General features: G+C 57.2%; 86 protein-coding genes (2 of these 86 cut by a window edge). 26 read left to right on the forward strand and 60 right to left on the reverse strand.

Annotation, left to right across the window (positions count from 1 at the left end; all coding sequences use genetic code 11):
• The 3 genes from gnd to Poly21_RS21320 all read right to left on the reverse strand — a co-directional run.
• Positions 1–806 carry the 5' portion of a decarboxylating NADP(+)-dependent phosphogluconate dehydrogenase gene (gene gnd / locus Poly21_RS21310; RefSeq protein ID WP_146409078.1) on the reverse strand. Its footprint begins 667 nt before the window's first position, so the window shows 806 of its 1,473 coding nt (coding positions 1–806); its start codon is at positions 804–806; its stop codon lies off the left edge, out of view.
• A gap of 149 nt (positions 807–955) precedes the next feature.
• Positions 956–2,266: a threonine/serine exporter family protein gene (locus Poly21_RS21315; protein WP_302120033.1), complete on the reverse strand. Its 1,311-nt coding sequence runs from the start codon at positions 2,264–2,266 to the stop codon at positions 956–958.
• The gene (locus tag Poly21_RS21320; protein WP_146409079.1) at positions 2,259–2,732 is read right to left on the reverse strand and encodes a MarR family winged helix-turn-helix transcriptional regulator; all 474 of its coding nucleotides are present in this window, start codon (positions 2,730–2,732) and stop codon (positions 2,259–2,261) included. Before Poly21_RS21320 ends, Poly21_RS21315 begins: the two co-directional genes overlap by 8 nt.
• A gap of 113 nt (positions 2,733–2,845) precedes the next feature.
• On the opposite strand from Poly21_RS21320, the gene Poly21_RS21325 reads away from it, so the two are divergent.
• Positions 2,846–4,234 carry an efflux RND transporter periplasmic adaptor subunit gene (locus Poly21_RS21325; protein WP_496109476.1) on the forward strand — a complete coding sequence of 463 codons (1,389 nt, stop codon included), beginning with the start codon at positions 2,846–2,848 and terminating at the stop codon, positions 4,232–4,234.
• A complete protein-coding gene (locus tag Poly21_RS21330; RefSeq protein ID WP_146409080.1) occupies positions 4,235–7,381 on the forward strand; it encodes an efflux RND transporter permease subunit in 3,147 nt (1,048 codons plus the stop codon). It begins immediately after the preceding gene.
• A 124-nt stretch (positions 7,382–7,505) separates the two neighbouring features.
• Here Poly21_RS21330 and Poly21_RS21335 read toward each other — a convergent pair whose 3' ends face one another.
• From Poly21_RS21335 to Poly21_RS21345, 3 genes are all read right to left on the reverse strand, one after another.
• Positions 7,506–7,811: a carboxymuconolactone decarboxylase family protein gene (locus tag Poly21_RS21335; RefSeq protein WP_302120038.1), complete on the reverse strand. Its 306-nt coding sequence runs from the start codon at positions 7,809–7,811 to the stop codon at positions 7,506–7,508.
• A 39-nt stretch (positions 7,812–7,850) separates the two neighbouring features.
• The gene (locus tag Poly21_RS21340) at positions 7,851–9,884 is read right to left on the reverse strand and encodes a thioredoxin domain-containing protein (RefSeq protein WP_146409081.1); all 2,034 of its coding nucleotides are present in this window, start codon (positions 9,882–9,884) and stop codon (positions 7,851–7,853) included.
• Positions 9,885–10,027: 143 nt separating this feature from the next.
• A complete protein-coding gene (locus Poly21_RS21345) occupies positions 10,028–11,314 on the reverse strand; it encodes an ATP-dependent helicase C-terminal domain-containing protein (RefSeq protein WP_146409082.1) in 1,287 nt (428 codons plus the stop codon).
• On the opposite strand from Poly21_RS21345, the gene Poly21_RS21350 reads away from it, so the two are divergent.
• Positions 11,315–12,679, forward strand: a complete 1,365-nt coding sequence (locus tag Poly21_RS21350; protein ID WP_302120041.1) for an IS110 family RNA-guided transposase — start codon at positions 11,315–11,317, stop codon at positions 12,677–12,679.
• 745 nt (positions 12,680–13,424) lie between these two features.
• Here Poly21_RS21350 and Poly21_RS21355 read toward each other — a convergent pair.
• From Poly21_RS21355 to Poly21_RS21430, 16 genes are all read right to left on the reverse strand, one after another.
• Positions 13,425–14,801: a helicase-related protein gene (locus Poly21_RS21355; RefSeq protein ID WP_146409083.1), complete on the reverse strand. Its 1,377-nt coding sequence runs from the start codon at positions 14,799–14,801 to the stop codon at positions 13,425–13,427.
• Positions 14,802–15,049: 248 nt separating this feature from the next.
• Complete coding sequence (locus Poly21_RS21360) at positions 15,050–15,643, reverse strand: phosphatidylglycerophosphatase and protein-tyrosine phosphatase 1 family protein (protein WP_146409084.1); 594 nt, start codon at positions 15,641–15,643, stop codon at positions 15,050–15,052.
• Positions 15,640–16,473, reverse strand: coding sequence for a pantoate--beta-alanine ligase (panC, locus tag Poly21_RS21365; RefSeq protein ID WP_146409085.1), 834 nt, complete (start codon positions 16,471–16,473; stop codon positions 15,640–15,642). Before panC ends, Poly21_RS21360 begins: the two co-directional genes overlap by 4 nt.
• Positions 16,474–16,639: 166 nt before the next feature.
• Positions 16,640–17,086 (reverse strand): bifunctional nuclease family protein, encoded by a 447-nt coding sequence (locus Poly21_RS21370; protein WP_146409086.1) that lies wholly within the window; start codon positions 17,084–17,086, stop codon positions 16,640–16,642.
• A gap of 192 nt (positions 17,087–17,278) precedes the next feature.
• Positions 17,279–18,124, reverse strand: coding sequence for a TlpA family protein disulfide reductase (locus Poly21_RS21375; RefSeq protein ID WP_146409087.1), 846 nt, complete (start codon positions 18,122–18,124; stop codon positions 17,279–17,281).
• 231 nt (positions 18,125–18,355) lie between these two features.
• Entirely contained in the window at positions 18,356–19,159 is an 804-nt protein-coding gene (locus tag Poly21_RS21380) for a class I SAM-dependent methyltransferase (RefSeq protein ID WP_146409088.1), read from the reverse strand.
• On the reverse strand, positions 19,156–21,036 hold the full coding sequence (locus tag Poly21_RS21385; RefSeq protein ID WP_146409089.1) for an ATP-binding cassette domain-containing protein: 1,881 nt from the start codon (positions 21,034–21,036) through the stop codon (positions 19,156–19,158). Before Poly21_RS21385 ends, Poly21_RS21380 begins: the two co-directional genes overlap by 4 nt.
• The gene (locus Poly21_RS21390) at positions 21,033–22,061 is read right to left on the reverse strand and encodes an ABC transporter ATP-binding protein (RefSeq protein ID WP_146409090.1); all 1,029 of its coding nucleotides are present in this window, start codon (positions 22,059–22,061) and stop codon (positions 21,033–21,035) included. Before Poly21_RS21390 ends, Poly21_RS21385 begins: the two co-directional genes overlap by 4 nt.
• Before the next feature lie 186 nt (positions 22,062–22,247).
• A complete protein-coding gene (locus Poly21_RS21395) occupies positions 22,248–23,906 on the reverse strand; it encodes an alpha/beta hydrolase (RefSeq protein ID WP_302120044.1) in 1,659 nt (552 codons plus the stop codon).
• Between the two features lie 285 nt (positions 23,907–24,191).
• Positions 24,192–25,037 carry a DUF1559 family PulG-like putative transporter gene (locus Poly21_RS21400; RefSeq protein WP_146409478.1) on the reverse strand — a complete coding sequence of 282 codons (846 nt, stop codon included), beginning with the start codon at positions 25,035–25,037 and terminating at the stop codon, positions 24,192–24,194.
• Positions 25,038–25,108: 71 nt separating this feature from the next.
• Entirely contained in the window at positions 25,109–25,510 is a 402-nt protein-coding gene (locus tag Poly21_RS21405; protein ID WP_302120047.1) for a hypothetical protein, read from the reverse strand.
• The gene (locus Poly21_RS21410) at positions 25,507–26,079 is read right to left on the reverse strand and encodes a PulJ/GspJ family protein (RefSeq protein ID WP_146409092.1); all 573 of its coding nucleotides are present in this window, start codon (positions 26,077–26,079) and stop codon (positions 25,507–25,509) included. Before Poly21_RS21410 ends, Poly21_RS21405 begins: the two co-directional genes overlap by 4 nt.
• Positions 26,076–26,345, reverse strand: a complete 270-nt coding sequence (locus Poly21_RS21415; protein WP_302120339.1) for an acyltransferase — start codon at positions 26,343–26,345, stop codon at positions 26,076–26,078. The genes Poly21_RS21410 and Poly21_RS21415 overlap by 4 nt, the downstream gene beginning before the upstream one ends.
• Before the next feature lie 98 nt (positions 26,346–26,443).
• Complete coding sequence (locus Poly21_RS21420) at positions 26,444–28,615, reverse strand: type II secretion system F family protein (protein ID WP_146409093.1); 2,172 nt, start codon at positions 28,613–28,615, stop codon at positions 26,444–26,446.
• Complete coding sequence (locus Poly21_RS21425; RefSeq protein ID WP_302120049.1) at positions 28,612–29,742, reverse strand: type II secretion system F family protein; 1,131 nt, start codon at positions 29,740–29,742, stop codon at positions 28,612–28,614. The genes Poly21_RS21420 and Poly21_RS21425 overlap by 4 nt, the downstream gene beginning before the upstream one ends.
• A complete protein-coding gene (locus Poly21_RS21430; RefSeq protein WP_146409095.1) occupies positions 29,739–30,911 on the reverse strand; it encodes a GspE/PulE family protein in 1,173 nt (390 codons plus the stop codon). The genes Poly21_RS21425 and Poly21_RS21430 overlap by 4 nt, the downstream gene beginning before the upstream one ends.
• 227 nt (positions 30,912–31,138) lie before the next feature.
• On the opposite strand from Poly21_RS21430, the gene Poly21_RS21435 reads away from it, so the two are divergent.
• A complete protein-coding gene (locus Poly21_RS21435; protein ID WP_146409096.1) occupies positions 31,139–32,374 on the forward strand; it encodes a DUF1559 domain-containing protein in 1,236 nt (411 codons plus the stop codon).
• Positions 32,375–32,413: 39 nt separating this feature from the next.
• Here Poly21_RS21435 and Poly21_RS21440 read toward each other — a convergent pair whose 3' ends face one another.
• The 8 genes from Poly21_RS21440 to Poly21_RS21475 form a co-directional block, all read right to left on the reverse strand.
• The gene (locus tag Poly21_RS21440; RefSeq protein ID WP_302120051.1) at positions 32,414–33,592 is read right to left on the reverse strand and encodes an FAD-dependent oxidoreductase; all 1,179 of its coding nucleotides are present in this window, start codon (positions 33,590–33,592) and stop codon (positions 32,414–32,416) included.
• Between the two features lie 4 nt (positions 33,593–33,596).
• Entirely contained in the window at positions 33,597–33,893 is a 297-nt protein-coding gene (locus Poly21_RS21445) for an RNA 2'-phosphotransferase (RefSeq protein ID WP_146409098.1), read from the reverse strand.
• A gap of 88 nt (positions 33,894–33,981) precedes the next feature.
• Positions 33,982–34,863 carry an SHOCT domain-containing protein gene (locus Poly21_RS21450; RefSeq protein ID WP_146409099.1) on the reverse strand — a complete coding sequence of 294 codons (882 nt, stop codon included), beginning with the start codon at positions 34,861–34,863 and terminating at the stop codon, positions 33,982–33,984.
• 302 nt (positions 34,864–35,165) lie between these two features.
• Entirely contained in the window at positions 35,166–36,629 is a 1,464-nt protein-coding gene (locus Poly21_RS21455; protein ID WP_436967516.1) for a c-type cytochrome, read from the reverse strand.
• Positions 36,630–36,755: 126 nt separating this feature from the next.
• A complete protein-coding gene (locus Poly21_RS21460; protein ID WP_146409101.1) occupies positions 36,756–37,652 on the reverse strand; it encodes a sugar phosphate isomerase/epimerase family protein in 897 nt (298 codons plus the stop codon).
• Positions 37,653–37,656: 4 nt separating this feature from the next.
• On the reverse strand, positions 37,657–38,685 hold the full coding sequence (locus tag Poly21_RS21465; RefSeq protein WP_146409102.1) for a zinc-binding dehydrogenase: 1,029 nt from the start codon (positions 38,683–38,685) through the stop codon (positions 37,657–37,659).
• Positions 38,682–39,389: an orotidine 5'-phosphate decarboxylase / HUMPS family protein gene (locus Poly21_RS21470; protein ID WP_146409103.1), complete on the reverse strand. Its 708-nt coding sequence runs from the start codon at positions 39,387–39,389 to the stop codon at positions 38,682–38,684. The genes Poly21_RS21465 and Poly21_RS21470 overlap by 4 nt, the downstream gene beginning before the upstream one ends.
• Before the next feature lie 56 nt (positions 39,390–39,445).
• A complete protein-coding gene (locus Poly21_RS21475; protein WP_146409104.1) occupies positions 39,446–40,633 on the reverse strand; it encodes a hypothetical protein in 1,188 nt (395 codons plus the stop codon).
• A gap of 65 nt (positions 40,634–40,698) precedes the next feature.
• Between Poly21_RS21475 and Poly21_RS27820 the strand changes: the two genes are divergently transcribed.
• On the forward strand, positions 40,699–40,836 hold the full coding sequence (locus Poly21_RS27820) for a hypothetical protein (protein ID WP_302120055.1): 138 nt from the start codon (positions 40,699–40,701) through the stop codon (positions 40,834–40,836).
• A 188-nt stretch (positions 40,837–41,024) separates the two neighbouring features.
• Here Poly21_RS27820 and Poly21_RS21480 read toward each other — a convergent pair whose 3' ends face one another.
• Positions 41,025–43,730 (reverse strand): tetratricopeptide repeat protein, encoded by a 2,706-nt coding sequence (locus tag Poly21_RS21480; protein ID WP_146409105.1) that lies wholly within the window; start codon positions 43,728–43,730, stop codon positions 41,025–41,027.
• Positions 43,731–43,991: 261 nt separating this feature from the next.
• Between Poly21_RS21480 and Poly21_RS21485 the strand changes: the two genes are divergently transcribed.
• Both Poly21_RS21485 and Poly21_RS21490 read left to right on the forward strand, forming a co-directional pair.
• Positions 43,992–45,029: a hypothetical protein gene (locus Poly21_RS21485; RefSeq protein WP_146409106.1), complete on the forward strand. Its 1,038-nt coding sequence runs from the start codon at positions 43,992–43,994 to the stop codon at positions 45,027–45,029.
• The gene (locus Poly21_RS21490; protein ID WP_146409107.1) at positions 45,026–46,060 is read left to right on the forward strand and encodes a hypothetical protein; all 1,035 of its coding nucleotides are present in this window, start codon (positions 45,026–45,028) and stop codon (positions 46,058–46,060) included. Before Poly21_RS21485 ends, Poly21_RS21490 begins: the two co-directional genes overlap by 4 nt.
• A gap of 370 nt (positions 46,061–46,430) precedes the next feature.
• Here Poly21_RS21490 and Poly21_RS21495 read toward each other — a convergent pair whose 3' ends face one another.
• From Poly21_RS21495 to Poly21_RS21540, 10 genes are all read right to left on the reverse strand, one after another.
• A complete protein-coding gene (locus Poly21_RS21495) occupies positions 46,431–46,814 on the reverse strand; it encodes a hypothetical protein (protein ID WP_146409108.1) in 384 nt (127 codons plus the stop codon).
• A 144-nt stretch (positions 46,815–46,958) separates the two neighbouring features.
• On the reverse strand, positions 46,959–48,980 hold the full coding sequence (gene argS / locus Poly21_RS21500) for an arginine--tRNA ligase (RefSeq protein ID WP_146409109.1): 2,022 nt from the start codon (positions 48,978–48,980) through the stop codon (positions 46,959–46,961).
• 12 nt (positions 48,981–48,992) lie between these two features.
• Positions 48,993–49,496, reverse strand: coding sequence for a ribosome silencing factor (gene rsfS / locus Poly21_RS21505; RefSeq protein WP_302120059.1), 504 nt, complete (start codon positions 49,494–49,496; stop codon positions 48,993–48,995).
• A gap of 105 nt (positions 49,497–49,601) precedes the next feature.
• The gene (locus tag Poly21_RS21510; RefSeq protein WP_146409110.1) at positions 49,602–50,672 is read right to left on the reverse strand and encodes a mannose-1-phosphate guanylyltransferase; all 1,071 of its coding nucleotides are present in this window, start codon (positions 50,670–50,672) and stop codon (positions 49,602–49,604) included.
• A gap of 110 nt (positions 50,673–50,782) precedes the next feature.
• Positions 50,783–53,146, reverse strand: coding sequence for a multiheme c-type cytochrome (locus tag Poly21_RS21515; protein ID WP_436967517.1), 2,364 nt, complete (start codon positions 53,144–53,146; stop codon positions 50,783–50,785).
• Between the two features lie 7 nt (positions 53,147–53,153).
• Entirely contained in the window at positions 53,154–53,741 is a 588-nt protein-coding gene (locus Poly21_RS21520; RefSeq protein WP_146409112.1) for a hypothetical protein, read from the reverse strand.
• Positions 53,738–54,607, reverse strand: coding sequence for a MotA/TolQ/ExbB proton channel family protein (locus Poly21_RS21525; protein ID WP_146409113.1), 870 nt, complete (start codon positions 54,605–54,607; stop codon positions 53,738–53,740). Before Poly21_RS21525 ends, Poly21_RS21520 begins: the two co-directional genes overlap by 4 nt.
• Positions 54,604–56,505, reverse strand: coding sequence for a hypothetical protein (locus Poly21_RS21530; RefSeq protein WP_302120062.1), 1,902 nt, complete (start codon positions 56,503–56,505; stop codon positions 54,604–54,606). Before Poly21_RS21530 ends, Poly21_RS21525 begins: the two co-directional genes overlap by 4 nt.
• A 32-nt stretch (positions 56,506–56,537) precedes the next feature.
• On the reverse strand, positions 56,538–58,793 hold the full coding sequence (locus tag Poly21_RS21535; protein WP_146409115.1) for a hypothetical protein: 2,256 nt from the start codon (positions 58,791–58,793) through the stop codon (positions 56,538–56,540).
• 200 nt (positions 58,794–58,993) lie between these two features.
• Positions 58,994–59,662, reverse strand: coding sequence for a hypothetical protein (locus Poly21_RS21540; protein ID WP_302120064.1), 669 nt, complete (start codon positions 59,660–59,662; stop codon positions 58,994–58,996).
• A 182-nt stretch (positions 59,663–59,844) separates the two neighbouring features.
• Here Poly21_RS21540 and Poly21_RS21545 point away from each other — a divergent pair, with 182 nt between their 5' ends.
• Together Poly21_RS21545 and Poly21_RS21550 are read left to right on the forward strand one after the other, a co-directional pair.
• On the forward strand, positions 59,845–61,047 hold the full coding sequence (locus Poly21_RS21545; RefSeq protein ID WP_302120066.1) for a hypothetical protein: 1,203 nt from the start codon (positions 59,845–59,847) through the stop codon (positions 61,045–61,047).
• A 278-nt stretch (positions 61,048–61,325) separates the two neighbouring features.
• Positions 61,326–61,928 (forward strand): hypothetical protein, encoded by a 603-nt coding sequence (locus Poly21_RS21550; RefSeq protein ID WP_302120068.1) that lies wholly within the window; start codon positions 61,326–61,328, stop codon positions 61,926–61,928.
• 128 nt (positions 61,929–62,056) lie between these two features.
• Here the strand turns inward: Poly21_RS21550 and Poly21_RS21555 are convergent, their stop codons facing one another.
• The 4 genes from Poly21_RS21555 to der all read right to left on the reverse strand — a co-directional run bounded on the left by Poly21_RS21555 (position 62,057) and on the right by der (position 65,800).
• Complete coding sequence (locus Poly21_RS21555; protein ID WP_146409117.1) at positions 62,057–62,485, reverse strand: hypothetical protein; 429 nt, start codon at positions 62,483–62,485, stop codon at positions 62,057–62,059.
• Positions 62,482–63,768, reverse strand: a complete 1,287-nt coding sequence (locus Poly21_RS21560) for a helix-turn-helix domain-containing protein (protein WP_302120070.1) — start codon at positions 63,766–63,768, stop codon at positions 62,482–62,484. The genes Poly21_RS21555 and Poly21_RS21560 overlap by 4 nt, the downstream gene beginning before the upstream one ends.
• Positions 63,769–63,932: 164 nt before the next feature.
• Positions 63,933–64,331, reverse strand: a complete 399-nt coding sequence (locus Poly21_RS21565; RefSeq protein WP_146409119.1) for a calmodulin-binding protein — start codon at positions 64,329–64,331, stop codon at positions 63,933–63,935.
• Between the two features lie 116 nt (positions 64,332–64,447).
• Positions 64,448–65,800, reverse strand: coding sequence for a ribosome biogenesis GTPase Der (gene der, locus Poly21_RS21570; RefSeq protein ID WP_146409120.1), 1,353 nt, complete (start codon positions 65,798–65,800; stop codon positions 64,448–64,450).
• Positions 65,801–66,018: 218 nt separating this feature from the next.
• Between der and Poly21_RS21575 the strand changes: the two genes are divergently transcribed.
• Positions 66,019–66,966, forward strand: coding sequence for a uracil-DNA glycosylase (locus Poly21_RS21575; RefSeq protein ID WP_302120072.1), 948 nt, complete (start codon positions 66,019–66,021; stop codon positions 66,964–66,966).
• Positions 66,967–67,067: 101 nt separating this feature from the next.
• Positions 67,068–67,925 (forward strand): tryptophan synthase subunit alpha, encoded by an 858-nt coding sequence (trpA, locus tag Poly21_RS21580; RefSeq protein WP_146409122.1) that lies wholly within the window; start codon positions 67,068–67,070, stop codon positions 67,923–67,925.
• Between the two features lie 34 nt (positions 67,926–67,959).
• On the opposite strand, the gene Poly21_RS21585 is transcribed toward trpA, so the two are convergent.
• Positions 67,960–69,225, reverse strand: a complete 1,266-nt coding sequence (locus Poly21_RS21585) for a S26 family signal peptidase (RefSeq protein ID WP_146409123.1) — start codon at positions 69,223–69,225, stop codon at positions 67,960–67,962.
• 150 nt (positions 69,226–69,375) lie between these two features.
• On the opposite strand from Poly21_RS21585, the gene Poly21_RS21590 reads away from it, so the two are divergent.
• The 3 genes from Poly21_RS21590 to Poly21_RS21600 are packed head-to-tail and all read left to right on the forward strand — an operon-like array spanning position 69,376 to position 71,845.
• On the forward strand, positions 69,376–69,798 hold the full coding sequence (locus tag Poly21_RS21590) for an ATP-binding protein (protein ID WP_146409124.1): 423 nt from the start codon (positions 69,376–69,378) through the stop codon (positions 69,796–69,798).
• Between the two features lie 7 nt (positions 69,799–69,805).
• On the forward strand, positions 69,806–70,201 hold the full coding sequence (gene fliE / locus Poly21_RS21595) for a flagellar hook-basal body complex protein FliE (RefSeq protein WP_146409125.1): 396 nt from the start codon (positions 69,806–69,808) through the stop codon (positions 70,199–70,201).
• A gap of 9 nt (positions 70,202–70,210) precedes the next feature.
• Entirely contained in the window at positions 70,211–71,845 is a 1,635-nt protein-coding gene (locus Poly21_RS21600) for a beta-cystathionase (RefSeq protein ID WP_146409126.1), read from the forward strand.
• Here Poly21_RS21600 and Poly21_RS21605 read toward each other — a convergent pair.
• Complete coding sequence (locus Poly21_RS21605) at positions 71,842–73,113, reverse strand: NAD(P)/FAD-dependent oxidoreductase (RefSeq protein ID WP_146409127.1); 1,272 nt, start codon at positions 73,111–73,113, stop codon at positions 71,842–71,844. The genes Poly21_RS21600 and Poly21_RS21605 overlap by 4 nt on opposite strands.
• Positions 73,114–73,421: 308 nt before the next feature.
• Positions 73,422–74,651 (reverse strand): hypothetical protein, encoded by a 1,230-nt coding sequence (locus tag Poly21_RS21610; RefSeq protein ID WP_146409128.1) that lies wholly within the window; start codon positions 74,649–74,651, stop codon positions 73,422–73,424.
• A 220-nt stretch (positions 74,652–74,871) separates the two neighbouring features.
• Between Poly21_RS21610 and Poly21_RS21615 the strand changes: the two genes are divergently transcribed.
• The gene (locus Poly21_RS21615) at positions 74,872–78,366 is read left to right on the forward strand and encodes a mechanosensitive ion channel domain-containing protein (protein WP_302120076.1); all 3,495 of its coding nucleotides are present in this window, start codon (positions 74,872–74,874) and stop codon (positions 78,364–78,366) included.
• Here the strand turns inward: Poly21_RS21615 and Poly21_RS21620 are convergent.
• Both Poly21_RS21620 and Poly21_RS21625 read right to left on the reverse strand, forming a co-directional pair.
• Positions 78,344–80,209 carry a Gfo/Idh/MocA family protein gene (locus Poly21_RS21620; protein ID WP_146409130.1) on the reverse strand — a complete coding sequence of 622 codons (1,866 nt, stop codon included), beginning with the start codon at positions 80,207–80,209 and terminating at the stop codon, positions 78,344–78,346. The genes Poly21_RS21615 and Poly21_RS21620 overlap by 23 nt on opposite strands.
• Positions 80,210–80,259: 50 nt before the next feature.
• On the reverse strand, positions 80,260–81,216 hold the full coding sequence (locus Poly21_RS21625; RefSeq protein WP_146409131.1) for a DoxX family protein: 957 nt from the start codon (positions 81,214–81,216) through the stop codon (positions 80,260–80,262).
• 233 nt (positions 81,217–81,449) lie between these two features.
• Here Poly21_RS21625 and queD point away from each other — a divergent pair, with 233 nt between their 5' ends.
• The gene (gene queD / locus Poly21_RS21630) at positions 81,450–81,863 is read left to right on the forward strand and encodes a 6-carboxytetrahydropterin synthase QueD (protein ID WP_146409132.1); all 414 of its coding nucleotides are present in this window, start codon (positions 81,450–81,452) and stop codon (positions 81,861–81,863) included.
• A gap of 1 nt (position 81,864) precedes the next feature.
• Positions 81,865–83,283 carry a magnesium transporter gene (mgtE, locus tag Poly21_RS21635; protein WP_146409133.1) on the forward strand — a complete coding sequence of 473 codons (1,419 nt, stop codon included), beginning with the start codon at positions 81,865–81,867 and terminating at the stop codon, positions 83,281–83,283.
• 184 nt (positions 83,284–83,467) lie between these two features.
• Here mgtE and Poly21_RS21640 read toward each other — a convergent pair whose 3' ends face one another.
• Entirely contained in the window at positions 83,468–88,933 is a 5,466-nt protein-coding gene (locus Poly21_RS21640; protein WP_302120081.1) for an Ig-like domain-containing protein, read from the reverse strand.
• Between the two features lie 423 nt (positions 88,934–89,356).
• Here Poly21_RS21640 and Poly21_RS21645 point away from each other — a divergent pair, with 423 nt between their 5' ends.
• Positions 89,357–90,229: a protein kinase family protein gene (locus Poly21_RS21645; protein WP_146409134.1), complete on the forward strand. Its 873-nt coding sequence runs from the start codon at positions 89,357–89,359 to the stop codon at positions 90,227–90,229.
• 136 nt (positions 90,230–90,365) lie between these two features.
• On the opposite strand, the gene Poly21_RS21650 is transcribed toward Poly21_RS21645, so the two are convergent.
• From Poly21_RS21650 to Poly21_RS21690, 9 genes are all read right to left on the reverse strand, one after another.
• On the reverse strand, positions 90,366–92,045 hold the full coding sequence (locus Poly21_RS21650; protein ID WP_146409484.1) for a fatty acid CoA ligase family protein: 1,680 nt from the start codon (positions 92,043–92,045) through the stop codon (positions 90,366–90,368).
• Between the two features lie 95 nt (positions 92,046–92,140).
• Positions 92,141–93,103: an ATP-grasp domain-containing protein gene (locus Poly21_RS21655; protein ID WP_302120085.1), complete on the reverse strand. Its 963-nt coding sequence runs from the start codon at positions 93,101–93,103 to the stop codon at positions 92,141–92,143.
• A 16-nt stretch (positions 93,104–93,119) separates the two neighbouring features.
• Positions 93,120–94,112: a methenyltetrahydromethanopterin cyclohydrolase gene (gene mch, locus Poly21_RS21660; RefSeq protein ID WP_146409136.1), complete on the reverse strand. Its 993-nt coding sequence runs from the start codon at positions 94,110–94,112 to the stop codon at positions 93,120–93,122.
• 163 nt (positions 94,113–94,275) lie between these two features.
• The gene (locus Poly21_RS21665) at positions 94,276–94,998 is read right to left on the reverse strand and encodes a DUF4339 domain-containing protein (RefSeq protein ID WP_302120088.1); all 723 of its coding nucleotides are present in this window, start codon (positions 94,996–94,998) and stop codon (positions 94,276–94,278) included.
• A gap of 264 nt (positions 94,999–95,262) precedes the next feature.
• Positions 95,263–96,681, reverse strand: a complete 1,419-nt coding sequence (locus Poly21_RS21670) for a M20 metallopeptidase family protein (RefSeq protein ID WP_146409138.1) — start codon at positions 96,679–96,681, stop codon at positions 95,263–95,265.
• Positions 96,682–96,904: 223 nt separating this feature from the next.
• Positions 96,905–99,202, reverse strand: coding sequence for a hypothetical protein (locus Poly21_RS21675; RefSeq protein WP_146409139.1), 2,298 nt, complete (start codon positions 99,200–99,202; stop codon positions 96,905–96,907).
• 267 nt (positions 99,203–99,469) lie between these two features.
• Positions 99,470–100,627, reverse strand: a complete 1,158-nt coding sequence (locus Poly21_RS21680; protein WP_146409140.1) for a DUF1559 domain-containing protein — start codon at positions 100,625–100,627, stop codon at positions 99,470–99,472.
• A gap of 116 nt (positions 100,628–100,743) precedes the next feature.
• Positions 100,744–100,923: a hypothetical protein gene (locus Poly21_RS21685; RefSeq protein WP_146409141.1), complete on the reverse strand. Its 180-nt coding sequence runs from the start codon at positions 100,921–100,923 to the stop codon at positions 100,744–100,746.
• A gap of 498 nt (positions 100,924–101,421) precedes the next feature.
• Entirely contained in the window at positions 101,422–101,649 is a 228-nt protein-coding gene (locus Poly21_RS21690; protein ID WP_146409142.1) for a response regulator, read from the reverse strand.
• Positions 101,650–102,400: 751 nt separating this feature from the next.
• Here Poly21_RS21690 and Poly21_RS21695 point away from each other — a divergent pair.
• The 8 genes from Poly21_RS21695 to Poly21_RS21730 form a co-directional block, all read left to right on the forward strand.
• Positions 102,401–103,639, forward strand: a complete 1,239-nt coding sequence (locus Poly21_RS21695) for a glycosyl hydrolase family 98 (RefSeq protein ID WP_146409143.1) — start codon at positions 102,401–102,403, stop codon at positions 103,637–103,639.
• Positions 103,640–103,707: 68 nt separating this feature from the next.
• Positions 103,708–105,675, forward strand: a complete 1,968-nt coding sequence (locus Poly21_RS21700; RefSeq protein WP_436967520.1) for a S1C family serine protease — start codon at positions 103,708–103,710, stop codon at positions 105,673–105,675.
• Entirely contained in the window at positions 105,659–106,801 is a 1,143-nt protein-coding gene (locus Poly21_RS21705; RefSeq protein WP_302120091.1) for a S1C family serine protease, read from the forward strand. The genes Poly21_RS21700 and Poly21_RS21705 overlap by 17 nt, the downstream gene beginning before the upstream one ends.
• The gene (locus Poly21_RS21710) at positions 106,798–108,849 is read left to right on the forward strand and encodes a S1C family serine protease (RefSeq protein WP_146409144.1); all 2,052 of its coding nucleotides are present in this window, start codon (positions 106,798–106,800) and stop codon (positions 108,847–108,849) included. The genes Poly21_RS21705 and Poly21_RS21710 overlap by 4 nt, the downstream gene beginning before the upstream one ends.
• A gap of 53 nt (positions 108,850–108,902) precedes the next feature.
• Positions 108,903–111,578 carry a PSD1 and planctomycete cytochrome C domain-containing protein gene (locus Poly21_RS21715; protein WP_146409145.1) on the forward strand — a complete coding sequence of 892 codons (2,676 nt, stop codon included), beginning with the start codon at positions 108,903–108,905 and terminating at the stop codon, positions 111,576–111,578.
• 5 nt (positions 111,579–111,583) lie between these two features.
• Positions 111,584–112,999: a DUF1501 domain-containing protein gene (locus Poly21_RS21720; RefSeq protein WP_146409146.1), complete on the forward strand. Its 1,416-nt coding sequence runs from the start codon at positions 111,584–111,586 to the stop codon at positions 112,997–112,999.
• Positions 113,000–113,081: 82 nt separating this feature from the next.
• A complete protein-coding gene (locus Poly21_RS21725; protein ID WP_146409147.1) occupies positions 113,082–114,518 on the forward strand; it encodes a sulfatase-like hydrolase/transferase in 1,437 nt (478 codons plus the stop codon).
• Positions 114,519–114,870: 352 nt separating this feature from the next.
• A protein-coding gene (locus tag Poly21_RS21730) for a trypsin-like peptidase domain-containing protein (RefSeq protein WP_146409148.1) crosses the window boundary here: on the forward strand, positions 114,871–115,343 show its beginning. The gene runs 2,650 nt beyond the window's last position; only the first 473 of its 3,123 coding nucleotides appear in the window; it begins with the start codon at positions 114,871–114,873; its stop codon lies beyond the right edge, outside the window.

Below are 115,343 nucleotides of genomic sequence, written 5' to 3' on the forward strand. Positions count from 1 at the left end.
CCGGTACCCTTGGCGCCAGCGACATCGAGGATTTGATCGACGAGATAGCCGTCGCCACCCTGATCGTCTTTGGCGCTGAAAATGTCGCGCGTGATCTCGATCAGGTAGCTCTGCAGTTCGCCCTCGTTCCACTTGGCGAATACATCGTAGAGTTCGTCATTGGACAGACCACCGAGTTCGTGCAACAACTGGTAGGCTTCGCAGATCAACTGCATATCGCCGTACTCGATGCCATTGTGGACCATTTTGACATAGTGGCCGGCACCGCGGGGGCCAACCCACTCGCAGCAGGGAATGTCATTGTTAGGGCCTACTTTTGCCGCGATCGCTTGAAACATCTCTTTGATTTCAGGCCATGCCGCCTTGGTGCCGCCCGGCATCAGGCTCGGCCCCTTCAACGCCCCTTCTTCTCCACCGGAAACGCCCGCCCCGACATAGAGCATCCCAGCAGCTTCCACGCGTTTGGTTCGCTCTTCGGTATCGGTGTAGTAGGTATTACCCCCATCGATGATAATGTCGCCTTCGTCGCACAAAGGGATCAGTTGATCGATGATCGCATCGACTGCTGGGCCAGCTTTGACCAGCATCATCAGTTTTCGTGGACGGGCAACCGCAGCGACGAAATCTTCCAGGCTGTGCGTGCCGACAAAGTTCTTGCCTTTTGCACGGCCAGCGATTAGCTCGTCAACCTTGCTGGTTGTTCGATTGTATACGGCCACCTTGTAGCCACGGCTCTCCACGTTGAGGGCCAAATTTTCGCCCATCACGGCCAAGCCGATCAGCCCAAAATCACAGTCACCACTCATATCTCGCGTCCACTCAGGGGTAGGTTGTCAGAATACATTCGATCGAAATGTTGGCGGGATTCTAAATGGTTCAGAGTCGTTCGTGAAGGTGTACGGCATCGCCTCCCCCCCAACCCCCTGGGCGCACCGCGCGGCCACCGCGGTTAAGTTCAGATGAGGGGCGGAATCGACCGATTTCGATGCCCGGATAACATAGGGGCGATGACGTCGGTCGTCAGCAAACCCGCGACGATCGAGATGGTCGTCAGCATCATCGTCGACACGATCCGTAAGCCGCCAGGGACGTCATTGTTGAGGATGATCGCCGACAAGCCGAAAAAACCCAGACTGCCGGGAACGAGTAGGATCAATGCAGGCATGAGCGTGATCGCCGGCGGAATATGTCGCCAATGCGAGATCAGATGGCTACAAACACCTGCAATGACCGCAGCGGCCCATACGGCAGCAAAGGGCTGCAACCACCATCCCGCCAAGCGAAGTGAGCCATAGCCCACGAATGCCGAAGTCAACACCCACGCAATATCACGGTAACGGGCCTGAAAAAGGACCGCCAGCGACAATCCCAGCGGCAAAATCGAAATCATGGACGTCGCTATCTCCGGCGCACGTGCCGCCGATGAAGGCGGGATCGGCATCAGCGAATGGATCAGCGCATGGCCCATGTAAACGCCGAACACGAGGGTTAGCAGTGACATCATTGCTCCCGCGAATCGTGCGGAACCCGATGCTAAATTCTGCGTGGCCAGCTCATTGATGCTGATCGTGAGTTGTAGCCCTGGGACCAGGACGATCAAGGCTGCGAGCGAGGTCAGTTCAACGCTGCTGCTTGTGAATCGCGTCTGCACGAGACTGGCGACGATATAGGCGCCAATGGCCGCAATGATATTGATCAGATGAGCGGGACAGTTTCGCTGGCTCAATCCGATCAGCAGTCCTCCGGTTAACAAGCCAGTCGCGCCGGCGGCGGCTACCACCGTGGCATTGCCTCCCACGAGCAACCCGAAGCATGCCGCGGCGATACCGCAGGCCAGGACCTGCAGCGGCTGGCTGTAAGTATTTGCTGTCGATTCGAGCGTCTGAATTCGCTCCCAAGCCTGGGGCACCGAAAGGCCCTCGTGTTCGATCGCTCGCTGCGTCGCATAGAAGCCCGCGTATCGCCCCAGGTTGGTGTCACATGGGTAGACCCGTAGCAGTCGCGTCCGCCCCTCCTCGTGAGCGAAGGTGATGAACAGAGATGTCGGGGTGGAAAAAAAGGTGGCAGGACAGCCCAGATATGCAGCAACATCCTCCATACGCTGATCGAGCTCGTAAGCCGGTGATCCGCTGGCGTGCAGGTTGCGAGCGAGTTCAATGATGACGCGCTCCGCTGGAACGCTCGCGGAATTATTGTGATCTCTGTCGTCGGTGAGGGCCGAGGGTGGTGTCGTCGAGGGGTGCGTGACCGGGGGCATGTTAGTCATCACTCGCGGCTATCGACTCACGCGTTTTTTCGAGCAATTCGAGCAATTGCTTCAGTTCTTTAGCGGTGATTTTTTTGAGTAAACTTTTTTCCAGTTCGGCCAACGCGGGCAGGAGCGAGTCGGATAGTTTTCGCCCCTTGCGGGTGATCGAAACATAGACGACACGTCGATCCGCGACACAACGATGGCGCTCCACCAAGGCATGCTTTTCCAACTGGTCAACGAGCGACGTGATCGCAGGCACTATCTGGATCATACGGTCTGCTATCTCGCCGCAAGTCAATCGGCGATCGGCCAGCGCTAAACTCCGCAGCACATTGAAGCGGGACAGGGTCAAGTCATGTTCACGGAATAGTCGCGCCAGCCGATTCTCGATTTGATCGCCAGCACGTAATAGATTGAGCAGCGTCTCCTGCTGGATCGACGAGTAGGGCGCTGGTCGTTTAAGTTCGTCTTGCAGCTTCATGACGAATATCATAGCGATTGGTTATTGACTGACAAGTATTTGATTAGTAAAATATTTTCCCTGCCCACGCGGGGATTTCGCATGAAATAAAAACGAGCAACAGAAGATCATTCATGAGACTTGCTGAAACAACGAGAGTTCCTTCCCAGTATGCCCCTCCCCGCAGTCGGTGGGTCGTGCTGTTCGGGCTGCTTGCCGTGGTCGGTTGCAGTCGCACGGCGCCACAGGGGGCCGCGCCGCCCCCGATGCCGGAAGTCACGGTTGCCAAGCCAATTGTCAAGAAAATCGTTGAATGGGATTCTTATTCCGGCAGGCTCGAGCCGATCGAATTCGTCGAAGTTCGCAGCCGCGTGGGTGGTTATCTTCAGTCGTTGCACTTTGAGGAGGGCGAGATCGTTAATAAAGGCGATCTGCTCTTCGTAATTGATCCGCGGCCCTTCGATGCCGAGTTGAAATCGATGGAGGCCGCGATGAGTCAAGCCAATGCTCAGCTCCTCCAGGCCCAGGCCGGGGTCGCTGAAGCGGAGGCCCAGCAGTTGCAATCCGATGCTTCCGTGAAGTTGGCCGATACGCGTCTGAAACGAGCGCGAACCTTGATGAGCCGCGACGCGACTAGTCAAGACGAGTTGGACCAACGAGAGGCTGAGTTCGATCAAGCCAATGCCGATCAAGCAGCGAGCCGCGCCAAAGTGAACTCCGCAAAGGCGATGATTGATGCCGCCCAGGCAGCAATCGAGTCCGCGAGTGCGGGCCTCGAAGCGGCAAAACTCAACGTCACCTACTCCAAGATCATCGCGCCCATCACAGGCCGGATCAGCAGTAATTTTGTTGACCAGGGCAACCTCGTTAGCGGGGGTGCGTCAGCAACCGCGACACTGTTGACGACCATCACGTCAGTGGAACCGATTTACTGTACGTTTGACGTCAACGAACAGGAAGTTCTCAAATACATTCGCTTGGCCGCCTCGGGGAAACGTGGGAGCTCGCGTGAAGTCCGCAACCCTATCTATCTCGGACTTGTCGACGAGCAAGGGTTCCCACATCAAGGACACATTGACTTTGTCGACAACCGCTTCGACCCTGCCACGGCAACCATGCGCGCTCGGGGGATCTTCCCCAATAAAAATCAGGTGCTGTTTCCGGGGATGTTCTCGCGGATTCGCATTCCAGGAAGTGCTCCTTATGAAGCTGTTTTGATTCCTGATTCTGCAATCGGAACCGACCAAGCCTCGCAGTTTGTGTTCATTGTTGTGGACGGATTGATTGAGCGAAAACAAGTTGAGCTCGGTCCGCTGGTGCATGGACTGAGAGTGGTTCGCGAAGGGCTATCTGGGGATGAGTCTTTGGTCATCGAGGGGCTGCTGAAAGCGCGACCTGAGTTGCAAGTCAAAGTGGATCAGCAGGAAATCGAGGTGATCGAAGACGGCCTGCCCGATGAATATGATCCCGTCCCCAAAGAGGAGTGGCTTTCTCTCCAGGTCGATAGTGAGGAGGCAAAGTAAATGAAATTCCCTCACTTCTTTATCGAACGCCCCATCTTCGCGACCGTGCTATCGTTTTTGATCGTGCTCGTTGGTGGGATCACCTATGTGTCACTGCCGGTATCCCAGTATCCCAACGTCGCTCCGCCCACGATTCTCGTGCGTGCGAGCTACCCTGGGGCAACGCCGCAGGTCATCGCTGACACGGTTGCCACTCCGATCGAACAGGAGATGAACGGCGTCGACGATATGCTGTACATGGAATCGTCTTCGAGTGCCGACGGCACCATGCAGTTGACGGTTACCTTCAAGCTTGGCACGGATCTGGATGATGCTCAGGTGCTCGTGCAAAACCGGGTGGCCGTGGCGTTGTCGAAGCTGCCTGAGCAGGTGCGGCAAATTGGTGTCACGACCACCAAGCAGATTCCCGACATGCTGATGGTGGTGCATTTGAAGTCGCCCGACGAGAGTCGCGATGAGCTCTACATCAGTAACTACGCATTCTTGCGAGTTCGCGATGCCCTGATGCGGCTTGACGGGGTCGGTGAGATCCGCATTGCTGGCGGTAATGAATACGCGATGCGAATTTGGCTGGATATCGAAAAAATGGCGCACGTCGATCTGACGGCGGGCGACGTGATCGCGGCGATTCGTGGCCAAAATGCGCAAGTCGCGGCGGGCGTTATCGGGCAACCTCCGATTGATTCCAGCGGTGATTTCCAGCTCAATGTGACCACCCATGGTCGCCTGATCGAAACGGAGGAGTTCGACGATATCATCGTCAAGCGTGGTGAGGACGGTCGCGTTACGCGGCTCAGCGACGTAGCACGCGTTGAGCTTGGCGCGCAGGACTATTCCCGTTTGAGCTACCTCGATGGCAAGCCCGCGATTGCCGTGCTCGTGTATCAGCGTCCGGGAACCAATGCGGTCGATACCGCTGCGGAAGTCAAGCAAACGATGCAGGATATGAGCGAGACCTTTCCTGAGGGGATTGGCTATGAAATTGCTTACAACCCAACCGACTTTGTGGAAGAATCCATCGCGGAAGTGTTTTTCACGCTGCTGATTACGACGGCCTTCGTGGTGTTGACAGTGTTCTTGTTTCTACACCATTGGCGACCGACAATTATTCCGGTGGTGGCGATTCCGATTTCTCTGATCGGCACCTTTGCGATCATGCAGTTGCTCGGGGTCACCCTCAACACGCTATCGCTCTTTGGGCTCGTTTTGGCGATCGGGATCGTCGTGGATGATGCGATCGTTGTGGTGGAAAACGTCGAGCGGCTCATCGCGGAAGGGCTCTCGCCTCGCGAGGCTTCGCACAAAGCAATGGATGAGGTCGGTTCGGCCCTGATTGCAACCACCCTGGTGTTGATCGCCGTGTTCGTTCCGACTGTTTTCATTCCCAGCATCAGTGGGAAGTTTTATCAGCAGTTCGCATTGACGATCTCAATATCGACTGCGATCTCGACATTTGTATCGTTAACCTTGACCCCTGCGTTGTGCGCGCTCTTGCTGCAACCGCGAAACAAGGAATTGAGCCGTTCGGGCCGCATCGCCGATTTTCTATTCGGCTGGTTCTTCCGTTTGTTTAACCGGACCTTCGATGCGACGAGCAACGTCTATGCGAGCATCGTTTCGCGGTTAGTGCGTGTATCGGCGCTCATCCTGTTGATGTATGCCGGCCTCTTGGTCGCGACTGGATTCAGTTTCTCATTGGTGCCCACCGGATTCATCCCGGAGCAAGATCAAGGATATGTCATCGTCGCCATTCGCTTGCCCGACGGTGCTGCCTTATCACGCACCAATGAGGTTACGAAGGAGGTTGCGGCGATGGGCTTGAAGATCGATGGGGTTGCTCATGCGGTTGGTATCGTGGGGTTGTCCGGGTCGACTTTCACGATCAGTCCGAACGCTGCAGTTGCGTTTTTACCTCTTGAGGACGCCAAGGAACGTGCCGCTCGAGACCGTGGGGTTGAAAAAATTGTCGCCGATATGCGGGCAGCGGTGTCAACCATCAACGAGGCGGAGGTGTTTATTATCCCGCCTCCGCCGGTGCGTGGGATCGGTCGCGGCGGTGGTTTCAAGATGTATGTCCAGGACCGCAGCGGTGCGGGCTCGCGAGTCCTCAATCAGGTTGCTGAAGAGATGGTCGGCAAAGGAAACCAGGAGCCAGGAGTCGCGCAGGTCTTCACGAACTTTCGGATGAGCGTCCCACAGGTCTACGCGGACGTCGATCGTACCAAAGCGGAGATGCTAGACGTTCCCGTCAACCGAGTGTTTGAGGCACTGCAGGTCTACCTCGGTTCGGTCTACGTCAACGACTTTAACCTGCTCGGCCGAACCTACCGGGTGGTCGCACAGGCGGAGCCTGAGTTTCGTGATGAGCCATCGGATATTTTGAAACTGCGAACCCGCAGCGCAAGTGGTGCAACCGTGTCGTTGGGCTCGGTTGTCGAGGTCGATCAAATCGCTGGGCCGGATCGATTGGTGAGGTTCAACCTCTATCCTGCCGCTGACGTCAATGGAAGTACCATGCCGGGTTTCAGTACCGGACAGTCGCTGGCGTCGATGGAGAATCTCGCAGCGAGCACATTGCCTCCCGGTTTCGGATACGAGTGGACAGAACTGGCCTACCAAGAGAAACAGGCCGGCAACACGATCGTGTATCTATTTCCCCTGGCTGTATTGTTCGTGTTCCTGGCGTTGGCGGCACAGTACGAGAGTTGGTTATTGCCATTGGCAATCGTGCTGATTGTGCCGCTGTGTCTATTGTTCGCCATTATTGGAATTTGGTTTCGCGGAATGGATAACAATATCCTGACACAAATTGGATTCATTGTGCTCATTGGACTCGCGTGCAAGAACGCGATTCTGATTGTTGAATTTGCCAAAGCCGAAGAAGACAAGGGCAAAGACCGCTTTACCGCAGCAGTCGATGCCTGTCGGATGCGCCTGCGTCCCATTTTAATGACGGCGTTCTCGTTCATCCTTGGCGTCATCCCGCTATTGGTTGCTACCGGTGCCGGCTTTGAGATGCGCCGCGTGCTCGGTACGGCCGTGTTCGCCGGGATGTTGGGCGTGACGATCTTTGGGCTGTTTTTAACGCCAGTGTTCTACGTCGTGCTTCGACGCTTTGCCAAGAAGCCTGCCTCAGACGCATCATAGACTTCCTTTTCCAGCGGATGGGGCCCTGTCCAGTCCGATCCGCTGTCCGGTCCGATCCGTGACCCTTGAGTGACCGCCGCCAACAGGCGCGGTCGGTCGGGGCGGCCCGGGCAATGCTCCTGGGCTACTTATCCAACACGTCTTCGACCCAGCTCTTCGCTCGCATCATGGTGGGGAATCCGATCGTCGGAGCCGTCAATAGTGCGACGTGCCGCAGATCGTCTCCACTGCAGCCTGCCTGGAGCGCCTTGCGGGTATGAGAGTGAGCTCCGCCTTCGAGCCCGGCGGTGATTGAGATTGCGAGTTTAACTAACGCGACTTCCCGAACTGAAAGGGGCCCAGACTCGCGAGCGGCTTTGCCCATTGCCTCGTAGGCCTGCATGAATTCAGGAAAATCCACATGCATCTTCTCGTAGCTCTTGGGAATCATGGCTGCGTTTTCTCTTTAGAAACGAATGGATTGTGAGTGTCACGGGTCGATCATAGGTGACTCACAGTGATAATCGCGGCAACGATACAGTGTACAGGAATCGCCCAGTGGTGCCTTGCCGGCAATTAACGCACCCGCCAATGGCGACTTTGCGGACGATCCGTTGGGGCGTACCCAGGCAATACTCAGGCCCGGTCGGTACGCAGCGATTTGCTGCCTCGCGATGCTGGTGATGCACGCCCCTTCACTGAGCGCGATCACCAGCTCGCCTTGATGGTGGTGCAGTTCATCGAGCACACTGATCAAGGCTGAACAGGCTCGAGACTGAGTGCGGATGACTGTTTCCCCAGCGCGAAGGGTGTCACTGGCAGCTTTATAAAAACGCTCGCTTCCCGTTAACCGAGCCAGTTTCAGCAATGCCATGGATGCAGCAGCGTTGCCGCTAACAAGCGACCCATCATGCCAGTCCTTGTTTCGCGTGATCAGTTCGCCGGAATCGTTGGCAGTGTAGTAGAAGCCTCCATCGCCCGCGTCGCTGAATCGGTCGACTATCTCATCGGATAGGGCGACCGCCTGCTGCAACCACGCTTCGTCGGCAGTCGCCTCATAGAGAGTGATCATTGCTTCGGCTAGCAACGCGTGATCATCCACAAATGCCGTTCCGGGGGCGGTGCCATTCCGGTACACGTGCAACAATTTCCCGCTGTTGTCTCTCATCGAATCGTGAATGAAGTTGGCCGCTCGCGTCGCAGTTTCCAAGTAGTCGTCGCGTCCCATCACGACACTCGCAATCGCAAATGCTCGAATTGCGAGTGCGTTCCAGGCGACAACAATCTTATCGTCTCGCTGTGGTTTGACTCGTTGTTCGCGATGAAGGTGGAGCATTTTGCGACCTTCAGCGAGCTCGCTATCGAGTTCATCGAGTGGGATGGAATAGGTGTCCGCCCAGTCGGCCAAGGGACGCGGCAGATTGGCGATGGAGTGGCCCTCAAAGTTTCCTCGCTCGGTGATATCGTACACCTGGCAGAATCGCTGGCCTCGTTCCGGTCCGAGCACGTCGGCCACGTCCGCTGGATGCCACACATAAAACTTGCCTTCGACGCCTTCGCTGTCAGCATCCTCGCTGCAATGAATCCCGCCCGATGAATCAATCAGGTCGCGTTGCACATAATTCAAAATCTCGGCGGCCACCACGCCGTGTCGAGCCTGCCCAGTGACCTGCATGGCGCGCGTGTAGATGATCGCGAGGAGGGCATTGTCGTAAAGCATCTTTTCAAAATGCGGGACCAACCAACGCCCATCAACGCTGTATCGTGAAAAGCCTCCGCCGATGTGGTCTCGGATTCCTCCCGAAGCCATTCTATCGAGCGTGAGTTCCACCGCGTCAATCAGACGGGTGTCGCCGGTTCGCGATCCCACGCGTAACATCAACTCCAGATCGGTTGCGTGAGGAAATTTAGGAGCACTGCCGAAGCCACCCCATGTTTGGTCGACGGTTTTGAGCAGTTGCTCGACGGCCACGCCGATACGATCCGCCCCCGGAACCCGGTCTCCGGTCGCTCCCGTGCCGATGGCGAGCTGCTGCAGCGCCTCGGTGATCTCCTCCGCATGAGTGGCGATGCTATCGCGACGATGCGTCCATGCATCGACCAGGGCGTCAAGAACTTGTGGAAAACCTGGCATCCCGCCTCGCGGTGTCAACGGCCAGTAGGTGCCCGCGTAGAAGGGACGCCCCTCATGGTCCAAAAAGACGCTCATCGGCCAGCCACCGTGCCCGGTCATCAACTGCACCGCATTCATGTAAATCTGGTCGATATCAGGGCGTTCTTCCCGATCGACTTTGATGCTGACGAAGTGTTCATTCAGGTACGCCCCGACCTCCTCGTGCTCGAAACTTTCATGCGCCATCACGTGGCACCAATGACACGCGGCATAACCAACCGACAGAAAGATTGGCACGTCACGATCGCGTGCCAACTCAAACGCTTCATTACCCCATGGCATCCAGTCGACGGGATTGTTTTGGTGTTGGATCAGGTAGGGGCTGAGTGATTGGGCGAGTCGGTTTGCCATGAGAATCCTTAGGCTGGAAAGTGACGAATCGATTGGGTAGCTGGTTTCCCCGAGACTCCGTCGGAGGGGCTGGACGGGCTTGGAGCCTGGCAAGGAGTTGCTGCATCCTCCACGTGTCGGTTCAGCGTGTCGGAGCGACGCTCCTACTGGCGTGGTTTCAATCCATTCGGAGTCGCTTGCGCAGTTTGGGGGTCTTCAGGCCAATGATGTTTTGGGTACCGGCGCCGTAACTCTTTGCGAATCTCGCCGTATGTGTTATTCCAAAAACTTTCAAGATCGTCCGTGATTTGCTGGGGGCGACGATTGGGACCGAGCAAGTGCAATTGAACCGCGACTCGACCGCCAAGAATACGCGGCGTGCTCTGCCATCCAAAACACTCTTGGATCTTGGCCTCAATCCAAGGAGGACGTCCCGGGGCATAGCCGATCTTTACCCGATTGCCACTCGGTAGCAGCAGGTGTGTCGGCGCATCGGTTTGCACACGCTGCCAAACATCATAACCGATCTGCCCAATCAGATAATCCTTCCAGGGGGCTCGCCGGAGTTCAGCGAACGAGCGACGCCCGTGACAAAGTTCTCGACAAATCTGTTTCCAGAGCCTGTCCGGTGCCAGTGCGTCAGGTGTTCCGCTCCCACCAGAGTTCGCGAGCGTCAATTCGATCCTGAACAAACATGCCGCGACGTTATTTTCGTCACCGGGCGCGGTGTCGGGAACCACACGTTCGGGAGACCGACAGGCTTCTGCGAAGAGGCATTGCGCCGTTGCTTCGCTATCGCGACATGCAATCGGAGTTTCACTGAGAACGAGATCCACGTACCGCCTGATTTCGCGGCAGATGACCACCTCTCGCTCGGAGTCAAATCCCACCTCAATCCCCACATCGATATGCTCCTGCGGCAGCCAGGACGCGTCGATGGCAACGGAACCACGCACTCGTGACTGCGACGAGCCTCCATCGACATCGTAGCAAACCAGAAACTCAGCTGAAGAATCTAAGTGCGGCACTGCCAACAATCCGACGACGCCTCGGCGGCCGACCATCACGCCACGATCAGGGTCGCTATCGCGTCGCATGACAACCCGGTCCGGATAGGCCGCTAGCAAGGCGAGTGCGATTGACTCATCGAACGATTGTTGCAGGTCTGTTGCCGGTGGAGGTTCGTCTGGTAGAGATCGCTCGATTTGTTGGGACACTCGGCGAAATGCACTACGCACACCATGCGGCTTATCAACAATCCATTTTGCTTTCTCCGCGAGCGAGAGTCGGTCCAGTTCGGGCGAGTCACGCTCAAAAGAATCCATGTAAGTCCAAGGTTTGACGGGTGGGAGCCATTCGTTAAAAAACTGGCGACTCAAACCCGTGATCTGGGCAGCTTGCGGCTGCCCGTCACATTCGCTCCACCCACCAAACACATGGACTGAAATCACATGAAGATTCTCGCACTTGACCTCGGCAAATTCAACTCCGTTTGCTGCTTTTTCGACTCCAAAACTCGCAAAACGAAGTTTGTCACGACACCCACTACGAGAGAACACTTCGGTGTCATCTTCCACGACACCAAGGCCGATCTGGTCGTCATGGAGGCCTGCGGCCCCTCGGGATGGATCAATGATCTGGCACAACATCAAGGGCATGAAACACTCGTCTGCTCCACCAACGAAGAAGCCTGGCGGTGGGCCAACGTCAAACGCAAAACCGATCGTGACGACGCTCTCAAGCTCGCTCGGATGGCCGCCATGGGCGAACTCAAAGGCGTCCACACACCGACGCTGGAACATCGTGAGTTCCGATCGCTCGTCAAATACCGCAAGACTCTCGACGGACGAATCAACAAAACCAAGAATGCCATCCGTGCTTGGTTCGTTAACCACGGGATCGAGATCGCCACGGGCGAGAAAGCCTGGTACTCCGGTCGCGAGCACATCAACTCGTTTCGCAAACCCCTGGCTGACTGCGGACCTGACGAACTTTGGAAAGGAGAGCTCGACATCGAACTGACCATCCTCGATTCGCTGACCGAGCAACTCACTGGTGTCGTCAAGAAGCTCGAAGCGATCGGCAAGAATGACGAACGCATCAAGCGAGTCCAAACGATCCCCGGAGTCGGACCACGAACCGCTGAAATCCTCGTCGCGTGTCTCGACGACCCGCACCGCTTTGAAAACGGACGACAAGTGTCGGCCTACTTCGGCTTGGTTCCACGTCAGTATCAATCCGGCGAAACGGATCGCAACGGACGCATTACCAAGCGTGGCAACCCGCTGGCCCGAACGATCCTCGTCGAATGTGCTTGGGCGTCGCTGCGATACAACCCATGGGCCAAAGGTGTCTACGAGAGGATCTGTGGCAAGCAAAAAACACGTAAGAAGAAAGCTGCGATCGCGTTGGCTCGCAAGATCGCTGTGATCGCCTGGGCGATGCTGCGAGACGAAAAGGATTGGGATCCCAAGCAAATGATCCAGGTCACTGAATCGTTCGGAAGGATGCCGACGGGGCTCAAGGACTCACTGCAAAACATGAAACCCAAAGAGAATGCAGATCAGCGAAAAAGTCGTCTTCGCAAGGAAGCCCGCGCGGCGAGAGAGGCCGCCGAGAGGGGTGCTTCAAAAACAACTGGGCAGAATCCCGTGAAGAGAACGAGCACTGGATCTGCCAAACCGACCGCTTCCAAACGCAAAGCGACCAACTCGCCGGCGACGCGCTCGCCTCGGTCCACTTCTCAACCCAACGAGAAACGACAAACGAAAACCTCCAAGCCACGGCGAGCAAGAAAGCCAGTAATCCCTGCCTGATGCTCCGACATCGGCGTAACGAATCGGCCTTGCTCGCCTTCTAATCAACTGATGAACCCAAGCCTGCAGGACAACCAGAACGGGCTGACTGATGTGAAAACATCGTCGTAACGAATCGGACCTGCTGGCCATTTAAACCATCTCATTACTCCAACCCTATCGTCATTCTTTCAGTCAACACCAACACCAACCCCGATCACCCCAGGAGCCCGCTGCCAGCCCACGACACGAACCACCAAGGAACAGACCTGCCCTCCGTACTGAGCACCGACCCAAGTTGATGCGGACCGTTCGATCTAGGATCGATCCATTGCAAAGGATCGTTAGAACTATCCGACACATCGCCCTAAAGAATGTGCCGTACCGAAGGAAGACCACTTGCTGCTCATTGAAGCCTTCAGGCAAGTGCTCGCCGAAACACGTCGCCAGTCTGAATCAAGTGGCTGGAACCGTGCAAGGATAACTGAGGGGACGCCGCCATCATGAATCATGTTGGCCCACCAGGACCAAGAGCGTTCACACCTCGAATAGTCGTTTAATCCAGCTCCTTACCCGTTCGTGTCAAAAGCCGTTGATGCATCCGTGATCGACATCAACCGAGATGGAAACCGGTGCCATTCACCTGCGCCTTTTTTCGGTCGCCATGCTCTGGCGAGCGACCGAAAAAAGCCTCCGGCGAACGGCACCTCACCTCCACCAGCGGAAAAAAAAAGAAGTAAGACAAAAAACAACCCAACACCACTTGTCAAACCTTGGACTTCATAGTCGGGTTGGGTTCACTCAACAATGCCGCTGCGATAGCTACCTGGGAGGGGTGCAGGTACTGCCGTGCGGCAAGTGCGAAACGTGCGATCCGAGGATCTAAAGGCAGAGCCGCGATTCGTCTCCCCAATGCCGTTATTCGTCCCTGCGGATCAATCGCATCGAGCAGTTGCAGCCGCTCTTTGGCAGCGAGGAGGGAATGCTCCGGAGGCGGTGTCAGCCAAGCAAAGGACTCGTCGACCGCCTCGCCCAGGCACGCCAACGTCAACACCGTCGCAGACAGATCGCCTCGTAAGATTTCGGGACGGTCGTACGTGTCTCGCGTGCGGTGTGCGGCGGCTGACCACAGGCGGTGGGCGACCCCTGGTGCGGTTCTGCCAGCCCGCCCCGCTCGCTGATCTGCTGATGCGATCGAGATCGGGCGAGTCTGTAGGCGGGTTAACCCCAGTCGAGAATCGAGAACGGGGATCTTCGCCAATCCTGAATCCACAACGGCCGTCACGCCTTCCACTGTGACAGAGGTTTCGGCAATGTTCGTCGATAGAATGAGTTTGCGTCCGCCGCTGTTTCCACCCCGAATCGCATCGTCTTGCTGCTTCGGCGACAGCGAGCCATGCAACGTCACGATCTCCACGTCACGACCGAGCGGTAACGAGGCCAACGCACTGCGAACGCGGTGAATGTCAGCCAAACCGGGTAGGAACACCAGCACATGTCCCTTGGTCTCTTCGACCGTGTGAGCGATCACTGGCGTTATGACGCTCTCGAGTCTCTGGTTCGGAACTGCGTCATGATGAGTGATGATCACCGGATAGCTTCGGCCCTGGCAGGACACTGGCACGGCGCCAGAGCCGAGGTAGTCCGCAATTGGTTGCGGATCGAGGGTGGCCGACATCACGATCAGACGCAAATCATCGCGAAGTTCCGTGCGCAGTCGCTGCGTGAGTGCGAGTGACAAATCGAGATCAATGCTGCGTTCATGAAATTCATCGAGAATCACGCAGCCCGCTCGCTCGAGCAGCGGGTCGGACTGCATTCGTCGGAGAAACATCCCCGTCGTCATGAGTAACACTCGCGTCGCTGCGGATTCCTTCCGGTCCAGTCGAACGTGATACCCGATCGTTTGCCCAACGGGCTCATTGAGCGAGCGGGCGAGAAACTCGGCGACGCTGCGGGCCGCCAATCGCCGTGGCTGAACGACCCAAATCTGTTGACTGCCAAGTGTTTCCTCAGCCATCAGAGCCAGCGGCACGCCCGTCGTCTTGCCCGCCCCCGGCGGTGCTTTCAACACAACCGGATTGCCGCGGGAGACCGCTACAAGCACTTGCGGTAACACCTCGTCGATCGGCAGACGGCTCAAAACATAACCTCGGATATTAATCTAATTCTATACCAGCAGCTCAGGCAGCCGCGTGTCGATCGTACACGGTTGATACAAACCGGCTCCAGACGCATGCGACGCAATACGAAGGAGGAAAACTGCCATCAGCTTGGCGACCTGCGTTATCTCAGCGTGCAAAACATGCTCGACCTCGGCGAAACTACCCCACCCTCGTGTTGCATATCCAGCGAGTGATCTCACTGATCCGCAAACTCATCGGGAGGCGTTCATGCTTGACTTGAAATGTCTGGTTCGGTTGGCAGTTTCAAATCGCCGTTGGCTGCTTGTGCGAGATTGGCAACAAACTCGTTGACGACCGCACGCTCAGTCAAACGCGGGTTAATATGCGGACGTTTACTCAGCAAGAGTGCCTGTGCCTCGGCGGGGCTCAACTGACGATGCTCAATCAACCAGCAAATTGCCACTGTGGCACTTCGTGCGCGGCCCGCTTTGCAGTGGATATACACCACCTCGCCAGCTTGCACGTGTTTGTCGACGAAATCAACCGCCTGGCGGACGTTCTCGATCGTTGGATGGGTGAAATCAATCGTCGGAATGTGCAACTGAACAATTCCTAAACGACCGTACTCCTCGATTGGCCCCGTATACTCCTCGCAAGTATTCACAACTGCGCGGACCCCGAGCGACGCGAGTGTTTCCACGTCGCGGGTGAAGGGGCGAGCGCCGACAATCACATGGTCGTCGATAAAATCCCACCAGCGGCGTACTTTCAATACCCGTCCCAGCATCACGTTCCATGCGAGCGTGGGATAAAAGACAGAGCCGGCATAAAGACGGTCGTAGAATGAGCGTGTTTTCATAGGACTCGGTTATCCAGCAGTCGCGTGTTGCCAACTCGAGCGGCGATCAATGCCACAGCGGGACGTTCAAACTTTCTCATCGGTTGTAAGGACTCTGAATCCGCCACGACCGCATAATCAACACTGTCACAGTCCGATAGTGACTCCAGCATGATCTGCTCAATCGCCGCGGTGTTAATCTCGCCGGCGGCGACTGCAGCTGCCGCACGACTGAGTGCACGGGGGATCGCTAAGGCAGTGACTCGCTGTTCATCGCTGAGGTACCGGTTGCGGCTACTCATCGCGAGCCCATCCTCATCACGAACGATTGGACATGGCACAATCTCCGTCGGGACATTCAGGTCTCGCACCATGTCTTGGATAACTCGTAGCTGCTGAAAATCTTTCTGACCAAAAAAGGCGGCACTTGCCGGAACGATCTGCAGCAACTTCATCACTACCGTCGTAACGCCGCGAAAGTGGTCTGGCCGCGACTGGCCTTCGAGCGACAAGCCAACCGGCGACGGCATCACGAAACTTCCAAACCCCGCTGGATACATACTGGCATTGGTGGGCAGAAAAACGGCATCTACTCCTTCACCTGCCAGAAGCTCGAGATCATGTTGAAGCGGTCGCGGATAGCGGCTGAGATCTTCATTCGGCGCGAACTGGGTCGGATTTACAAAGATACTCACAACACACACGTCACACTGGGATTTGGCCTGCCGCGCCAGCGATAGATGCCCTTCGTGCAGCGCACCCATGGTCGGCACGAACCCAATGGATTGAGATTCAGCGTGTCGTTCACGGCACCACGTCCGCATCGCGTTGATGTCTGAGAAGGAGTTCAAGGTGAGAGAGTGGGAAAAGGGGGAGATTGCCGTCAGACCGCACCGTCAGTCTGCACTCATTTCAAGTCATGCCAGAACATAACCATGGTACGAATCTCGATTCTGCATGTGACGCACATCAGGCACCGCTAGAACCTCAATTCGAGTTCATCGAAAGACATGACAGCTAGAACTCAGGAGGCTCGTCGACATCACCTTCGGCGGTTGTTCCAGTGGCACTGGCCAAGACTTCTTCGGCAACGTAAATCGGCAGCGGCGGGTCGTACGTCACGGCGACCGCGATGGCATCGCTCGGCCGTGCATCGACTTCGATGATGTCACCTGTCGACGTTCGCAGATTGAGTTGAGCAAAATAAGTGTGCTCACTCAAATCACTAATGACGATACTCTCGATGACCGCGTCGAGCGACTCGGCAACCGAGACAATCAAATCGTGTGTCAATGGCCGCGGTGGAACATAGTCCTGCTTGACACGACGCTGGATATTAGTGGCTTCAAAGATCCCGATCATGATGGGAAATTGACGTTCGCCATCGACCTCCTTGAGATAGATGACTTGATTATCGGTAAGCTCGGAGATAATGATCCGAGCGAGCTGCATTTCGACGCTCATGAAATATCCCGTTCGAGGATGATGTGGCCGGATAAGACTTAAATTAGGGCGTATCAATTAACAATGGATCACGCGTCTAACAACGTCATTGTTTGCTGAGCGAAGGCGACGTACAGGCAGCCTGGGCGGAGCAACACACGACGATGTGTAGCGGTGCGATCCTCACCGCGGCGTTCTCGTGCCGCTGGCAGGTTACTTTGCAATCAATTTTTCGACGAGCGGAACAATATCGTCTTCGTAGGTAAATCCGCCGGAGTGGCTTGCATCGGTAAATCGCTCGACCACAGTGCCTTGCTCATCAAGGACCAACACAGCGGGCAGTGCATTGATTTTAACACTCTTGAATACGTCTTCGCTTGGGGTCTGAGAAATATAGTTGGGAAAGGTTGCGTGAACCGCCGTTAGAAACTTTGTAATCTGCGGCTGATACGACTTAGGCGGATACTTCTCACCTCCATAGAAGTCGACATTGACACCGATAGCGCGCACCCGATCCGGGTATTTTTTTTGCAACGCCACGAGTTGTGGATACTCTCGCAGGCAGGGCACGCACGACAACGACCAGAAATCAACCACGGTTATGCGGCCGGCCTGCTTGGTCACAGCATCAATTTCCTGCCAAGGTGCCAACTGAATGTTCAACTTGACTTCCGCTGCATCTTCACTCTTGGTTTGCGTGCCCACAATCATTCCCAAGCTTTCTCCGGCCGCGGTCGAACTCGTCTGGACGGGCTGGATGTCGTCGGGTAACTCCATCCCCTTCGGTTTTTCCCCATTGCTCTCACGAGGCTCGTTGATCTCCGATGGATCTGGTAGCGGAACGTCGTCGGGCAACATCATGCCGGGGTTAACCGGTTCGGCGGGCGGGTCGTCCTGGCCGGGCATCGATGGTGGAGCGGGTGTGAGATCATCCAAACCTGTCGACACACTATCCTCGGGGGAGGATTCTGATGGTGTGCTGCCGCCGCAGCCCACCGCGAGTGACAGTGCCAAGGGCAATGCAGCGGCGACAAGGAAGTTCTTCATCGAGCGATCCATCGTTTAGTCTCGGTTTCGAATGAGGATAAGGAAAGTGAAAAGAGCCCTCTAATCATATACGATAGGGGCTGGGTTTGGCTAACGTGTACGGAATGCAGCCTGCGCCGGCAGTGGTCGCTTGGGTGCAACCTCGCGACGGACGGCCCCGGCAGTCATCCAAGCGGTTCACATAGCTCAACGGTGTTGTGCAGTTGGGCGGGACAGCGCGCTGACTCGATTTCGATCGTGCCTTCATTTCTTGCGGAGCACAAACACGGCATCGGTAAGGTCTTCGTCGATCTTCCGCTCTTGATCAATGTCACAATCGAAATCGTAGATGCCTGCGATTTCGAAGATATCCGAGACGCTTTCGAGAAGCTTCTGCGCCTGCGTGGGAGTGTAGAGTCGCAGTGAGAACTCGCTGCGGATTCGCTCGATAATGCCGCTCGGTTTGGTGGCCTTGATCGAGACCCGCAGTGTTTCCAAGCGACGTCGTCGCTGAAAATCGATCACGCGCAGCGTCACGCTGACCTGGGTCCCCGCATGGGCCGCTTTCCAGCGTTCGGTGCAGTTAGGGTCGGCGTCCAGCGGGATGCAGTGAAAACCGAGAATGTAAACGCCGCCCCGTCGCAGTGATCGAGCAAGGCTGCGGAGATGTCGTTCAGCGGAGTCGCCGTCGGTCAGATGCCGAAAAGTATTGAATGTACAGAATGCGGCATCGACGAGGGGCTGACAGACATGGCTGGTCATGTCGCCGAGCACCAACTCCGCATCGAGTCCGCGGCGCGACAATCGCCGCCGCAGGTAAGCAAGCATCGCGGCATTGTTGTCCACGGCGACAACATCGAAACCCTTGGCAGCCATCGCGGCAACGAGTCGCCCGCTACCGCACCCGGGCTCGTATAACCGCTTGGCGGGCCGCGTTAAATACTTCTCAAATACCTCTTGAAAGAAGGCGACTTCGTCAGCTGTCTCGTCCCGAAAAACCATGTCGAAGTATTGCGGATGATCATACCACGAGGTTGACTCATTTTTTTTGCTGGCACGGGCGTTCATGAATTAGCCGCCGCGCGAGCTTCGAATTCTTCCCAGCGAGCGAACGCTGTTTCCAATTCCGCCTCTGTCTGGTGGAGCACCTTGGACGTCGCAGCGATTTTTTCGCCCCCCGACTGATAAAAGGCGGGCTCTGCCATTTCGCTGTGCAGTTGTTCGATCTTGGCTTCGAGCGATTCGATCTTGGCTGGCAGCGATTTCAGTTCGCGTTGTTCGTTGTAACTTAATCGCGGCAACGTGGGGCTGGCGGGCTTCTCGTCCGGAGTGCCCTTCTTTGCGCCACCGCTTGTTGACCTGATCTTGGCCTTTGAGGTGCGCGTTGGCGATTCCTGATTGCGATTGGCTTTCGCCGCCTCCCACTCATCATATCCCCCGTTGTATTCCCTCACCGTGCCGGGCGCTTCGTCGTGTTCAAAGACAATGGTGCTGGTCACCACATTATTGAGAAATGTCCGGTCGTGGCTAACCATCAAGAGGGTGCCATCGAACCCCGCAAGCTGCTCCTCGAGCATTTCTAGCGTCTCGGCATCGAGGTCATTGGTTGGTTCGTCCAAGACAATAACATTGGCAGGCTGAGTCATCAGCTTCGCCAGCAAGGCCCGGTTTCGTTCTCCACCGGACAAATATTTTACGGGAGTGCGAGCACGTTCCGGAGTGAACAGATAGTCTTGAAGGTAGCCAACGATGTGTTTGGTTTTGTCGCCGACTACGACCTTGTCACTGCCACCACCAACATTTTCTGTCACCGTCAGTTCTGGATCAAGCGTATCACGAAGTTGGTCAAAGTAAGCGATCTTCAAATTCGTCCCAAGTTTGATATCCCCTTCGGTCGGTTCGAGACCGCCGAGAATCAACTTCAACAGTGTTGTTTTGCCAGCACCGTTGGGACCGATGATGCCGATCTTGTCACCGCGCATCACGAGAGTGCTAAAGTCATTGACGATCGGTGCGTCTCCATAGGCGAACGATACATTCTCAAGCTTAGCGACGAGTGCACCCCCGCGAGCAGCACTTTGCAGATTAAGTTTTGCGGTCGCTTCGGTGGAGCGACGTTCGCTACGTTGCACTCGCATCTCTTTGAGGGCACGGACGCGTCCCTCATTACGAGTTCGTCTCGCTTTGATTCCCTGCCGAATCCAGACCTCTTCTTCAGCCAGTCGCTTATCGAACAGCGCATTCTGCTTCTCCTCGGCATCGAGCGCGTCGGCTTTGCGTTTGAGAAAAGTGGGGTAGTCGCACGTCCAATCAAACAATCGACCTCGGTCGACCTCCCAAATCCGGCTAGCCAACGACTGCAAGAACGAGCGATCGTGCGTGATGAACATCAGCGTTCCTGGCCAACTGCCCAAAAACTTTTCCAACCATAAAATCGAATGGATATCGAGGTGGTTGGTTGGTTCGTCTAGCAACAAGAGGTCTGGTTTGGCGGCGATGGTACGGGCCAGTAGAACGCGTCGTTTCATACCGCTGGACAGCGATTGAAAAAGCGCGTCTCCCGACAAGGCCATCCGAGAGAGAGTCTCTTCGATGAGCTGCTCGATTTCCCAATCGTCTTTCGTGGTTTTGTCAGCGGGGCCAAGTGACCCAGCCAAACCGGGAATGTCTTCCGCCTTGGCAAACATCAGCTCCTGCACGCTGCTTTGAATGTCTGCCGGCACATCCTGGGTCAGCCTCGCCACTCGCAGGCTCGCGCCCGCATCGGCAACGACGCTGCCGTGGTCGGGCGTGATATCACCAGCGAGGATTTTCAGCAGAGTTGTCTTTCCGGCCCCATTGCGGCCGAGCAAACCGATTCGATCACCCCGCCCGATCCGCACGGTAACGTCGTCGAGTAGTTGAGGGCCGCGAAATCCGATTGAGATGTTTTCGAGTGTGATCATACGGAACTGGTAGAGGTGGTATTCGTTTTGGATTTGGTTTCATCATGCTGCATCGATTCGCGGAATAGATCCGCAATGACATCTTCGAGCGGCGGGTCTTCGACGACGATATCTTCGATCGCGTGATCTCTCAGCGTCTCGGCGAGCAGTCGCGGAACATCACCGCGAGGCACCCGGTATTGGATCTTCGGCCAATTCTCATTGACGATGCTACCAAGCGTTTTGGGCAACGTGAGCGATTCCGAAGCGGCAAACTGCAGCGTGACGAGTTTGTCACCGCTGAATTTATCGATAATTCCCGATAGCGATCCGTCGTACTGGATCGTCCCCCTGGCGATCACGACAACGCGGCGGCAGAGTGCCGCAATGTCCTTCATGTAGTGGCTGGTCAGCAAGATCGTGATCTGCCGCTTCTCTTGGTAGTATCGCAAAAACTTCTGAATGTTGTGCTGGGCAATGACATCAAGACCGATCGTTGGCTCGTCAAGGAACAGCACTTCCGGATTATGTAACAACGCCGCGATCAATTCCATCTTCATGCGTTCGCCAAGAGACAACTCCCGCACCGGCTGATCGAGCAATCGCGTAACGTCGAGCAGATCACTCAGTTCGTCCAGTCGCGCAGTGAACTCCGCCGGATCCACGCCGTAGATATGTTGATGCAGCCGGTAGGATTCGCGTGCCGGGAGGTCCCACCAAAGTTGATTCTTTTGGCCCATGACGAGCGCGAACCGGCGGCGGTATTCATTCTGACGCAACCAGGGAACGTATCCCATGACGGTAGCCGTTCCACTGGTGGGCTGGATCACCCCTGAGAGCAGTTTCAAGGTGGTCGTCTTGCCTGCTCCGTTGGGGCCGAGAAAGGCGACGAATTCCCCCTGTTCGACCGTGAGATCGATGCCCTCGACAGCGTGCACATCTCGATATTCACGGTGAAACAACCCGCGGATGCTACCGCCAATTCCTTCCTGTTTCTGGTAAACACGGTAGTGCTTTGTCAGATCTTTGACTTCGATAATCGGCATCGCTGGCTGCCTGGCACGTGAAAATGGCGCATTGTAGCGCGACGAGGCCAAGTGGGATAGGCTCTGCTCAGCGAGTCGTCACGCTCGCCAAAACGCCGCGCCCACCGCATGAAAGGCTGCATTGGCGAGAACGGCGACTCCATCCTCCCTGCGGCTTGACAGCCTCCCACAGCAAGGACGCCGTGCTCAGAGCGGCGACGCGTCAAAATCCGCGAATTTCGCTTTCAGTTTAGCGGTATCCTCCTCCGTCCAGTCCCGCGGCCGGGTGACTTCGATGAAGGCGTCGATGTACTCATCAGGCGCATAATTGTGCGCGTAACCGAGTGGTGCGGCAGTCGCCATCGGCACGTCAAAACCAACTTGCAAGAACGTGACCAGTGGAAACCAGTGAAAGTCAGGCGACACGTCCGGCCCGCGCTGCTCGCCCAACCAATGGGGTTTGCTGTAGGCCAACGATGGCGAGAAGAATACCATCGGATCACTGGCGTGCTGGATGTAAATCGTCCGCAACACGCCCCAGTCCGCGTCCGGCGGCGCAGCGATCCCCTCCTGGTTCATGAATCGCAGCAATGCCGCGTCACGAAAGACGGGGTGCCACTGGGGCGTCCCTGGATTTCGCTCTGCGACGATCTGCTGCCACAATCGACTGGGGAAGGGCGGCCCGCTCAACACCGCACCGTCGATGGGATCGCCCAATAACTGAAATAAATCCAGTGCCGCTTCGCTACCGAGCGACCCGAGGCTCAGCCCAAACAGGTAGAGTTCGGGACGGGACTCCTTCGGTAACGCTGTCCAGTGAGCGTACACCTGGTCAAACAACGCCTTGGCCGAACGACGGGAGATTTCAGGGTCCACTGCAATCGTCAGCCAGCTGGGCAGATACGAATACTGCATTGACACTATCGCCACGTCGCCATCATGCAAATAGGGCAGTGGTTGGATGGCGGATGGGTCCAGCCAACCAGTCCCCGTGGGAGTAGCCAACACGAGCACGCGCCGGTCAAAACCACCGACTCGTATTAATTCATCGACGGCAATCTTAGCGCGTTCCTGCAGGGTTTCCCCGGTGTTGTAGCCCGCATAAACGCGAATGGGTTCCAGTGCGGGGCGTCCGGTCAACTCGCTGATCTGTTCGCTCGTCGGCCCATTGAGAAGAAACCGTTTCCCATTCTTGCCAATTTCATCCCACTGAATCAGCGACTCTACGCCACCGGAAGCAAATAGTGAGAGCGGTGGCTCCATCCCCTCGTCGATGGCTTGATCGATGGTCGCAAAGGTCTCGTCCATCATTCGCACCAGACGCTTGACGATCATCCCGTTGATCAAGCTAATCAAAAGGATGCCGATGAGCGCATAGGACGTGACTACTGCGACACGTGGCGGCATCAATCTCTGCAATGCCCTCGCTAACTTGCCTGACAGGCCTATTAACGCGCGAGCGGATAACAGAAAGATAAGTGCGGTCACCACCGCCACGGCAAAGACCGTCGTAGGATATCCACTGTCGACGGGTGGCATGTCCATCAGCGCGCGGATCGTATTCTGCCAATAGGCCATCCGAGTGAGCGTTGCCAGCAGCATGACTCCACTGATCACGAGGACGACGCGTCGGGCGATCTTTGCCGATCGACCCTGCCATTCTCGTAATTGCAGGAACCGATAGATCCCCAGTCCGATCACGCCCACACAGTAGCCGACCGCTAGTGAGATGCCGCTGAGTAGCCCTTGCGCCACCGGGTGGCGAGGCAACAGGGACGGTGTCAGCGAAACACAAAAAAAGTGTATGCCGATTAGCAAGCCAACTACCGAAAAACCCGTAGGAAGATAACGCCGCCAACGGTGCATCCGAAACTCCATGTTGATGTTTAACAGCGGACACCATTGTCGAGCTGCTGGTCGGGCGACAGAGGGTAATCAATTTAGTCAGATCCCGCACGGGACCACTCCCTGTACAACGTCCGACGCGGGCAAATCAATGGCTGCCACACGAATGCAAATCACGCCAACGATAAAACGCGATTGCGAGGCTCGCCACCCGCGCTCATCAGTGCAGAGGTACACAACCATCTCGCAGCATTTTCATGAATCGACTTCGCTCACCGGGGCGATCGTGATCACGCGACCGCGGCATCATTCAATGCTCTTGCGCCGCAATGACTCGAGCGATTGAAACTCCAGCGGTAACTGGCCGTCTTGGCGATTGACGATCTGCTCCAAAATCTTCTGGTTCGTTTGAACCGTTTGGAACCGGATCTCCCCCGACCCGAAAAGCACATGGGTTCCGCCAGGATGATGACTTCCAATCGAGCCAACCAGCGTAGGCGCTGGGGACTGAAACGAGTCGATTGAACTTCGAATCCCACCGCCGACGTTTCGCAAAGTCGCCCGCGTGCCGCTGAGCCAACCCAGGTCATCAGGCCATGACATCTTTTCCGACACGAACGCTGTGTTGGCCAGCCCATCGGTGATGTCGTTTCGACTGATCGGCTTATTCAAAATAAACACGCCCAGATCGGTCTCAGCGATTTGCTTTTCGGAGGGGTGATGCAGTCCCACATAAGTGCTCGCGTTAGCTGGTTCTTGCGTCGCAGAGGGACATTGCACACCTGGATACTGCAACTCCAACGCTGGAGCGTTAACCTTATCGTAAACACTGACACTGCGATCAATATGGGACTCAATCACCGGTTGGTCCATCAGTTCGAGTAAGCGTCCGAGCCAATTATGGTGATTTCCCTCCGCGACACTCTCAATCGGTCCCGTTGCGTCCACAGTCCCGACAGGAAAGTGCTGCCAACGATCGTGGTAACCTTGGAATGCCATTCCAACTGCCGTCAGCCGCGATTGGCATACCGCCCGGCGGGACGATTCCCGCATCGATTGCACCGCTGGAGCAGCCAAACCAACCAGCACTCCAATGATGGCGATCACGACCAAGAGTTCTACAAGTGTGAAGGCGTTCCGGCGAATGGGCATGGCGATGAAGTGGGATTTGGGGGAGAAAGCGACGCCGGTGCGGCAGCCTGTAAGATCAGTGAACTGGATAGTCATTCAACGGGGGTACTTCGCAGGATCGATAAACCAGGCCGATCATCCTGGAACTGGGTTGCCTGGTACAGGTGTAGTTCGTCGCCTGACTCTGACATCCGTCGAACTTCGATCCACCTGCCTGCATTTTCATCGATTGGTAGTCGGAGCGTTTCATCATCAGCGAAATCTGCTCGACTCACCCCATCAATTGCCGACTCCAACACGGCGATCGTTTGATGGTGCTGGGTCGCGCGGCGCTGCTGCGCTGCCCGACCGCTCAACGATACTGCAAAGGTGCCAACCAAGAGTGCTAAGATCAACACCAGCATCAGTGAAACCGAACCGGTTTGCTGGCGAGCATCGCGATGTCGGCACCCCGAATGGTCTGAACCAAGATATCGAGACTGCATCAGAGTCATTGCGTGAGCCTTTTCGATGCGATGATTTGGACGGGACTGTGGGGGCGATCAGTCGGCGTGATCGTCCATCGGACTTGGGTGCCCTGTTCCAACCAATCAACAGCAATCATTGCGTTGTCGTCTATTCGATATTGATCTTGCCCTGCGGGTGACTCGTCAGTGCCGCTGGTCTGGCGACGTAGAAGCGAACCCCCGTCAGCTCGATAGACAATTTTTGATTCAGGCGATGCGAACATCAGGATGAGTTCCGACTCCCTGATTTCGGCGGCACTCGATGCGTGCATGTCACGGCGAACATCGTCGGCGAAGCGACGGATCTCTTGTCGATGCAGTAGATTTTGTTGGCCCCGATCGTTGCTGTTGTGGACGAGTGCTAACAAACCAATCGTGCCCCCAAGAAGAGTGCTGAGCATTGAGAGCACTAACAGCAATTCGATCAAGGTGAACCCACTCCGCCGATTCTCTCGCACCGCTCGACGATTGGCACGAAGGCCAGCACGACAATCCATCGATCTGTATGCTTGCTGGTGAGTTGGCATGAAAAACAACTTGCCTGTGCGAACATTCATGCCTCACCTTCCAGTCGCCACAAGTGATGGGTCAGCGGCCCACTTGGGGACTCAATCGTGATTGTGACATGCCAGCCTGATTTGGATCCCGACTCAAATGGTTCGACGCTGATGTGCGTAGCCGACTCCTCTGCCAGCCGAGTGGCAGTATCGGTGAGCTCGGAATCAACTACTGTGGAAAGTTGCTCAGCCAAATTCTCAATCGCGAGCTGGTCAGTCAGCCGTTGCATCGCCACGCGATCAAAATTCATCTGGGTCTGATGCATTTTCAACGCTACTCCTGTAGCACTGGCCAGGAACGCAAGAGCGATGAGGGTCTCTACCAAGGTGAAGGCCCGACCAGGTCGATGATGATTTCGGATTTTCACGCGTTCCAACCAATCACCCTGCTTAAGAACTGAAAAACAACGACCCCGTGAACGAGCACGTAGATACCGACTCCCACGGTCGCCAGAGGCACCAGCCACGACTTGCGGACCTTCCATAATAGCGTTTGCCGGCGGCGAATGTTGTCGACAATTTGCTCGATCGTTTCGGCCAGCACGGCGTTCTTCTCCGCGCTATTCAGCCAAGATTCTTCGCGAGCCGCGATGAACTGGGCACGGCGCAACGATGCTGCCAGCCCCACACCATGGTCGACGGATTGCTTTGCGGTTTCGCAACCTCGCCGAATCCAACGCACCGGTGTCGTTGCCGATGCGAATTGCAAAATCTCGCTGGCCGATTGATGGCCGCGCACCCCATGGGCGATCGTCCGCAATACGCCGCATCGCCAGCGATCGATGGCGAGGCGGCCAAACCACGGTACCCATCGCACCATCCACAGCGGCAACTCCGCAATTGAAAACGCCGCCAGCAGCCAAACCACCATGACCGTGACCACGACATTGCCAACCATGACGGTGAGGTCGAGCCCGGGCGTGGCAAAATCCTTTAAATTAAAGAACTCATCCGCCAATGATGTGAAAAAAGGCAGCGTGACTGACCGGACCATGCGGCTGATCAACCACGCTAGTAAAACCGTCGCAACGACATAGACGAACTGCTCCGATACGAGCACGGGCGACTGGGAGGTGGAGTCGTCTCCCGAAACGATCTGGCGACGCGTCCGCGTGCGATGGGGGGCTTCACTGGGCCGCCGCGTGGCCTCTTGACCGACGAGATTTGCAGGGGAGATCGCTAGTGCCGCCAACGTATCGGCGTGCACCGGCAACTGCGAGCGACGGACAGCAGCGACCATGGATTCACCGCGTTTCATACGCGCGGCAAACGATCTTGCTTGTTCCGCGAGTCGGCCTTGAAATCCATCTGCCAGGCTTTCCACCAGCACTGGGATCGACATATTCGTATCGGTCGCTAATCGCAGCCAGGGATTGAGCGACTCAACCTCGTCACGTTGACGCCACCTCCCTGCGATCACGAGCGACGCGATGATCATGACAGCCAGCACAATGGTGATTGGATGGGGCAATCCCACGACCAACGCCATCAACCCTAAGCCCCAGAGCGACCACTCAGCACAAGTTAAAACCGCTGGCAGCAGCCAACGCCACCGGCCGCTGCCGCGATCTCGCGAGATGCGATTGACGCCACGCAGTAGGGTGGCCACCAACAGGATGCCGAGGGCGATTGGGATCAGGGCCCATTCTGATATCCCCATCTCTGCTAACCACTTGATGGTATAGCTCGGCGAGTAAGTGAGCATCGACCATCCCTGAAGCATCCGATGGGTGATGGTGGCAGCCATTAACATGCCGAATGCTGCTAAGAACACCGCAGCCAACATGCACGAAACAGAGATTGCCTGAGTCGTTCGTTTCAGGCGTCGTTGCGATTGTAAATGGCATTCCTCCGCAGCGTGATGCCATACTCGCAATGTATCCGATTGCGAAATATCACTTTGCACGAACGCCAAGATTGCCGGCAGTGGCTGGTCACGCACGGGGGTTGACCGCAGCACGCCAGCGAGCGATTGCCCGGTCTCGAGGCGGCACGCAGCAGCGTGTGCCCACTGACGCAGGCCTGCGTCACGGGCGTTGTTTGAGGCTTGCGTGAAGGCTTGTTCGTAGGTCTGCGATTGTGCCAAGGACTGATACATCGATTGGCAAAAATCACCCAGCTCGACCATTCGCATCGTGGATCCGATCCCCGGAAACATTCGCATGCATCGAGACAGTGGTGACGGCAACCGGCCGTGGATCAGTAAGAGCAACAACGGGTAGAAGATAATCGCGAGCAGGGCGAGGCCACCGTAGCACCACACGATCTGAGTCGTCCAACTCAAATCGATTGCTGTCGCATTCCAACCATCCATGACCACCGCACCCCGCGCTACCGCAGCGACCATCAGGATCAGGTAGGCCCCCACAACGAGCGCTGCCATCAGATACAAAAAACCCGCAGTGACCGCGCTACTGAGACGTCGACGGGTAGCGTCGCGGCCACGTTGCCAAAGTTCAAACTCGGCCGTTTGCCCGATGCTCCACGGATTGACTACCGCGTTCACATCCGAACTGTTCTCGTTGCGCTCACTCATGAACTCAACCCCGTCGCATACTCGAGCTGACTATGTCCGCTAGTCGTCTGCGGGGCAGGGATGTCCTGCCTGTATTCCTGCTTGTCGCCCATCGGGGCCACTTCGTTGATCACATCGAGCAACGGGGCCAGGATCGCTTGAATCAAAATCAGGATAACTGCGACCATTACGATCGCCGCGACCCACTTTGGAACCGTTTCGATCCACCAAGCTCGCCGCCGGCGGGATTCATCCGCGTACAGTTCGCTCAGCTGCTGAAGGTCCAGGGCGATCGACTCGCGATCGCGATGTGCCGCCACCAGGTCAACAACACACTGCCGAAGCGGTCCGTCTAGGAATCGAGGCATTGACATTGACTCCGCTGTTTGAGCCCCCCCGCGAATCCGTTCCAACGCCGGTGTCCATGCCGCAGCGAATTGCGGCCCGACGACTTCGGCCGACGTCTCGATCGCCCGTGCCGTCTCCACTTCACCGTATTGCCGGTCCTCGATCTGCAAGGCCAACCAACGACAGAAGGTCGCCTGCTCATCAGCCACGTCGCTGATACGGCCAGCTCGTCGCTGCCAAGCATATAGCGACGCCGCCACGATGGCGATGACAGCCAGCGTGAGGGTGACGGCCAGAAAAAAATGTCTGACGAAAGCGTGTGAAATTTCGACCGCAGTGGGTGCAAATGCCGACTTCACCAACTCAGCTTCCGAGAGCGATACCAAAATCCATGGGATCACGAGGAAAACCACCGTCGCGGCGACCACGATACTCATCAGTGGATTGATCACCGCGAGCGTCATTTGCTGTCGTCGCTCATTGGCTTCACGAATCAATCGGACTGTTTCACGCAGCGGTCGGGTTGACCCGGTACGTGCCATCACCAGCATGGCGCCACGAATCGGTGCTTGGTAGGTTTGCGATAGCGAGGCAATCGCTGCGCTCGCGGACTGCCCCTGTTCCATCCGCTGTCGAACAGTCTGCGCGGCCCTGCCAATCTTACCCAACGCCACCTGATCCAGATCAGCCAAGCCGATTGTCAATGAGCGACCCGAGGCCGCGATCGCAGTAACTTCATCAAGCAACATCGCCAAGGATTCGTGATCAATGCTGTTTGTGGTTGTGTATAATGGATTCAAGGCGTTCCTCCCAATACGCGATACACCTCGGCGGCATCCGTCTGGCCTTGATCCACCAATCGTTGCGCCTGAGCAGCTAGCGACTCAATTCCGGATTGTGAGGCGATCCGATCTATTTCCGTCGCGGGTAGTGAATTAGCCAATGCCTCCAGGATTGCTTGCCCCGCCGACTGTCCATCGAACGTGACCATCTGAGCGATTGGGATTCGACCGTCGTATCCGGTACCATGGCAAACCCCGCATGGCGAACCAGGAGGAGTCGACGACTGGCCACTACAAGTACCGCACCTCCGGCGCAGCAAACGCTGACACAGGATACCTCGCAGGCCACTTTGAATTGCAAATGTGGGCAATTGCATCTGCACCAGACGCCTTAACGTTGCGCCGAGGGATCCAGCATGAATCGACGAGAAACACAAATGACCAGTCATCGAAGCCGCCAAGACAGCTTCGGCAGTCTCCACATCACGGATCTCGCTGACCAACAATACCTCGGCATCCTGACGGACAGCCGCGCGCATCGCCGCCGCCAATGTCAACCCACTGGTGGGCTCCAGTTGACTCTGACTGATCGAGTCGATCACCGCTTCAATCGGATCCTCAATCGTCAACACACTGCGACGGAACTCGCCCGCGGCGATTTGTGAGAGGCAAGCGTACAAGGTTGTCGTCTTGCCGCTGCCAGCAGGGCCGGCTACCAACAACCAGCCATCCCGTCCATCGCAGACGCTTTGCAGTTGCGATTGTATTCGGCCATCGAAGCCAAGTTGGTCGAGCTGCCGAATCGAATAACGATCGTCCATGATCCGAATCGCAGCCCGGTTGCCATGCACCGTTGGGAAAACCCCCAGCCGCATCTCCCGAGTTTCGCCGCTATCGGATGGCCACTGCAGTGGACCTTCTTGTGGCACGCCGCCCCGGTAAGACGGCAATCCCGCCAACGCCATCAAACGCGCCACCGGGTCACTCTCATCGCTACGCGGAAACGAATCGACTTGCTGCAATACACCATTGATACGAAACGAGACATCCCAACTCCGCAACCTGGGTTGCAAATGCACGTCACTAGCACCGCAACGAATTGCTGCAGTCAAGCAATCTTGTACCATCGCTGACGCATACGTTACGTCGGTGGTCGAAAGTCGGTGGGAAGAAAGGGAAACCGGCATATCTCTTTCAAAAAAGTTCGCATCCTGGCCCCGCAGGGCACAGGGGGTCGTTAGACTGAAAAGTCGCGAGGACATCCTCCATTAGATTTCAGCGCCAGTTGTAGACCGAGAACAAGGTCCGATCCAAAACGAGATGGGAAACGATGTCTCACCCAAGATTGAACGGCTTGGTTGGGACACTGAGCCTCAGCGACCATTCCGATTAATCCCCGAAACGCAGAAGCATCATGCAACGACCTCACCATCATAACGGATTCACGCTGCTAGAGTTGCTCGTTGTCATGGGCATCATCGGAATTTTGGTGGCGATGTTATTGCCCGCCGTTCAAGCGGCTCGGGAGGCGGCACGGCGAATGAGTTGCAGCAACAACTTTAAGCAGATTGCTTTGGGTGTTGCCCAGTATCACGACGCGTTCGGGAATTTACCGCTGCATGGGACGGGAACATTCAGCAATGCCAATGACCCCACCAATACCAACCAATTTCGCTTAAGCTTTCTCGTATCCATCACTCCATTCGTTGGCCAATCAACTTTGTGGGAGGCGATCAGTGATGAGTATGCCGGGCCGCCACCACGCACCAGCAATGCTGCAGATCCTGACGTGACGTATGGCATGGACCCCTATGGCTCACTCGATGGTGATGACGGACTGACTCACCTCTACCCATCCATGGGACCTGCTCCATCGGAGGTGTCCTATACACCATGGCGGATTGATATTTCAACTTACCGATGTCCGTCCGACCCAGGCGCTGGATCACCGGCGATGGGCCGAACCAATTATGCGGCCTGTCTCGGCGACGCCATTGAAGGATTGGACGCAGGCTCGTGGCGGTACGAAGCGTCGCAGTGGACGCCCAGCGGGGAGACACTGATGCGGGCAACCGGCCGCGGCATGTTCGTACCTCGCATGGTTACGTCCTATGGCGATGTGACCGACGGATTGTCCAGTACAATCATGCTGGGGGAAATAGCGACCGATCTTAGCGATCTCGACAAGCGAACGGCGCCCTCGACAAACAATGGTTGGTCACCTGGGGTGCTAGACGATGTTGAGTTCTGCCGCAGCCAAGCGGATCCTAACCGTCCGATGTTTTGGCTACGAAGCCCGAAGCTGGAGAACAGTTCGGCGCAAGGACGCGGTTTTCGCTGGGCCGACTCGCAATCCCTGATGACTGGGTGCAACACAACCCTCCCTCCCAATCGGGAACTCTGCTTTGGTGGCGATGCCGCTACCATCGGTACCCTGACATTCAGCAGCTGGCACCAGGGTGGCTGCCACGTCGCCATGGGCGACGGAGCGATCAAGTTCATTACCGATTCCATCGAGTGTGGCAATCAAGAAGGCACGATAACCAAACATGGGCAAGACGAACTGGCCCCCGGCAGCCCCAGTCCGTTTGGTCTGTGGGGAGCGTTAGGCACCCGTGATCAAGGCGAACTCAATGGTGAGTTGTTTTGAGTCGCCATCCATCTCGTTGCCGCTGATTCGCGAGACATCTTATCGGGCGTGCTGCGTTTGTCGTGCTCGCGAGACGTGCGTGTGCGATGCGGATTGAAACTCGCTGACGAAGCGTTTATCGATCCATGTCTTTAATCTCCAGCACCAACGAGCGTGCGCGACGAACATGCCGTACTCCAACAGCGCTTTGCCATCGCCGGTATTCAGCAGCTTCAGGAAGCTTCGCTGTGGTTTGAATTGCTGCATCGTGCCACCAGTGGCCAGTGCGCGGATGTTGTGCCAGAGGATGGGGCTTTGCCGGACGGCATAGACGCCCGCCTTCGGTGACGGTGATTGGAGGATCGTTCCAGAATCGCCGACGGCAAAAACGCGAGGGTCGCTTAGCGTTTGCAATGTCGGGCCCGTCGCAATGAATCCACGATCATCCGTTCGCAATCCAAGCTTGCTAAGGACTGGCGGCGCGGCGGCGCCGGTGGCCCAAATAACAGCATCAACAACGTGGCGACAGCCGTCGTCAAGCACGATTTCAGACTCGCCAACCGTGGTCACACGGTGTCCGGCATGGACTTGGTTGCCGCGTTTCGTCAGCAGTCGTTTGATGCGACGAACGCCTCGCTCGCTCATGCCTGCTGCGACATGCTCGCTACTGGTGAAAATCTCTATCCTGGTGTCATGCAGGGCACGCTCGGTGAATTGTTCCTGCAAGCAGAACGCAATCTCGACGCCCGCGACTCCCCCGCCCACGATGGCAATTTTGGTGGGATCATGTCCCATGGTTGAAGACCTTGCCTGCAATCGGGTTTCCAGTCGCTCTAGGAAGGTCTGCATTGGCTTGATTGGAATCAATAGCGGCGAATTCGCGTGTTCCTGAGAATTTGCGGGCACAGAACCCACACCAATCGAAAGCGCATCGAATGAAATCGAATCATGGTCTGAAAAATGGATGCGCCCATCCACGAGGTCCAAACCGCACGTATCGGCGAGAAGTAGAGTCGCACCGGCGCGATCAGCGAGTTTTGGCAGATCGATGCGCATTTCCTCATCGTCGAATTGCCCACCCAGAGTTCCCGGTAACATGCCAGAATACGTGGCAGTGGGAAAGTTGCTGATGCACGTTAGTGTGCTGCCAGGAATTGGATCGGTCGCCCATTGCCTGACGACGTTCGCATTGGTGTGACCGATGCCGAGCAGGACAATTCGCTTTGCTGCGGCAGTCAATGCGTCACCTCTGACCATCCCACGGAGAACGTTTCCTACGTCCCCACGGCGCCGGCGTCAATGTTTCAACGACTCGAATGCGACTGCCGTCGTCGGAAAAGGAAAACAGGGGTGGATCGTGACCGCCGACGACCTGTTGCACCTGCTCGGAAGTGATTTTCTTACCAGATGCATTCGCGTTTTGGAGCAGTTCGTCAACGGCGAGATAGCCTTCATCGTCGAGTTCCAGGCCGATCGCCTGAGGTTCGTGCCGCAAAATGAAGGTGAGGTACTTACTGATTTTGGTGAGTCTTTTGTTCATGGGCGGCAGTCTAAAGCATCACCCTTGCGGATTCACTAGCCACTGTTTGGATTGCGGCGGAAAATTTGATGCCCCGCCGATCTCTTGCCTACAACCGCGAGAGTAAGTCGGATTTCTTCGCCTGGAACTCTTCATCGCTGAGATATCCTCGGTCATGCAGCCCGCCAAGCTTCTCCAGCATGGAGAGAATGCCGTGCTCGTCGGTCGGGGGGGCGGCCGACGTCTTATGCTCATCAGGTGCCATGGCAGCGGCTCCCGACTGCCCCCCTACTGCCGGGGCTACTTCTGGCGGTGGAGCAGCATCGCTGGTGGCCGGCCGGGAATCCGCATCCATGGCGCTGCCATTTCGCATTACAACCGGGAGCGTGGATAGATCTACCGTCCCAAACTGGCTACTGAACGTAATCGAGCCTCCGACGCCTTGCTGTTGCGAGAAACCTCCAATCTGATGGTTTCCGGTGTCATAGACCCAGACGTCGCCACCGGTGGATACCGCTAACCGTCGGGCACTAGCAAAATAGGCATACCGGATACTGTTTTGGCTACCCACCGCATTGGGCGTCCCTAGATCTTGTGGCCACCAATTCTGTTCGGGATCGGGTTCAAAGAGTGAATTTACTGCTCCCAGGCTGCCTGCCGATTGAGCCTGTTGGCTTGAACCGTTTTGAGATTGTGATTGAAACGAGCCGAACATCGGTGTGGTCTGATGGTTGGCAAGCTCGTTCGAAATATCACTGCACAGGCTGTCAACGCGAAATTTTAGTTGGTTATTAAAGAGATCGCTGACCATGGTCATGCCGCCTCGCATCCACTGTCCAGAACCACCAAATTCGGGATGATTGAATTGAGCCATACTGCCGTTGCCATTTTGAACGGCAATCAACATATGCGTAACAGCCTCGGGTGACACACCGTGACGCTGTGACAGATTTTGAACAAGCTGTTGACCCGCGGGCGATAGATTGGACACGAGTTTTCTCTTAATAACGATGAATGGCACCAAACGCGAACAGAAAATCCCGCCTGAACCACCCATTGTCGCACGGTCATGGTCGACGGGGAAAGGGGGCACGCCTCGGTTGGATGAGCCGTGCATGCGTGGAGGTCGATGGAACGATGAAGAAAAGTACCCACGGCGGGGTTTCGCCAATTTCGCTGGTCAGATCCCGCACCATACGGTCTGCCATTTCGAGTGTGACTCGATGAGCTTGTGGATGCGGTCGCGAGTGTGACCTCGGTCAACCGTTGCCAAACCAATGCCTCGAAGTCGCTTTACAGCGTTTTGAGGTATTCTAACACTGCTCGCTTTTCGGACTCATTCAACTGGTTGGGGTAGTCGTGACCGGAGGCCGATTTGCCGAACCTTCGCGTGTCAAAGTAACTCCGACGAAGAGCCACATCGGGTTTCTCCAATGGGACACGAGGCACCGTTTCAACCGTCAGCCCCACCTTTGATTCGTCCATGGAGTCGTTGACTCGTCGCCAAACGGTGGGACGCTCCTGGGGATGCAGGAGATGCCACAGGGTAGGGACGCTGCCATTGTGAAAGTACGGAGCGCTCGCCCATACGCCGTCGAGCGGTGGCGCCACGTAACCAGCGGGATCCGTGATTGTCTCGCGGCGCTCAGGTCCACCAGATTGTGCGAACCAACTACGGGCATAGTGCTCCCGTCCAGCGACCGTCAGGGCGCGATGACGTACGGGATCGGTGCCAATATCCTCGATCGGCACCAATTGATTGGGATACGCGGCGATAGATTCGGCATCTGTCCGATGGTGATAGGTTCCGTGACACTCAGCACAGTTGCTCTCAAACAGTTTCGCCCCTCGCCTGGCGAGCGATTGATCAATGTGGCCCGGGTAGCTCGGTGACCGCAAAGATGACAGGTAAGCGTAGACCTTTTGGAAATCATCTTCATGGTCGGCAAAGAAGCTCGCGTTATTCTCAGGCACAAGCATGAATTGCATCAGACCGCGATGCCCCTTGGGAGCGAAACCGTCGATGTAGATGTAAGGTCGTCGATAGAAATGCCACCACGGAGGTGCATCCATGTCGTGATGCGTGAATGAGGCCGGCGGTCGATCCACAAGATTGAGCTGATCGTCGCGATAGTTCATCAGGCCGATCCCGAACACCACGGCGTTGGTAGTGCCATTCGTCGTCCCCAGTGGGATCACCAGTGACCCGAGTTCCATTCTTCCCAGAGATTTACCCAGTCGAAACTTGGTGCTGCGGACCTCTTCGGTCAGCGTCTGCAGAGCGTATCGATTGTTAGGAGCGCCCGGTACAGGTCGCCCGTAGACGGTACCGCCGTGACACGAGAAGCAATTCATCGTCCAATTGCCATGGTCATCGACGACGTACTGCAGCGGCTTGCCCGGGTCAGCCAGATCTCGCTTGCCGTCAACGATATTCCCGCGGTCCTGCTGGGGGCGCGGAGTCAGACCATAGCGTTCGAAAGCCATCGCCCGCCGTTCGCCCACGGACGCCTTCGCAGCTCGTTCGCGAAGTGAGGCGGGCCAACTTTGCCACAAGTTGTCGAACACTTCCTGATCAAAATCACTGGGCAGAAACGCTTTATTGATTAACAGTTCAAACCCAATATTGGCGTGATCATGTTTGCCCGAGTCCGCACCACGCTGAGTGCGCAGAACCGGGCTTCCTGCGATCAAATTGGGATGGTGGAAGCCCGCGACGGTGGCGAGGACAAGAGCGAATGAACGGAAATGTCGCACAGGTTCCCTTTTTCGACATCGAGGAGGGATGCGGATCGCAGAAATGGCTCACCGACACACTGAAGTATACGGTCAGCGGCCGCCTTGGAGGCTAAAATTGCTGAACTCACCTCTCTTGGAAATCGATTAACCGCCGTGCATTGGCCAATGCAACGCAATTTTCTGCTTTAAAAATTCGACGCTGCGACGCAACTGTTCAATTCCATCGACCCCGTCTTCGATACTGATCCAGCTGTCGAATCCCTTGCTCGCCAGCTCTTGGAAGATCGCGTCGTAGTCGTTGAGCCCTTTACCAATTTCGCCATGGCGGAGTCGCTTGGCGTAACCTACCGAGCCGCTTTCCTCAGCCCGCAAGTCTTCAAGCGTTCCTGCCAGGAGATATCGGTCACTGGCGTGCATGGTGACCACCCGATCAGAGACTCGCTTCAATAGTTCGATGGGATCATCCCCCGCTAGAAACGCGTTGCTGGGGTCATAGTTGACACCGAAGTTCGGATCATCGATGGCTGCCACGAGTTTGCAGAACACGTCCATCGCTTGGGCAAACTCTGGGTACTCCCAGAAATCATCTTTATAATGGTTCTCTAGGATCAGGGTCACACCGCGCTGTTGTGCAAAAGGCAAACAGGCCTGAATGCTATCGGCGGCCAACTGCACGCCTTCATCAAGCGAAAGCTCTGGCCGTCGTTGTCCGCTCAGCACTCGGCAAAAGCTACCGCCGAGTGCTTCGGTCATCTCGATCCAGCCTTTCTGCTTGGCAATCTCCGCATCGCGAAAGCGAGCATCGGGATGGGTGAAATCTGGGGAGCAGCAGAGCATCGGAATTACCATCCCGGCGTCCTCAGTCTGCCGGCGAAATCGGTCCCAGGTCGCACGGTCGGCGAGTTCGAGAAAGCCAGCGTAGAATTCCAGCCCCTCGATGTCGAGCGTTCCCGCGAGTTCGATCCACTCGGTCACCGTCATCGACCCATCTTTGCAGAGGGCGTGCATGTAGGCCTTGGGAAAGGCGGCGAGCTTGGGCATGGGGTCAGACGGGTTTGAGAATGGATTTGACGACTTCGCCTCGATGCATCTTTTCAAAGGCATCCTGCCATTGGTCAATCGGCCACACGCCACCCACAATCGGAGCGACATCGAGCTGACCGCTGGTGAGCAACGCCAGCACACGTTCCCAAATCGTCCAGTGATGACTGAAGCTACCTTGCAGGGTAACATTCTTTTGTACCAGTGGATCAAGGCTGAAATCCAGCGGTTGGCGTCCCCATCCCACCTTGCTGATCCATCCCGCCGGCCGGACGACATTGATGGCGACCTGCAGCGTTGCGCTCACGCCCGCGGCGTCAATGACACCATCGCAACCCAGGCCATCGCGTTGCCGAGCCCAACTACTGACATCGCCCACGACCGCATCACAACCGTAGCTCTGTTTGGCGATTTGGAGTCGCTGCCGATCAGCTTCCAATCCGACCAAGGCGACCTCCGCGCCACACAATCGTGCCATTGCCGCACACAGGATACCGATCGTCCCCGGACCGAGCACGACGATCCGATCTCCCGGTTCGATTCTGGCGTTGCGTACAACCGCGTTGTAAGCCACGCAGCAGGGCTCCGTCAGACAGGCGTGCTCGAAGGGCAGAGCGTCGGGCACCGCATGCAAAATTCGGGCTGGCACACGTACGTACCTGGTCATTGCACCGTCGACGCCGTAGCCAAATCCCTTGCGGGTGGGATCAAGATTGTACAGGCCTCGACGCGACATCGGATTGGCTGAGTCAATGATCGCCGCCGTTTCGCTGACGACTCGATCGCCCTCCCGCCAATCCTGTACGTTGGCGCCGAGTTCGACAATATGTCCTCCGAACTCATGGCCGAGTACGACGGGGTAATTCACCGGCCACGAATGATCGGCCGTCCATTGATGCAAATCGCTGCCGCAGACGCCCACGTTGGCTACCTCGACCAGAACATCTTCTCGTCCCAACACAGGCTTTTCGACATCACGGATTTCGACGCTGCCTCGTTCAGGAGCAAAGTTAACGACAGCTGGTGATTTCATAGTGAGTCTCGGATAGGGCAATCCTGGGCATGAACGGCTTCGCAGATCAAACGCAGTGAACTCTCAAGATCCCCATCTGCGGTGCGAAAGGCATCAGCGTCAATAGTCAGTGGAGCACCCAGGACGACCAGCGGTGCACCATATTTGGGGCATGCAATGGCCTGCTCGAGCGACAGACCACCCACGGCCTGCACGGGAATCTTCACCGCATCGACCACCTCACGCAGTTGATCGAGCGGGCTGGGCATCGGATTTCCGCGAGCCGCAATGCCCCGTCGTTCATCATATCCAATGTGGTGGATGACAAAATCACAACCGAGGTCTTCCAACCACTTGGCACCAGCAACCATATCGTCGCATACCATATTGTCGCCCATGACTTGGCAACCGAAGTCCGCACCTGCCTTGACGACGCAGCGAACCGTCTCGGCATGGGCGCGAGCCATGACAACCACGTGAGTGGCTCCCGCTTTCGCCATCATCTCCGCTTCGAGATAGCCGCCATCCATCGTTTTCAAATCGGCGACAATCGGGGTCTCCGGAAACGCCGCCCGCAAGGCGCGAACGCCGTGCAAGCCCTCCGCCAGGATCAGCGGTGTCCCCGCTTCCAGCCAATCCACTCCCGCCCGCATCGCAAGTGCGGCTGTTTCAAGAGCTTCGTCGATGTTAGTAAGGTCGAGCGAAATTTGAACGATAGGACGCATACTGCGGGGGGAGGGTGAGAGAGGGAAGTGCAATAACCGCGATATACGGTTCGCTATCAATCGTGTCCTACAATCGAAGCGTGGACCAGCTCGTTAAGCTGAAATGGGGCTGAGCTCTCGCCTGCGGATGGGGTTCGCAATGATTCCACGGTGCGGCGAGCATCACAATAGTCCAACACCAAGACACGCAGGTCGGCGGGCAATTTACTGATGACAGGATCGGTATAAGGGTCCGCATTTTGAAAGACCAACCGCTCCGGCCAGTCGCTGTGCAGATCGACTGACTCGACATCGAGTTTGGCGGCAACTTGGCGGATCATGGTCGACAGTGATCGTGAGGGTGATTGGGCGCGGATGTTCGCGGCCTCACGGCGTAGTATGGCTTCGGCATCTGCCATCGCTTGGACAGCTCGCCACGCAACGGGGTCGCCTTCGGCATACACGGCAACCAAAAAACGAGCTTCGCCAAGTGCTCGCATACCTCCCACATCTTCGCCGAGTACCGGAATGCGAGAGATCATGTTCGTCATCGAACTCTGCTTGTTCGGACGTCCCATGGCGACAACGGTGACATCGACCAAACCACTGCGAAACCCAGCGGGCACATCAAAGGTAACCTTGAATTCTTTCTCACCCTCGAGCACCTGTGTCGAGGTCCAACGGAGTTTGTAGTAAACACCACGCCCCCGTTCGATCGTACCTGCGGCAGTGACAGCATGCAGGGGCGCGACACGATCGTACTGCAGCCCTTGCGATTGCTTTGTGCCAGCGTCCATTCCGGCATGGCCGCGTGCCAAACTGCCTTGGGTAACATCCGCAGCAACGCCAAAGGATTGCGATTGCTCCTCAGAGGTCTTCACCTGGATAGGGCTTGCATACTCGCTCGCCGTTTCAGTTCGCGGTGAGTAGTTGATGACACTCCACGAGGTCTGACGGGGAACGCAGCGGACCATCCAACGGTCAATTTCTGGCATCGAGCCGCCGCTGACCAACGACGAGAGACGGAGGGTGATCTCGACCGGTTCACCGTCCTGGCTGGTGAGTAAATCCCCCGGTCGCTGCTCGCAAATCGGCACTGCGACCGCGGTCGGCGGCAGGTCGAACGAAATAAGGTGTCCCGGGTCCGCAGACACCTCACCGGCCACTGAGCCGATTGTCGCCAGCGCTGCCAACACAATCAAATTGAGGTGGCCTGTGCAGGCTAGTTGAAAAAAACGCGGTTGGTTGTAGGGCGTCCGGTTCATGACTTGGTTCTCCGTTCCAGTGCGACATTTCCTGGTAGCTGGGTCGCGTCGAGATTGGTTTTCTCATGCGAATCACATGCCAGTTCTTCTGGCCAGCAACCGATCCGTCTTGGATACGGGCTGCCGCACTCACAACCATCAGTCGGTTGGGTGCGTTCGAGCAGCGAGTTCATCATCCGTTGGACACCACGTTTGACAAGTAAATTGGAAAGCTATCAAGCAGGTTGTCATGCACCCGCCGGCTGTCTGAGTGACCGCGTGAAACATCATAACTGACTCGGTCAGAGACGTGTGATTCCGGCTGTGAAACTTCTAACGATTTTTCAGCTGGCAAGTTCCATCCTCTGCCACACTCCATGGCGGAGCAACTGTGGACATTTGGTGGTGTGACTCACTCGGCGGCTTCAAATGCAGAAATGGGCGTGTCACTGGAAAGTTTTACAAAAAACTCTTCATTGCAACGGGTCGCGATCTGCATGTCGGAATGAATCGCCACGGTAGCTCCGTCACCGACAAGCTGGCGGGCGAACTGAGCGAGGAGTTTCCCTGCGTTATCTGGAATTTCGCAAGCGCTGTCTTGGTCGATCCCTTGAGGCCACTGGAAAATATCGATTGCCAGCCATGCCGAATGCTGACGGATCAGTTCGCTGAGCTCCTCATCGGTATCGAGATCCTCGGCGAGCAGATCCGCATTGTGCAAATAGGGACCATCGCCGGCCTGAATGAAGTACCGGCAACGTTGAGTCGCCACGATCACGCTATAGTCGCTCGCTTGAAAGACGTAGTCGTCCTCCTCGGCAGTCATCTGCCGGCGGTCGATTGCATACAGGGGTTCGCCGATCTCACGTGAGGCCGCGATGACGCTCCCCGCATTGACCGATCGAGGCTCGTCGAGCAACAGAACGACACGTCGGACTTGGGTGTAGGGCGAGAATGGCACCTCGGCCTCGTCACCAGTCTGTTCCGAAGAGTCCGGAAGCCATTGAACAGGGACTTCGGGCGCCTCCGCAAATGATTCCGCACCATACATGCCTTCCGCCGCGAGGCATCGTTGATAGGCAATATCGAACTGACGCCGGTCACCCTTGGCCGCGTAAACCAACGCCCGAATGAACTCTCGGGAATCCTCAGCCAACGAATGGGCCGCCAGGATCGCATCGTCGTATCGCTTGAGACCGATCAGGAACCTCGTGCGGTACACCACCAAAGAGGTTTCCTCATAACCGCCGTCTCCGGACAAGCCTGCTTCGGACAAGGCAAGATCGACTCGGTCGAGGCCGGGTTGATACTCTCCCTGTTCGAGCATCTCTTGCAGAGTCGTCCATACAAACCGCAGCGAATCGGGTTCGTCAGCTTGGAATTTTTCGAGGATCTCAGTGAGCGCCTCCCCGTCATCAAGGGCGTACTCCAGGATTTCAACGACGTCGCTCTTGGGTTCGAATTCGTTGTAAGCGTCGAGCGCCCGGTCCATCGAGACGTAGCAATAGACACACTCCTCAAGCGCCTCGTATCGCTCATCGGGATCGTCGGTCGATGACATCGCCTTTACAAAACATTCGCTTGCCGCTGGATATTCTTCTCGACCTGCATGCGACCTGCCTACCAACATCAACGCGTCAAACGCATTGTCATGCTCGAGCAAATATTTTTCTAACAGCGCATCGATAGTCGCCTGCGACGCCGCATCGGGTAACGGCTCACCTTGAATATCCGTGCGATTGGTAAGTGTGTCGATCGCCTGAGCTTTATCAACGCACATCGCATAGGCCTGATCGATACGGTCGCATTGCCGTGCGGCGTCGCACAATGCGTATTCGTACCATGTGCGTGCTTCGGCCTCGGTATCCATCTGGGAAAGACTCTCCGCCAGTGAGTCGAAGGCAACCCGATAATTGCCCTCGAGATGCTCTAGCATCGCGCGGTAGTAATCCATGTATTCAGCCGCCGGATCAATGGTGACCATGGTGTCAATTAAAGTTCGCAGCGCGGGAGCATCGGACGCATACACGAAGGCGTCGCCAACCTGTTCGAACGAGCTGGTGGGATCGGGAAGGTTGCGATAAAAGGTGACAAACTCCTCCTTCCTCGAGTCCGGCAAAGCAAGGGCCAGGGCGCTGACATTGTCCACGGACTCCGGTGTATCAGCGAGCGCCGCTTTGTAGGCATCGATGGCTTCATCGATACGGTCAAGCTGTTCGAGAGCATACCCAAGCGAATAATACGCGTCGGCGTCCGCACCAAAGTGGTTCACATAATCGCGGAAGTGATTGATGGCGACCTCGAACCGGCCTAGCTCCAAATAAGCTTCGCCGCGTAGATAGTCTGCCAACAACGTCGATTCGCCAAATGCTTCCGCCTTTTCCAAGGATTCGATCGTTTTTTCGGGATCGATCGCTCCATGAATGATTGCCGAAAGGGTCCAGCGCAGCGCCTGCATACTTTCTGGCATTGGGTATCCCAAAATGCCATCGATGTGATCCATCGCGGCATATACATTGCCTTGTGCGCACTCGGTTGCACACTGCGTGATCTTCTGCATTGCATAGACCAATTCACTGGCAATATTGCTCTGCATCGTGTCACGCAGTCCCAGCGAGGACAGCGCCACCATGGAAACACCGATCGAAAGCTGGCTGACGTCGCAGATCCGCCATTGGTCATCAATTTTCTTGAGTAAGTACGACTCTCGCGCCGTGCCCAGTTCCACTGACCAGCTGCGGACAAAGACATCCGCTATCGATTTGTCATCTGAAAACTCAATTCTCACGATCCGATGCCGCGTCCACGGCGCATCCAGCAACTCAAACTGCTGCTTGATTTGCGTCTGCATCACGGTCGCTAATTGCGACTGCAGTCCAGGCGGCATCGCCACGCCGGATTGTTCCACAATGTCTCGTGTGAGTTCATCAAAGTCGAAGAACTGAATTTGCTCGTCGACGGAATCAGCGCGAGTTGCCGTTTCAAAATCAGCAAAGAATTGATGAATCTGCTGCTCCTCTGCAGACAGATTGGGCGGGGAATTGTTCGCTGCAGGCTGCTCTTGAGCAACTGCGCTGCCAGCGACGAGGAACAAGCAGAGTGAGAGGCAACGGATCATGCGGCACGGGAAGGTATTTTGGGAAAAACATCGAGATCAACCTCCACGGATTGTACCTACTCTTGGCAACACATTCAGGCTCTTGGCAACACATTCAGGCTTGGAGCCGCTCTCATTCGGTCAATCCTGTGATCGCGGAGCATGCGTCGGCAAACTTCACGCAAACTACCTGGTCGTCTCCCCAGCGAGGGGGTTGGCTGCCGGCGACCTGCAATACCGATACATGAATTAAAATCATTGTCCTCAACGGCGGACCGCATCATGTTAAATCAACAGTCTCATCCTTTCCGCATTGGCTTGCTATTAAGTGCATTCTTGGTCAGCATTGCCGGATGCACTCCCAAGGTCATTGTCCGCAAAAACCCCGATGATTGTGATCGCGGTATTCGCTACTACCGCCCAAAGCCCTATCTCAAAATTGAGCCAGCGGAAATTGCAATCAGCAAAACGGAGACGTCCATCGCCCCCGGTATGGTGCGTATCTCACTCGTGTATCTGCCCGATTTTAGTGAAGAATATTCCATCAGTGTGCGCAGCGGATGCGGGATTGCCGATGTCGGCATCAAACTGGAAGACGGTTGGAATCTCACCGAAATCAGTCAGGAACTCGATAGCCAAACCGATGAAAACGTCGAGGCCATTGGCAGCGTGTTAAGCGCTGCGAGCGGTTTGATCCCGACCTCCGCTAACGAGCGTACCGCCGAGAACGTCTCGTTCACCGTTCCTGCTCGCAACGTACCGATTGGTTTTTATGAGTCTGTCGTGGGACGTGACCAGTGTAACGTCAAGCGTCTTTATGGATTCCGTTACCTAGGATTTATACCGTTCGCAGGGTGCCCGATTGAAATGAATGGTCATTCGCATGCGTCCTGCCAAGACCCCGGGGCGTGTGGCCAGCATCCTGCTGGGTCACTCTATGGGCTGACGTTTGTCGGCGGCGAGATGGTCTTTCAACCGCTCGACGTCATGGCGGTTACCCCTGCGGTTTCCGCACGTGCTCTTGGTGACAAACCGTCCGCTGAGGCCACCACAACACAGCCGACGGAGATCGATACACCTGCGGGAGTGTTTGAACCCGGTGGAGTGGAAACGCGTCTGCACGCCTATCTTGCAAGCCTGGGCTTGGAGGTCGAAGCTGTCCACGCAACCCCGGTCGGTGATGACTTTCATATTCGCGTGACGATTCCGCTGGATATCCCTTCGCACCCCATCCACGAAGCGATCACCGATTGGCTGGCAGAACGCTACCCGAATTCAGAGTCGTTTGTTGTCCAAATCGAAAATGAAAGTCAGCCGTGAATCAACCTGCGGGGACGCTATCGATGGACTGCCTGCGACGTTTACAGCAGACATTGATGCGCCGAGTCGCCAGTCGCGACGCCGACAACGTTCGCTCCATCGGATTTGCTCCTGCGGTGTCAAACCGAGCGAGCGACGCAATCGTCCAAGCGAGATTTGACGTCGCGAGAAAAGCCAGGGACGTCTCAGCCCAGCAGCGAATTGAGCCGGTCGAACCGGTAAGGTTACTCGACCGATCGACAGACGCGTACCACGAACTCCAGCTGCCTACCCAGATTCGACAGACCGGCGAGATTGTACCGACCGGGGTTGCCATCTCCACGTCCGATGAACGGGCAACGACGTCGGTGGTGGTGAGATGGACAACCGTCGACCCCGAACCACCGCGGCCGGATCAGGATCACCCCGACGACCCAAGGTGGCATTGGGGTTTATTAACTGTTTCGCACTTGTTCGTCGGTCGAGGCGACCGCGACAGCCAAACGCGGGCGGCGGTCCGCCGCGTCGCTGCCTGCGGTCACGGCCCCGATGCGATTCGGTCGCGTGTCGCGGCGCGTGGTCGCATCCCCGGTGGACCTGATATCGCCGTCGTCGAGACGGGCTGGGACCGTTTGTGGCTGAGCGGATTTATTCCGGAGATCGGGCTTCCACCGCTCACCGTGGTCACCGGCGAGGACCTGAGCAATTGGACCCGGACCGGAACCACAGGCAATTTTGTCGGCGACGCTGTTATCGTCCCATGGACCTGGCAAGCGTTCTATCCGACGCTCGCAATTCCCACATTGGGGCGACTACAACACATCGTCGCGTACGAGCGGGTAACCGCTGAGAATGCCAACCAAGCAACATTTGGCCCTGGCAGCAGCGGGGGAGTGCTCATCACAGGCGGCATCGTGCTGGGAGTGCAGGTGGCCGGAATGCGGCCAACGTTCGAGGTCGGTTATGCACAAACGCTCGACATCAGTCTCAAATGGTTAAAGAATAAACTGCGCGCCACCAGACTTGAGCTGGTCAACGTGGTAACGGCTTAGCGTGCCAACCACGGCAGTTCGCTCGCTTACTGAATCCAACGTTAGCAACGCTGTGTGAGCCGAGTGCCGTGAGGCACCGGGCGCACTGTGAGGCACTGGGCGCACTGTGAAGCACTGGGCGCACTGTAAAACACCGAGTGGCTGTCGGCACCGAGCAACATCGTCAGCCCGACCGCTGACGGGTCTGTCTGGGGCATGCAATCCGCACCCCGGGAACGCCTTCCGCTACTTCGCAGAATTCGCTTGAGTGCCCTGCGGCCATCGATTTGCGGAGCGGGCTCGGACGGGACCACGTCCCATCCTACCTCCTTTTTCATGCCACTTGCTGAGTTCACAAGGCGGGCGATGCCCGCCATTGGGTACCCAACCCTCAGTCCATCAATTGTTCGAGAACGCTGATGGCGTTCCGTGCGTTGTCAACACCGCCCATCTCTTCAACCAGTTTTTTGGCGTTGATCAATGAGTCGAGGGAGACTTCACCGCTGTTGGAGCGTGCCTTCGAGGCAGCAGGGCGACCAAGCTTCTTAGCGGGGGCAGCTTTCTTGGCCGAAACGCCAGCAGGTCGACCGCGACGGCCAGTCTTCTTCGATTTCTTCGAGTTCGACTTGACGGTACTGACGAATTGAGCGTTGACATCAATGCCGATCGCCTTCATTGCCTCGGCCACTTCAAGCGGCTTGGCCTCGGGGTTAGCAGCACAGTATTCACGGATCGCTTGCGATTTGTTGACGCCGCTCGATTTCTTCTTGGCCATGTTGTCTTTCTATCGTTCGTGTGCGAGGTGGTATTACATTAGCAATCATGCGTAGTATTACCGAGCCTCAAGATTAGGAAACACCGTAGATAAAATAGGCAAAGGTCAAGTTTTGTCAATTACCTAAAATGCGAGTCTGTAGTATTACATTCGCTCGCAGACACCAATTCCAAGTAGTCTCAATCCTTGTTTGATCACCCGTCCGGTCAACATGACGAGCGCCAATCGGGTCCTCAAGACTATCGGATCCGAATTACCTAAAACACGACATGCGTCGTTAAACGTGCTGTAGGTTTTCGCTGTTTCATACAAGTAGTCACACAGCTGGTTGGGAGCGTAGGCAGAGACAGCGCCTTCGATGGCCTCCTCGAAGCGGAGGAGGGCAATCGCCAACGCCCGCTCGGCTGGCTCGCTGAATTGCAATTGATCTGCAGTCGTATTCTCAACCAGCCACGCTTGAATATCATCGATCTTCTGCTCATCCGCGACACGTCGCAAAATACTCTGGGTTCGCGCATACGAATACTGCATGTACGTCGCAGTATTACCCTCCAAAGCGACCATTTTGTCGACATCAAATCGATAGTCCGTTGCCCGATGATGCGAGAGGTCTGCATACTTGATCGCCCCGATCCCAACCGTTTCGGCGATGCGATTTTGTTCCTCCTCCAACATTGGTGGGTTCATCGTCGCCAGCCGATCGGGATTGCATGCGACATCTTTGGCTCGCGCGACGGCATCGTTCAGTAGGCTTTCCAGCCCGATCAACGATCCACTGCGAGTCTTCATGGGGCGGCCGTCGGCTCCCAAGACCGTTCCGAACTGAACGTGAATGAGCTCGATATCCGTCATTCCCAATGGCTCGGCCATGGCAAAGAATTTCTCAAAGTGCTCGCTTTGTCGAGAATCGACCACATACAAAATTCGATTGGGCGCGAATACTTCTTGCCGGTACTGCAACGTCGCCAGATCAGTGGTCGCGTAAAGGTAAGCGCCATCACGTTTCTGGATAATCATGGGGCTATCAAAGCCGTCGAGAAACACACAAACCGCGCCGTCGCTTTGTTTGGTAAGCCCTAATTTGTCGAGGGTGGCAACGACACCCGGCAGACGATCGTGGTAGAAGCTCTCACCGAGGGTGTGGTCGAATGTGACCCCTAAACGGTCATAGACGCGATTGATTTCGTCTTTGCAGTGCGGCAAAAACTGCTCCCACAGAGCACGGTTTTCAGCGTCTCCCTCGTGCATTTTCGCGGTCTCGCGGAGTACCGCGGCGGGCACGTCAGCGTGTTCAGCAGCGATCGCAGCTAGACGCGGGTCTTCATCAACGGCCTTTACTTTCGTTTGTGCGGCGTTGATCTCCGCAGCGATAGCGTCGACGCGTCGGGCGGCAGCCTGAGCAGCCTTGAGTGCCTTCTTGGCTTCCTTCGCATTGGTGTTGGTGTTGGTGTCGCTAGCGACCGCATTGGAGGCTGCGGTCTCGCGGGCGGCATGGTCCTGTGCGTCAGTTAGTTTTGCCTGCAAAGCGATCAGTGATTTGTTGGCTTTTTGGTATTCAATCAACTGGTTCGTTAACCGATATAGCTTTGCCAGCTCGGGTACTGGATTGGCTGCGACCACATCCGCATCACCGAAATGTTTGTAGCCATAGATAATGATGCCAAACTGAGTCCCCCAATCACCGAGGTGATTATCCGTGATGACATCGTGACCGAGAAAGCGGAACATCTCCGCTAATGCCGCTCCGATGACGGTACTGCGGATATGCCCGACGTGCATGGGTTTGGCAACGTTGGGACTGGAATAATCAATCAAGATCTTTTCCCGAAGATCCGTTAGTTCCACCCCCGCCCGCTCGTGGTGGAGCATCGCGAATAGTGAACTGGTGAGAAACTCATCACGAATGCGGAGATTGATAAATCCAGGACCAGCAATCTCAGGCGTCTCACAGGCGGGATCCAACGCCAAGCGACTGACAAGCAGGGCGGCGATCTCACGTGGGGGTTTGCCAAGTTGCTTGCCTAAGGACATGCAGGCGTTGGATTGATAGTCGCCAAATCTGGGGTCCGCGGCTACGCGGATCATCGCGGCGTAGGGTGCTGGATCGTCAGTCAGTGTGGCCAGTGCGGTCTGGAAACGCGCACGAAGCAATGCAGATAAATTCATGGATAGTCGTTCTCAATCGTTGGGCGTCAAACCAAGGTCCGCCAGCGGCACAACGGTGCCATCGGCCCACAACGATTCCAGATCGTAGTACTCTCGCGTCTCCTCATCGAATAAATGCACAACGAGGCTGCCGTAATCGAGCACAATCCAATTGCTCTCTTGATATCCCTCGATACCCATCCGGTGGTCGCCGAGTCCTTTTTCAAGAGCGTCGTCGATCTGTTCACTGATCGCGTGCAATTGTCGTCGGCTGGTGCCTGTGGCGATGACAAAAAAGTCGAATTCTGCGGATTGGCCGCTAATGTCGAGCACCAACACATCTCGCCCATTATTATCCAACGCTACCCGGGCGGCCTCAGTGGCAAGTTTCCTCGCATCATCAAGTCCGAAGGGGCGGATGGCGCGGCTTGCCGTCTCCATCGGGTTGGTTCGCGGCGCGTACTTTTTAGCGGCAGCCTGTTGTTGCGATTGAGAATCGTCAGGCGAAGCCGGGTTTTCGGGGGGGTGATCAGACAATTCGAACGTGCTTTGGTATCAATTTTGGTCGAAACATGTACGACGAGCGAGGTCCGCTCGATGCATGGGAACCTCCAAGTGTATCGCAAATAGCGATTGTGTCACCTACATCAACGGAGTCATTTGGCGGCGGTCCAGTTCCGCGACCACCTCGCGTACTCGCTCTTCGCTCGTACGAGGCGCAACGAGCGTGGCATCGGCGGTTTGCACGACGATGAGATCGTGGGTGTCAATCGTGACAATGGTGTGGCCCGAACTTGCGTGAATAATGCAGTTTTCCGAGTCGATACTGATATGCGAACCGACTGCGGCATTCCCGTCGTCGTCATGCGGGTGCAGGCGTGAGACTGCTTGCCAGCTACCCACATCGTCCCAATCAAAGGGTGCGGCGATCACAATCACTTCCTGGTGTCGTTCGAGCACGGCATAATCGATCGACTTCCCGGCCATGGCTAAGAATTCACGCTGTAAGATTGCCTCATAGTCCTCGCTGCCAATCGCGGCGGCAATGGTTTGTAATCTTGCATACATTTCTGGCTCGTGTTGCTCCAACGCATCAAGAATCGTTTGAGCTCGCCATACAAAAATCCCGCTATTCCAAAGAAACGTTCCTGCATCGACATACTCGCGAGCAGTCGCCGCGTCTGGTTTCTCGCGAAACCGCATCACCTCATGAGCATCGTGTCCCTCGACCATTTCTCCCTGTTGGATATATCCAAAGGATTCCGCGGGATAAGTGGGGCGAATCCCAAAGGTAACAAGAGCGTTTGGTCGCTCCTTGAGAATTGCCTCAGCTCGATGGATGGATTCAGAAAATCGATCGTGTTGCTCGATCACGTGATCCGAGGGGCACACCAACATCACAGCATCGGGGTCAATCGCGCGAACCAACACCGCCGCTAGACCGACACACGGGGCGGTATCCCGCCGGCTCGGTTCCCCGACCACATTTCCGGAGGGCAACTCCGGTAGCTGCTCCAAAATCGGCTGGACAAGTTCCATGGAGGTCACCACGAACGTGCGCTCGGCCGTTGTAATGTTGCTGAGGCGGTCGCAGGTGCTTTGGAGCATCGAGCGGGTCCCGGCAAGGGACAGCAATTGTTTTGGCTTTGCACGCCGTGAGGCCGGCCAAAATCGGGTGCCGCTGCCGCCAGCCATGATGATTGCGTGGAGCATATGATTGTTTTTTGAGAAGCAGTAAGTGAATGTAAATGGGTACGCATCAAAATGGCGATTTGCTCATCGCAGCCGCTAGGTACCGGGCGATGTAACCCGCAAACGAGCGGCTAAGGTGACTGGAGCTGTCGCTGGAGCGCCTGCAGGGCGACGGAGAAAACCTCGACCTCGGGCGCCAAGTCTACCGCACGCTGCAAGTATTTTTCGGCACCTCGGGAGTCGCCTGACAAGTAGAGGGCTAAACCGTAGCGATACTGCACGTCGGCGAGGTCGGGCGCCAGTTCCGCATCGCGAGCGAGTAGAGGCAACTCTTCATGGCGCAGTTGCTTGATAATCTTTTCGACGCCGTCGAGACCATCGGCACCTCCGACAGCGGCCAAGGCTTGAGCGGCGGTGGGGTCCTGGCCGGCTAGCGGTAGCAGACGATCGAGCAATGCAGCGAGGTTGCTGCGAGCGCCGGTGGACTCTGGCTGCACTCGAATGGCATTGTTATAGGCGCGAATCGCATCCGCCCACTGTCCACGTTGCTCGCTCAGCATCGCCCAGCCGATGTGGGCGCCCGCTCGATCGTCGGCAACCATGAATTCGTCGTGGACGTCGCCGAGCACCTTGTCGAGTTCGAGACGCCGACTCCCGGTCACGCGCGAGTAAGCTCCCGCCGAGAGGATTCCCCGGGCAGCTTCACTGCGGACGAGTCGTGAAGGATCTTTAGTCAGCGGTAGTAAGATTTTGACGACGTTCGCTGGCGAAATCGCTCCGCTCGCCCCTAACATGCCAATCGCCCGCGCGGCCGTAGCGAGCAGCATGGGATGCACCGAACCAGGCGATTCTTTGTTTTCATTGATCAAACGTTGAGCTGCCTGAGCGGCATCTCGGTGACCACCCTGTGCCAATTCGTCGAGCGCCGTCGCTCGAGCGAGTACAGGCGTTAATGACTCGGTCGCAGGTAAGGCGGAGCCCGCGATTAGCCGCAAAGCATCTTTTATGGCGGCAGGGTCACCTGACCGCAGGCCTACCAATGCCTCTGCAAAATGCGGCGGTTGCAAACGTTCGGCACCATACCATTTTTCGCACGCCTCGTCGCACCACTGGTCCGTCGCGGTGATCGCTTCGGCAACTGCAGTATTTCCCTGCTCGGCTGCCTGCAACCAGTCTTGATAGAGCTTCAATTCCTCGCCGACGGCCTGGGGCAACGACTGACGCTGATCCTCGACGTGGCAACTACTGCAAGCGTTCGGGGTTCCCAGTTTGACAGAGAGGTCTGGTCGCGGAACTCGCAGGCTATGGTCGCGACGAGCGTCGACCGCCATGTACGTTGTATGTGGCATATGACAATTCACACACTTAGCGCCTTCGCTGCCAACGGCATGATGATGATGCGAAGGCACGTCATATTTTCCGGCGGCATGTTGGTGACAGGAAGTACATGTTTCGTTGCCGGGATGTTTCAGCTGCAGTGAATGCGGGTCGTGACAATCCGTACAGCGAATTCCCTTGTGATACATTTTGCTTTGCAGGAACGATCCGTACACGTATACCTCGTCTTTAATCTGCCCATCATCGTGATAGGTATCCGATCGCAGGAGCTCTAGACTGTAATGATCGGTGTACTCATCGCCCGGTTTCGCGAGGGCGTCGAGTACCCCTCGACGACTATGGCAGGGGGCACAAGTCTCGAGCTGCGGTTTGGTATCGACCGTTTTGAGCTTGGCCAGCGCGTAGCCGCGCCGACGATCCCAGAAGAGCGATTTGCTGCGCGCGAGTTCGACGTGCAAGCTCGCGGGACCATGACAAGCCTCACAGCTGACGTCGATCTCGGAGAACGTGGTGTGGTAGCGCTGTGTCGCAACGTCGAAATTTCTTTGCAAATTGGTGCTGTGACATTCTGCACACATGGTTTGCCAACGCTGGGCAATACCTGTCCAGTGCAGCGGGTCGCCGGGTGCCAGTTTCTCACTGACATCGGGGGGGCGAAGATAAAACCATCTTTTGCGTTCCACATCCCAGCTGATTCGTAGAACTTGAACACGTCCAATCTCATCCTCAGCCGCATCCTCATCGCGGTCGAACTCCACCATGTATTGCTGCAACGGATCGACACCGAACACATACTTAATTTCAAAGTCCTCCATGTCACCGGTGGGTCCCTCAGTATGAATCATAAACTTGGAACCATCGCGATACATGCGGCTAACAATGCCGTCATGCTCAAACGTCACGTCATTGAAGTCACCTAGCACTGTTTCGTCCGTGGCGTGATCCATGGCAAGGTCATGGTGCGACCCGTGAAACGCGGTCACTTCGGCCTGGTGGCATTCCACACAGGTGTCACGTCCGACATACGTTGCCTCAGCATCCTCAGGGAGCCCCCGATAGTAGTCTGCGAGGACCGCGCCACCGATCAGCAGGCACACAGCGACGCACGCGAGCACCCCGGGGCTGCGAAGGAATGAGTTTGGTGTTTTTGCTGACAACGGTTCGTTAATCGATGGCTTGAGGAAATTCGGTGGCGAGTAGACGAGCGGCTTGGATTCGCATCTGATGAACGAGTTCGGGGATTGGGAGCAGCTGAGCATGCCGTTCCCGGTGGCGTGGTTTCCCCGGCCGGCCTGCAGCGCCTGCATGCGTTTCCAACAGGCGGGCAGTACGCAGGAGCGCCTCAGCAGTGCGTACGGATGTAGCACCTGTTTCGTCTGAATTAAATTGGGTGTGACTGAGTATGCGAGGTTCGGGGGCCACCAACCGTGGGTCGAGGCTCGACCCATCCAGGACACTGCCTTGTTCTCGGATGATATCGATCACATCCCCCAGGACGCCGCCGGGAGTGGACTTCGATTCTTTGCCCTGCAAAGCCTCCTCGATTTTCGCCGCTGCCGCAGGGTCCGCGGTGGGTTCAATGAGCTCGGGAACTCCGCTGGACTGCGGCGTCTCTGCAGGCACTTGCTGACTCGCTGGCGGCTCGGCCGGGATTGCTTGGGCGTGCAGATATGTACTCCATGGCAGCATCACGGCGAGCAAGGTGACTATCGAGAACACATTCGGACGGATGAGAATTAATGTACTTTTCATGTCGATTTCCTCGGACGATGACGCGGCACGTCAAGTTTAGGATCCGCCGGCAGCGTTGGCGGTGGGCTCGCACTCGATGTTGGGGGACGGAGTTTTGTGCCTTGCATGTGGGCGGGAGCCACTGGCATGATACGGCTTGTGGCGCTAGCCGCCGGGTTTCCGGGAGAGGTTCGTCGGCGCAGCGGCGCCAATGCAACCTCGGCATGACGGGTAACTTCGGATAGTAGTTCATCTACCCGAGCGCGGAGAATGCCGGATGCCGCTAGCGCCGGGATGGCCACGATAAGACCGCCGACCGTCGTTACGAGCGCCTGGTAGATTCCTTCAGCGAGATCGCCTGCCCCCGCTGCGCCACGACTCGCGGCGACCTGTCGGAACGCGAAGATCATCCCAGTCACTGTGCCCAACAGCCCTACCATCGGTGATAGATTCGCAATCATCGACAGATAGTCGATCCGGCGGTGCATGCGTGCAGATTGCTCGACCAACGCATCTTCCACGGATTTTTCCATCTCCGACCACCCGAATTCGCGATTAGCCAATGCGACCGATACGACCCCAGCGAGTACGCTCGGATGGCGTTGCAAGGCGGTCTCGGCATCGGACCATCGCGATTCTCGCAGCGCCGAGGCAACCTCCGCCGACAGTCCATCAGGAATGAAATCAACTCGCCGCAGCGAGATGACTTGATCGATGACGAGGTACACCGCCGCGATACTGAGTGAGATCAGCACAAGCAGAATCATCAAACCGGGCCACCCACCACTGCTGATGATTTCCCACGCCGATGCTCTTACAGAGGGTGGTAAGGTTTCTCCGGCCTGCGCGAGCAGCAACGCACCGTTGTGAACCATGATGCCATTCATGTTGTTCGCTGTGCTCCCGTATCGATCATCGGCGAAAGATTCGTCGAAGCTTTGGCCGACCGCCCAATCGAGAGCAAGAACTCCGCATCGGCTAGAACGGGATCACTCCATCGCAGTCGCAGCACTCCGTCATTTTGTAACTTGGCAATCATCATGTCGTGTTGATCACGAAGGTTACGGGCGATTCGGTCAACGCGCCGCTGCGACTGGCAGAGTGATAACATGATCATCGAGAAGATGGCTGTGGGTAGGACCGACAGAAACAAACTCGTCAAAATCATCGCCGCGCTCGGGTGGGGAAACCGATCGAGCCAATGATGCACGTGAGAGCTTTCGGCGGGTGTGCCAATTGCCAGGTAACTGGCGTCGAGATATCCGCGGTAGAGTGCCACCAGCGGACCGGCCATCAGGGCCCAGAAAATCAGCGTCCCCACCAAGCCACTGAAAAATGCGAAGCCCACTGACACCCTGCCGTTCTCAATGCAGTCGTCGAACGCGGTTTGCGACCCTTCTTGCAAGGCATCGATACCGGAGAGCATCGCGAGCGGCTGATCGTCGAGACTCGACTGATCCGTCATTGCCGTGGGCGACGCGTCGAGTCCACGCAGCTGATGTCGAAAGCGAGCTGCCATGGGGCCGAGCCGATCCGAGACGGCTGCGGCAGCTCGCTGACGCAAACCATTCCGCAAATCATGAGCGGTTTCGTGCCCGCCGCGGACGTTCTGAACACTTGTGTAGACAGCACCCACGAGCGAAGGAATCGACCCTGAAAATGAGAGTAGGACCCGGTCCCAAGCACCGTGCGTCAAATTCAATACCGAGAGCACGGTCCGGTACGGAAAACAGATTGCCGCGGTATCGGCCAAGAGCGACAAACGCAACCGGCTGCGGACGGCCGCACGCAGCGGGGTTTCCCCCCCCAGCAAGGTGCTCGCGATTTGCGTGGGTAACTTGCGAGCCTCCGCATCGAGTCGATCGACGGCCGTGGTCAATTCCGGCAGTTCGGTCGTTAGCACCGATGCGACCGCTGCGGTGAAGCGAGCATCGAGAGCCGCTAAGCGAGTGTGGCGACGATGATCGCCGCTGCCCGACTCATCGAGCGCCGCCCGGATCGCCGCTGCAATCCGTTCGGCCGCGTCACGGCCAATTGCTGCTTCGCCCCGTGGGTCGATTTCGAAATCAGCGATACTTACCGCGGGGGCGATGTGACTTTGGGGGGCGATCGAACGCAGTCGTGAAACGAGCGTTTCAATATCAGCAGTCAGGTCGTCATGACTCGCCAGTTCGCCTGTCTGCGGTTGCACCGGAGAGCTTGCGACATGTTCGACCATATTGACGATCGGAATCACAATGGTCCCTTCAGACGCTGAAGCCAACCCGGTTACGCGCTGACTACGGAGCTGATCTCGGCGCACGACTAAGAGCAGCACCGATGCCAGTGAGAGGGCGCGCTCGGCAACACCCGCAATCGCCCGTCGGTCATCCGTGGCGCCGGGTGCGTCGACAATCAAATAAGGTGTGCCAATGGACTGCATCTTGGCAGCTTCGCAAAGCAGGTATCGTTCGTGACGCGAATCCAGGTCCGAGGGCGGACGAGGTCCAATCCAAGTCAATTTTTCAGTGGCATCCTCGAGCTGATTGCCGCTGCGAATGGACGCTGCAATGTTTGGCTCACGCAGCAACTGTCGGGTGATCCAGGATTTACCTTGACCGGTGGCCCCCACGACGGCGACGACCGTCGCATTGTCAGCGCGGTCGGCGAGGACCGCGGCGCGAGCCTCTTCGTGAGCTCCACAGAGTTCGGCGATCTCACGCCCTGCCGCGCTGCCACCGAGGACGCGTTGTGCTGCGCGCTCGACACGGCGTACGAAGGGGTCGCCCAGACCATTATCACGCATGCTACTAGAGTAGTTTGGATCCGCAGATTCGTTCATTTCTTCGCCTTGGCCGATCGTGGAATCAATTTGCGAAGCTCGCTGATAAACTCGTCGCGGACGCGGTACACCGGCATGCTCGGGCCGCTCGTTTCACTGCGGCTGATGCGCGAGGGAGGTAATGTGACTTCATTGCCCGCGACGCGGACTCGCATCGGCGGATCGGGGCGTGCAATACCGAGCTCATCGCACAACACAGCCAGGAAATCAGCGAGCTGTTGCCGGGCGGCTTGTTGGCCCACTTCCCGAGCACCTTGGTTGCCTGCCCACATGGCCGCCAATGCCCCCAAACCGGCTGCGGCAAGCAGTTCCGGTATGGATGCGGCGAGAATGAAACTATGTCCAAAGTCGATCGGAACCATGAACGCAGCACCAAAGGCAGCGAGGATCGTCGCCAACGGTGTGAGTCCGTGTGCGAGTTTCTTGTGCACCGGAATTTCCGTCCACATCTGGCGGATCGCTTCATCGAGACGGCGCGGATCGAGCGTCGTAAAATCGTCTTGTTCAAATCGGGTCACGGCGCGTTCGATCGGCGGCAACAATAATGCGTCATCATCACGAACATGTTCGTCGGTGGAGTCAACCGTCGCCGGTGAAGCCATGGGCGATGGAGACGATCGCTCTGCATCGCCCCCGCGTGACTCGAAATTAGATTCGTCGCGTTGATCGCGATAGTGCGACAGCACCACGGTGCCTCCCTGCCGACCAATTTCAGCCAGCAGCCCAGCTGGATCGATCAAGCCTCCGTATTCCCCACTGCGAAATCGGCCTTTGATATCATCGGCAGCTCGTTGGCTGAGGGCCGATGGCGTCAGCGACCGAAGCAGATCGCCTGCACCACCGACGAAACTCCGAATGGTCGCGTTCAATCGCACACCCCATCTCGCGTACCATGGCGCTGTGGCGGCAAAGGATTCCGACAACTGCCGTAGAATCCGCTCGCTTTGGTGCATTCGTAACTCGACAACCTCGCCACCCATTTTACGATTGGCGAAAAACTCAAGCGAAGCGTCCAATAGGACCCGTTGGCACTGCTGAGTTTTCGCGAAGGACGCTTCCGCGTTCTCTCGAATCGACTCGAGCCCCTCATCCCACACGATCTTTTCCAGATTGATGCGTAGAGCGCGGTGCAACTGCGAAAATAGCACTCCACGATCAAGTTTCTGGGGGAGTGATAACAAGAATCGGTCGTCATCGATCGCGGCGGGTGGATTGTCGTCTGGATTGGGCGCCACTTCGAAGAAAACTGGCAACGGTTCGGCCCCATCAAACGTCGCATCGGCGAGTGCTCCTCCGCCCACCGTGTCTCGCGATGAAGCCATGCGGCTGCCCTGAGCTAAATCGTCCTGTTGCGGAATAAATGGGCGACTGCCGGGCACATCAAAATCATACGCGGCGTAAATCGTTGAGATACCGTTGTTCTTGCACAACGGTGAAAACGTCTCATAGATCTGGTCTGGTGTTTGCCGAGGACGCACTTTATTGACTGCCAACATCCTCGGGACGCCTGGCATCAGGTCCGATGCGATGCGGGTCAAGTCGGCCAACGTCGTATCGCGTGAGGACGCTGCGTCGGTGACGATCAAAAATGCGGAGCACAAGGTGGCGGCGCGACCAAGCAGCTCCTTTCGGCGGGCCGGTGATCCCAGTCCTAGTTCCTCGTCGGAGACGATATCTGGGCAGTCGAGCAGTCCGACGCCGACCTCGTCGAGCCCTGGGTCGGTCGCGAGCAACGCGACGGCCAGCTGCGCTTCATCTCCGGCACGATTGTTGTACTGTGCTGCGGCCGCTACCGGGTCTTCGGCGAGGTCTTCGGGCGGCTGCCCCAGGGAATCGCCAATTCGAGAGACCAGCAGACTCCACAATTCAACGTCCGACCGCCAAGACTCGGGCAGCCACAGTACGAATCGGTGAGTGCCTTCACGGTTGCTCGTCCCCCGCAGTGTTCGCAACTGTCCGGCGGGGCTCAGGAAGGAGCTCACGAGACTTGTCTTGCCACTATTGAGCATCCCAGCAACGGCGATAGTCGGTCGATCCACCAGACGCGAAGCGGTGTCCAAGCGGCGGCCGGCAGCTAATGTTTCTGTTACGACCGGCGATTGCATTCGCCGCAGTGCCATCAGATAGCTTTCGCGCCCTGGCACCGGGGCCAGCCGGGCGATCGTGGCGCGACGATCATCGTCTTCTAGAAGCCCCAATAATGCGGGCCAATCGATCTCCGGCTCTTTCGGCGTGCGTCGAAGCGGGAACATGACAGGCAGACTTGCAAAGGAGCGTTATTTTTTGCAGGAAACGAACGGCCCATCATCCCGATTTCCCACGACAAGCACAAGCACATGCCCGCACGAGAGCGAATCCTGCAGCCAGGCAGTCACCCTTACCAGAATGCACCCGGCACGCCCTGGCGAAGATCGACGCGTTCGGTTGGACGCGTCGATCTGATCTGCTGTCGCTAGTTGAGGTATTCGATCCCCGACGGCATGGGGTCCTCACTGATGATGCGGTCGCCCTGATCATCATATCGGTTGGCTCGGTAATTACGCGGCTGAAATCCATCGCCTTGCATGCTGCCCCCGCCTTGGTAGCCGCCATTGACCGCTCCGCTACCCAAATAGGGGTCCACTCCACTGCCGTCGTACATGACACCGCCCTGATATGACGATCCACAATTTCCACCGCAGGAGACTCCGCACCCACAGTCGCTGGGCATGGCCGAGCTGTATCCTTCGCTGGCACACCCATCGTGAGCGTAGTTGGGAGCGGCATACCCGGGAGCGGCGTAGCCGCCTTGGCAGTTGCCGTAATTGGGAGCGTAATTCGGGGCACACGCCGGTGCCGGGGCGTAGGCGGTTGGAGGTGCATAGGTTGGAGCATAATTCGGGGCTTGGTTGCGACCAAATAGACCGCAACCGGGAAGTCGGCAACCTGGTGCCGCGGCAGCCGTTGGCGCAGGGGCCGGAGCAGCAGCTAACGGATTAATCGCCGTGCCAATGGCTCGAGCCCGATTGCACAGCCCGCAGCGAGCCCCGCGGCCGAACATAAAGTTCTTCATCCCGCAGCAACCGGAACTGCTGCCCATGACCATCACGAGCGCAACAAGTGTGAGAGACCGGATAGTCATCAAAGTTTCCTTCATAAACAAAACAGGTGTAAACGTTGGCTTCCAATGGGAGACCACTGAAAACTAGGTCGCGTTTCGTGTTGTGCAAACGCAACCATGTTTTTTTTCAGCAACAATTGGTTGTTGTGGGGCAACATCGATGCTCCAAGCGGCGAATCGCCGATAAACAATGAGGTCTGTTCATGCTCGCTATACTATTTTTTCTGGAACGTCTGGTTTCGGCTATGATGCACCTTCCGCCTCAGAACGACGCAGTAACCTCCTGTTTGGCGGCGCGCGAATTCGATGCGCCCCGCGGTGCCACCCGCTGTCGCCGTGCCGTTCTCGCACTGGCTGTGATGGCCATGTTCTTGGGGGCATCCGACCTATCCGCCGAACCTTTGGCGACACCGAGCGCGTGGACTATCGCGGATATCAGTCAATCCCAAGACAGTTTGAACGACTCCATCGATGCTGAATTGAGGACGACCACGCCCGCGCTGCCCGCGTCTCTTTCAAAGGATTTACGCAGCGATCGGATTTGGTTGGTCAATACTCGATCGATTTCGCATCACACGTGTTGCATGAATCTTTGTCAGCCAGAGTTTCGCATCGAGCGACTCGACCAATGCGGCCAGCGCAGGGCGTCGAGTTTGGACGAATACCTCACTTCGATGGATCCCACCCGTCCTCGAATAATCTACATTCATGGAAACCGTCGAGATGCCAATAAAGCGATCACGCAAGGGCTATATGTCTATCGACAGCTCGCCTGTCATCGACATGGGGACCAGCCGTTTGACTGGGTGATCTGGAGTTGGCCCAGTGAAGCCAGCGCAGTGCTGCTGGCAGATGCACGCGAAAAAGCACAGCGGACAGATTCCCAAGGACTCTATGTGGCGTGGCTGCTGCGGGAACATCACCTGAAATCACAACCTACCGGACTGATTGGTTTCAGTTTTGGTGGCCGAATTGTCTCGGGAGCCTTGCATGCATTGGCCGGCGGTACGCTGGGACGCCGCACTCTGGATGTGCCGCCCATCACGGGCGCGAATATTGACGTGGGATTGCTGGCCCCCGCCGTCGACACGACGTGGATGATGCCGCATGGCCACCATGGCCTCGCTAGCCTGAACATGAATCGGATGGTGCTGCTGTACAACCATCGCGACATCGCGCTGAGGTTTTTCAAATTCGTCTCACGAGGACCTGGCGGTCACGCACTGGGTTATACGGGACCGCGATGTTTCGGGCCTCGCCACGACGGCACCGCGCTCCCCGTTAGGGCATTCGATTGTGCGCAAATGGTCGGCAATCACCATAGTGAAAAACTGTATTACGAACAGGCCGGTTGTGCGGGACATGAGATGGGCTCGCTCATCGAATCCACCCTGGTGATCGACTGATTAGGAACTGTCATGAGCCCGCAAGGTCCACCTAACCGGAATGAAGCGGGCGGTGATAGCGGATCTAGCACCAACATCAATTGGTTTTCCTGAGACGACTGGCGCGAATAGACCGATGGTCCCCGTATCGCTCGGCTTTCGTTCAACCATAAAACAGGATTCCAGCCTGTTTGGGTCACCAGTTGCTTTCGAAATCGAGACGAAGCGCTGAGAGCAAAACGCCAGCGCCCACCCATTCAACAACGGCTGAACCAGGTAAGACAAAAATGCGATCAAGGATGATCCGATTCGTTAACGGTGGTTTTGTTTGGGCGGTCTTGGCGGTTCTCGTGACGCCCCCGTCCGTTCAGGCTGGTTCACCCTGGTATGTGCCTTGGGAGGGCCCCTGGCCATGGTCGCAGTTTGAGGGCTCTCGTCGCATTGACGTGATCGGTCCGCTTGGGAACCGGCTACCGGAGTCCTACCGGCGCAAGTACAACCGTCCTACCTATATTGGTGGCAAGATTGCTGCGAAGATCGCACCCTCGAGTCAAGAAGCGATGTCATTTCATCGCTCCCAAGAACTAGGACTCTACGACAACAACGGGATCAAAGGAGCGTTGTCGGGTCAGCACTGCCCACCCCAACGTATCGAGCAACACTACTTCTATCCCAAGCCCTGGGAAGTTCTCACGGTGGGCCCCCGCCGCGACCGCACCGCACCGATAGAAGACAATCGTGAGATCGAGCCGCGCGGTTTCCGCCAACTCCTGGAACAATCCAATGCGTTCGACGATGCCATCGAACTGGCGGCTCCGGTAGGCGAAGTTGAGCCACCGTTGGACGAACTCGAGCCACTGCTCGACGAGTTGGAACTGCCCGCTGATGAACCCGAACTATAAACGCAGGGTCACATCGCTCAGCAGCGCCACATCGCTCAGCAGCGCCACATCGCTTGGCAGCGTCGCCTGGTAGAACAGATGGATGCTCCGTCGAAATCCTCCAGTGCCTGATTGATCTGCTCAACCGCTCAGCGAGTGTCGAATAGTTTGCGATAGACGGGCCAATCGCCTGGGGATTGCACATGGGCGGAGACGCCAATCTCACTAAGATGCATCCGCTCGGCGGGCGACGCCAGTCCCGCCGAGAGGTGCAAGTAGCCGGGACGCGTATGACGGACGTGTCCCATGCGGTGGACCAATTCCGCTATTCCGGTAGCGGGAATCGTCCAGACGACAACGGGTGTCGCGGGGTGGGGCACGGTGTGCCAGCGTGTAGGTAGGCGTGGCAGCGAGAGGGCGTGATAGCCCGCCACATGGAGTCGCCATGTTGATTGCGGGCGTCGCGGCGAGTCGGGCCCACGAAGCCATTGAACGAACGCGTCACGCCATCGCAACGCTCCATCGCCAACCCACCACACCGATCGATCAGTGTCGGGCGCAGTTTGGGTGGGGATCATGACGGCAGCTCTTCCGCGAGTTTCCGCAGCAATCGCGAGCGGCTGATTCCGAGCCGACGCGCCGCTTCCGCTTTATTTCCTCCGGCAGCCGTCATGGCCTGAGCGATCAATTCGGACTCGAATTGCCGGAGTGCCTCATCGAGTGAGTCGATCTGAAAATCTCTTGCTGAGCGTGGCAGCGGTGCGATTGTAATTTCACTTTCGTGCATGCTCACCTGGCCATCCCCTGGTGACCGAGGCCGAAAGGAGCGAATCGCCAGCGGCAAATGTTCCCGAGCAATCCGATCGCCACTGACCATTTCCCCAGCAAATTGTAGCGCAGCGGCAAATTCGTCCCATTCACCAGGCCAAGGGTAGGATTGAATCAGCTCCATCGCGTCACGCGAAAATCGCGCCGAGCGAACCATGCCAGCGGCGATTAGCTCGAGATCGTCGTGACGTGAGCTGAGTTTTGGAAACACAATTGAGAAGACGGCCATGGCATCGACGAGAACGTCGCCAAGTGGCACTGGGGCACTTTCCGCTGGTGAGTCCTCATGGAGGGTTCCGATAACCCGCAGCCGCTGCGGCCACGTCTCCATCCACTCGCTCAATCGCCGCTGGGCATCGACCGGCATTTCATCGAGGCGATCCAAGCACAATGTGCCGGTGGTGTCGCCGTGTTCGCGCAGCTCCGCAATGACGGGCGCTGCATAAACCTCAAGAAGCTCGGCATCCATTAAGGACGCGTCCAAACAAACCCACGGCTCACCGGGTGCGGAGGTATGATGGATCAACGCAGCAATCTCCGCCGCACCACACCCAGCGGGGCCCACTAAACCGACATGGCAGCGAATTCGACAGGCGAGCTCCACGCGGGCACGTAGCCGCCGAGCCGGTGAACTGGTCCCCGCGAGTATCAGCTGAGCACGTCGCTGATGGTGGTCGCGAAACCTGGCCAGCTCCTCGTCGAGTTTCGCGGCTTCTCGCACGCCCCGGTCACCGAACCAATCTTCCCAGGGGATTTCGGTATCGGCGATGAAGTCGCCTAGGCACCCCAGAATCAGATGGGATCTCTCGGCATCGGGGGCTGGCGTGGCAGGACATGACCCCAACACCACAAAGTGAGCCATTGCGGTTCGGTGCTCGGAGTCGGGACCGCCATCGCTGGCTCGCGGTCGATGCAAACGGCGGGTCAGATGCCCGCGAAATCGGCCGCCAATGGTGAACATCGCACGATCGATCGTCAACAGACTCGCGATCGCGTCAGGCAGATCCTCCCCGACTCTCAACCACGAACGCATGGCGGGCGAGAGGTAAACGATCTGTCCACTCGCATCGACTAGCCACACGCAGGCGGCGGTCGACTCCAGCAGACGCGGCAGTGTGCCCGCACGCGGTCGACGCGGCGTGCCGACGGCGGGGCGAGTCGGTGAGCTCAGAGTGAACGAAGCCTCACGGGATAAGCCTAGAATGTGTCAAGAATGAAGTGATGGCCGCGGTGGAACCTACGATTACTTGGGTAGTAATTGTGCCACTGCTTATTATAAACCGGGATTCGCATCTCGGTGGGATAACGGTGGTACAGACTATCACTGCTCTTGAAATATTCTTGTCCCCAGAAGTTTTGGGGGTAGTACACATAGGGGTAGTGATAAAACCGGTTCCAGTCGACGTTGGACGCCGAACCACCCCAGGCCTGACCAAATGCTTGCTGGTTGCCGTACCCGGCCCCAGGGCCACCCATGGCTCCGGCACCGCCCACCATTCCGGGGACGGGCATCTGAGCCGACGCGTTGCTAGCCGTAGCTGCAGAAAAAGCGATCACGCCGCAGGCGACGGACAGCAGTATGAATCGACGAATCACGTGAATTTCCCGTTGGACGATTGGAGAGTGCTCGGAACGAGCGACACTCCGTTTCATCGGCACATTCCGGGCGACCGGTTGAGCCCTTTCTATAGGAAAATCCGGCAGGAAGGGCGTCAGCGTGATTTCGAACGACCTTCCTGCTTGGTCTCCTCCGCCCGGGTTCGCTTTTGAAAGTACAACTTGATCGGCACTTCACCAAAGGGCAAATGGTCGCGGAACCAACCCAACAGGTAACGCTGGTAGTCGTGCGTGAAGGCATTCGGGTCGGTGCACATCAAGACGATCGTTGGCGGCTCGGTCGAGACCTGCGTGGCGTAAAAAATCTTGGGGCGGCGGTTTTGATACAACGCCGGAGGATGGACGTCCATCGCCGCTCGCACCACCCGATTGAGCTCGCCTGTGGTCACACGCGACTGAGCTTGCTTGTGTAACATCGTCGCGTGGTTGAGTAGCGTCTTGACGTTCTTGCCCGACTGCCCCGTGATAAACGCGATGGGTGCGTACGACAGCGTCGTGAATTGATGCCGCAGGTAACGTACCCACTTCTCGGTCGGAACTTGACCAGCGTAGAGATCCCACTTGTTAACCACGAAAATCACGGGTTTGTGATGCTCGATGACGTACCCGACGAGCTGCTTGTCCACCTTGCTCGTTTTCTCAGTGGCATCAAAGAACATCAACACGACATCGGCGCGGCGCACACTCCGCGCAGCACGGTGCGATGAGTACCACTCCAAATCGGTACGCACGCTCTTACGCTTTCGCAAGCCCGGGGTATCAATCGCAGTGAACGTCTGGCCATCAATCTCAAAGTTGACATCGACGCTATCGCGGGTGGTGCCCGCGACTTCACTGACGATCATCCGATCGGACTCGGCGAGCGTGTTGACGAAGGTGCTCTTGCCGACGTTCCGGCGACCGACGATCGTCAGCTTCATCGACGATTCCGGACGAATCGTCTCGTCTTCGGGCGGCAACCGATCGACGATCGCCTCCAAGAGGTCATCGCGGCCGCGGTTCTGCATCGTACTGACCGGAATCAGCATGCCTCGCCCGAGCGTGCGGAACTCCTCGGCATGAATTTCCTGGTGGTCTTGATCTGTCTTATTGGCCACCAGAATCACTGGCCGCTCGACACCACGCAGTCGCTCGACCACCTCGGTGTCCAGTGGCATGATTCCGGTTTGAACGTCGACGACGAGCACAATCACGTCAGCGGAGGCGATCGCCAGTTCAATTTGACGCTTGACGTCTGCGGTGAGGTCGTCGGCATCTTCAACGCCCATCCCCCCGGTGTCGACCAATTCAAAATAGCGGTCATCGGTTTCGATCAGGGTCGTCATGCGGTCGCGTGTGACACCCTCGAAATCATCGACGATCGCCAAACGACGGCGAGCCAGCCAATTGAATAGACTGCTTTTGCCGACATTTGGTCGGCCAACGATAGCAACTTGAGGAACAGGCATTTTGAGGCCGAAAAAATCAATGAGCGGGTGAAGGCTTGAGCGGGAACGGGGCCGACCGACAGAATCATTCAAGACAATTGTTCTGCACGGACCCGCCATGGTAGACTCTGGGTTGCAATTTCAGAATGCCATGGTGGCGTGAACATGACGAAAACTCGATTTTGATCAGCGATTTGAATGCTCCCCCCTCCACCGATGGCCCTGGGAAACACGAATTCGTGAGCCCGTTTCAATCTTCCGGCGACATTCTCGCCGCCTCGGGCGAGTTGCTTGCTCACCTGCAGCGAAGTGGTCTGCGGTTTGTGCCGAATTCCGCTGCCGCATCGATGGCTTCCTGGGAACAGACGCTGGCTGCCCAATTTACGTCCCCGGCGACCTCCGCTGGAGTAACCTCGGCTGGAGTAACCTCGGCTGGAGTAACCTCGGCTGGGGCATCCGAAGTGCTACCGGAAAATCATGTGGCTGCTAGTCAAACTTTGGCCCCGACACTTCAGGAGCGTCCCCGCGACCGGCAGCAACCCAGTCCGACGCCGTCGCGTCTGACGCCAGTGGCTTCATCAAGTGTGAACTCGGCACCGTACCCCGGTGTCTCGCTGCCAGTCGCCGAAGTTGTTACCGCCCTGGACTCGCTCTCCCAGAGTGTGGCGGGCTGCACCCGCTGCAAGGCACTGGCGAGTTGCCGGACACAGACGGTATTTGGCGAAGGCAGCCCGCAGCCGCGATTCGTCTTTTTCGGTGAGGCCCCCGGTGCCGAGGAGGACAAGACTGGCCGACCGTTTGTCGGTGCGGCAGGACAGTTGCTGACCAAGATGATTGAAGCGATTCAACTTAAACGCGAAGACGTCTATCTCCTCAATACCGTCAAATGCCGACCACCGGGTAATCGCAATCCGGCGCCCGACGAGGTCGCGAATTGCCGTGAATATTTCGAGACACAGCTGCAGCTGTTGCGTCCGGAATACATCGTCTGTCTGGGTGCCGTCAGTTCCCAGGCGCTGTTGCAGTCCAAATTGTCCATTGGACGTCTGCGGCAGACGTTTCATCAGTATCACGACAGTAAGGTGATCGCGATTTATCATCCGGCCTACCTGCTGCGGAATCCCGATGCCAAGCGTGCGGCCTGGGCGGACTTGCAGATGTTGATGAAGGACGCGGGTTTACGGTAGTCGCTTCAACCAAGTTATTCCATCGAGATGTTGCCCAACCGCTGCGGAGAATCTAACCTTGGGGCCGATTCCACAACCACTTTGACGCCCAGGTCCACGGCATGTCCGATTTAAAACGCTTGTTTGCCACACTCGCCCAACAAAATCGCAAAGCGTTGATGCCTTTCGTCACAGCAGGCGACCCCGACATTGCGACCACCGCTGCGGTAATTCAGGCTGCCCAAGCCGCTGGTGCTGACTTGTGTGAAGTCGGGGTTCCCTACAGCGATCCAATCGCCGACGGCCCCGTGATCCAAGCCTCCTATCAACGCGCCCTCGACGCGGGATTCCGCCTGCAGAACGTCTTTGACCTCGGTCGAGATCTGCAGACAGGTGGCACCGGCGCGGTCATGATGCCCCGCGTCACTATGGTCAGCTATTCGATCATCTACCGGATTGGCATCGCCAAGTATGTCGAGCGAGCCAAGGCGGCCGGCTACAGCGGCGCGATCGTCCCCGATCTCCTCGTCGAGGAAGCGGCACCGCTAAGTCAAATCTGCCGAGACGCCGATTTTGATCTGATCCAGCTCGTGACCCCAACCACCACGCGTGATCGCCAGCGGCGGATTGCCGATCTAACCACCGGGTTTCTCTACTATGTCTCCGTCACGGGGATCACCGGTGAGCGAACTGCCCTGCCCACCAACCTCGTCGACAACGTGTCCTGGCTCCGTGAACAGACGGATCTACCGATCTGTATTGGTTTCGGTATCAGCGGTCCAGAAACTGCCGCTCAACTTGCCCCGATCGCCGATGGATTGATCGTCGGTTCGGCCGTGGTGCGGCGGATCGCCGAGGCTACCCGCAACGCCCAACAGACCGGCGGCGACTCCGCCGCCGCTGCTGCTGAGGTCGTCGGCAAGTTTTGCGGTGAGTTGCGTCAAGCGATCGACGAAGCAGTCGTGCACGCATCGGCGTAGGTATTGCCGCTGGGGCTCTGCATCCACGCCGGCACTACCTATCGCTATAGGGGGATTGAACGCGTCCGAGAATATCCGTAGTCCTGACCACCCCCCAAGATCGACTGTCGATGGAAAGCGGGACGTTATCACCAACGACAAACCATTCGTTGCCATCTAGCTGAAACGGATACTTCGGCGGTCGGTTGCTTGCGGGAACATCGATGGGCGGTGCCGTGGGATTGATTCGGTACAACACGTCGCGGTTTACACTCAGATCTCGAATCTCAACCCTCCGCTCAGCCGACGAAGACAGCCGTACGCCAATCGGCTGGGGGGGCGAAAGGAGATCGATGGGCACCATTGTCGAGGCAGTTCGCTCACGTGCCGCGGAGGAAGTTGGCTTCGTGGTTGCCGCCACATCGATTGCGTCGTGAACCACCACCGTTTGATGCTGCACATCGATTCCTTGGGCAGTCCAGTAAGCAACCCAAACTTTCACCTTGGTCGGTTCGACACTCCTTGGTGTCGACAGCTGAAACCGGAGCGACAACCCATCGGCGGGATAGAGTGAGCGTTCGATCCCCAAGTTTCCTGGATAGTCGTCCAAAACTCGTCCCGGTCCCGCAGCGCGGTAGACGTTTTGATGCTTATACGCCAGCCAACCGGAATCACCCTGGGCCAACCAGCTCCGGTCGGCGCGTCGTTGCCAAGTTGCCTTCTCTCCCACCGCTTGCCACCGCGATGACACGCGGAGTCGATCCCGATCGACTGCGACGTGGGGCATGGAGGGAAAGGCAGGCCGACGTCCGTCAACTAACAGCCGTCCCGAGTCGTCCACCGACACGGTTTGCCCCGGCTTACCCAGTAATCGTTTGACGTGAATGCCGTGTTTCTCCACCAATAAAATGTCGCCGTCCTGGAGATCCGTGGGCACACAGGCGCTGACATCGATGACATCCGGAGGCAACGCGGACGCCTTCAACGCCGCAGTGAGCTGGGTTTGAGCCAGTGCGGTGCCGCAGTGCCAACACGCCGACGAGTGCCGAACTGCCGAGGCTTGTTCGATGGCCAGTTGCAGTAACTTTTCATCGACGCGAATTGTCACGCCGCACGACTGGCAAATCAGCGTTCGCGAACAACCCCAAAACGTTGGATTCATCGACGGTCCGGCGATACGATACCGAGCGATACGAGCGGGCGGATTGCGTTTATTGCAGCCGAGCATCCCGGCGAAAGTAATCGGAGTGACTGCTAAAATTCCGAGCCCCCAACCAGCAAATTGGCGGCGATCGACCTGGGATGTTGGCAGTGCGGTCATCAATGGGCGGACAGGTTGCGGACGAATCGGGGTTGCGGTGCACGCTCAAAGAATGCTAACAGCCAAGACGCAGCGTAATGACACGCTGAAATACCAGTTCGCCAAAACGAACTGGGGACCAGTCGTTCTCGGAGGAAACGGAATCCTACCATGTCATATCTATTGACCGGCAATGATGCCAACCAACCCTTTGCAATTTTAGTTGAATCGATCGCATCGAATCTCTTGATGAAGCACCCCGCCCCGATTTGCCTCGAGGTCGATATCGACATGGATCTGCGAGTGAACTTCGACGCGGCGTCGTTGAGCCAGCTCATCGACAGTCTCGTCCGCCAAGCACTTGTGGAGATGCCATCGGGAGGTGAACTCACGATCACAGCATGTGAATCCCCCACCGGCGTGGAGCTGGAGATTGCCGATACGGGTAGCGACGTCGAAATGCGGGCGTGCAAATTACCCATGGTTGCCGCGGCGATGGCCGCTGAGTTGGTGTGGCAGAACTGCCCTCAGGGCGGGGCCGCCGTCACCGCTCGGCTACCACGCTATCGGCAATCCCAACGCCGAGCCGCCTGAATCGCGAATGACCTCGCCGCTGCGTCTGCCGCCCATCACGCCACCACCTCTGCCCTCGTTCGTACAGGCGCGTCCAGGAACATTGCCGGGGACGGCAACCACCAGCGGCGACCGCGGTTTTTCACTCGATCTCGCTCACGCCCATCCGGCGCATTCTTCTCAGCAGTCGCGGAGTGTCCTCGTTGAGCGAGTGGCCGATGCTTTGACGAATCAAGTCAACGAAGTCGCAGCGATGCAAACGCAGGCAAGTTCACTCGCGCGAGCGCATGGAACGAGCGTTGGCCGCAATCAAACCGAATTGTTGAGTTCCGCGCAAAAAGCGGATTTGGCATTCCACCTGTTGATGGAAATTCGCAATAAGTTGATGGACGCGTACCGCGAAGTTCAGCAGATTCAAATCTAACGGATGCCCATGCTCCCCAAATCCCTCGAACAGTTTCGCAATGTCTTCGCGGCGATGCCGGTACATTCGCGAATCATCGCGGTCTTGCTCGTCACTGCCATGGTGATGGCACTGGGGTTTCTCATTCGTGGAAATGGTTCCTCCCAGACCGAATACTTGCTCGGCGGAAAACTGCTCGACGACAACGACCTTGACGCCGCAGAAATGGCGTTCGGCAGCGCACACTTAACCGGTTGGAAACGCGATGGCCGGCGGATGCTGATTCCGTCGGCCCAGCGCAGCGAATTCTTGGAAGCACTCGAAGCATCTGCGGCACTTCCCACGTCGCTCCGCTCGCATGTTCAAGCGGCCATCGATTCTTCGACACCCTTTGAGTCGAGTGAGCAGCGCTCGACCCGCGTCAGTCACGCCAAACAACGCGACCTCAGTGACGATATCGCTAAGTTTCCGGACGTGCGTTCTGCAAACGTCACCTATGATGAAGGCGAACGGATCGGGCTGGGACGCGGACGCAACCAATCCGCGAGTGTGTTCGTCCAACCCGAAGGGCTTGAGCCACTCTCACTGGCGCGCATCCAAATGATCAAGAAGATGATTCGCGCCTCCTTTGCGGGCATGTCAATCGATGATGTCGAAGTCACCGATGCCAACGCATCAACGCTGCCTGGGGACTTTGACAATGATGATCCCCTCTCCAGAAAGCGGCGGGAAGAGGAAGCCTACTATGAACAGAAAATCCGTTCGCAGCTGGCGGGCTATGGCGAGATCCGTGTCAAGACATTCGCGGATATCGATCCCAGCATGGGTGTTGAAAGAGCGAGTCTCAAGTTCGATAGCCAGCCCACGAAGTTGACACAAACCCGCCGCAAGATTGAAACCGAATCGTCCCGCGATCAATCCAACGGAGGCATCGGGGCACAAATCAGCGCGCTGATTACAAGCAATCGGTCCGTCAAAATCGATTCTCCGTCGCGCTCATCGGTCACGCAAGTGGACGAAAGCTCCTCCGATCAGATCGCCGGCCAGGAATATGAGACCACCCGCACAGCAGCACTCGCAGTCAAACGGATCCGGGTCTCGATCGGTTTGCCGTCGAGCTACTATCGCCAAGTCCATCTGCAGAACTTCCTACAGAACCATCCAGGAAAGAGTGCAGCAAACTTGGATGCGTTGACCGATGATAGGCTGCAGGAGCTTCGCGATTCCACCAAACTGGCGATTCAGTCCGCGGTGTTGCCACTGCTGCCCGATGTCACAGCAGTCGACGCATCGGCACCGCTAGTGGAGGTATGGGACTACCCTGACCTCCCTGAACAAATCTCCCGCGTCCCCGCTCCTGGCCAGGCTGCGTTGACTTGGTTAGCTGAGTCATGGCAAACCATCGCTGTATTATCACTCGCTGGGATGACGCTGCTGATTGTTCGCGGGGCCATTCAATCGTGGCTCGGCGGTAGACGTCCGGCAGTTATCGCCCAAGAGCGGGTTGACGAAGGCTATGACGAGCGTCCTGCCACTCCTGCCAATCGCCCGGCGCAGCAGACCGTCCATGTCTGCTCACTCCCGACCGACGTTATCGAACTCGTCGAGCGAGATCCTGCCCTGGCAGCGGAAGTGCTTCAAAGCTGGATCGGTGAAGCAGCTTAATTGATATTGTTTTTCCAGCGTTTGGGCACGATCAATCTCGCCCCGCGAGCAAAGGTCACGTAGGACCACGCCCATGAGAAGAACACAAAGAGGCGATTGCGGAATCCATTGAGATAGAGAATGTGGATAAACAGCCAGCCCAGCCAGGCGATTGACCCCGTCAGCCGCAAGCGACCGCTCTGCATGACGGCGCGACGTCGCCCGATGGTGGCTACCTGCCCCTTGTCGCGATAGTGAAACGGCCGACGTGGTACCGTTGCTTTACCGGCAGCTTCGCGTCGAATCAGCTTGCCCACGTATTGACCTTGTTGAATTGCGACCGGTGCCACACCCGGTAACATCTTGCCATCCTCATCTTTTGCGCTTGCCTGATCACCGATCACGAACACCTCGGGGTGTCCGGCAATCGTTAGGTCGTTTCCTACGACAACCTGACCGGCGCGGTCCAGTTCCGCCCCCAGCGATTTCCCGATGGGGTTGGCCTTCACCCCTGCCGCCCAAATCACGGTTTTCGCTGCGATAAATTCATCGCCAATTTGAACGCCATCAGCGGTAATGTCTGTCACCCGGCTGCCTAATCGCACGTCGACCCCCAGCGATGCTAACGCGTCTTTGCTGTAAGCCGACAGCGATGCGGGAAACTGCTTGAGAATTCGGTCGCCACTCTGTACCAAAATCACTTTGGCATGCGTGGCATCGATGGTCTTAAAATCTTTTTTGAGCGTGTTGTGCGCCATCTCCGCGATCGCGCCAGCGAGTTCAACGCCCGTCGGGCCGCCTCCCACCAACACGAACGTCATGCACTTGGTTTGTTCCTCCAAGTCGTACGTGCGTTCGGCGGCCTCGAACGCGGTCAGTACACGGCGACGAATCTCCGTTGCCTGAGGGATGGTTTTAAGCCCAGGTGCGAATTCCTCCCATTCGTCACGTCCAAAGTAGTCGTGAGTTGCCCCACATGCGACAACGAGATAGTCGTACTCCCGATCGCCGAAGTCTGTCATCACAACACGACGCTCGACGTCAATTTGTTGAGCTTCCGCCATGAGAGTAAAGATATTGTCATACCGCCGCAGCATCGAGCGGATCGGCGAGGCGATGTCCGATGGATTCAACCCCGCCATCGCGACTTGGTAGAGCAGTGGCTGGAACAGGTGATGATTGCCACGATCAATCATCGTCACGTGGCAATTCATATCGCCACCGAGGATTTTCGCCACGTTGATACCTGCGAACCCACCCCCAAGAATGACAACTTTTTTATGGGCCATGCTGAATAGAAACCAGAGTGAAGAACGCCAGAAGAGAATTGCGGCCCAAGCAATCGCACCCGGCCCCTCTCATGCTGCCGCATGATACCAAGCGTTTCCGCTGATCCACAGGCGTCGCTCGGCTCGTTGGTGCGGACTCGTGCAGATTGATCCCAGTTCACACAGAATCATGCTCCGAGGAGGCTGCGGTTCCGGTTCACCACGGGTGCTCACGAAACAGCGTCAGCAGAGCGAAGGCCGGGCGTTGCCGATGCGACCAATCGCTGTATGAAACGGATTCGCCGGGGTGCGTGCGATCGAGCGGTCGTTTAGTGCAGTCCCAGGCGGCGGCGGAGACGGGTTTCCCGATTGAACTGTTCGACATCGTTGGGGTTATCCACCGTCGGTAGACGGAGCGGGCGCACTTGATTTGCAGAATCATGAACCGCACCCTGATCGCTTTGCTGACCCGCCATCGCGGGAGTCGGCGCGGGGCTGGCAAGTGACGTGGCTACGTCGGCTGGGTTGATTGGATTGAGCGGCGGGAAATTGGGTTCGACGCGGGTTGCGAAACTCGCAGGGGCGACGTGGCTAGCAGCGGGAACCCCCTCGGACTGCTGGGACTCTAACTCGAGACTGGCGATCCAATTAGCCAAGGTTCTAGCGAGGTTGGCTTCGTGTTCGGCGATGGGCGGTTTCGCTGTCGGCTTGCCCCCGTGGGCTGTTATCGCATGCAGATAGAGCTTGCTCTGTTGCGGGTGAGCCGGATTGCATAGCGGCCGCGTCGCGTTCAGATTCGCGAGGCTGCCACGCTGAGTCATACGCATCGCTCCGCCCGGGGGCAGATCGAGATTCCAGTTCGTCGTCACTCCGGATTGCTGGTGATGGCATTGGGAACAGCGAGAGAGCAATATCGGTTGGATCTTGGACGTGAATTCGTGAAGTGCCGCTGGAGCGGATGAAGCATGAACCAAGGGTGTGGCATCTAGTGGCGCGACGACCGACATCGCTTCAGCCTCAGCATAGCCCATATTTTGAACCGCGTGTTTGCTGCCTGGATCACTGTGGAAGCCGGCGGGCGCAACCATTGACGTTTCCGATGGCGATGGCTGTTCCAGCAGACGCCGCAACCGGCCCTCGAGCTGAATGGCGACGGGGTGATTCGGCGCGACGGCATAGACACTCATCAAAGCTTCGGTAGCGTGGGCAGGCATGCCATTATCGATGCACCACCGGACGTCACTGATTCGCTCGCCTAGGGTCGCCGAGGAGCGACGACGTTGGGCCTCGATGCGAGCTTGATAGAGTTCAGGCAGAGTATCAGCCACTGCGATGACTTGCGCGGTCCGCAATGTCAATTCAGCTTCGTTGCCGCGTCGCACGATGACCGACGCTCCTTGTCGATAGACATTTCCGCAGAGCACTTGATCGTTATTAAGTAGAACGTGCTGGGTCTGGTTTCCCACCGTCGACTGCGATTGAGCTCTTGCATCGGTCCACGCAAAAACGCAGCCCCCCATGCTGAGCACAATGGCCAGGTAGCAGCGAAAAAACCGCATGATGAATTCGGCGGGAAAGCGTGAATGATGAAAGGATTTACCCATAGATCAGAACGGCTAACAGATTTCACAAGCTGGTTTCAAGACCGATCGACATGTTTTTGGGCTTTCGGGTGGGCGCCCGATTTCCGACACTGCCCACATGTTGCCACTCATGAGACCCATTCGTTTTGCATTCTGCCACTGCACCGCAGCCCCAGTCCGTTGCGGCTACGTTAGAATGCTCCGTGTCGTGAGCGCAGGCCGGGATCCGGCGCTCGCTGCGGTGATTGCCATCATCGCAGGCTTCGTCGGCGCTCCCGCGGTGGCGCAGCTCCCAGGTGCCGGATCACTGGGTAGCCCCACGCTGGGTAGCCCCACCCCGATGCGACAAGTCGCCTTCGTGAGGCCCCTCCAGGACGACGCGAAGACCGCCTCGAACGCAGGGACTTCCGACACCAACACCAAGGTTGTCGAGCCTGCGCCGCTGACCAGTGCAAACTCCGTGGCTGCTGAGATCGAGCGGGTGACCGCTGACGAAACGATGGACCCGATGCTGCGCGACCTCGTACTGGCGGCACTGCAGGAACTCGCCAAGGTCTTTGTCGATCAGCGGGCCATCGCCGATGCACTCGCGGGGGTTGAAAAATCGATAGCGAGTATTGAATCGGATAAAGCCGCCGCAAAACGCCTGGCCAACAAACCACTCGACGAGGTCGAGCCTGGCGAGAACGACTACCTTTCAATTGAAGAAGTCAAGCAGAACGAACTGCAGGCGACGACGGCGTTGGCGGAGGCACGCGAGCGTTTGCAAAAGGCGGAAGCTGCCATTGCGACCCGGACAACGCGATTGGAGAAGCTGCCCGCGGACATCACCGCGCTGCGGCGCGAGATCGAAACACTGGAAGCAACCTCCGTCGGCAAATTTAGCGATGATCCCAATGGACGCCTCCAAGATGTCCGTGAGTCACTGCGGGCCGCGCAGATTGACGCGGCCAAAGAGCGTCTGAGCTTATTGGTGCGAGAACAGTTGCTCTATGAAGCTCAGGCCGAATTACTGCCTTTGCAACTGGCCGCCGAGCGACGCAATGTGCGGCAGGCCGAGGCAACCTACGATCGTTGGTCCGGTCTCTTGAAAGACCGCCGGCAGAGTCAGATTCGAGAGGAGCTCAGGCAGTACGAGCGACAGGTCACCAATGCGGGCGGGGAGCCCGAGCAGTCGCAGATTTTGCGGCTGGGCGATCTATGGGTGGAAATCATTGGTGAGACCGATCATGCCGACCGGAGCTTGGCCAAGGAAAAACTGGAATCGGCTAAGTGGTCTGCACAACTCGCAGAAACCGAAGCGCAAATCGCCGCTGCGAAACGCGGAGGCGAACGATTGTCGAGCAGCATGGGACTGCAGCTCCAATTGATGAAGAATCGACTGCCGTCGATCAATCATATCAGCGGTCAGATTGACATGATCGATGCACTCATCGAGAAACGTCGCGATCTCCAGCGGCAACTCGAAATGAGCTTGCAAGGCATGGATGATTCGGTCGCCGGTGAGTTGCCGATGGAGGTGTTTTCTGACCGCGTGTTACTGGGCACGAGTCGCGCATCGACTCATCTTCCCAGCGCCGAGGCGGGGTTGCTCGGGAAATTCATCCTCGACCTTCAAACTCACCTGACCAAACTCGCCGAACGCCGCAGCGAGCTAGAGAATTTACGTGCGACACTCATAGCACTCAGTGCCGTGCTCGACTCGCATGTCATTTGGATTCGTAACGAGTCTATTTTTCATCTGGGGGATATTTCCTCGGCTTGGAAAGCATTTCGGTGGATGGTTCGCCCCCGATACCTGCGCCTATTGGGTGTGCGGTTGGCGGAAGGATTTTGGGATCGCCCCGCACTCATCGTGTTGGCGTTGCTCGCAATCGGCACCGTCGTTTTACTGGGGAGTCGGGTGCGCCGCCGCATCATTGAACTCGGTAAAACAGCGTCGAGTCGACAGAATCTATCGCTCCAGCCAACGTTAACGACGGCGTTGTTGTCGTTTGTGTTGATGCTACCCCTGGTCGTTCTACTGTGGACCTGCGGCGCCGCTTTCCATGCGTCCGGAGGCGACGAGCCTATTGTACAGGCGATAGCGGAGGCGCTCTCGATCGCAGCAATCGCAGTCTGGCCCATTGAACTACTCCGTCAGTGGCTGCGCCCATCAGGCCTTGCGATTGCCCATTTTCAGACCGATGAAGATTCAATTCGTGGATTGAGAAGATGGTTGAGAATCTTGATCGATATCGGGGTACCACTACTGGTTCTCAACATCACCGCGACGCAGCTGGGGCGATACCAACTCACTCAGGCTCTCAGCCGCGTGATGCTGATGGCCGGTATGGGGCTACTGAGCATGGTGCTGTGGCGGACCCTCGAGCCGAAAAAGGGCATCTTCTCGGTCTCGATCCAGGAGACGCCGCAGGGTTGGCTGGCGAGACTGCGACACATCTGGTTCCTGCCCATCGTGTGGACACCGATTGCTTTTATGATCATTTCGATGATGGGTTACGGTAGCGCGGCGGAGGTGTTGATTCGGCAATTCTACTTCACATTCTGCTTGTTTATCGTTGTATTCTTTATCAGTGGTGCGACGCGACGGTGGTTGTTGACACAACGTCGTCGGTTGGCTTGGGCAGTCCATCGTGAGCGGATCGAGGAGTCCGAGCGTTTGGGGCAAACGGGTGTCGAGGTCGAGCCGACTGCAACGTTGGAGGCGTCGGAGATCAACGCCCAAACAAGCCGCTTAATTAACGCCTTCCTGTCTATCGGATCGGTGATCGGCGTCGCGTGGATTTGGTCGCCTGTGCTCCCCGCGGTCGGATATCTGGAAGCCATTCAGTTGTGGCCGAGCATTGATGAGAAGGGTGAGATCAGTTACATCACACTCGCTGACTTAGTCAGGACAATTCCAATTCTGGTCCTGACGCTGACCTCGGTGAGGAACCTACCGGGATTGATCGAGGCTGTCCTGTTGGAACGCTTGCCGTTGGAGAAACCGGTACGCTACGCCATCACGACGCTTGGGACGTACATGTTGATGTTCATCGGGTTAGCCATGAGTGCTAAAACGTTGGGGCTGCGATGGGACAATATCCAATGGCTGGTGGCGGCCCTCGGCGTCGGTCTTGGCTTCGGTCTGCAGGAAATCTTTGCAAACTTCATCAGCGGATTAATATTGCTCTTCGAGCAACCGATCCGTGTTGGAGACGTCGTCACCCTCGGCGATACCACGGGCGTGGTGGCACGGATCCAAATGCGCGCGACTACGGTTACCAACTGGGATCGCCAAGAACTGGTCATTCCCAATAAAGACCTGATCACCGGTCGGCTGATCAATTGGACATTGACCGACACGACCAATCGGATCGTCATTGAGGTCGGTGTCGCCTATGGCAGCGACACCAACCAAGCCTGCGAGGTGCTGCGTGCGGTCTGTCGCGAGAACGAGTGGGTTGCTGACGATCCTGGGCCGGTCATCACCTTTGAGGGTTTTGGGGACTCGACCCTGAAACTCGTTCTACGGTGCTACCTCGCCGACCTCGAGAACCGATTGCATTCCATTCATGAGCTCCACACGGCAATCAACCAAGCGTTCCAGGCTGAGGGAATTGAAATTGCGTTCCCTCAGCGAGATTTGCACCTACGGTCGTTGCCGCCGGAGTTAATTGAGTCGCTCAAGCGACCGGCTTCTTCATGAATTCAGTTTCTACGGCGATATCGCTATCGTCGGGAGTCGCGTCGTTGTCGACATCGAACCACGATTCTTCAAACTTCATGTACCCACTTTCACCCCGGTCAGCACGTGCAAAGGCGACATTCGTCCCCAGCGCGATCACTGCGTCGCCCATGGCGACGGCAGGGTAGCAACGCGGACGATTTTCTGGGTCTGGGTTCCGGATGCAGTATGCCCAGTGCTCGATTTCCTCTTGGTACCCACGGCTGACTGGGCCGGAGGTCGCTGCTTGGGCGACCGGGGCGGCGAAATCGCCTGAGGCGGAGGTATCCAGGGCATAACCACCCGACTTCTTGGAGACACCCGCTTTGCTGCTGGTATCGCTATCACGGTATAGGAATACATCGGTCTCCTTATCCATGACCAACGTCCCCTTGGTGCCCATCACAACTTCGCCCCAACCACCGAAACCATTCCCGTTGATCGAAGAATAGGTCACCACGATCTTCTTGTTCGGATCGGTGTTGTAGCCCGCGACAGGATCGATTTGTTCGTAGCCAGTCTTCGTCTTTTTCGATTTCGGATAGTCTTCCACGCGGTCGTAATAGCCCACATCGAAGGAAGCAGGGTATTCTGGTCCCGCAAATTCGTACATGCAGTAGATATGGTCACGAACTTCGCGATCCAAAGGCATGATCTCACGTCCCCCGACCGCGTGGACGGTCAGCGGATGGGCCTTCTTGCCATCGTCACGCAACGAGCTGAGGAAGATGCTGACGGCATCGAGTTGGTGCGAGCCCAGTTCAGCCATCAGGCCTGCGCCAGTCCGCTGAAATAAACGCCAGCGATGGAGTTCTTCTTCTGCGGTGAACAACTTGTCACCAATGGAAAAGTCCTCGTAGCCGAAGTCCTTCGGGTTGACCGCTTTGTCAGCGTCCCACGCTTGGAACAACGCGACCTCTTGCTGCAGTCGCTGGATCTCGTCGGGATCCTTGGCCTCCTTGAGGGCCTTTTGGCGGTAGGCGAGGTCACTGGCGATACGATCGAACGTTCCTTTCCCGTTGGCCATCTTCTCGCCGCCCGGAATTGGCATCGACCAACTATCCGAGCCCGGCAAGTTGCCGCGGTGCCACTGGGCGCGGATGTGGTGGAGTTGGCCCAGCAGCCCCCAGCGAATCAAATTGACTGCGTTTTCGTATTTGATGTTGTAGTGCCGTTGGTGGCCGGTCGCCAAATGGATCGGATTGCCCTGTTTGTCTTTGAGCTCACCAGCCATCCGTGACATGACCTTGCACTGCGCCACGTTGCGAGCCATCAGCTTTTCGGTCAACACGTGCAGCCCGCGTGACATTGCCTGGGCGGCGACGGGGGCATGCAGCCATAGCGGGAGGGCGATAATCACCGCTTCAATGTCGGGGTTATCGAGGCACTCCATGATGCCCCCAGTGGTCGTGCCATCGTAGACTTTGACGTTCCTTCTCGCTTCAGCTTCGTCTTTGTATCCCGCGACGCTGATCAGCCCAGGACGTCGTTTGAGCGCGGAGGAACTCGACCAATCACCGTGGAAGGCGCGATGCTGACCGAAGGGGCGGATGTCACAGATCGCTTTGACATCGATGTATTCAGGGTTGCAACCACCGATCAAAACGTTCCCTTCGTCGCCGGTACCGATAACGGCCACCCGGACCGGATCAGCGATTTTTTCATAACCGAAATAAGCGGCCCCGACGCCCGCTCCGCCGACGGCACCCGCAGCGACAACGCCACGCAAAAAGTCACGACGGTTGACGTCGTAATAGCTACCCACGGCGTTGTAATAATTGGATTCGCCAACGTCACGTTGGTCTTTGGAGAGTTTATCAACCATCGCAGTCAATGTCCCGTGAGGAGTGTTTTTAGAGTTGGGGGGGAGGTGGTCTAGACGGTCCGTGCCGCTTCGTCGGGACCGTAAACTTTTCGAACGATGAGGTGCAGGAAGAAATCAAGTCCCGCGAAACGTCCAGCACCGGTGGCGGCCAATAGGAAACACGCCAAACTCTCAATCAATTGGTAATTTGACGAACCCGGCCCCGTCGTTGGCGGAAACTGGCTCAGGAACACCGAAAACAAAAATGCACCTACAGCCAAGGCCGCTACGGGCGTGAACAGTCCGAGTATCAAGAGCCATCCCGTAATCATGTCAAAATAGGGGACAATGCGATCGATCACGCTCGTGTCCATCATTGCCAGTCGCGGACGCACTAATTTGTACGGGCTATGTTGGGCCAGCTGTTCGTCGGTGGCCAGCTGATTTTGCGCGGTTTCGTAATTTTCCCAAATCATATCAATCTGTTGCAGCGTTGCTGAAACCAAACTATTGAGCTCTTTCCGGACCATCTCACGCTGACCGCCAAGGGAACTGACACCGTCGCGTACCGGATCCGCATCGAGTTTGGCGATCCGATCCAGACCGAGCGTGTATTCTTCGATTGCGTTAGCATCCAGCTCGATTACATATTCGTACTGTTCCACGGCCGTGATGTAATTGTCTTGGGCAAGTGCCTTTTGTTTATCATCAAAGCCAAAGTGATTAGCAATGTTTTCGCGATAGGTAGCCCAGATCACCATGGTTTGGTGGGGATCCAGTCGCGTGGCACCGTCGTAATCCCAAACCATTTGCCGAAACTCGCTAGCAAAGGGGCCTTTGGCATTGGCAAAGAATGGCTTGGCTGACCAATTCCCTTGGCGGACCTTTTCGGTGCCTTCGGTAAGGAAATGGAAACCAATGGTGATGCGCAAAATCACCAACATCGCAATGGCGATATAACCGAGAATGCGTGGCGAGAGCCCGTAGCCGACGGCCAAACGAAGCGGGAAAAGCAAAAACTTGGCCACGGAGTGGGTTCTCCAGACGAACTCAGAAAGGGGGATTCGCATGCGAGGTGCTGCGAGGCGGGGTAACAGTATGGCAGCTCAGTGGCCGTTCGCCAAGCATAGTTACGGAAAACCCCTCAGCAGATTGGGACGCACCTTGCGCCGTCGAGTCGACTCGTTAGATTGAAATGAGAAAACTCATTCACTTCTGCCGCTGTCCTCCTGTTCGCCGAGTGCCTGTGTCGATTTCCATTATGCGTCGCTTTACCTTTTGTGCCGGTCACCGACTGGTCGGACACGAAGGGAAATGCCAAAACCTGCACGGGCACAATTACGTCCTCGAAGTCTACGTGACCGGACAGGAACAGGATGCCATCGGGCGCATCCTCGATTTCAAGCAATTGAAAACGCGTTGCAAGAACTGGATTGATGAGCACTGGGATCACGCTTTCGTGTTGTGGGACCAAGACGAAAACGGCCTCGCAGCGATCCGCAGCTCGCAGCCCCATCGTATCTACGAGCTGGACTGCAATCCGACCGCAGAGAACATGGCCAAGCATTTTCTGGAGGAGATCTGCCCCAAAATTTTGGGAGACAGTGGTGCGGTCGCTTTCAAAATCCGTTTGTGGGAGAGCGAAGAGACCTATGCTGAGGTGACCCTGGGCTAAGATGAGCAATTCTTCTTCACCTCACGATCTCGAGCCAGCCGGCACTGATGCAGTCCCGCTCGAAGCTAATGATCGGCCCTGGGAACGACTCGAAGAGCTGGCCGATGCGGGCGATCCCGAACCGCTCTCTGAATACCTTGATAGTCTCACGGCCGGTGATCAAGCGCTCGCACTGAGTCGTACCGACGAGGCCCACCATCAGCTCGTTTTGACGACGTTGGCAGTCGAGGACGCCGCCGAACTGTTGCGGCACTTGAGTGAGAGCCAAGCGGCTGAACTGGTCGAATCATTACCAGCCGAAGAAGCGGCGGCTATCGTCTATGAGATGCCCAGCGACGAGCAGGCAGACTTGCTGGGCGACTTGGACGACGAGCAAGCCGCTGCGATTCTCGAGGCATGGCCACGCGCCGACGCCACCGCTGCCCGGCAATTGGCGGCCTATAGCGACGACGTTGCCGGCGGATTGCTGGTCCGCGAAATCCTCCGATTCAATCGCTCGACGACCGTCGCGGATGTTATCGAAACCCTGTCTGAGAACGCCGACGAGTTTCGTGATTACGATGTGCAGTACGCCTATTTGACCGATGAAAATGAACGGCTCGTGGGTGTGGTGCCGATGCGAAATCTCCTATTCGCACGCCGGACAGAGCCGGTTGCCGATATCATGATCTCGGACCCATTGTCGCTGCTGGATTCCACTCCACTGGACGACTTGATCGAATTCTTCGACACCCACCATTTTCTTGGCGTGCCGATCGTTGACACCGAGGGTCGGTTGCTCGGCGTCGTCCACCGCAACGCGGTCGACTACGAAGCAACTCGGGCAGCTGAAAACGATTTTCTTAAAAGCCAAGGGATCATTGGCGGCGAAGAACTTCGCACCATGCCATTGATGCAGCGGGCCCGCCGTCGCCTAAGTTGGCTAAGTATCAACATCGTGCTCAATGTGGGTGCCGCAGGTGTCATCGCGATCTACCAAGACACCCTCGCACAGGTGATTGCGCTCGCCGTGTTTTTGCCGATCATCAGCGACATGAGCGGGTGCAGCGGCAATCAAGCTGTCGCCGTCAGCATGCGCGAACTGTCTTTAGGTCTGGTGCGACCGACGGAGATGATGCGAGTTTGGATGAAGGAAGCCGCCGTGGGGCTGGTTAACGGCGCCGCCCTAGGGCTGCTTGTTGCAATTGTGGCGATCATCTGGGACGGCAATCCGTACCTGGGCCTGGTGGTAGGCGTATCGCTGTTTTTCAATACCCTCATCGCCGTTTCAATTGGCGGAACGGTGCCGCTGCTACTGAAACGTCTCGGTTTCGACCCCGCCGTCGCCAGTGGTCCGTTGCTGACCACGGTGACCGACATGTGCGGTTTTTTCTTGGTCCTCGGACTGGCGACGCTCATGCTCGATCGGCTCATTTTATGAGACCGGCGAATGCCTTCAGGCGTTGCTCGCTGAACTGCGAGAGCGGCGTGCCACGTTCTCGGAGGCGAGATTTATCCTATCAGATCATGGTCTGCGGCACGCTTCTGGAAAAACGCACTCACCACTGAACCCATTCAACTGTTCAAGCTGCCGTCAGGCGACGGCAGCTCAATCGACGATTGGCTTAACTCCACTGCCGAGCAACGTCGTCGGCCAACAGAGCCAGCAGATCGTCGTCGTCAGCATCTTCACCCGCTGCCGAAGCTGACGCCACCGGTGAGCTCACGCCAGTTTCATGGGACTGCGTTACCAGGCCAGCGTCGACATCGCGACCGCTAATCTCACTGATGACATGATCGGTTACGGCACTCTCGGCTACTGGATCAGCGACAGTTGCCGTACCCTCAGATGGTTGCGGCACGACCGCTTGGGCAACTACCGGCTCACCCGAAGAGCCTGTCGATTTGTTGAGCTGGTTGATCACCTGCAAGGCATCGACTGAGGTGACAAATCCATCACCGTTGACGTCAAGGAAGTAGTGTCTGGCGTCGCTGGCGACATCTTCACCTTCGGACTCCACCCGTGTCATCGAGTTGATGATGATCAGGGCATCGATCGCCGTGATCAAATTATCATCATTGACGTCCGCTGGCATCGAGGCGTTGTGCAGTGGTTCGGCAGAACCTGTGATTGTGATCGAGGCCGTATCGTACTGAATATTCTCAATCGCGACGGGCGAATCATTCTTGTCGATCAACGTACTTTGGAACGGGAAACGATCTGCGGGAGATCCCGTTACCGATGTGGTCCCCGCTCGCTGACCACGGAAATAGATCGTGGCCAGTGTTGTACCCGATCCACCCAAGTCCTGCTGGTTGGAACCAAACTCATCGATCAAGCCCGGGCGATCGTTCACACCGACGGCGGCATCGAGTAGGAACTGAGGGTCGAACTCGACGTCAAAGTCAAATGTATTGGGATTGCCACCGTTGTCGACCGGAATCGTTGACAGGAAGTTTCGGTTGTAAAGAACATCCAAGAACCCAGCAAAGACAGCCTCGGTCGGTGGACGGCCTGAACCTAGGTCAATGGCGTCAATTCGAAGCCCAAATCGCTGACCCACGGGAACTGTGCTGATCGGATTACCAGCTTCGTCGACGAAGGTGAAGTCGTAACTGACCAGTGGGTTTTCTACCGCACCGACTGTCATCGTGACTTCAGCGACGCTGCTGACGGTTCCGAACTGAGGACTTTCCACAGTCAGGATATACGTAAAGCTATCGAACCCGCTGGCACCAATCCCAGGTGTGTAGGCAAGATAATCATTGCTCAGGTTTCCGTCATTTCCCACATCGACCCGAACCACAGAACCGTTTCCAGGTGCCTGTTTGATGGTCAGTCCAGTGACAGTATCACCGGCACTGATCAAGTCATTGGTCAACACGTTGAGTCGGGCAGGAACCCCGGGTGCCATCGCTTGGCCAGCAGAGTCGACACCGACTGGGAACGAGTCGTCCAAGGCGACCGGGAAATTATCGCCCGGCGGTGAGATCTCGATCTGTATCGAGTCGTAGCGAATCTGATCGTAAGTGAGGACCTCGGGGCCCGATGGTGTGATCAGCGTGGTTTCACTCACCGCGGCATCGGCAGGATCGGTCTTGAACGTCGCCAGTCCCGCGCCGGTGGCTTTCATCGTGATCGTGAAAAGTTCGGTAAAGCCGGTGAATGACGCGCGGTCATCCGAACTACCAATCGTGACCAAATCACTGAGTGCTTGAACGGCACCTACTTCGTCAATAATTCCAGGTGTGAGCGTATTGCCGAGTTGGAAAGACGGGGTCTCGAACTGCGGCCCGAACGTAATCTCAAATGGGAACGAGCCGTTCGGGTCAGCGACCGGTGAAACCAGTTCGGAGGTGTAGAGCAAATCAGTGAACGCGGACTGCAGGCCTTGAACAGCGACCGAGTCAGCTACCGAAATATCATCGACCGAGACACGCAGATGGAACTCTTGGCCTGCCTGCAGGCTCAACAGCGGCGTGTCATTGTTGGCATCAAGCAACTCAATCTTGAATTCAGCTTTGTCGTTGGCGAGAGCTTGGGGCGTAAGCACGATCGTCGCTCGCGCCATCTGCGAGGTCTGCCCCGAAGCATCACTGATCGTGTACGAGAACTGCTCGCTGCCTACGAACCCATCGGCAGGTGTGTATCGTACGCCGCGGCCAGCCGGGTCGATCGTGACGCTACCGCCGCTGGTACCCTGAGATACCTGTGTGATCGTCAACCCGCCACCGACCGACGCGATATCGTTGTCGAGAATGTTGAGAGGAACATTTTTCTCATTGCTGGCGACTTGGAAAATGTCGTCCACGGCAATCGGTTTGGCTGTCGCAAACTGAACCGTGACGCTGACCGTCGCATCACCTGTATTGCCAAAGCTATCGGTGACTTCATAGTCGAACGAGTCGGTGCCAGTGAAGTTCGATGGCGGCGAGTACAGCACGACCTGTTCGCCCGGGTTGCCCGGCCGAATCGTGACGATCCCACCTGCAGCACTGCGCGATGTGACATTCGAAATCGTCAGTGGGTTACTGGAGACATTATTGTCATTGCGGAGCACGTCGATCGGAAAAGAGACCGAATTCTGTGGGACGGTCACAACGTCGTCTGTCGCCAGACCACCGTTATTGCCAGCGGCCAAAATCCGAATCGCATGATCTTCGACTTCGCCGGTGTCAGCCGCCCCGCCCACGCCGAGCCCCGCCGTCAGGCTGTATCGGAACCGGCTGAATGTGTCGAGCACACCATCGTCAGTGCCGTCAGCGTTGACGTCAAATGAGGCTGGCAGGGTGATGTCAATGTTCGAGGTCCCCGTGCCGAGCACCAAGTCTTTGCGAATCTGTTCGCCAGCATCAAGGAAGTCGCCGTCGGCATTGAAGTCAATCCAAGCCTGCAGGTAGCCCGTACTACCGGTGGTGTTGGTCACACTGACTGCGATCGTGCCCGTGCCGCCGGCCCGCAGGGCACTGGTAACGATCACGCCGTCTTCATCGTCGATTTGGTCAAAATCAGGATTAACGAGATCATCGCCGCTGGCCGTCGCATTGGGCTGGCCGTCATTCTCACGATCGATCTGCGACCCGATGGTCAAGCCATCAGCGACACCATGGCTCGGTCCCCCGGCGTCAACGGTCGTCATGTAGGAATCGGGGGCATCGCCATAATCACGCGAGGGCAGACCGCCGAAATCGAAATGGCTACCCAGCGGAGCGCCGGTGAAGTTCACCACATATTCGCCCTCGGCATTGTTAGGCAGCGTGCGGATGAACCCGGGCTCAGCGACTTCACGAATTGCGTAGGGGCGACCAAGGATCGGCAGATCTAACTTGTAATAACCGTTGGCGTCCGTGATATCAAACGGTTCACCGAGATCGGGACGATTGTCGCCGTCGAGGTCAGCATAAATATACGCCCCGGCAATACCGGGCTCACCAGCATCCAGCGTGCTGTTGTTGTTAAGATCCGCGAATTTCCTGCCGGTCACGTCTGGATTGACTTGCGAGAATCCGAAGGTGGGCCCAACTCCACCGCCGGTGCCAACGGTGACCGTCTGAGAGGCTAGCGTTGTCGCGACGTAGTTTCCTGGTGATGCGATGACCAGGGTTTGCAAACCCGGAGTGGCACCGGTGATGACATACACACCGTTGTTGTTGGCAACAGACGATGGTTCGTTGAAGTCTTGAGTGCCGTTGCTGTTGTAATCGAGGAACACTGTCGACCCAGGCAGGATCGAGGATTGCCCAGCGGACGTGGATCCGCTGTTGGTCAACACTCCATTCGCCCCGACGTTCACTAAATCCGCACTGGTCTCGGATACCGGCGATTGGGCAACGATGGTGTAGGTGCCCGGGGCGGCAAAGATTGCATAGGTTCCCGTCGATCCGCTGACCGCACTGGGTTCGGAAGCATCGAGTTGACCATTTTGATTGACATCCAAAAAGACGCGGGCGCCGGGCAGACCAGGGTCGCCTGTACCGTTGCCGTCACCGTTGATATCAAAGAAAACTTGGCCCGACAAAGTGCCCGCGGTACTACCGGTTCCGCCGTCGGTATTGCCTTTACCTGTGGCCAGCGTCAATGACAGCGAAGCGGGACTGAAAAGTGTTCCAAACGTGATCACGCCCGCTGGATCGACAATGTCGGTGCGAAAACGTACCGGTACGTCATCGAAAGTCCCCAAAATGCCGTCAGCACCGACGCCTAAACCGTTTTCGGCATTCAGCGTGCCCCCACCGTCAATGAGAGACGGGATGAGGTTAGTGCCGTCGGTGTGAAACAGACCGAAGGTATGGGCGAGCTCATGAGTTGTCGTCGCACCGATTTCCAAGCCTAGAATATCCGCTTGGCTGATCGAAGCACCGGTGGGCACGGTCGCGACAAAATCTACCTCATTGTCAACCCACACTAATGCCGTCTCAGACGGATCAAAGTTCCCTACGTCAATGGTCTGGGCAATCCCCAGCGGGGGCACCACGAACTCAGGGAATGACGCTACCGAGCCAAACACGACGCGTGTGACAAGTGGGTTATTGCCTGGATCGGGATCGTCGAGACTATTGAGAATCGTAATTCCATACTGACCAGGAATCCCAGTCGCACTGTAGTTGCCGTTGGAACCGTAGTTTCCGACGTCGGCGAATTGACGTTCCACCGTCTGCGTGATCTGGCGGGCAATTTGGTTGTACTCATCGGGTGATGCAACTTGCACACCAGCGAGATTCAACGTCTGGCTGATATCCGGCACCCGAAACCGGCCGCCGACGGGGACGCCGGGGAGAGCGAAGTTCTGATTGAATTCATCGCGTGCGAAACTACCACCATCAAAGTCCAAGTAGACGATTTGTTGTTGGCCGATCGCTAGACTCTCGGTAACCGGTCGATACGTGCGCAGTCCCAGGGTGTAGTTGGTGAACCCTGTCGAGGCGGACACCGAAATCGTGTAGCGTCCGTCGCGGGGTACCACCTGAGCCGCGTACGCATTGCCGAGAGTCTGCAGAGGTGAGTCGATCGGATAGAGATCCGTGATCGGGGCAGCGGGATCCTGGCCGTCTTGTGCAAACCAGATACTGCTACTCGGTTGGCTGGGGTCAGTGGAACTTGGCAGTGAAACGTCGAAAGCTGTGGCCGCGCCGATCGTGGCGATGTCGAGAATATCCCCTGCCTTCAGATCCACACTGAAATAATCGATGTCAGTAACAAACTGGCCCCCCACCTGTTGAAAACTGACTGAACCACTGATGTCGACCGTGTCCCGCTGGCCGCTGCCATTCCCCAGAGGAACGAACTCAGCATCGAGGTACGAATCATTCTGGCCCCGGATTTGAGCCGCTTCCTTCTCCGTATACTTAAACGAAGATACCGTCCCGACATTGCGTGGGCCATCGTAATCGTCGGCCCCAGGAATGGGCCCGAGTGGGTTCGCTGCAAGCAACTGCCGCTGTTCGAGACCTTCCATCGTCAATCGACGGGATGCCTTGCGTCGGCTTCTCATCTTTTCACGGCGACTACGGTGCCGACTGCGTGCGAGGCTAGCGTCGGCGTCCGAGGAAAATGAATCCGACGACGGTTGGGAAGGCTGGCGATGAATCATCGAGGGTCTCTGGCGGAGGGGGTCCGTGGGACCAGAAAGGGAAAAGTTTCGGTAGCAGCGGGGACGCGAAAGGATGCGAAATTCTTACAAATATACACGCGCTGACGTGCGAGTCTAATTCGACACCTTCGACTGTCAACGAATTGCAATCTTTACGACGCGATTGTGATCGACAAAGTTCCCAGTGTTGGTGACCAAGCCTGCCTTAATCGCTAAATCCGGACCGCCGCAACGCACAATCTCCCGTCGCGGACGCCCTGAAGTATCCATTCGGCTGGTAAGCACTGGAAAGATAACCCCCCGGCAAAATTTACCGATTATGCCGGTTATCAGGATTGATCACTGGCGATTTGCCAGGCCGCGTCACGGCGGACGATGAGTGGTCTAGAAACCCTTTTCGTTGAGTTGCCCACGAGAATCACGATGCACGATCAATCCGCCGTCCGTCCCATCGCACCCAATTCGTCCACGCCGGACCGCATTCTCGGGATCTGGCGGTTGGGGCAACGATTGGCGCAGGGCAGTGGCTCGGATTTGTATCTGGCGCAACCCGCCGACAGCTGCGGGAATCCCCGCTACGACTATGTACTCAAAACGGTGCGCCAGGAAGACTCAGGGAACGCTGCCAATTCGTCCGGACCGAGTTCAATTCGCGAGTCCCAGCGACGAATCACGCAGGCAATCCACGCCGCGGGGGTATCTCATCCCAATCTGATTGCCGTTCTCGATGCGTCGGATTCGCCCCACTCTCCCTACCTCGTCATGCCTCGGCTCGAGAGCGTCACGATGGACCAGCGAACCTGCCAAATCGAGACGTTCGCTGTTCCGGTGGCGCTTTGGTGGACGCGTCAAATCGCCCAAGCGCTTGAAAAACTCCATTCCGCTGGCTGGGTGCATGGAAACGTGGTACCGGCGAATGTGCTGGTCGACAGCAAGGGACACGCCACGCTCATCGATCTTGGGTTTGCTGCGCAGATTCACACACCACTGCACCGCACATTCCGCGGTGCGCCCGATTACGCCTCCCCGGAACTGGCAGCGGGAACCACCGCGGCTCTGCCGGCAATGGACACGTTTGCTTTGGGCCGGATGCTTTGGGAAAACCTAGCGGCGACAGCGCCCGTCGCTCGTAGCGTGATGGAGCCGATCGCGGATCTGATTGAAAGCATGGTCGCGGCAGACCCGCAAGACCGCCCTGCGATCAAAGATGTCGTCCAGCGTCTGCTCACGTTGGAGATCGAGACCCTGGGTGAGCACATTGTTCCAGGTACGCCACCGCGAGCCATGGCGGCGTAGCGACTTCAGCTGGCAACGCCCGCAATCCTGGTCGTGCTCCCCGCTCCGCACTCCCTAAGACCGATTCGCTCACGCCAACGCGGTCGATGGGATCCGCGGAGCAATCCGCAGATGAAGTAAGAGTTTCGTGTTTCAGCTAGCCGGCAGCATTCACTTCAGCGGCAAGCTTTTCGCGGAAGATCTTGCTGTTGTGCCGAATGTCGACCGGTAGCGGCGCCTCCCGGATTACGAAATCGTTAATCCGCTGAGTGAGCGGATTGCGTGAGGCCACCTCACGCAATCGCGCAACCAACGCATCACGTCTCGCCGGGTCGCGGGCAATGGCGGGATCGACAGGCTGGACGACGATCACTGGTATTTGTTGGGCCACAGGACCCCGCCCTACTAACGCGCATTTTTCAACATCATCTTGGAGATTGAAAACGGCTTCGCATGGCACGGTGAAAAACGTGCGGTCAGCGGAGATCACGCGATGCGCCTTTCGCCCGCAAAACCAGAACCGATCCTGTGGATCGAGGTAGCCCACATCGCCCATCCGGTGCCACACCGTCTCACCATCGTACACCTTGTGCATTGCATTTTGATCCGTGCGGGTCACATATTTGCGGGTGACCATCGGTCCGCTGACCATCAGCTCGCCGATCTTGCCACGGGCGACTTCGGTGATATCGGAAAAGTAGCGGAGCTCGTCATCAGTGATCTCGATGACCTTCCAATGCACGCCTTCAAATCGCGTACCGACGCACACGCCTTTCCCCTTATTCGCAGCTGGCCCCGTCTCCGTAATCACTTGTCGCGATTCGATCGACGCGATCGGCAAGGCTTCGGTGGCACCATACGGCGTTTCAATGTCGGCGTCTTCATGCACATACCTGCGGAGGCTTGCCAGCGTGGCGGCAGGTACCGGAGCACCGGCGGACAGCACGCGGCGAAGGGTAGGAAACGGGCGTCCCACAGCGTTGGCATCGCACCACCTCGTCACCGTTTTCCATAACGCTGGCGAGCCGAACGCTTGGTCAACCTCCCATTGCCGGGCCGCCGCAATGAGCTTGGTCGGATCCACATCGGCTGGACGTGTGGGGTCCATATCCGGGATGATCGTCGTCACGCCCATGACGGCGTCAAACAAGCCAAAGAGTGGGAAGCACGCTAAGTCGCGTGACCCACGTTGAATGTTATATCGGTTGGCGATCCGATCGATTTGAGCATGGAAGGTGCCGTGCGTGTATGCCACGCCTTTAGGCGGTCCCGTGCTGCCGGTGGTGAAGATCACCGCCGCCTCGTCTTCAATGCCAACTGTCGGAAGTGGAGTCGCCGCTCGCTGGCCCATTTCCAGGATCTGGGCGAGTGTCTTGCCGCCCCAGAAATAGCGTCGCCCGACGGTGACATTCCACCGCGCCGTAGGAAAGCGGCGACGCAGCAGCGTCCGGATAGCCTGCGCCTTCGGAATGCCCACAAACCCATCTGGATTGACTTCTTGCAAACATTTCACCAGATGACGACGGTCCATCCCGGGGTCAATCAGTACTACGGAGACCCCCGCTTTCATCAGTGCGAATACCAATTCAATGAACTGCGCACCGAATGGAACCAAACTGATCAGCCGCATGCCGGGCTCGACACCCCATGCGATCAAGCCTCGCGCTATCTCGGTGCTCCGCTGATCGAGGGTCTTGAATGTAGTCAACGCATAATCGCGTTCTTGACCTGACTTTTTGGGTGGTCCCGATGGTTCCGCGATCGCAATCGCGCCTGGCAACTGGCGTGATATCTGAGTCAACCGATCGGCGACGTTCCCAGGCGTCCAGTCAGACATCGCCTCATTGCTACACGATATCGCTGGAGAAATCGCTTGCTCACTGTCATGATCGCTGGGATCATCGTGGCGATCGCAACCGTCAGAGGTGGGATTCATAAGGCACTATCTTTCAAGACGGAAATGATTTGTTCGGCCAGGTTCACGGGAACGACGCCCTGCGCCCCCTTCCAGCCAGGAATGGCGTTGATTTCCACGAGTCGGTATTCGTTCCCGTTGGACGTCTCGAGTAAATCGATCGCGGCCAAAGTTAACTTGAATTCGCTGCACACACGACGCGCCAAATGCTCCCACTCACTGCGCATTTCAACTAACTCGGCGCGGCCACCGGCGCGCATGTTCGTGCGGAAACCCAGTGGGCATGTCCGTCGGATTGCATGCACATACGGCCCGATAATGAGCAAACGCACGTCACACCCTCCGGGAGCAACAAACTGCTGCACGTAGAAAATAGCTCCGAGTTGTCCCAGCGTTGAGAACGCTGTCCAGGCGAGTTCGGCGTCTTGGATGCGCATGACACCGCGACCCTCGCCGCCGAAGATTGGCTTGACCACCACGTCTCCCCCGAGTTCGCCAAATAGCCGCATGGCATCCGAGCGGGATTGGGCAACAGCGGTCGCGGGCGTCGGAATATCCATCCGTGCCACTCGAGTGAGAGTTGCGTACTTGTCAATGGCCAGTTCGAGGGACGCAGGTGGATTGACGATGCTACGAGCCCGATCACACTGCGCTCGTCGATCGTACTCGTCATGTAACACTGCAAGACGAAATAAAATCTGTTCCATCGATCCCGCAGGCATCGTACGCGTGAAAATCCCATCCACTTCGTCGAGGTGGAGTTGACGTCGCCGGGCAACGTCACGTGTCTCCTCCACAACGCAGGAACGGGAACCGCCAAGCTCGATCCGCGCATGAAAGGACTCATAGTCAGCAAAGCTTAATTCGACACCGAGTCGCCCTGCCGCAGATTGCAACTCGGCAAGGTGCCAACCCAACGGCGCATCAGCCGCCCGGCAGATCGGGCGTCCTCCGAGTACGAGAATGTGTGGGGAGTTCACTCCGGCGATCTCTGGGTCACGAATCTATCCCGAACGACGTCCTCAAAATCTCCGGTGCAAGCTTTCCGCATCGCCATGTTCGCCCACTGGCCAGCGAATGAATCGTGACCACCGCAGGGCTGAACAACATTGGGTCGACCTTGTAGAAGTCGTAATCATACTGCTTGAAGATTTTCGCAAATGGTTGTCCGTGGTCCGATGACGATTCACTCGGAACCTTCATTGCTACCGCGTCAATCTCTTCGTCGGGAGCATCGATCCAAAGTGTGACCTTGGCACCGTACAGCATGGCGTCATTGGTACGGCCAATGCCCTCGACCGTATCGCCTGGTTTTGCGCCGGGCGGCAAGGGGGCAATCCCAGTCGCCGAAACGACTTTTGTGACGTCGAACTCGAGGGCATGAAGTTTATGCAGTGCCGTCTCGACACTGCGTGCGACGACTTGCACGCCACCGGCAATCGATGTCACGGGGGCGACGCCGAGACATACCCGCGCCGCCGGGACGCCACACGCGGTAGCGACTTCTGCTATCACGCTCGCATCCGGCAGGCGATCGGACTCGAGCACCCCGACCGCAGACGTCAGCGAGTCGGCGGTGGTGATCAAGTTCAAGTGTTGCAGCATCTCCTCGCGGCCCCGAAGCATTCGCATGGGGCCACTGGCCATCGCAAAAAACTTATCCGCGGCCAGCGGCCAGCCCGCGTACTGGCCTCCCAGGCAAGCGGCGATGGGATGATCTGTGGAAACCATCACCGCGATGTCGGTGATCATGTCCGGCTCCGCTGGCGTCAGATTAACCTCGGCATGATCGCCGAGACACAACTTGGCAAGCACCAATCCGGATTGCAGCGATCCCGCTTCATGAACGCCACAATCCAGCACGCTAGCCCCACCGATTTCAACTACTGAGCAACGGAGGTCGGACGCCCGTCGTCGTGATGCGGCGAAGAGAGCATGGGCGCGCTCATGCAAAAGAGCTAGCGTAGCGGTATTTTTTTCAGATTTCATCCGCGTATCTTGTCCGCCCGTGCGGCGATTGTCCAGCGATGTAGTCGAGGATAGGTTACGCGGAGAAATCCTGTGCACCTACCCGCGCAAATGTCCGCGTGTTCGCGATCACAGATCGTCCGCAACCCTCACGATTCAACCGGCAGAATTTGCACACAAGTCGCTAGGACCACCACACTACGAAAATCAATGCGCTCAGCAGCAAAATGAAAACCAGAGCCAGTACGACGCTGGACGTGACGCGTTTGTGGGAGACCTTTTTCTTATTCGTGTCGAGCACTTTGCCGCTCGTGCGAAGCGGCTTGTCGGGGTCCGCAACAGGGTCTGCCGCAGCGGGAACGGTATTGGCAGGTGCCGCCGGAACGGTGCGAACGGCCGGGATGGATTTATGATTTTGCTCGACACGGGGTGGGTCGCCGCCTTGCTCTTGCGGCAGCACGCTGCGGGCCGTTCGCCATTCCGGCCACCCATCGCGCCAGATCATCGCTGAATCAGCCACCCGGCCCTCGCTGATCCACTGACCGAGCGTGGGGCCGTCGGCGGGGCCGAATTGCCCGCCGCTGGAAGGTCGTACGTACCACGTCGCCGACGTCCCGCCGAGGACGTCCTCGAGGCTGGACGGTGGGCGCGTTGAGCTTGCGGACGGAGGCGAAGTTCGCTGGGGAGATGGATTTGGGTTTGCCGAGCCTCCCGCGTTAGCAGCGATGGAGGAATCATGAGCTCGCTGTTGCTGGGCCGTCGATTTCGCGGGTACAGACGAATCGTCCGGTCGCGGGGCTTCGCTTGCATCGATCGGCGTCGAGGTCTGCGTGTCGTGCGCGGGTATGCGAAACCGAACTGAGCACGCCGGGCAAATCCCCCGTCGTCCAGCTAGCTCCGATTTCACGTTCAATCGCCTACCACATGCATGGCAAGCAAAACGAACTCCCATTGATTTCTACCTTCCCACCTGTTGATTGTCACCCTTGCGGACGACGCTGTTGAAGCATGCCCCTGCCGTGATTTGCGAGTCTCTGAGCGTTGACGTCATCATTAGCCAGCGTGTCGGATTCGGCAGACAACACGGTTTTCCGCTCGCTGGCAATGACGATCACGACCAATGCGTGACAGCGTTACTCATCATGGCAGAACTGAAATCGCCCAGTATAGTTCAGTTCGGAGAATCCGTGGCATTTGAGGGCATGAGTTCCACGACCGCTAAAATCATGGCGGGAACTGACACCCGGAGTGTTTCCTCGGCGTCGGGATAGTAGACCGCCGAATGTAGCGATGCTGGGGGAATTCCCAGTTTTGCAAACCGGTCGAGCCTTGCCTGACTGACCGAGCCAACCCCGTACATCAAGATCGGTACACCGGCGATTCCGTACCGGCTGAAGTCTTCGCCACCCATCGACGGCTGGTCTTGGATCACGTTTTCCGCCCCGAGCTGTTTTCCGAATACCAATTGCATCCGTGCGGCTAGCTCCAAGTCATTCTTTAGCGACGGCGTTCCCTCGCTGAGTACCACATCCGGCTCGGGTGCCGCGTGGGTTGCCGCGATGCCCAATGCTCGGCGACGGATCGCCTCGAGTAGCTGTTGGCGAATGTCGGGGCTGTAGCTGCGGACGGTCAACTGCAACGTGCAATCGTTGCCAATCACGTTGTGCTTGGTGCCACCGTGAATCGAGCCGACCGTGATCACGGCAGGTTCGATGGGCGCGATTTCGCGGCTCACGATCATCTGCAACGATAGCACCAACTCGGCGGCTTGGACGATGGGATCAATCGTCGTATGCGGTGCCGAGCCATGACCACCGCGCCCCTTCATCGTGATGTCAACGCTATCAACATTGGCTTGCGAAAATCCTGGTCGCAGCGTGATCTTCCCGGTCGCTTTGTCGCTGGTGACATGCATCGCCAAGGCGAAATCAGGACGGGGGAACCGTTCGAACAAGCCGTCCTCGAGCATCGCCTTGGCACCCGCCCCGTGCTCTTCGGCGGGTTGTCCAATGGCGACAATTGTCCCTGCCCAAGACTTCCGATGCTCAGCCAGCCACTGCAGTACCGTCGTCAGGTTGGTCATGTGAATATCATGCCCACACGCGTGCATGACTCCTGTGCTGCTGCCGTCCTCGCGTGTCACGGTTTGAGTGGAGGCGTATGAAACCGGCGTCTGCTCGGTCACCGGCAAGGCATCCAAATCGGTTCGTAGCATCACCGTCGGGCCCTCGCCATTCTTGAGTACGCCCACAATGCCGTAGCCACCGACGTTCTCGGTTACTTCGAACCCCGCCTCACGCCACAGTCCGGCGAGTTTGGCGGCGGTCTCCTGTTCTTCAAAAGACACCTCTGGGTGAGCATGCAACCACGTATAAAGATGCATCGCCTGCGTGATTCGCTGATCGAGCCAGTCCGAGACCGATGTGGTGCTCGCAGTCAGGTCCGAGCCTCCCACATGCGGTGTGCTGTCTTCGGCAGTGCCGAGGACACTCTCGCAAAATAACGCGGCGAACAGTATCAGGGCGAACGGTATCAGTGTGGAGACACTCGCCCGTCGGGCTTGAGATGGAATGCGAATTTGATGATGCATAAGAATGGTTTCCCTGGGGACGTGTGAGGCAACAGTTGACTAGCGAGGAACTTTGCCCGGACTATTTTCATTCGCAGGTTTCGGAATGCCGAAGCCAGCTCAGCAGCAACCGACGGAAACATGGTACCACAACACCTTGGCGTAGCGGCAGCAATGACGCTGCGTACGGAGCCCTCATCCGCTCTGCTCGTCGACCCGGCAGCGCGATCGATGTCGCTCGGGCTCACCGCGCCCACTCCTGTAGCCGTTTGATTCGTTCCGGATCCTGAGGTGGGTTGGTCAACAGCATTAATTCGGCGGCGGCTCGGGCATCGCTACGCTTTCCAGATCGCCACAGACAGGCAATGCTTTCCACCTTCGCTCGTCGATGCGACGGATGCGATGTCGGAATACCATCAGCGAGCTGCCCCCACAAACGCGACGCCTGCTCCAGGTCGGACGGTTTGATCGAATCGGCGAGTGCCGACGCAGCCGCAGCAAGCACCTCGCCGGGCTCATCAGACGTGGACAACTCTGAACGCAGCTGCCGCCCGCCCTGATCCACTTTTCCACTCCACATCAACCAGGCAATGATCAACCGGGGCGGCACATTAAACTCGGGGTCATTGGACATCGCTACGAGGTAGCTCCCGATCTCTCGGTGCAGCGTCGGGTTCTCCCGCAGGTCTTGATGCAAACGCCACAGCACAATTCGCCATAATTCAGGCTCGTTTGGCACCGCAGGATCGGGGGCCTCGCTGGGATGTTGATGTCCGAGCCTGCGACGCGCCAGTGAAGACAGATATGGATCAGTCGATTGCTGTTCTGCTGTTGCCAGCCGACTGCGGGCCGGCGACTCTTTGCATGTATCCAGTAAGATAATGCAAGCCAACTCAGTTTGTTTTGCGAGTGGATGAGAAGCTGCAGCCGCGAACGTGCTACGCATCGTGCTCAGACGCTCTTCGAGTTCATTGTAATATTGCCGCTGACAATCGTCTTGGTCCCATCGGCATCGCCGCTGCAGAGGCTGCGGCCCCGCGATGGCTAACTGCCAGAGTTGACGGCACCGCGCCGCACGCGCTGCGTCCCACTGCTCTGCGGGGCGCTGCGTGGCCAGCACGGCGGCTGCGACGAAATCGTTGTCCGCGACAGCAGAGTCAATGAGACTGGTGCGTGCGGTCTCGGCGGCCCCGGAGGCCGGCCACCCATCGATCAATTCGACGAGCAGATCGCGAGCTGTTGGGCTCTTCGCGGAGGGCGCCGCAACATCAACAGCAACTTGCAATGCAGCCGCCTGCAGCATTAATAGCGGAGACGACGGGTGCTGCTGGTGTGCCCTCGCGATTCGCCTGAGCAGATCGGCTGCGGCGGCTTCCTTGGAGACGCTTTGCAGGATCGCGGCGGACCGGATTGCCGACTCGACACTGCGGGTCGCATCGGCGTCTTCGACGGCGGCGCGAGCAAACGTGATGGCCGCAGGCAGCGTCTCGCCTACACGCAGGTAATATCTGGCATCAGCACGCAGCACTCGAGGGTCAACGGGCGGCTGGGCCTGATCGGGGGATCCAGCCGCTGCGACATCCGCCGGCAACTGCAAGGCGCGGTGTCTCGCCACAAGCGTTTCGGCGTTGCGGTACGCAATCGCACCGCCCCGTGCGCGAATGGCGTCGAGCCACCGCCCAACCTCCTCCATGTCGGATGAACGATCCGGCTGGCTGATGAGGTACCGCAATCTCGCTAAATCCATGGACGGACTGCGGGGTGCCACCGTCGGTTGGTCACCAAAATACTGATTGAGTTTATCCGCCGCCGCGTCCCAGCGATGTTTGGCAATATCGATACGGATGACGAAGGCGAGTTCATCGGCCGTGTTGATCACCAAGGGCGTCTCGCCCGATTCATCGCGTTCGGTTTCGGGCGGCTCACCAGCCGCCCGGTTGGCCTGCGTCGACGCCTGCCGCATCGTTCGCAGCGCCGCATCGGGGTTGCCGCTGCGCAATTGTGATTCAGACAGCAGCCGCGCCAATTCGCTCTGCAGCTCGCTAGCATTCGGAAATTTGGCGAGCGCTTCGCCAATCAGATGAATCGCTTGTTGAGCAAGCGCCACACCATCGGCGGAGCCCTCGGCGAACAACTCCGAAAGCAGGGCCGCCAATTCCACGCGGCTAACCCAGAGCAGGCTTTCTCGGCGTCGAAGATCAGCTCGGCGCTGCTGCGCATCGCGATCAAATCTACCTTTTTCGATCGCGACAAGTTCCTCTCGGATCGCCCCCAACTCAACCTCGAGCTGGTGATCGATTAGCCGCTGGCGTTGCATCAATGCGGACGTCTCGGCAGGGCTGGCGCCCTGAGTGATCGCGGCAACGATGTCGCTGCGAATCGCCGTGAGCTGGCTATTGGTGGCGGAATCCTGCGATAGCTGCAGCGTCTGCCGGGCCGGCGGCTGCGCCCCAGCTATGAAAGGTAAGGCTGGTACGAAGAGCATGACGGCCACGCAGACCGCGACCCGATGAAACAATGGCATCAACCTTTGAGGTTTCATCAGGATTACTTTCTCCTAAGCTTGTGGTGACCGCATTGCTATCATAGTCCGCCAGACGCCCGGTATCGAACTCCAAACCTCTTAACAGTGCAAGCCATGTCGGCGGCACGCAATTCACCTGTGCGTCATCAACATCGAATAGAATTCACTGCACATTAGCAAATATGAGTGCGCCCGAAAAATTGGTGGGCCTGTAAAAGGCGTGAGCGAGGGGACTCAATCGATTCCCCTCGCTCACGTTTGCATTGCGTAAGTCCAGTTAGCTCACTACGGGAGCTGGTCGGTTTCTCGGCTTGCCTTGGTACCCAACGCTCCCCACAACCCGTAGGGGCTGGCACTGCCTGGAGGAACCGCTGAGCTGCCTGCCGGCCAATTAGGAGTCGTCGAATTCAAATTCCCCGACTCAATCGACTCGGTGATGAATTTGACAGCACCATCGCCCATCAGCACATGGCATCCGCCTTGGTGGCGGCTCGACGCAGTGAACATACCGTCGGAACCGTCGCCGGCCCAAGAACAGCTGACACGATTGGGCGGCATGATCGTGGTCACACTCGACATCACCGGACGGCCGTCGGCCCATCGCATCCCCTTACGCTGGGATGTACCCCAGTTGTTGGCGTTGGTTCCTGCAACGTGGAATTGCGGACGCTGGGGATCGATGGTGTCTTCACACACCGATGGATTCGAGAAAAACGCCGCATCATTGCCGCGGTTGACCACCGTCGAGAGCACCTCGAGCGTATTGGAGTCAACGACAATTTCAGCACACGCGATCGTGTTGCTCAGGCCGTCGAGAATGTCGCGAAACTTGGTCGGCATCCGAGTCACGAAAACGCCTCGGTCCATACCGCCCCGACGATTCATGCACCCGTTGTTGATGCTCTCGTCCTGATTGATGCATGAGTGGTTGTTACTCGCCACACCGTCACCAATGCACGCCGCATAGTTAGTGAACGCTTCAAAGTTCGCCGGCGGCGTACTGGGGTCGCTGGGACAGCGGTACGTTCCCATCTGAGTCAGCCACGGAGTGTAGTTTCGATCCCAGGGCACAGGCCCCATCGCGGGAAACGGTGTGCCACGAGCGGTGCCGTTATGGTTCGTCGCACGCGGATTGGAGATCATTTGCCACACCGCTTGCTGCTCGATGAATGGCGTCAAGCCCACCAAAAAGCTCAATAAATGGCGGTTCCCGATATCGGGAGTCGTGCCACCGCTATGCACGGGCAGCTGGTCATAGGCGGAGTGATAGTTATGAAGTCCTAGGCCAATTTGCTTGAAATTATTGCTGCAACTCATGCGTCGAGCAGCTTCGCGAGCCGCTTGGACAGCGGGCAACAATAAGCCCACCAAAACACCAATGATCGCTATGACCACCAGCAATTCGACGAGGGTGAAACCACCTCGCCTGAATGAAGTATTCATGGAAAAACCTCGAGAGATAGAAGAGACGCCGACGACTTCGGCGAAAAAGAGAGGTAAACAAATCGCAATAGACTCGCCTCGAATGAGATTCGAGTCACACCAATGGGAGTGATGAACTATTTGCTGTTCATATCGCTAGCATTCTGCTTGGACATATCCTCCATTTCTTCGGGCGAATGGACGACGCTGTCGTCAACCGGAGAAACAGTCGCAGAATTGTCGGGACCACAGCCGACTTGCGTGGCTGCAAGTAAAAAACCGGCACAAAAAACACACAACATGCGTTGCAACAACATACGAACTAACCTGGGGAAAGTAGAAGTTTTGAACTAGGGGGACACAATGTCACTCTAGATACGTCTATTGTAGCCAGGTCATGAACATTGCGTTAAGACACCACCCGAGAAAGTTTAGAATTCTTGGCGTTTTATGCGAAACTTTTTCGGTCCTTCGGCGTTAGCCGCCCCATATTCCTAAGACACTTTTATTCCTAAGACACCTTGCCTTACTAAGACACCTTGGCGAGCGCTGCCTCGGAGACCGCGAGCAGCTCGGCACTGGCACCTGAACAAATGAGCATCCTGCATGGTGTTGTGACACCAGATGGTGTTCTGACCGTGGGTCGAGCAGGCTACTCCGCACCACAGGCTGTTCCGCGTGACTGGGCAATTAGAGCAAATGCGCCTCTTCGCGAAATAACTCGCCAGTACCAGGCAGGTCGGCTGAATGTGCCTGGACCGCTGCTGAGAGTGGGGAACTTTTGAGCCGATTCAAAGAACGACCCAGATCGTGATTTACACCTCAGCCTCTACTGCAGCCGCCGCTTCGGCTCGACGGAGCGCCTTCTCAACTCGGGCGAGTAGCTCGTCGCTATGCTCTCTGCCCGCGGGGCAGCTTTGATTCGCATTGGCGGTAAACTCGGCACCACAGTGTTGGCACGCTACCGTGCACCCCAGCAGCGATGCCCGGACGTCGATACGTCGACCGCAAATCGGGCAAGACTGTGTGAATTTGATCGACATAATTGAGATCTCTCCTTCTGCCCGCCCTTAGGAGCGGCAATCCGTTTACTCAGGAAGATTCTAAACCTTAATAGCCAATTAATGCAATGTAAAATCCCGCAGTTGCACCGAAGACTGTCTCGATCAGTGTAGTAGGGGGCATCATGACTGGCAAGTATCGAAATAATGGAGCAATGGAATTCCCAGCAGGAGACACATCGGCCCGATCTGGTTCACTTAGCCGAAATCAATGAATTCATTCGAGAAAGACGAGCACTCGACGGCCTCAAATGACAATAGTGGTGGTCCTGAAATGGCGGGGTCGGTACCCCCTCGGGGCATGCGTGGCACATCAAACAGTCCAGGACAATAGATCATTGGCTCTGGGTAAGTGGTAATCAAGTCTCTTGTTTGGTTTTACGGTGACCTTTCGATACTTTCGCTCCGTAGAGGCGAGTTCTCGCTAAATCAGGGAATAAGTTGAGGTGGACAGTCTGGCTAGGGATGCGGGGTGGGAAGAGTCCGCAGCCTTGGCGAGCTATGATGGTCTGCGTGTTCGATGCTCGAGCCCGTGGTCACTGGTGGGCTGGCCCGGCAAAGGATGATGTGCAGCTATAACGATGGGCTGCGATTACTCTGTTACAATCGCCAGGGGGTGAAGCGTGCAGGGCGGCGACGCGCACACGGCCGTGCCCACGCGGTTCCACGCCGCGCCTAGCCTTTTTATGTTAGTTTTGCTCGCCTAACACGAAGTTCCACACCGAGGAAGCCCATGGACTGCCCGTTGACACCATTCTCGCGCCTGCTCAAGACCTGCCGCACTTGGACGCTGTTGGCAATCTTGCCCGCCAGCGTCTCGATGGCGAGCGTGGCGAGCGCCTCCGAGATTTCGATCACGTCCGCCGACGGAAATATGATCCAAGGAGAAATTGTCCAACTCGATGCAGAGGGACTCCAAGTAAAAGACGGATCGGAGACATTGACTCTGCCACTGGATGAGCTCTCCCAACTCAACTTCGACCACGATCCGCAACCGCCGCTACCCATGCGCGCCCAACTCGCTGGTGGATCGCAATTGGGAATCACAGGACTAACCTGGACGGATAACACCGTGAATATTGCGGTGGCGCGTCAATCGTCGCTCACCATTCCTGCCCAGCAACTTCGCTGGGTCCGATTTCAGAAAGGCAATTCGGCCACCGATCCCACTTGGCTGGGATGGCTGGAAGAGACCCGCCGTGGCGATCGACTCGTTGTCCGCCGCAACGAGAAGGCCCTTGATTCAATTGACGGCACTGTAAAGGGGATTACCCGAGACACAGTATCGTTTGAAATGCGTGGCAATCCCATTGAGGCCCCACTGCCGAAACTCGAGGGGATTTTGTTTTCCAATACAACTCAAGACGACGCTACAGGGGACATTCGCGTGGTCGATACCTCTGGTTCTGAATGGATGGCCAAATCAATCAGCATGCCGGTAGGAAGCAGCCACATTCAACTTCGTTTGGCAGGCGGCATCGAACACGCCGTTCCGCTCGACCAAGTGCGACGGATTGGCTTCGCCGGTGGCATTTTGTCCCTGTCGGACGTCGAGGTCGCAGCCGCCAACTTCGATAGTGATCGCCAGGACTCTGGGAAATCAGTCAACACGTCCGATCTGGACAACTGGTTTGCACCGCAATCCGACAACGGAGTGATTCGGATTCAGGCCCCAGGAAAGATCACGTTGCGAATTCCGGACGGCTACCAAAAACTCATTGTGGCGGCGCGACGTAGTCAGGATGTCAGTGAATTCACTGCGCTGCGGCTCGACGTGCTCGTCGACGGAGCGGTGCAGTGGACTGCCACGCTTCAAGATCGAGAATCGCTCGGATTGGAACTTCCCATTTCGGGAGCTCGTCAACTCACGCTACGAGCATCACGCATGTCTCAGTCGAACGACACCACCTCGCCCGTCGGAGCCGCCCTGGGCGGGAGCGTCGAGTGGTTTTCAGGAAGGTTGCTGAAATGAATCACCGAAAGCATTCCCAGAGAGGGGCGCTGACGTCGATGATGCTGGTTTGGGTCTGCTGGAGCAGCATGCTGGGTGCCACACCAGCGAACGGCGACGATATCGATTTGCTATGGCAGATAGAAAATCAGCGGGTCGAAGCAGTGGAGCATGCCATGTCGTCGACGGTCTGCGTCTTCGTCCCCGGCGGCGCCGGGGGAGGGTCGGCCGTGTTGATTTCGAAAGACGGCTTTGCCCTGACCAATTTTCACGTTACCAGCCCAGCGGGAACGTACATGCGCTGCGGTCTCCGTGATGGCAATATCTACGATGCAGTGACTGTGGGCATCGATCCGGTGGGTGACTTAGCGTTGATTCAGTTACTAGGACGCGATGATTTTCCCACAGCGAAATTTGTCCCCAGTCGCCAAGTCCAGGTCGGCGACGCTTGCTACGCCATCGGCAACCCGTTCCTGCTTGCAACCAATCTGCAGCCTACGGTCTCGGCGGGCATCATCAGCGGCACACGTCGCTATCAGTATCCCTCAGGCACGCTGCTGGAGTACGGAAATTGCTTCCAGACGGATGCCTCGATTAACCCTGGCAATTCGGGTGGTCCACTCTACGACGCCAGTGGCGATCTCATCGGAATCATCGGACGATGTTCCTTTGAGAAGCGGGGGCGAGTCAATGTTGGCGTGGGGTACGCCATCTCAGGTGACCAAGCCCAGAACTTTCTCGGGTCGCTGCACAGCGGTCGTATTCTCGATCATGCCACTCTCGGTGCTACGGTAGGTACGGATGACGACGGCAGCGTGCGCGTGACCAACATCCTGCAATCCAGTGATGCGTTTCGGCGCGGCCTGCGATACGGAGACGAGATTCTCGAAATCGACCATCGCGTGGTGCAGACTGCCAACGACGTGCAAAATCTGCTGGCTACGTTTCCTGCCCAGTGGCGAGTGCCGCTGACCTATCGCCAGGAGGGCCAGGTCATTCAAACGTTAGTCCGGTTGGCCAACGTGCACCGCGGTGACGAATTACTAGAAAAAATGAAATCGGCGCTGCCTCCGCCACCACCGGCCCCACCCCAGAAATCGCAGCAGGCTCCCGACGAGCAATCGCCCGAAGAAGCTGAGCATGAAGACGGCGATCACGAGGGCGCCGAACACGAGGGCGCCGAACACGAGGGCGGCGAACACGAGCATGGCAACTCCGATGCTGCTCCCGCCCAGCCAGGGTCAAATAATGCCCAGGATGATGTCAAAAAGGATGCTGGTGGCGAGCCCATTCCAGCAGCGGCGATTGAACGGATCGAAGAACGTAAGGGATTCGCAAACTATTTTTACAATGCACAACTTCAAACGAAGTTCATTGAGCGACTGCGACATCAGTTTTCCGCCCTGCCCGCCGGTGGTGATGGCTGGAACATTACGGGCCAAGCAGATGTCGCTGGTGAACCGAACGCGATTCCGTTCACGATGATCGTCAGTGATGACAGTTGTGAGATGACTCTCGGCGAGCGACGGGTGCGGCTTAGTCGCCCCGATGAATATGTCGCGGCAGTCGATCGCGGGCATGCGACTGGCGTGCTCGCTGCCATGCAAAGCCTACGCCGTATGCTGCTGATGGGACCGAATCGCTACGGGGAGACGTATGCATGGGGGACCGCTCCTCTGCTCGGTCGCCGCCCGCTGCGTGAGGGCACCGTCGGCATCCACGGTGGTCTGGAGTCTCGTTTTTTTCAGCATCCCACCTCCGGACGCTTAGAGGTGATCGAGTCGTTCGCCGATCGCGATGGGGATCCCGCCGAGGTCTGGATCGATCCGCCGACATGGTTACTCGAGACCAATTCCGAAACCCTTGGCGGTGCGGGTGAGTTCGCCATCGACGACAACCGCGAAGGATCGACCGAGGACAGTCAACTGCCTCGTGTGCTGCAGTTGCGATATGGCCTTGATCCGTCGGTAACTCTGCGAATCAACACTTGGGCTACCGCAGATAACTCGATGCCAGCCGAATTGAGCGGCGAAGGTGGTGATGGAAATGTCGAATAAGCAGCCGATCAAGCCCGTTGGGCTAGAACGCCGAAACACGGCAACTCAGCGTCTCCTTCAACATCAGCGTCTCCTCCAATATCGATCAGGGGGACGAGGCTTTCGCGATCTCGGTTCAGGACTCTCTCTGCTGTTGGTATCGGTTTTGTGTTTCTGGACTTGCCAGGTGCATGCCCAACCGTCTCTTGCCCGGGCGAGTTCGCAAGTGCAGGATCGCGTCGTCAAGATCTACGGTGCGGGCGGCGTGGGTGGGTTGGATGCCTACCAAAGCGGTTTCATCGTCTCATCGGTGGGGCATGTGGCGACAGCCTGGAGCAGCGTGCTGGACGTCGACCCTATTGTCGTTCTCAATGATGGACGACGCTTTGAAAGTAAGGTGGTCGGCTTCGAGCCCTCTCTTGAGCTGGCGGTATTAAAACTCGATGCCACGGAGTTGCCATTTTTTGAGGTCCCCGCTGGATCGGCAGATGCCCCGATCGCCCGCTGGGGAGATCCCGTTCTTGCCCTGAGCAACCTGTTCAACATTGCTACGGGCAATGAGCCCGAAAGTGTCATGCATGGTCGGATTGCCGCGCGCAGCAAACTCGATGCGCGACGCGGTACCTTTGCCACTGCCTATCGTGGCGAGGTCTGGCTGTTGGACCTGGTCGCCAACAACCCTGGTGCAGCCGGTGGAGCATTGGTGGATCTCGAAGGTCGATTGGTCGGCATGCTCGGAAAGGAGTTACGTGATCGTCGCACTGGCGTGTGGCTTAATTACGCGATTCCATCGGATGTCTTACGCACGCCGATCGGCGACATTATCGCGGGCCGCAAGAGTGTGACGCCGGTGGAACAGGACCCGCTCCTGGCGAGAGATAAATCTCATAATGAGGACACACTCGGCGTACTGCTGATCCCGGACGTGCTGGAAACCACACCGGTGTACGTCGATACTGTGGCGGCAACCGGACCGGCGCTGCTTGCCGATGTACGCCCTGATGATTTAATCCTCTTGGTCAACGGGCGACGGGTCCCACACCAACGCGTCTTTCGTGAACAACTCCGCCGAATCGATCGCCGCGATGATGTGGTACTGACCGTCCAGCGTGAAAACGAAATCCTCGAACTGATCGTCCGTCCATGATCCCGCAAAATCGATTTCTGCTGTTCGTACTGGGCTGCCTAGTGGTGGTCGGTTCTGCTCCCCGCCCACTCCGAGCCGACGATGCAGCGGACGACCGGGCTCTGCCAGGAGCGGTGGATTATCAATCGGTCCTGGCCGAGCAAGTGCGCCGCATTACGAACGAAATTTTGCCATCGGTCGTCAGTGTCGAGGTGATTGGTACGTTGCAATCGGACGGCGAGGTCCGCCAGGACGCACCGACCTGCGGCGTGATCATCGACCGCGAGGGACACGTGCTGGCCTCGTCGTGGGTCACCCGTGCGTCATCAGCCAGTATCATTGTCACCCTCGGTAGTGGTGAGCGTTTACCTGCGAGGGTAGTCGCTGAAGATAAACATCGCGAGCTCGTGCTACTGAAAATCGATCCCAAGCAAATCGAGTTACATCCCATTGCGCTGGAGAGCACGGACTCGTCGGCAACGGCCGCCGATCCCGTGCGTCCGATCGGTTCCACTTTGATCGCCATCTCGCGCTACGGTGAATCAGGAGTGCCACGAATCAGCACCGGGATTTTGTCGGCGGTGGATCGTCTGGGCGGCACCGCAATCCAGAGCGACGTGCGGATATCGCCCGTTTTCTACGGCGGCCCACTCGTTGATTTGCACGGCAAGTTGGTCGGCGTATTGATTCCCGCAGTCGGAGAAAGCGGTGCCGAAGACCCGACCGAATGGTACGATTCAGGCGTGGCCTTCGCAGTACCTGCCGACGTGATCGCAGGCAAACTTGACGCGTTGCGAAGTGGTGAGACGATCCGCTCAGGCTTGCTAGGGTTGGTGGTCGGTGGCGATGATCCGTACAGCCCCGGCACCACGCTGGCGACGGTTCGCAAGCGTTCACCCGCAGATCGGGCGGGGCTGCAGTCGGGTGATCGACTCATCCGTGTGGGCGGCCGCGAAGTACGCCGCCGCCAAGAAGTCCAACTGGCGCTGGGGAGGTTCGATGCGGGGGAGGAAGTCGCGATTGAGTACGAGCGAGATGGGCAGCGAAGCACTGCCACAGCAACTCTCGCGGCGACGATCGAACCCCTGCAGCCGCAGTATCTAGGCATCACGTCGTCAGGACTTCGAGTGACCTCCGTGCTACCAGGGTCGCCCGCCGATGGCATTCTGAAGATCGGTGATAACCTGAAGTCTCTCGACGGCAAAGAGCTCGATGATCCCGAGGTGCTGCGTCAGCGAATGTGGTCCGCCGACCCCCAAACTCCACAACTGATCGAGCTTGAGCGGCAACTTGAGTCAGAGCCGCCCGAGACACTCAAGCAGGAAATTCAACCCGCCCAATGGGCCGGGCCGCTCGATCGACTTGAGTTGCAACGACAGGCAACGAAACTGACGGAACGTGATGAAGATGATACAGCAGCGTCTGCTGAGGAAACTTGGACTTCGACACCAATGCGATTGCCTGACATCGCCAATCAGGCCTTGCTTTGGCACCCTGTCAGCAACACCCCCAACGCGGCTGCCGACGCAGCCGCACCTGTTGCCCTGGCGGTGTGTTTGCTGCCACCTGTCCAGCGAGATTTAGCGGAACAACTTAAACGTTGGAAAGTCCTGGCGAAGCAGTACCGGGTTGCGATCCTGCTCATCGCCAGCGAAAACGAGCAGCGTTGGCAACTCGCAGAGATCGACGCGATTAGCAAATTGACGCTGCCAGCGATCAAGCAGTCCGGGGCCGACGCCAGCGCGGTAGCGGTCCTCAGTGGGAGCGTGATTTCAACGGAGGACGCCAAGGCGGCCAGTCCCGCTGGCGCGATGGCCTTGGCAGCAGCGCTCTCGACCGACAATATCTACCATGGGTTGGCCATTCCCGCGAATACCCAACCGCCTGCGATCCGGCTCCGTCGCGACGCCCCCATGCGTTTGTTGCGGGTGCTCATGACAACGGGGCCGGACGGCGTCTTGCCGTCCTGGTCGGAAACACTCGGTCGCCTCGGCTGTCCCGTGCAAACCGCCACAGGCGTTGATCGGGAAGAATTGTTACAATGGTGCCGTTCACTGCTGATATATTAAGAGCTGCCTCCCGGCCTCTCCCACCTCCCCTTCCCTCCCCTCCCCCACCTCCTATGCAATCCGGACCTCTCGGACGCGCCATCGTCCTAGCCTGCGCCCTGATCGCGCCCCCGACGTGGGCGGAGACGGCCGCCGTTGACGAAGCCTATTTTGAAACCCATGTTCGGCCCCTGCTCATCGAGCACTGCTACGAGTGCCACTCGCAATCAGCGGGCGAATCGATGGGAGATCTGCACCTGGATACCGCTGCAGCGATGGCAAGCGGAGGCGTCAGCGGGCCGGTGGTAATCCCCGGCAATGCTGCGGAGAGTTTGTTAATCAAAGCGATGCTGTATGCGGATGCCGATCTGCAAATGCCGCCTGAAGGAAAACTCGCAGACGAACAGATCGAGCGGCTGCGAACCTGGATCGACGGCGGGGCACCTGATCCGCGTGACGAAGACATGAGCGAGGCTCAACAAATGGCGTCCAAACCGCTGGATCGTGACCCTTCGACCCACTGGGCGTTCGTTCCCCCGCAACGACTCAGCGGCGATGACTTTGACTCGCTGCCGGATGTACTGCCTTCAAATGCGGACGCGGCAGATGCCGACCCTATCGATGAGATCGCCCGTGGCCAGGCCGCAGTCAAGCATCTCTCGCCTGCGCCAGCGGTGAATCGTGCGACGTTGCACCGGAGATGGAGTGACGATTTGCATGGGCTTCCCGTTTCCTCCGCTCAGATCGCCAGTTTCGAGTCTGACTCTCGCCCAGATGCCGAGACCCGCCGCATCGATCGCATGTTGGCGGACCCACGTTTCGGCGAGCGGTTCACCCGCCACTGGCTCGATGTTGCGCGGTACGCCGACACAATTGGATATGCAGTTGGTGGCAAGGACCGGAACTTGAAATACGCGTACCGTTATCGAGACTGGTTAATTTCCGCGTTCTGCGAGGACATGCCTTACGATGAAATGATTCGTCACCAGCTCGCCGGCGACCAAACCGCTGAGCCGGGCAGCATGGATGCCGACGCGATGGGCTTCCTGACCGTCGGACGACAGTTTCTAAGACATGATGATACGATTGATGATCGCATTGACGTCGTCACCCGTGGCTTGTTGGGCCTCACCGTGTCTTGCGCACGCTGCCATGACCACAAATTTGATCCGATCCCGACCATCGACTATTACTCCCTCTACAATGTGCTCGAGAATAGTGTTCCCCCCGCCGATCTGGAGACAGCTGCCAGCCCCTTGATGCTGGTTGATCGCCCAAAAGTGCGTGACTTTCGGGTCTTTGTTCGCGGTGATCGCTCACGGCAAGGCGAGATCGCCCCTCGCCGCTATCTGACGGCATTTCGCAAGCCCGAAACAGCTCAGTTCAAAAGCGGGAGCGGCCGACTCGAACTCGCCGAAGCGATCGTAGATCCCGCGAATCCGCTGACCGCCCGAGTGATGGTGAATCGGATTTGGGAGCATCTTTTGGGACACCCATTAGTGGATTCACCGAGCGATTTTGGGTATCGCACGCCCGCGCCGCCCTTACAAAGTGTGCTCGATGAATTGGCGGCTGATTTTGCCAGTGATTGGAGTATTAAACGACTTGTTCGTCGCATCTTGCATACCCGCATCTACCATCAAGCGGCGACGCCTTCGGAACTTGCCCGTGTGAGCGACCCCGAAAACGCACTTTGGACGCACGCGCGCCGCAGTCGATTGGATTTTGAATCGATGCGAGACGGACTACTGATGGGCTGTGGCTACCTCGACAATCGGATCGGCGGGCCTGCGGTCGAAATTACACAGCCCGATTTGGTGCCTCGGCGAACACTTTACGCGCGCATCGATCGACAGAACCTGCCTGGTCTGTTCCGGACGTTTGACTTTGCGAGTCCTGACATGCACTCGCCAGGACGGTATTACACAACCGTTCCGCAGCAACCGCTGTTCTTACTCAATCATCCCCAGATCAGTCATGCCGCTCAACTCGCCGTAGAGCTTGCACGACAAGATGCTGCAGGCGATCCCGACGATGCCGCGGTCATCGAATCGCTGTTTCGACAGGTTCTCGGCCGCGAACCGCCGCCAGCCGAACTCGCCGATGCGGTGCGGTTCGTTTCGTCACCCCCTGCTGATAATCCGAACGCCATTGATCCACGGAGTACCTGGCAATACGGCACCGCCATGTGGGCCGATGATCAGGTCACCCAGTTCACGCCCTTAAAAGTTTTCAAAGATGATCGCTGGCAATTCGAAGAAACTTTCCCCAGTCCCGGGCCGATGTCTTACGCATCGTTGTCCCGCGATGGAGGGCATCCGGCCCACGGAGACGCCGGCATTATCGTGCGGCGTTGGACCAGTCCCGCCAACGGCAAGCTGACACTCAATGGCGCCGTCACTCGGCCCAGTGATCAGGATGACGGCATCATCGCCACAGTCCAGGTCAATGGGCAAACCGAATGGCAAGCATCCATTGCATCAGGCACGCAGCGTTACAACGCCCGCCGGAACGATGTCCAGCAAGGTGATGTCGTCGATTTTATCGTCCACAGTGGCGAAGGGTTGAGTTTTGATAGTTTTCAGTGGCGCGGCAAACTCTTGCTCCAAAGCCCCACCGAAATGCTTCAGTTCAGCTCTACCGATGGATTCAGCGGTCCCTTTGCACCAGAGCGAGCCGTTTCACTGGACCGGTTTGAACAGCTTGCTCAAGTTCTGTTTCTCAGCAACGAATTCTTTTTTGTCGACTAAATGCTATGTCAATCACTTTCAATCGGCGTGACGCATTACAGCGGTGTGGCCTCGGACTCGGTGCGATTGCTTTAGGCGATCTGCTCCGCGGGGACGCCTGCGCGAGCGGCATGGACGAAGGATTCACCGGCAATGTCCCTGTCCATTTTCCTGCCAAGGCCAAGCGGGTCATCCATCTGTTCATGAATGGGGGACCGAGCCACGTTGATAGCTTCGATCACAAGCCAGCGCTGGAGCAATTTGATGGGAAAACTGCGGGGCTCGACAACGTCAAGACGGAACGCCCCACCGGAAATGTGATGCGTTCGCCATTTTCCTTTCAGAAATACGGTGAGCGTGGTCTGCCCGTCAGTGAGTTGTTCCAACGCACCGCCGCACATGTCGACGAGATGTGCGTGATTCACTCGATGCACGCCGACGTGCCCAACCATGAACCGTCGCTGCTGCTGATGAACTGCGGCGAAGCACGGTTGATCCGGCCCGCCCTAGGATCATGGGTGACCTATGGCCTGGGCTCGGCCAACGAGAATCTGCCTGCTTTTGTCGCGATGTGCCCAGGGGGCTACCCGATCAAAGAATCTCAGAACTGGCAAAATGGGTTCCTGCCGGGCAAGTACCAAGGGACGCATGTCGACCCACGCCATGCCTCGGTGGAACGATTGATCGAGAATATTCGCGGCCGCGCCGTGGCACCTCCAGACCAACGCGAACAACTCGACCTCCTTCTGAAATGGAACAATGAGCATGCTGCCAAACGTGTGGGTGATCCCAGGCTGGAGTCTCGGATCGAGTCTTTCGAACTGGCCTACCGCATGCAGAGTGAAGCATCTGAGGCGTTCGATGTCTCGCGTGAATCGAAGCAGACGTTGGAAATGTACGGTAAGGGAGAATTCGCCCGGGGTGCGTTGATCGCTCGCCGATTAGTCGAACGCGATGTGCGGTTTGTGCAACTGTACACGGGTGCTGGCCAACCATGGGATTCACACGACGATATCCACATCGCGCATCGCAACGTTGCTGGCAAAGTCGACCAAGCGATCGCGGCACTGCTGAGCGATCTGAAGCGGACGGGATTGCTGGAAGATACACTGGTGATCTGGGGGGGTGAGTTTGGTCGCACCCCTGTCGTCGAACTTCCCAAAGAGGGAGCTAATCAGGGTAAGATGAACGGACGCGATCACAACCACTATGGATTCACTATGTGGATGGCTGGAGGCGGCGTCGCGGCTGGGACCACGGTCGGAGCGAGCGATGAGCTCGGCTTCAAAGCCGTCGAAAATCGCGTCCATGTTCATGACCTTCATGCCACTATTTTGCAACTGCTCGGCTACGACCATAAACGACTGACCTATCCCTACGCTGGCCGTGATTTCCGTCTTACTGACGTCCATGGCCGGATTGTCGACGAGATGATTGCCTAGACGTGCCGATTGGGACTTCCCTTATCGGGGAGCAGACGGTGGGCTGTTGAATCAACAAACACAACAATAGGAAACCTCAACAATGATGAACATCAAAACAACGATTTTCGCGATGCTGTGCTGCATCGTGTTTTCGAGTCAAGCGATTTCTGCGGAACGGCCCAACGTCGTACTCGTTTTCATCGACGACATGGGCTGGGGAGATTTTTCTTGTTTCGGCAACACCGAAGCATCCACACCGAACATTGATGCCATGGCTGCCGAGGGCATCCGGTTCGAACAGTTCTACGTCAATTCGCCCATTTGCTCGCCCTCGCGAGTCGCGATTTCAACAGGGCAATATCCCCAGCGGCACCGTATTACCTCGTTCCTGAATAATCGCAACAGCAATCACCAGCGCGGTGTCGCAAACTGGCTATCTCCCGAGGCTCCGATGTTAGCCCGCTCGCTGCAAGATGCCGGTTATGCCACGGCCCACTGTGGGAAATGGCACATGGGCGGTCAGCGGGATGTCGATGATGCGCCGCCCATCTCCGATTACGGATTCGACACATCGCTAACTAATTTCGAAGGTATGGGCGCGAAACTTCTGCCTCTGACTGAAACACCGACGAAAGACGGTGGAGTTAAAAAAGGTCGAATCTGGGAGAATGCCGAACGTCTCGGGGAACCCGTCACGTGGATGCTGCGATCGAAGATCACCGGTGGCTTCACCGACCGGGCGATTGAGTTCGTCGATCAAGCTCAGGCCGCCGATGAACCTTTCTATATCAATGTTTGGCCCGATGATGTGCACAGCCCGTTCTTTCCATCCATCGAAGGCTGGAAAGATGGCAAACGCGGACTCTATTTGTCCGTTCTTGAAGAAATGGATACGCAACTCGCCCGGCTTTTCCAACGGATCAAGAGCGACGAAAAGCTACGCGATAATACCCTGATACTGATCTGTTCGGACAACGGTCCTGAGCCGGGAGCGGGATCCGCAGGCCCGCTTAAAGGGAACAAAGTCACACTCTACGAAGGAGGCGTTCGCTCACCCTTGATCGTCTGGGGGCCCGGCCTGATGTCGCAGGATGCCCAAGGTACCGTCAATCACAAATCTGTGTTCTCCGCCATCGATCTGGTTCCCTCACTGCTGGATTTAACCGGTGTCGATCCACCCGCGGGTATTGAGTTCGACGGCGAAGATCTGGCGCCGGTCTTGATTGGTCAATCAAATGAGTCTCGTAAAAAGCCGCTCTTCTTCCGACGACCGCCCGAACACGACAAGAATTTTCAGTTCAAGAACCTGCCGGATCTGGCAGTCCGCAGGGGTGAATGGAAACTACTGTGCGATTTCGATGGTAGCCACAAGAAACTCTACAATGTCGAGTCGGACCCCGGCGAATCCACGAATGTTGCCACCGGACACCCCGAAATCACCAAGCGACTTGTGAAAGCGGTATTGCAATGGAACAGCGAAATGCCCGCTGACGCTGGCGACCCAGAATATGTGCATGCAAATGTAACTCCCCAGTAGTCGCAGGTTGCGAAACGCAGTCTCCGGTGGGCGTGTTGGGTAGCAGTGCTGGGGACTTGCAATCGCACTTTTGAACGTCTGTGCTGCCGTGGAGCAACATCTCTGCGGCACGTTACCTCGGGAGTGATTCGAATGAGCCTGTCCGCGTGACGTGAGGCGTCGCGTCTGCACCCAGGCTTGCTGGTATCGAGGTTCTTCTGCACGCTCGCACGGGAATCGTTACCATGGGGGCATCGTTCACCCACCCTCGACGTCGCCATGTCAACGAGATCTGACGCTGCAAGCCTCAGACATGTGGTAGAGCGAGATTCTGAGAGTACCCCAGTTCTCAAAATTGTTGAGGTAAGATCGCATGGACTCATCGATTCTTCGGCGAAATCGCTTCGTCAGGTACACGTTGATTGGCATTGTCGCGACCTCACTCATGGGGCTGTGCATGCTTTCATTGGCGGTGGGGATTCATTTGTCACGGAGTCAGAATGGGGCTGCCTCCGTCGCGGTTAAGCCCGATGATGTCAATCCCAGGCCCACCCGCAAAGCCGCTCTGCCAGCACCACAAACCGACGCGACGGCGCAGTCCCGGCTTGAGAACGGCACCAATCCACCTCGATCAGCGCCCAGTCCGTCACCAAGCCCGACAACCTTGCTAGCAGCGACGCCTGCCGCGAACACTCCCCAGGGTCCACATCCCGAGCAAGCCACCGACCAATCACGCCTCGCCCAGTCTTCAACTGCCCATCCGATTGAACGCGGGGTTGTTTCGCAAGTGGAGAACGACGCGGTCCCCATCGCTGATGAGCCGAGAGATGTGCCGAGTGTCTCGGA

The sequence above is a fragment of the Allorhodopirellula heiligendammensis genome, assembly GCF_007860105.1.
Taxonomy (GTDB): Bacteria; Planctomycetota; Planctomycetia; order Pirellulales; family Pirellulaceae; genus Rhodopirellula; species Rhodopirellula heiligendammensis.

Bases quoted from the DNA above. Each gene is read 5' to 3' on its own strand.
- Poly21_RS21320 (WP_146409079.1), bottom strand. From the start codon at position 2,732: ATGAAGCTGCAAGACGAACTTAAACGACCAGCGCCCTACTCGTCGATC.
- trpA (WP_146409122.1), top strand. From the start codon at position 67,068: ATGTCCGATTTAAAACGCTTGTTTGCCACACTCGCCCAACAAAATCGC.
- Poly21_RS21530 (WP_302120062.1), bottom strand. From the start codon at position 56,505: ATGCGTGATAATGGTCTGGGCGACCCCTTCGTACGCCGTGTCGAGCGC.
- mgtE (WP_146409133.1), top strand. From the start codon at position 81,865: ATGAGCAATTCTTCTTCACCTCACGATCTCGAGCCAGCCGGCACTGAT.
- Poly21_RS21350 (WP_302120041.1), top strand. From the start codon at position 11,315: ATGAAGATTCTCGCACTTGACCTCGGCAAATTCAACTCCGTTTGCTGC.
- Poly21_RS21410 (WP_146409092.1), bottom strand. From the start codon at position 26,079: ATGAATGTTCGCACAGGCAAGTTGTTTTTCATGCCAACTCACCAGCAA.
- Poly21_RS21710 (WP_146409144.1), top strand. From the start codon at position 106,798: ATGATCCCGCAAAATCGATTTCTGCTGTTCGTACTGGGCTGCCTAGTG.
- Poly21_RS21435 (WP_146409096.1), top strand. From the start codon at position 31,139: ATGCAACGACCTCACCATCATAACGGATTCACGCTGCTAGAGTTGCTC.
- mch (WP_146409136.1), bottom strand. From the start codon at position 94,112: ATGAAATCTGAAAAAAATACCGCTACGCTAGCTCTTTTGCATGAGCGC.
- Poly21_RS21445 (WP_146409098.1), bottom strand. From the start codon at position 33,893: ATGAACAAAAGACTCACCAAAATCAGTAAGTACCTCACCTTCATTTTG.
- Poly21_RS21375 (WP_146409087.1), bottom strand. From the start codon at position 18,124: ATGGATCGCTCGATGAAGAACTTCCTTGTCGCCGCTGCATTGCCCTTG.
- Poly21_RS21720 (WP_146409146.1), top strand. From the start codon at position 111,584: ATGTCAATCACTTTCAATCGGCGTGACGCATTACAGCGGTGTGGCCTC.
- Poly21_RS21400 (WP_146409478.1), bottom strand. From the start codon at position 25,037: ATGCCCATTCGCCGGAACGCCTTCACACTTGTAGAACTCTTGGTCGTG.
- Poly21_RS21700 (WP_436967520.1), top strand. From the start codon at position 103,708: ATGCTGGGTGCCACACCAGCGAACGGCGACGATATCGATTTGCTATGG.
- Poly21_RS21330 (WP_146409080.1), top strand. From the start codon at position 4,235: ATGAAATTCCCTCACTTCTTTATCGAACGCCCCATCTTCGCGACCGTG.
- Poly21_RS21605 (WP_146409127.1), bottom strand. From the start codon at position 73,113: ATGGCCCATAAAAAAGTTGTCATTCTTGGGGGTGGGTTCGCAGGTATC.
- queD (WP_146409132.1), top strand. From the start codon at position 81,450: ATGCGTCGCTTTACCTTTTGTGCCGGTCACCGACTGGTCGGACACGAA.
- Poly21_RS21335 (WP_302120038.1), bottom strand. From the start codon at position 7,811: ATGATTCCCAAGAGCTACGAGAAGATGCATGTGGATTTTCCTGAATTC.
- Poly21_RS21395 (WP_302120044.1), bottom strand. From the start codon at position 23,906: ATGCACCGTTGGCGGCGTTATCTTCCTACGGGTTTTTCGGTAGTTGGC.
- Poly21_RS21420 (WP_146409093.1), bottom strand. From the start codon at position 28,615: ATGAGTGAGCGCAACGAGAACAGTTCGGATGTGAACGCGGTAGTCAAT.
- Poly21_RS21460 (WP_146409101.1), bottom strand. From the start codon at position 37,652: ATGCCCAAGCTCGCCGCCTTTCCCAAGGCCTACATGCACGCCCTCTGC.
- Poly21_RS21475 (WP_146409104.1), bottom strand. From the start codon at position 40,633: ATGAACCGGACGCCCTACAACCAACCGCGTTTTTTTCAACTAGCCTGC.
- Poly21_RS21715 (WP_146409145.1), top strand. From the start codon at position 108,903: ATGCAATCCGGACCTCTCGGACGCGCCATCGTCCTAGCCTGCGCCCTG.
- der (WP_146409120.1), bottom strand. From the start codon at position 65,800: ATGCCTGTTCCTCAAGTTGCTATCGTTGGCCGACCAAATGTCGGCAAA.
- Poly21_RS21690 (WP_146409142.1), bottom strand. From the start codon at position 101,649: ATGTCGATCAAATTCACACAGTCTTGCCCGATTTGCGGTCGACGTATC.
- Poly21_RS21415 (WP_302120339.1), bottom strand. From the start codon at position 26,345: ATGCATCAGACCCAGATGAATTTTGATCGCGTGGCGATGCAACGGCTG.
- Poly21_RS21620 (WP_146409130.1), bottom strand. From the start codon at position 80,209: ATGGTTGATAAACTCTCCAAAGACCAACGTGACGTTGGCGAATCCAAT.
- Poly21_RS21385 (WP_146409089.1), bottom strand. From the start codon at position 21,036: ATGATCACACTCGAAAACATCTCAATCGGATTTCGCGGCCCTCAACTA.
- Poly21_RS21610 (WP_146409128.1), bottom strand. From the start codon at position 74,651: ATGCGGTTTTTTCGCTGCTACCTGGCCATTGTGCTCAGCATGGGGGGC.
- Poly21_RS21680 (WP_146409140.1), bottom strand. From the start codon at position 100,627: ATGAATACTTCATTCAGGCGAGGTGGTTTCACCCTCGTCGAATTGCTG.
- Poly21_RS21550 (WP_302120068.1), top strand. From the start codon at position 61,326: ATGATCCGATTCGTTAACGGTGGTTTTGTTTGGGCGGTCTTGGCGGTT.
- Poly21_RS21645 (WP_146409134.1), top strand. From the start codon at position 89,357: ATGCACGATCAATCCGCCGTCCGTCCCATCGCACCCAATTCGTCCACG.
- Poly21_RS21405 (WP_302120047.1), bottom strand. From the start codon at position 25,510: ATGACTCTGATGCAGTCTCGATATCTTGGTTCAGACCATTCGGGGTGC.
- Poly21_RS21725 (WP_146409147.1), top strand. From the start codon at position 113,082: ATGATGAACATCAAAACAACGATTTTCGCGATGCTGTGCTGCATCGTG.
- Poly21_RS21705 (WP_302120091.1), top strand. From the start codon at position 105,659: ATGGAAATGTCGAATAAGCAGCCGATCAAGCCCGTTGGGCTAGAACGC.
- Poly21_RS21585 (WP_146409123.1), bottom strand. From the start codon at position 69,225: ATGACCGCACTGCCAACATCCCAGGTCGATCGCCGCCAATTTGCTGGT.
- Poly21_RS21360 (WP_146409084.1), bottom strand. From the start codon at position 15,643: ATGAAAACACGCTCATTCTACGACCGTCTTTATGCCGGCTCTGTCTTT.
- argS (WP_146409109.1), bottom strand. From the start codon at position 48,980: ATGAATTTATCTGCATTGCTTCGTGCGCGTTTCCAGACCGCACTGGCC.
- Poly21_RS21470 (WP_146409103.1), bottom strand. From the start codon at position 39,389: ATGCGTCCTATCGTTCAAATTTCGCTCGACCTTACTAACATCGACGAA.
- Poly21_RS21590 (WP_146409124.1), top strand. From the start codon at position 69,376: ATGTCATATCTATTGACCGGCAATGATGCCAACCAACCCTTTGCAATT.
- Poly21_RS21615 (WP_302120076.1), top strand. From the start codon at position 74,872: ATGCTCCGTGTCGTGAGCGCAGGCCGGGATCCGGCGCTCGCTGCGGTG.
- Poly21_RS21675 (WP_146409139.1), bottom strand. From the start codon at position 99,202: ATGAAACCTCAAAGGTTGATGCCATTGTTTCATCGGGTCGCGGTCTGC.
- Poly21_RS21315 (WP_302120033.1), bottom strand. From the start codon at position 2,266: ATGACTAACATGCCCCCGGTCACGCACCCCTCGACGACACCACCCTCG.
- Poly21_RS21600 (WP_146409126.1), top strand. From the start codon at position 70,211: ATGCTCCCCAAATCCCTCGAACAGTTTCGCAATGTCTTCGCGGCGATG.
- Poly21_RS21495 (WP_146409108.1), bottom strand. From the start codon at position 46,814: ATGGCCAAGAAGAAATCGAGCGGCGTCAACAAATCGCAAGCGATCCGT.
- Poly21_RS21695 (WP_146409143.1), top strand. From the start codon at position 102,401: ATGGACTGCCCGTTGACACCATTCTCGCGCCTGCTCAAGACCTGCCGC.
- Poly21_RS21370 (WP_146409086.1), bottom strand. From the start codon at position 17,086: ATGAGCGTCGAAATGCAGCTCGCTCGGATCATTATCTCCGAGCTTACC.
- Poly21_RS21555 (WP_146409117.1), bottom strand. From the start codon at position 62,485: ATGATCCCCACCCAAACTGCGCCCGACACTGATCGATCGGTGTGGTGG.
- Poly21_RS21560 (WP_302120070.1), bottom strand. From the start codon at position 63,768: ATGCGTTCGTGGTTGAGAGTCGGGGAGGATCTGCCTGACGCGATCGCG.
- Poly21_RS21465 (WP_146409102.1), bottom strand. From the start codon at position 38,685: ATGAAATCACCAGCTGTCGTTAACTTTGCTCCTGAACGAGGCAGCGTC.
- Poly21_RS21545 (WP_302120066.1), top strand. From the start codon at position 59,845: ATGCTCGCTATACTATTTTTTCTGGAACGTCTGGTTTCGGCTATGATG.
- Poly21_RS21325 (WP_496109476.1), top strand. From the start codon at position 2,846: ATGAGACTTGCTGAAACAACGAGAGTTCCTTCCCAGTATGCCCCTCCC.
- Poly21_RS21670 (WP_146409138.1), bottom strand. From the start codon at position 96,681: ATGCATCATCAAATTCGCATTCCATCTCAAGCCCGACGGGCGAGTGTC.
- Poly21_RS21640 (WP_302120081.1), bottom strand. From the start codon at position 88,933: ATGATTCATCGCCAGCCTTCCCAACCGTCGTCGGATTCATTTTCCTCG.
- Poly21_RS21540 (WP_302120064.1), bottom strand. From the start codon at position 59,662: ATGACTATCCGGTCTCTCACACTTGTTGCGCTCGTGATGGTCATGGGC.
- Poly21_RS21520 (WP_146409112.1), bottom strand. From the start codon at position 53,741: ATGAAAAGTACATTAATTCTCATCCGTCCGAATGTGTTCTCGATAGTC.
- fliE (WP_146409125.1), top strand. From the start codon at position 69,806: ATGACCTCGCCGCTGCGTCTGCCGCCCATCACGCCACCACCTCTGCCC.
- Poly21_RS21525 (WP_146409113.1), bottom strand. From the start codon at position 54,607: ATGAATGGCATCATGGTTCACAACGGTGCGTTGCTGCTCGCGCAGGCC.
- Poly21_RS21510 (WP_146409110.1), bottom strand. From the start codon at position 50,672: ATGCTCCACGCAATCATCATGGCTGGCGGCAGCGGCACCCGATTTTGG.
- Poly21_RS27820 (WP_302120055.1), top strand. From the start codon at position 40,699: ATGCGAATCACATGCCAGTTCTTCTGGCCAGCAACCGATCCGTCTTGG.
- Poly21_RS21430 (WP_146409095.1), bottom strand. From the start codon at position 30,911: ATGCCGGTTTCCCTTTCTTCCCACCGACTTTCGACCACCGACGTAACG.
- Poly21_RS21485 (WP_146409106.1), top strand. From the start codon at position 43,992: ATGTTAAATCAACAGTCTCATCCTTTCCGCATTGGCTTGCTATTAAGT.
- Poly21_RS21535 (WP_146409115.1), bottom strand. From the start codon at position 58,793: ATGTTCCCGCTTCGACGCACGCCGAAAGAGCCGGAGATCGATTGGCCC.
- Poly21_RS21340 (WP_146409081.1), bottom strand. From the start codon at position 9,884: ATGGCAAACCGACTCGCCCAATCACTCAGCCCCTACCTGATCCAACAC.
- Poly21_RS21480 (WP_146409105.1), bottom strand. From the start codon at position 43,730: ATGATCCGTTGCCTCTCACTCTGCTTGTTCCTCGTCGCTGGCAGCGCA.
- Poly21_RS21390 (WP_146409090.1), bottom strand. From the start codon at position 22,061: ATGCCGATTATCGAAGTCAAAGATCTGACAAAGCACTACCGTGTTTAC.
- Poly21_RS21380 (WP_146409088.1), bottom strand. From the start codon at position 19,159: ATGAACGCCCGTGCCAGCAAAAAAAATGAGTCAACCTCGTGGTATGAT.
- Poly21_RS21650 (WP_146409484.1), bottom strand. From the start codon at position 92,045: ATGTCTGACTGGACGCCTGGGAACGTCGCCGATCGGTTGACTCAGATA.
- Poly21_RS21685 (WP_146409141.1), bottom strand. From the start codon at position 100,923: ATGTTGTTGCAACGCATGTTGTGTGTTTTTTGTGCCGGTTTTTTACTT.